The sequence below is a fragment of the Ruegeria sp. C2 genome, from assembly GCF_056537765.1.
Window position 1 is genome coordinate 57,672 of record NZ_JBQFRZ010000003.1, and the last position, 115,343, is coordinate 173,014.

The 115,343-nt window shown below is 56.8% G+C and carries 94 protein-coding genes and 2 pseudogenes (2 of these 96 cut by a window edge); 47 read left to right on the top strand and 49 right to left on the bottom strand.

From position 1 onward, the window contains the following. The 5 genes from ACR0IV_RS12580 to rfbA form a co-directional block, all read left to right on the top strand. Positions 1 to 3,465 carry the 3' portion of a PA14 domain-containing protein gene (locus ACR0IV_RS12580; protein WP_480658951.1) on the top strand. 1,461 nt of this gene lie to the left of the window's left edge, so only the last 3,465 of its 4,926 coding nucleotides appear in the window; its start codon lies off the left edge, out of view; it ends in the stop codon at positions 3,463 to 3,465. Positions 3,466 to 4,282: 817 nt separating this feature from the next. Next, the gene (gene rfbC / locus ACR0IV_RS12585) at positions 4,283 to 4,843 is read left to right on the top strand and encodes a dTDP-4-dehydrorhamnose 3,5-epimerase (RefSeq protein WP_480658950.1); all 561 of its coding nucleotides are present in this window, start codon (positions 4,283 to 4,285) and stop codon (positions 4,841 to 4,843) included. A 3-nt stretch (positions 4,844 to 4,846) separates the two neighbouring features. Continuing rightward, entirely contained in the window at positions 4,847 to 5,890 is a 1,044-nt protein-coding gene (gene rfbB, locus ACR0IV_RS12590; RefSeq protein WP_480658948.1) for a dTDP-glucose 4,6-dehydratase, read from the top strand. After that, entirely contained in the window at positions 5,887 to 6,729 is an 843-nt protein-coding gene (gene rfbD / locus ACR0IV_RS12595) for a dTDP-4-dehydrorhamnose reductase (RefSeq protein ID WP_480658947.1), read from the top strand. The genes rfbB and rfbD overlap by 4 nt, the downstream gene beginning before the upstream one ends. Before the next feature lie 5 nt (positions 6,730 to 6,734). Beyond that, entirely contained in the window at positions 6,735 to 7,610 is an 876-nt protein-coding gene (gene rfbA / locus ACR0IV_RS12600; RefSeq protein ID WP_480658945.1) for a glucose-1-phosphate thymidylyltransferase RfbA, read from the top strand. A gap of 12 nt (positions 7,611 to 7,622) precedes the next feature. On the opposite strand, the gene ACR0IV_RS12605 is transcribed toward rfbA, so the two are convergent. The 11 genes from ACR0IV_RS12605 to ACR0IV_RS12655 all read right to left on the bottom strand — a co-directional run bounded on the left by ACR0IV_RS12605 (position 7,623) and on the right by ACR0IV_RS12655 (position 18,551). Then, on the bottom strand, positions 7,623 to 8,585 hold the full coding sequence (locus ACR0IV_RS12605; protein WP_480658944.1) for a hypothetical protein: 963 nt from the start codon (positions 8,583 to 8,585) through the stop codon (positions 7,623 to 7,625). A 390-nt stretch (positions 8,586 to 8,975) separates the two neighbouring features. Continuing rightward, positions 8,976 to 9,668, bottom strand: coding sequence for a sugar transferase (locus ACR0IV_RS12610; RefSeq protein WP_480658943.1), 693 nt, complete (start codon positions 9,666 to 9,668; stop codon positions 8,976 to 8,978). A gap of 403 nt (positions 9,669 to 10,071) precedes the next feature. Further along, positions 10,072 to 11,547 carry a hypothetical protein gene (locus tag ACR0IV_RS12615; protein ID WP_480658941.1) on the bottom strand — a complete coding sequence of 492 codons (1,476 nt, stop codon included), beginning with the start codon at positions 11,545 to 11,547 and terminating at the stop codon, positions 10,072 to 10,074. A gap of 65 nt (positions 11,548 to 11,612) precedes the next feature. Further along, positions 11,613 to 12,350, bottom strand: a complete 738-nt coding sequence (locus ACR0IV_RS12620) for an SDR family oxidoreductase (RefSeq protein ID WP_480658940.1) — start codon at positions 12,348 to 12,350, stop codon at positions 11,613 to 11,615. After that, positions 12,347 to 13,672: an FAD-binding oxidoreductase gene (locus ACR0IV_RS12625; protein WP_480658938.1), complete on the bottom strand. Its 1,326-nt coding sequence runs from the start codon at positions 13,670 to 13,672 to the stop codon at positions 12,347 to 12,349. The genes ACR0IV_RS12620 and ACR0IV_RS12625 overlap by 4 nt, the downstream gene beginning before the upstream one ends. Continuing rightward, positions 13,669 to 14,094: a GtrA family protein gene (locus ACR0IV_RS12630; protein WP_480658936.1), complete on the bottom strand. Its 426-nt coding sequence runs from the start codon at positions 14,092 to 14,094 to the stop codon at positions 13,669 to 13,671. The genes ACR0IV_RS12625 and ACR0IV_RS12630 overlap by 4 nt, the downstream gene beginning before the upstream one ends. Further along, complete coding sequence (locus ACR0IV_RS12635; RefSeq protein WP_480658934.1) at positions 14,091 to 15,554, bottom strand: UbiA family prenyltransferase; 1,464 nt, start codon at positions 15,552 to 15,554, stop codon at positions 14,091 to 14,093. Before ACR0IV_RS12635 ends, ACR0IV_RS12630 begins: the two co-directional genes overlap by 4 nt. Beyond that, positions 15,555 to 16,571 (bottom strand): UDP-glucose 4-epimerase GalE, encoded by a 1,017-nt coding sequence (gene galE / locus ACR0IV_RS12640; RefSeq protein WP_480658932.1) that lies wholly within the window; start codon positions 16,569 to 16,571, stop codon positions 15,555 to 15,557. Continuing rightward, positions 16,568 to 17,452 carry a glycosyltransferase family 2 protein gene (locus ACR0IV_RS12645; RefSeq protein WP_480658931.1) on the bottom strand — a complete coding sequence of 295 codons (885 nt, stop codon included), beginning with the start codon at positions 17,450 to 17,452 and terminating at the stop codon, positions 16,568 to 16,570. The genes galE and ACR0IV_RS12645 overlap by 4 nt, the downstream gene beginning before the upstream one ends. Positions 17,453 to 17,454: 2 nt before the next feature. Next, on the bottom strand, positions 17,455 to 18,261 hold the full coding sequence (locus tag ACR0IV_RS12650) for a WecB/TagA/CpsF family glycosyltransferase (protein WP_480658930.1): 807 nt from the start codon (positions 18,259 to 18,261) through the stop codon (positions 17,455 to 17,457). Next, the gene (locus ACR0IV_RS12655; RefSeq protein ID WP_480658928.1) at positions 18,261 to 18,551 is read right to left on the bottom strand and encodes a hypothetical protein; all 291 of its coding nucleotides are present in this window, start codon (positions 18,549 to 18,551) and stop codon (positions 18,261 to 18,263) included. Before ACR0IV_RS12655 ends, ACR0IV_RS12650 begins: the two co-directional genes overlap by 1 nt. Positions 18,552 to 19,409: 858 nt before the next feature. Here ACR0IV_RS12655 and ACR0IV_RS12660 point away from each other — a divergent pair. The 4 genes from ACR0IV_RS12660 (at position 19,410) to ACR0IV_RS12675 (ending at position 24,309) form a co-directional block, all read left to right on the top strand. Further along, on the top strand, positions 19,410 to 20,006 hold the full coding sequence (locus tag ACR0IV_RS12660; RefSeq protein WP_480658927.1) for a polysaccharide biosynthesis/export family protein: 597 nt from the start codon (positions 19,410 to 19,412) through the stop codon (positions 20,004 to 20,006). A 75-nt stretch (positions 20,007 to 20,081) separates the two neighbouring features. Then, on the top strand, positions 20,082 to 21,437 hold the full coding sequence (locus tag ACR0IV_RS12665; RefSeq protein WP_480692717.1) for a hypothetical protein: 1,356 nt from the start codon (positions 20,082 to 20,084) through the stop codon (positions 21,435 to 21,437). A 341-nt stretch (positions 21,438 to 21,778) separates the two neighbouring features. Next, entirely contained in the window at positions 21,779 to 22,978 is a 1,200-nt protein-coding gene (gene rffA / locus ACR0IV_RS12670) for a dTDP-4-amino-4,6-dideoxygalactose transaminase (RefSeq protein WP_480658925.1), read from the top strand. A 143-nt stretch (positions 22,979 to 23,121) separates the two neighbouring features. Beyond that, entirely contained in the window at positions 23,122 to 24,309 is a 1,188-nt protein-coding gene (locus tag ACR0IV_RS12675) for a glycosyltransferase (RefSeq protein WP_480658924.1), read from the top strand. A gap of 24 nt (positions 24,310 to 24,333) precedes the next feature. Here the strand turns inward: ACR0IV_RS12675 and ACR0IV_RS12680 are convergent, their stop codons facing one another. Next, the gene (locus ACR0IV_RS12680) at positions 24,334 to 25,644 is read right to left on the bottom strand and encodes a UDP-glucose dehydrogenase family protein (RefSeq protein ID WP_480658922.1); all 1,311 of its coding nucleotides are present in this window, start codon (positions 25,642 to 25,644) and stop codon (positions 24,334 to 24,336) included. A gap of 227 nt (positions 25,645 to 25,871) precedes the next feature. Then, the gene (locus ACR0IV_RS12685; protein WP_480658921.1) at positions 25,872 to 26,759 is read right to left on the bottom strand and encodes an AraC family transcriptional regulator; all 888 of its coding nucleotides are present in this window, start codon (positions 26,757 to 26,759) and stop codon (positions 25,872 to 25,874) included. Positions 26,760 to 26,919: 160 nt separating this feature from the next. Here ACR0IV_RS12685 and ACR0IV_RS12690 point away from each other — a divergent pair, with 160 nt between their 5' ends. From ACR0IV_RS12690 to ACR0IV_RS12700, 3 genes are read left to right on the top strand one after another with little or no spacing between them, the layout of a single operon-like run. Continuing rightward, entirely contained in the window at positions 26,920 to 27,762 is an 843-nt protein-coding gene (locus tag ACR0IV_RS12690; RefSeq protein WP_480658920.1) for an SDR family NAD(P)-dependent oxidoreductase, read from the top strand. Between the two features lie 29 nt (positions 27,763 to 27,791). Further along, positions 27,792 to 28,256, top strand: coding sequence for a (2Fe-2S)-binding protein (locus tag ACR0IV_RS12695; RefSeq protein WP_480658918.1), 465 nt, complete (start codon positions 27,792 to 27,794; stop codon positions 28,254 to 28,256). Between the two features lie 4 nt (positions 28,257 to 28,260). Further along, complete coding sequence (locus ACR0IV_RS12700) at positions 28,261 to 30,441, top strand: xanthine dehydrogenase family protein molybdopterin-binding subunit (RefSeq protein WP_480658917.1); 2,181 nt, start codon at positions 28,261 to 28,263, stop codon at positions 30,439 to 30,441. Positions 30,442 to 30,519: 78 nt separating this feature from the next. Here the strand turns inward: ACR0IV_RS12700 and ACR0IV_RS12705 are convergent, their stop codons facing one another. Further along, on the bottom strand, positions 30,520 to 33,648 hold the full coding sequence (locus ACR0IV_RS12705; RefSeq protein ID WP_480658915.1) for a M10 family metallopeptidase C-terminal domain-containing protein: 3,129 nt from the start codon (positions 33,646 to 33,648) through the stop codon (positions 30,520 to 30,522). Between the two features lie 874 nt (positions 33,649 to 34,522). On the opposite strand from ACR0IV_RS12705, the gene ACR0IV_RS12710 reads away from it, so the two are divergent. After that, a complete protein-coding gene (locus ACR0IV_RS12710) occupies positions 34,523 to 36,580 on the top strand; it encodes an adenylate/guanylate cyclase domain-containing protein (protein ID WP_480658913.1) in 2,058 nt (685 codons plus the stop codon). A 20-nt stretch (positions 36,581 to 36,600) separates the two neighbouring features. Here ACR0IV_RS12710 and ACR0IV_RS12715 read toward each other — a convergent pair whose 3' ends face one another. Further along, entirely contained in the window at positions 36,601 to 37,497 is an 897-nt protein-coding gene (locus tag ACR0IV_RS12715; protein ID WP_480658911.1) for a LysR family transcriptional regulator, read from the bottom strand. Between the two features lie 105 nt (positions 37,498 to 37,602). Between ACR0IV_RS12715 and ACR0IV_RS12720 the strand changes: the two genes are divergently transcribed. Genes ACR0IV_RS12720 through ACR0IV_RS12730 form a run of 3 tightly spaced genes read left to right on the top strand, consistent with a single transcriptional unit; the run spans position 37,603 to position 40,419 of the window. Then, positions 37,603 to 38,079 (top strand): nuclear transport factor 2 family protein, encoded by a 477-nt coding sequence (locus ACR0IV_RS12720; protein WP_480658910.1) that lies wholly within the window; start codon positions 37,603 to 37,605, stop codon positions 38,077 to 38,079. A gap of 18 nt (positions 38,080 to 38,097) precedes the next feature. Continuing rightward, the gene (locus tag ACR0IV_RS12725; RefSeq protein WP_480658909.1) at positions 38,098 to 38,721 is read left to right on the top strand and encodes a glutathione S-transferase family protein; all 624 of its coding nucleotides are present in this window, start codon (positions 38,098 to 38,100) and stop codon (positions 38,719 to 38,721) included. Between the two features lie 54 nt (positions 38,722 to 38,775). After that, positions 38,776 to 40,419, top strand: coding sequence for an FAD-binding oxidoreductase (locus ACR0IV_RS12730; protein ID WP_480658907.1), 1,644 nt, complete (start codon positions 38,776 to 38,778; stop codon positions 40,417 to 40,419). Positions 40,420 to 40,428: 9 nt separating this feature from the next. On the opposite strand, the gene ACR0IV_RS12735 is transcribed toward ACR0IV_RS12730, so the two are convergent. The 3 genes from ACR0IV_RS12735 to ACR0IV_RS12745 all read right to left on the bottom strand — a co-directional run bounded on the left by ACR0IV_RS12735 (position 40,429) and on the right by ACR0IV_RS12745 (position 46,007). Next, positions 40,429 to 42,165 (bottom strand): adenylate/guanylate cyclase domain-containing protein, encoded by a 1,737-nt coding sequence (locus tag ACR0IV_RS12735; RefSeq protein WP_480658905.1) that lies wholly within the window; start codon positions 42,163 to 42,165, stop codon positions 40,429 to 40,431. A gap of 139 nt (positions 42,166 to 42,304) precedes the next feature. Continuing rightward, positions 42,305 to 44,632: a fatty acid cis/trans isomerase gene (locus tag ACR0IV_RS12740; protein WP_480658903.1), complete on the bottom strand. Its 2,328-nt coding sequence runs from the start codon at positions 44,630 to 44,632 to the stop codon at positions 42,305 to 42,307. Positions 44,633 to 45,236: 604 nt separating this feature from the next. Next, the gene (locus ACR0IV_RS12745) at positions 45,237 to 46,007 is read right to left on the bottom strand and encodes a transporter substrate-binding domain-containing protein (RefSeq protein ID WP_480472409.1); all 771 of its coding nucleotides are present in this window, start codon (positions 46,005 to 46,007) and stop codon (positions 45,237 to 45,239) included. Positions 46,008 to 46,128: 121 nt separating this feature from the next. Here ACR0IV_RS12745 and ACR0IV_RS12750 point away from each other — a divergent pair, with 121 nt between their 5' ends. Genes ACR0IV_RS12750 through ACR0IV_RS12765 form a run of 4 tightly spaced genes read left to right on the top strand, consistent with a single transcriptional unit; the run spans position 46,129 to position 48,210 of the window. Beyond that, a complete protein-coding gene (locus ACR0IV_RS12750) occupies positions 46,129 to 46,869 on the top strand; it encodes an amino acid ABC transporter ATP-binding protein (protein WP_480472411.1) in 741 nt (246 codons plus the stop codon). Positions 46,870 to 46,878: 9 nt separating this feature from the next. Then, positions 46,879 to 47,637, top strand: coding sequence for an amino acid ABC transporter permease (locus tag ACR0IV_RS12755; RefSeq protein ID WP_480472413.1), 759 nt, complete (start codon positions 46,879 to 46,881; stop codon positions 47,635 to 47,637). Positions 47,638 to 47,647: 10 nt separating this feature from the next. After that, complete coding sequence (locus ACR0IV_RS12760) at positions 47,648 to 47,983, top strand: carboxymuconolactone decarboxylase family protein (RefSeq protein WP_480658901.1); 336 nt, start codon at positions 47,648 to 47,650, stop codon at positions 47,981 to 47,983. Positions 47,984 to 47,988: 5 nt separating this feature from the next. Then, complete coding sequence (locus ACR0IV_RS12765; RefSeq protein ID WP_480472417.1) at positions 47,989 to 48,210, top strand: Rieske 2Fe-2S domain-containing protein; 222 nt, start codon at positions 47,989 to 47,991, stop codon at positions 48,208 to 48,210. A gap of 328 nt (positions 48,211 to 48,538) precedes the next feature. On the opposite strand, the gene ACR0IV_RS12770 is transcribed toward ACR0IV_RS12765, so the two are convergent. From ACR0IV_RS12770 to ACR0IV_RS12780, 3 genes are all read right to left on the bottom strand, one after another. Then, positions 48,539 to 48,730, bottom strand: coding sequence for a hypothetical protein (locus tag ACR0IV_RS12770; protein WP_480658900.1), 192 nt, complete (start codon positions 48,728 to 48,730; stop codon positions 48,539 to 48,541). 190 nt (positions 48,731 to 48,920) lie between these two features. Continuing rightward, positions 48,921 to 49,811, bottom strand: coding sequence for a LysR substrate-binding domain-containing protein (locus ACR0IV_RS12775; protein WP_480658898.1), 891 nt, complete (start codon positions 49,809 to 49,811; stop codon positions 48,921 to 48,923). Between the two features lie 201 nt (positions 49,812 to 50,012). Beyond that, on the bottom strand, positions 50,013 to 52,319 hold the full coding sequence (locus tag ACR0IV_RS12780) for a Tex family protein (RefSeq protein ID WP_480658896.1): 2,307 nt from the start codon (positions 52,317 to 52,319) through the stop codon (positions 50,013 to 50,015). A 173-nt stretch (positions 52,320 to 52,492) separates the two neighbouring features. Here ACR0IV_RS12780 and ACR0IV_RS12785 point away from each other — a divergent pair, with 173 nt between their 5' ends. From ACR0IV_RS12785 to ACR0IV_RS12795, 3 genes are read left to right on the top strand one after another with little or no spacing between them, the layout of a single operon-like run. Continuing rightward, on the top strand, positions 52,493 to 53,962 hold the full coding sequence (locus ACR0IV_RS12785) for a DUF4153 domain-containing protein (RefSeq protein ID WP_480658894.1): 1,470 nt from the start codon (positions 52,493 to 52,495) through the stop codon (positions 53,960 to 53,962). Next, positions 53,940 to 54,617, top strand: a complete 678-nt coding sequence (locus ACR0IV_RS12790) for a response regulator transcription factor (protein WP_480472426.1) — start codon at positions 53,940 to 53,942, stop codon at positions 54,615 to 54,617. Before ACR0IV_RS12785 ends, ACR0IV_RS12790 begins: the two co-directional genes overlap by 23 nt. Then, a complete protein-coding gene (locus tag ACR0IV_RS12795; RefSeq protein ID WP_480472428.1) occupies positions 54,605 to 55,570 on the top strand; it encodes a sensor histidine kinase in 966 nt (321 codons plus the stop codon). Before ACR0IV_RS12790 ends, ACR0IV_RS12795 begins: the two co-directional genes overlap by 13 nt. Before the next feature lie 68 nt (positions 55,571 to 55,638). Here ACR0IV_RS12795 and ACR0IV_RS12800 read toward each other — a convergent pair whose 3' ends face one another. Continuing rightward, positions 55,639 to 56,457 (bottom strand): DUF2189 domain-containing protein, encoded by an 819-nt coding sequence (locus ACR0IV_RS12800; RefSeq protein ID WP_480658892.1) that lies wholly within the window; start codon positions 56,455 to 56,457, stop codon positions 55,639 to 55,641. A 519-nt stretch (positions 56,458 to 56,976) separates the two neighbouring features. Here ACR0IV_RS12800 and ACR0IV_RS12805 point away from each other — a divergent pair. From ACR0IV_RS12805 to ACR0IV_RS12820, 4 genes are read left to right on the top strand one after another with little or no spacing between them, the layout of a single operon-like run. Next, a complete protein-coding gene (locus ACR0IV_RS12805) occupies positions 56,977 to 59,070 on the top strand; it encodes a hydantoinase/oxoprolinase family protein (RefSeq protein ID WP_480658891.1) in 2,094 nt (697 codons plus the stop codon). Then, positions 59,070 to 60,722 (top strand): hydantoinase B/oxoprolinase family protein, encoded by a 1,653-nt coding sequence (locus ACR0IV_RS12810; protein WP_480658890.1) that lies wholly within the window; start codon positions 59,070 to 59,072, stop codon positions 60,720 to 60,722. Before ACR0IV_RS12805 ends, ACR0IV_RS12810 begins: the two co-directional genes overlap by 1 nt. Continuing rightward, the gene (locus tag ACR0IV_RS12815; protein WP_480658888.1) at positions 60,719 to 61,786 is read left to right on the top strand and encodes a pyridoxal phosphate-dependent aminotransferase; all 1,068 of its coding nucleotides are present in this window, start codon (positions 60,719 to 60,721) and stop codon (positions 61,784 to 61,786) included. Before ACR0IV_RS12810 ends, ACR0IV_RS12815 begins: the two co-directional genes overlap by 4 nt. Further along, the gene (locus ACR0IV_RS12820; protein WP_480472438.1) at positions 61,783 to 62,523 is read left to right on the top strand and encodes a maleate cis-trans isomerase family protein; all 741 of its coding nucleotides are present in this window, start codon (positions 61,783 to 61,785) and stop codon (positions 62,521 to 62,523) included. The genes ACR0IV_RS12815 and ACR0IV_RS12820 overlap by 4 nt, the downstream gene beginning before the upstream one ends. Positions 62,524 to 62,560: 37 nt before the next feature. Here ACR0IV_RS12820 and ACR0IV_RS12825 read toward each other — a convergent pair whose 3' ends face one another. The 4 genes from ACR0IV_RS12825 to ACR0IV_RS12840 are packed head-to-tail and all read right to left on the bottom strand — an operon-like array spanning position 62,561 to position 66,745. Further along, positions 62,561 to 64,108: a trimethylamine methyltransferase family protein gene (locus ACR0IV_RS12825; RefSeq protein ID WP_480658887.1), complete on the bottom strand. Its 1,548-nt coding sequence runs from the start codon at positions 64,106 to 64,108 to the stop codon at positions 62,561 to 62,563. A gap of 1 nt (position 64,109) precedes the next feature. Beyond that, complete coding sequence (locus ACR0IV_RS12830; RefSeq protein WP_480658886.1) at positions 64,110 to 65,075, bottom strand: D-2-hydroxyacid dehydrogenase; 966 nt, start codon at positions 65,073 to 65,075, stop codon at positions 64,110 to 64,112. Positions 65,076 to 65,111: 36 nt separating this feature from the next. Next, positions 65,112 to 65,375: a hypothetical protein gene (locus ACR0IV_RS12835; protein ID WP_480658884.1), complete on the bottom strand. Its 264-nt coding sequence runs from the start codon at positions 65,373 to 65,375 to the stop codon at positions 65,112 to 65,114. A 14-nt stretch (positions 65,376 to 65,389) separates the two neighbouring features. Further along, positions 65,390 to 66,745, bottom strand: a complete 1,356-nt coding sequence (locus ACR0IV_RS12840) for an MmgE/PrpD family protein (RefSeq protein ID WP_480658883.1) — start codon at positions 66,743 to 66,745, stop codon at positions 65,390 to 65,392. A gap of 227 nt (positions 66,746 to 66,972) precedes the next feature. Here ACR0IV_RS12840 and ACR0IV_RS12845 point away from each other — a divergent pair, with 227 nt between their 5' ends. The 3 genes from ACR0IV_RS12845 (at position 66,973) to ACR0IV_RS12855 (ending at position 71,821) form a co-directional block, all read left to right on the top strand. Further along, on the top strand, positions 66,973 to 67,869 hold the full coding sequence (locus ACR0IV_RS12845) for a LysR substrate-binding domain-containing protein (RefSeq protein ID WP_480658882.1): 897 nt from the start codon (positions 66,973 to 66,975) through the stop codon (positions 67,867 to 67,869). 255 nt (positions 67,870 to 68,124) lie between these two features. Beyond that, complete coding sequence (locus ACR0IV_RS12850) at positions 68,125 to 69,375, top strand: aminotransferase class V-fold PLP-dependent enzyme (RefSeq protein ID WP_480658881.1); 1,251 nt, start codon at positions 68,125 to 68,127, stop codon at positions 69,373 to 69,375. A gap of 28 nt (positions 69,376 to 69,403) precedes the next feature. Continuing rightward, a complete protein-coding gene (locus ACR0IV_RS12855; RefSeq protein WP_480658880.1) occupies positions 69,404 to 71,821 on the top strand; it encodes a GcvT family protein in 2,418 nt (805 codons plus the stop codon). 119 nt (positions 71,822 to 71,940) lie between these two features. Here ACR0IV_RS12855 and ACR0IV_RS12860 read toward each other — a convergent pair whose 3' ends face one another. Continuing rightward, complete coding sequence (locus ACR0IV_RS12860) at positions 71,941 to 72,876, bottom strand: GlxA family transcriptional regulator (RefSeq protein WP_480658878.1); 936 nt, start codon at positions 72,874 to 72,876, stop codon at positions 71,941 to 71,943. 100 nt (positions 72,877 to 72,976) lie between these two features. Here ACR0IV_RS12860 and ACR0IV_RS12865 point away from each other — a divergent pair, with 100 nt between their 5' ends. Next, the gene (locus ACR0IV_RS12865; RefSeq protein ID WP_480658876.1) at positions 72,977 to 73,528 is read left to right on the top strand and encodes a cysteine hydrolase family protein; all 552 of its coding nucleotides are present in this window, start codon (positions 72,977 to 72,979) and stop codon (positions 73,526 to 73,528) included. 25 nt (positions 73,529 to 73,553) lie between these two features. Beyond that, entirely contained in the window at positions 73,554 to 74,198 is a 645-nt protein-coding gene (locus tag ACR0IV_RS12870) for a glutathione S-transferase family protein (RefSeq protein ID WP_480658875.1), read from the top strand. 55 nt (positions 74,199 to 74,253) lie between these two features. Here ACR0IV_RS12870 and ACR0IV_RS12875 read toward each other — a convergent pair whose 3' ends face one another. The 5 genes and pseudogenes from ACR0IV_RS12875 to ACR0IV_RS12895 all read right to left on the bottom strand — a co-directional run bounded on the left by ACR0IV_RS12875 (position 74,254) and on the right by ACR0IV_RS12895 (position 81,441). Further along, positions 74,254 to 75,558 (bottom strand): HlyD family type I secretion periplasmic adaptor subunit, encoded by a 1,305-nt coding sequence (locus tag ACR0IV_RS12875; protein ID WP_480658874.1) that lies wholly within the window; start codon positions 75,556 to 75,558, stop codon positions 74,254 to 74,256. Continuing rightward, positions 75,555 to 77,301: pseudogene (locus ACR0IV_RS12880) on the bottom strand (type I secretion system permease/ATPase). Before ACR0IV_RS12880 ends, ACR0IV_RS12875 begins: the two are co-directional and overlap by 4 nt. A gap of 108 nt (positions 77,302 to 77,409) precedes the next feature. Further along, positions 77,410 to 77,691: a hypothetical protein gene (locus tag ACR0IV_RS12885; protein WP_480561559.1), complete on the bottom strand. Its 282-nt coding sequence runs from the start codon at positions 77,689 to 77,691 to the stop codon at positions 77,410 to 77,412. 9 nt (positions 77,692 to 77,700) lie between these two features. Next, positions 77,701 to 77,979, bottom strand: a pseudogene (locus ACR0IV_RS12890) (hypothetical protein); the annotation flags it as partial. Between the two features lie 510 nt (positions 77,980 to 78,489). Then, complete coding sequence (locus ACR0IV_RS12895) at positions 78,490 to 81,441, bottom strand: NAD(P)-dependent oxidoreductase (protein ID WP_480658872.1); 2,952 nt, start codon at positions 81,439 to 81,441, stop codon at positions 78,490 to 78,492. Between the two features lie 301 nt (positions 81,442 to 81,742). Here ACR0IV_RS12895 and bioB point away from each other — a divergent pair, with 301 nt between their 5' ends. Genes bioB through ACR0IV_RS12925 form a run of 6 tightly spaced genes read left to right on the top strand, consistent with a single transcriptional unit; the run spans position 81,743 to position 87,125 of the window. Further along, positions 81,743 to 82,723 (top strand): biotin synthase BioB, encoded by a 981-nt coding sequence (gene bioB / locus ACR0IV_RS12900; protein ID WP_480658870.1) that lies wholly within the window; start codon positions 81,743 to 81,745, stop codon positions 82,721 to 82,723. Further along, positions 82,720 to 83,853, top strand: a complete 1,134-nt coding sequence (locus tag ACR0IV_RS12905) for an 8-amino-7-oxononanoate synthase (protein ID WP_480658868.1) — start codon at positions 82,720 to 82,722, stop codon at positions 83,851 to 83,853. The genes bioB and ACR0IV_RS12905 overlap by 4 nt, the downstream gene beginning before the upstream one ends. Continuing rightward, positions 83,850 to 84,470, top strand: a complete 621-nt coding sequence (gene bioD / locus ACR0IV_RS12910) for a dethiobiotin synthase (RefSeq protein WP_480658867.1) — start codon at positions 83,850 to 83,852, stop codon at positions 84,468 to 84,470. The genes ACR0IV_RS12905 and bioD overlap by 4 nt, the downstream gene beginning before the upstream one ends. Further along, positions 84,467 to 85,753, top strand: coding sequence for an adenosylmethionine--8-amino-7-oxononanoate transaminase (gene bioA, locus ACR0IV_RS12915; protein ID WP_480658866.1), 1,287 nt, complete (start codon positions 84,467 to 84,469; stop codon positions 85,751 to 85,753). The genes bioD and bioA overlap by 4 nt, the downstream gene beginning before the upstream one ends. Next, positions 85,750 to 86,373 carry a pimeloyl-ACP methyl esterase BioG family protein gene (locus tag ACR0IV_RS12920; RefSeq protein ID WP_480658865.1) on the top strand — a complete coding sequence of 208 codons (624 nt, stop codon included), beginning with the start codon at positions 85,750 to 85,752 and terminating at the stop codon, positions 86,371 to 86,373. The genes bioA and ACR0IV_RS12920 overlap by 4 nt, the downstream gene beginning before the upstream one ends. Then, positions 86,370 to 87,125, top strand: coding sequence for a methyltransferase domain-containing protein (locus tag ACR0IV_RS12925; RefSeq protein ID WP_480658864.1), 756 nt, complete (start codon positions 86,370 to 86,372; stop codon positions 87,123 to 87,125). The genes ACR0IV_RS12920 and ACR0IV_RS12925 overlap by 4 nt, the downstream gene beginning before the upstream one ends. A 2-nt stretch (positions 87,126 to 87,127) precedes the next feature. On the opposite strand, the gene ACR0IV_RS12930 is transcribed toward ACR0IV_RS12925, so the two are convergent. The 7 genes from ACR0IV_RS12930 to ACR0IV_RS12960 form a co-directional block, all read right to left on the bottom strand. After that, positions 87,128 to 87,772 carry a GntR family transcriptional regulator gene (locus ACR0IV_RS12930; protein WP_480658862.1) on the bottom strand — a complete coding sequence of 215 codons (645 nt, stop codon included), beginning with the start codon at positions 87,770 to 87,772 and terminating at the stop codon, positions 87,128 to 87,130. A 546-nt stretch (positions 87,773 to 88,318) separates the two neighbouring features. Then, positions 88,319 to 88,966 (bottom strand): ATP-binding cassette domain-containing protein, encoded by a 648-nt coding sequence (locus tag ACR0IV_RS12935; RefSeq protein ID WP_480658860.1) that lies wholly within the window; start codon positions 88,964 to 88,966, stop codon positions 88,319 to 88,321. Beyond that, the gene (locus ACR0IV_RS12940; RefSeq protein ID WP_480658859.1) at positions 88,959 to 90,671 is read right to left on the bottom strand and encodes an ABC transporter permease; all 1,713 of its coding nucleotides are present in this window, start codon (positions 90,669 to 90,671) and stop codon (positions 88,959 to 88,961) included. The genes ACR0IV_RS12935 and ACR0IV_RS12940 overlap by 8 nt, the downstream gene beginning before the upstream one ends. Further along, positions 90,661 to 91,857 carry an ABC transporter substrate-binding protein gene (locus tag ACR0IV_RS12945; RefSeq protein WP_480658857.1) on the bottom strand — a complete coding sequence of 399 codons (1,197 nt, stop codon included), beginning with the start codon at positions 91,855 to 91,857 and terminating at the stop codon, positions 90,661 to 90,663. Before ACR0IV_RS12945 ends, ACR0IV_RS12940 begins: the two co-directional genes overlap by 11 nt. Continuing rightward, positions 91,854 to 92,483 (bottom strand): CDP-alcohol phosphatidyltransferase family protein, encoded by a 630-nt coding sequence (locus ACR0IV_RS12950; protein WP_480658856.1) that lies wholly within the window; start codon positions 92,481 to 92,483, stop codon positions 91,854 to 91,856. The genes ACR0IV_RS12945 and ACR0IV_RS12950 overlap by 4 nt, the downstream gene beginning before the upstream one ends. Positions 92,484 to 92,813: 330 nt before the next feature. Further along, the gene (locus ACR0IV_RS12955; RefSeq protein ID WP_480658854.1) at positions 92,814 to 94,160 is read right to left on the bottom strand and encodes an aminotransferase class III-fold pyridoxal phosphate-dependent enzyme; all 1,347 of its coding nucleotides are present in this window, start codon (positions 94,158 to 94,160) and stop codon (positions 92,814 to 92,816) included. Beyond that, a complete protein-coding gene (locus tag ACR0IV_RS12960; protein ID WP_480472488.1) occupies positions 94,157 to 94,975 on the bottom strand; it encodes an IclR family transcriptional regulator in 819 nt (272 codons plus the stop codon). The genes ACR0IV_RS12955 and ACR0IV_RS12960 overlap by 4 nt, the downstream gene beginning before the upstream one ends. 117 nt (positions 94,976 to 95,092) lie before the next feature. Here ACR0IV_RS12960 and ACR0IV_RS12965 point away from each other — a divergent pair, with 117 nt between their 5' ends. The 5 genes from ACR0IV_RS12965 (at position 95,093) to ACR0IV_RS12985 (ending at position 100,923) form a co-directional block, all read left to right on the top strand. Further along, the gene (locus tag ACR0IV_RS12965; protein WP_480472490.1) at positions 95,093 to 96,040 is read left to right on the top strand and encodes a tripartite tricarboxylate transporter substrate binding protein; all 948 of its coding nucleotides are present in this window, start codon (positions 95,093 to 95,095) and stop codon (positions 96,038 to 96,040) included. Positions 96,041 to 96,104: 64 nt separating this feature from the next. Further along, positions 96,105 to 96,644: a tripartite tricarboxylate transporter TctB family protein gene (locus ACR0IV_RS12970; protein ID WP_480658852.1), complete on the top strand. Its 540-nt coding sequence runs from the start codon at positions 96,105 to 96,107 to the stop codon at positions 96,642 to 96,644. A gap of 12 nt (positions 96,645 to 96,656) precedes the next feature. Continuing rightward, positions 96,657 to 98,174: a tripartite tricarboxylate transporter permease gene (locus tag ACR0IV_RS12975; protein ID WP_480658851.1), complete on the top strand. Its 1,518-nt coding sequence runs from the start codon at positions 96,657 to 96,659 to the stop codon at positions 98,172 to 98,174. A 6-nt stretch (positions 98,175 to 98,180) separates the two neighbouring features. Next, positions 98,181 to 99,665: an aldehyde dehydrogenase gene (locus tag ACR0IV_RS12980; RefSeq protein ID WP_480659008.1), complete on the top strand. Its 1,485-nt coding sequence runs from the start codon at positions 98,181 to 98,183 to the stop codon at positions 99,663 to 99,665. Between the two features lie 22 nt (positions 99,666 to 99,687). Further along, entirely contained in the window at positions 99,688 to 100,923 is a 1,236-nt protein-coding gene (locus ACR0IV_RS12985; RefSeq protein WP_480472498.1) for a Tm-1-like ATP-binding domain-containing protein, read from the top strand. On the opposite strand, the gene hpaH is transcribed toward ACR0IV_RS12985, so the two are convergent. The 6 genes from hpaH to ACR0IV_RS13015 are packed head-to-tail and all read right to left on the bottom strand — an operon-like array spanning position 100,920 to position 106,329. Next, positions 100,920 to 101,720 (bottom strand): 2-oxo-hept-4-ene-1,7-dioate hydratase, encoded by an 801-nt coding sequence (gene hpaH / locus ACR0IV_RS12990; RefSeq protein ID WP_480658849.1) that lies wholly within the window; start codon positions 101,718 to 101,720, stop codon positions 100,920 to 100,922. The two genes, ACR0IV_RS12985 and hpaH, sit on opposite strands and share 4 nt — an antisense overlap. Further along, a complete protein-coding gene (locus ACR0IV_RS12995) occupies positions 101,717 to 102,571 on the bottom strand; it encodes a fumarylacetoacetate hydrolase family protein (RefSeq protein WP_480658848.1) in 855 nt (284 codons plus the stop codon). The genes hpaH and ACR0IV_RS12995 overlap by 4 nt, the downstream gene beginning before the upstream one ends. Before the next feature lie 13 nt (positions 102,572 to 102,584). Beyond that, on the bottom strand, positions 102,585 to 103,568 hold the full coding sequence (gene hpaD, locus ACR0IV_RS13000; protein ID WP_480658847.1) for a 3,4-dihydroxyphenylacetate 2,3-dioxygenase: 984 nt from the start codon (positions 103,566 to 103,568) through the stop codon (positions 102,585 to 102,587). A gap of 9 nt (positions 103,569 to 103,577) precedes the next feature. After that, positions 103,578 to 104,432 (bottom strand): 3,4-dihydroxyphenylacetate 2,3-dioxygenase, encoded by an 855-nt coding sequence (gene hpaD / locus ACR0IV_RS13005; RefSeq protein ID WP_480658846.1) that lies wholly within the window; start codon positions 104,430 to 104,432, stop codon positions 103,578 to 103,580. Next, complete coding sequence (gene hpaE / locus ACR0IV_RS13010; RefSeq protein ID WP_480658845.1) at positions 104,432 to 105,943, bottom strand: 5-carboxymethyl-2-hydroxymuconate semialdehyde dehydrogenase; 1,512 nt, start codon at positions 105,941 to 105,943, stop codon at positions 104,432 to 104,434. The genes hpaD (ACR0IV_RS13005) and hpaE overlap by 1 nt, the downstream gene beginning before the upstream one ends. Continuing rightward, entirely contained in the window at positions 105,940 to 106,329 is a 390-nt protein-coding gene (locus tag ACR0IV_RS13015) for a 5-carboxymethyl-2-hydroxymuconate Delta-isomerase (protein ID WP_480472510.1), read from the bottom strand. Before ACR0IV_RS13015 ends, hpaE begins: the two co-directional genes overlap by 4 nt. Before the next feature lie 97 nt (positions 106,330 to 106,426). Here ACR0IV_RS13015 and hpaR point away from each other — a divergent pair, with 97 nt between their 5' ends. Beyond that, on the top strand, positions 106,427 to 106,876 hold the full coding sequence (hpaR, locus tag ACR0IV_RS13020) for a homoprotocatechuate degradation operon regulator HpaR (RefSeq protein WP_480658844.1): 450 nt from the start codon (positions 106,427 to 106,429) through the stop codon (positions 106,874 to 106,876). A 22-nt stretch (positions 106,877 to 106,898) separates the two neighbouring features. Here the strand turns inward: hpaR and ACR0IV_RS13025 are convergent, their stop codons facing one another. From ACR0IV_RS13025 to ACR0IV_RS13035, 3 genes are read right to left on the bottom strand one after another with little or no spacing between them, the layout of a single operon-like run. Next, positions 106,899 to 107,747, bottom strand: a complete 849-nt coding sequence (locus ACR0IV_RS13025; protein ID WP_480658843.1) for a 3-methyl-2-oxobutanoate hydroxymethyltransferase — start codon at positions 107,745 to 107,747, stop codon at positions 106,899 to 106,901. A 12-nt stretch (positions 107,748 to 107,759) separates the two neighbouring features. After that, the gene (locus ACR0IV_RS13030; RefSeq protein ID WP_480472516.1) at positions 107,760 to 108,374 is read right to left on the bottom strand and encodes an HD domain-containing protein; all 615 of its coding nucleotides are present in this window, start codon (positions 108,372 to 108,374) and stop codon (positions 107,760 to 107,762) included. Further along, positions 108,371 to 109,237: a phytanoyl-CoA dioxygenase family protein gene (locus ACR0IV_RS13035; RefSeq protein WP_480472518.1), complete on the bottom strand. Its 867-nt coding sequence runs from the start codon at positions 109,235 to 109,237 to the stop codon at positions 108,371 to 108,373. The genes ACR0IV_RS13030 and ACR0IV_RS13035 overlap by 4 nt, the downstream gene beginning before the upstream one ends. Positions 109,238 to 109,335: 98 nt before the next feature. On the opposite strand from ACR0IV_RS13035, the gene ACR0IV_RS13040 reads away from it, so the two are divergent. The 3 genes from ACR0IV_RS13040 (at position 109,336) to ACR0IV_RS13050 (ending at position 113,176) form a co-directional block, all read left to right on the top strand. Beyond that, positions 109,336 to 110,214: a LysR family transcriptional regulator gene (locus tag ACR0IV_RS13040; protein WP_480472520.1), complete on the top strand. Its 879-nt coding sequence runs from the start codon at positions 109,336 to 109,338 to the stop codon at positions 110,212 to 110,214. Positions 110,215 to 110,449: 235 nt separating this feature from the next. Next, a complete protein-coding gene (locus ACR0IV_RS13045; RefSeq protein ID WP_480658842.1) occupies positions 110,450 to 111,508 on the top strand; it encodes a catalase family protein in 1,059 nt (352 codons plus the stop codon). Positions 111,509 to 111,526: 18 nt separating this feature from the next. After that, the gene (locus tag ACR0IV_RS13050) at positions 111,527 to 113,176 is read left to right on the top strand and encodes a peroxidase family protein (protein ID WP_480658840.1); all 1,650 of its coding nucleotides are present in this window, start codon (positions 111,527 to 111,529) and stop codon (positions 113,174 to 113,176) included. Here ACR0IV_RS13050 and ACR0IV_RS13055 read toward each other — a convergent pair. Continuing rightward, on the bottom strand, positions 113,173 to 115,343 hold the 3' portion of the coding sequence (locus ACR0IV_RS13055; protein ID WP_480658838.1) for an ATP-binding protein. The gene runs 844 nt beyond the window's last position; 2,171 of the gene's 3,015 nt are visible here — the last part of the coding sequence; its start codon lies off the right edge, out of view; the stop codon is at positions 113,173 to 113,175. The genes ACR0IV_RS13050 and ACR0IV_RS13055 overlap by 4 nt on opposite strands.

Here is a 115,343-nt window from a genome sequence, read left to right on the forward strand (position 1 = left end):
CAGGGTTTGCTGGGCCAGTATTTCCTACTTTCAAAGTCGGTAGGTAGCATTCAAGAGATCGATTTTGAGGCGACACCTTATGGAACGGGTGCGGTGGAAAACCTGAGCTTCATGAATGGTCAAGAACCGTTTTGGGAAGGTGGCCCGGGCGACTTGTTTGCAGTACGTTACTCGGGCAACCTGAATGTGCAGAAGGCGGGGACCTATACGTTCTACCTGAACTCGGATGATGGCTCAGCGCTTTATATCAATGGTGAGCCTGTGATCGACAATGATGGCTTGCATGCAACACTTGAACAGCGCGTAACATTGGACCTGCCGGCAGGTTCGCATGACATCGAAATCCGTTATTTTGAAGCTTATGGCGATGCGACACTTCAGTTGGAGTGGGCTGGTCCAGATAGCGATGGTCGCCGCGAAGTGATCGGTGGCGACTCGTTGAGCTATTCCGAAAGCACGAGTGATGATGATGGCCACACCGGTGGCGATCATGGCACGGATGATGGCGATCAGACCGGCGGCGATGACGACCAAAGCTCGGGCGATGACGGCCACACCGGCGGAGACCATGGTACGGATGATGGCGATCAGACCGGTGGCGATGATGACCAAAGCTCGGGCGATGACGGCCACACGGGCGGAGATCATGGCACGGATGATGGCGATCAGACCGGTGGCGATGATGACCAAAGCTCGGGCGATGACGGCCACACCGGCGGAGATCATGGTACGGATGATGGCGATCAGACCGGTGGCGATGACGATCAAAGCTCGGGCGATGACGGCCACACCGGCGGAGATCATGGCACGGATGATGGCGACCACACTGGTGGCGACGACCAAAGCTCGGGTGATGACAGCCACACCGGCGGTGGCTCGCATGGTGGTCATAGCGACGGATACATTCCACCACCTACAAGCCCTGATGAGGTTGACGACTACGTAGCCGCAGTGATGGCACAGCCCGATGCGCATCCACATGGCGGGGATGAAAGCCGCGCGGTTGAGCATGTGGCGCTCATGGATCTCGTACCGCGTTCGGAGGCCACCCATGTTGCGATCAGCGACGGTGACTGGTTCGACCCGAATACCTGGCATGAAGGCCGGATTCCGGATGCGGGTGCTCAGGTACTGATTCCAGAAGGTATCTCGGTAGTCTATGCCGGAGAAAGTGAAGAGTCCCTTTTCACCGTACGTGTGGATGGCGAGCTTTCCTTTGCGCATGACGCAGACTCGAAGATCCTGGTTGACACCATGGTTGTTTCCGGGACGGGTCGTCTGGAGATCGGAACCGAAGAAAATCCGATTGCCGACAATGTGGATGTTGAGATCGTTATTGCCAACAATGGTGATATCGATGTCGGCTGGGATCCGATGCTGTTGTCCCGTGGCGTAATCTCGCACGGACAGGTCGAGATTCATGGCGCTGAAAAAACCAGCTTCCTGACGGTTGATGATGCGCCGATGGCTGGCGATACTGAAATCACGCTGAGTGATATTCCCGAAGGCTGGCAGGTTGGCGATAGCATCGTTTTGACGGGTACACACAAGGAAGGCTGGTACTGGGATCAGGCGGCTGGATCGGTAATTCATCACGAAAGCCAAGATGAAGAAGTCGTTATCACTGGCATCAGTGGAAATACGATCACTATTGATCGCCCGTTGGAACACGACCACGATACGCCGCGTGACGATCTATCCGCTTATGTTGCGAACACTTCGCGCAATATCACGTTCTCCAGTGAGGATGGCGAAGCTACTGCTGTTCACCACCGCGGGCATACGATGTTCATGCACTCGGATGATGTGGATGTACGCTATGCCGCCTTTGACGATCTGGGACGGACCGATAAGTCGGAGCCGGCGTTCAGTATCGACTCGATTGGCACTGTACAGCCAGATTCGAACGTTCAGGGCCGCTACTCTTTCCACTTCCATCGGACCGGGATCGAAGATCGGGATGATCCCGCGATTGCGATTGGTAACTCGGTCAGCGGATCTCCGGGTTGGGGATTTGTGCATCACGATAGCAATGCGACCTTCACGGACAATGTGGCTTGGGATATCTTTGGTGCCGCCTTTGTTGCAGAGGATGGTAATGAGACAGGTGTCTGGTCACGCAATATCGCAATCAGGACCGAAGGCGTGTCCTACGGCGAATCCCAGGTAAAGCTGCAAAGCGATGTTGAGCGGCATGACAATGGGCGGACCGGCGAAGGCTTCTTCTTCGCTGGGCGTCTGGTTGAAGCCTCAGATAACGTGGCGGCAAATACCACGCATGGATTTGTCTGGATGACTCGCGGCCAGCTACGTGACCCGCTCGGTGAAAACCTGGATCAGCCGGAGATTGCGTATGGCGATGAGTATATGCGCATCGACCAAGCACCGATCCAAGGGTTCGAGAACAATGAGGCATTCGGCACCGAAGTTGGCCTAATTGTGATCAAAGATAATCCGAACCAGAACCATGATGTCCGATCAGTCATGGATGGCTTTACGAACTGGGAGACTACTTATGGTGTGGATATTTCCTACACTTCGCACTACACGTTGATCGATTTCGATCTCTTGGCCACTCAACAGCCTGGCCAATATCCTGAAATCGGTTTCCGACTGGGCGGGAACGCATTCGATATCGTCTCTAACGGTATGACTATCGACGGCTTTGTAACCGGAGCGCATCTGGACCAAGCGTTCCACTTCGGCTCGAATGGCGAAGACTATGACGATGTCTTCATCGATCTGGTCATGGCAAACAACGGGACCAACATTGTCGGGTTCAACGGGGATCGCCATTCGATCCTGAATTCCGATGACCTGGTCGAAGGTCGCCTTGGCTTTGTTCTGGAATCGGATACCGTAATCTCTGAAGGAGAAACCTTCTATCTCAGCGGTACAAAAACAGATTCGATCGGCAGCCGGGATCGTGACTTCGCGGGTGATCAGCAAATCTTATGGTGGCACGATGATATCGCTAAGTTCATTGCAAACGAGGGATACTACAAAACTGAATCGGGCGAGAATGTTCTGTTGCTAGAAGACTTCGTAGCAGATCGTGCGACCGGTGAGCTTCATAAGATGACCCACATCATCACGCTCGATATGACGGATCAGCAGATCGCGAATTCCTGGTCCATCAATCATTGGGGCGGCGCGCAGTATAACGGCGTCGTGTCGTTCGACAATGTGAACCCCACTGCACAGGATGACTTGGCATCAACGAATGCTGGTATGGCGGTCTTGATCGACGTTCTGTCGAATGACTCGCATGCTGGTGGCGATGACCTGCGCGTCGATGGCCTGTCCACGACACCGAACGGCAATGTTTATGTTCAGGATGACGGGCAGTTGCTTTACGTCCCGAACCCGGATTTTGTCGGAGTTGATACATTCGACTATTGGGCCGGCGATGATGATGGGGACTTTACCCGCGCGACCGTTACTGTCGAGGTCTTCGATATGTAATTGAGGAAGAGCCCGGTGCACGATTTCAACCGGGCTTTTCAAAGCTTGTATCAGGCAAAATAATAACGGGCTCTGGTTTCTCAGGGCCCGTTTTTTGAGGTTCAACGTTTGTACTGAGGTTTTTCTGTCCTCGAAGCAGAGGCCATACGGGGTGAAACTGCAATTCTTGGTCGCAAAACTCGAATGGCGACGATGGCAAGAAATGCAACTATTCCGGTAGCAGAATAGATCACCAAAGCGACCCACACACCAAAGCCCATCGCTAGTGCGGTGATACCCGCCAGCAAAGCAAAGCAAATGGCAATTCCCAGTGCCCCAACCACGTAGTTACCTGCGCTCCGGCCTTTGAAACATGTCTATCTTAAGTAGATGCACCTACCTTGACCACGAACAGAGTCAAGTTGGATGGGTCTTCATACGCGCAATGAACCGCCGGTGAGCGGCGAGTCTTTGCCGTTCCTGTCCTTGTTCAGCTCCGTCCACGCTTTGTCAAAAGACTGAGGCGATGATCAACGTATAGTAGAATCTCAACTTCTCCCTCGGTTCGAGCAAACGGCCCCTTGTGATCTATACATCAACGATACGGCACGAGATTGAATTCGGGCTTTGCCTTGGTTTGAACCAGATTGTTTATTACCAGCGTATGAAAGCTGCCGTCGCTTTTGCAACATGACTGGTTTTTTGGGTTCAATATGTTCTGAATTGTTCGATTTATCAGTAACATCACAACAAGAGTGTTTTGTATTTGTTTGTCTCACCGAAGGGAATTTCCGGCTTCGACGCCGCCGCCATCGGATCATTGAGAAAGGGTTGAATAATGAAGGTGGAATTGACGCCGCTGGCCGGGCTTGTGATCCTGACGCCTGATCGCTTCGCCGATGAGCGCGGGTTCTTCAGCGAAAGCTGGAATTCTGCGCGACTGCGCGAACATGGAATCAATGTGGATTTTGTGCAGGACAATCATTCACTGTCACGCCAGTCGGGTACGGTGCGCGGCCTTCATTTTCAATCGCCACCTCATGCACAGGACAAGCTGGTTCGGTGCAGCCGGGGAAGGTTGTTCGATGTCGCCGTCGATATCCGAAAGGGAAGCCCGACATATGGTCAGTGGTTCGGGGTCGAGCTGAGTGCAGAAAACGGGCGCCAGATGCTGGTGCCACAGGGATTCCTGCATGGGTTTGCCACATGCGAACCGGATACGGAAATCTGTTACAAGTGCAGTGACTACTATGCGCCTGAGTGCGATGGTACGGTTCGGTTTGATGACCCCGAGATCGGGATCGATTGGAACCTCGGTGGACCTGCGATCTTGTCGGCGAAGGACGAAAGTGCGCAGCGTTTTGCGGAGTTCAAAAGCCCCTTCGCGTGGGAAGGATAAGTTATGAAGTTGTTGGTTACCGGTGGGGCCGGATTCATCGGGTCTGCAGTGGTGCGGTTGGCCATAGCGCGTGGGCACGAGGTGGTGAACATAGACGCTCTGACCTACGCGGCATGTCTTGAGAATGTGGCCAGCGTTGCCGATGACCCGAGGTACAGTTTCATTCACGCCGATATCCGGGATCGCAGTGCCATGGATAAAGCGTTTGAAACGCACCAGCCCGACGTAATCATGCATCTCGCGGCGGAAAGCCATGTGGACCGATCCATCGATGGCCCCGGAACTTTCATCGATTCCAATATCTCTGGCACTTACACATTGTTGGAAGCTGCTCGGAAATACTGGATCGCCCGTGGCAAACCTGAAGGGTTCCGGTTCCATCATATCTCGACGGATGAGGTGTTTGGCAGTCTTGGTCCGCAAGGGCTGTTCACGGAAGATACCCCTTATGATCCCCGCAGTCCCTATTCTGCCTCCAAAGCGGCGTCGGACCATCTGGTACGTGCCTGGCATGAGACATATGGTTTGCCCATCGTGCTGACGAATTGCAGCAACAATTACGGGCCTTATCATTTTCCTGAGAAGCTGATCCCGGTGGTGATCCTGAACGCCTTGGCGGGTAAAGCGCTACCAATCTATGGCACTGGCTCGAATGTGCGTGACTGGCTCTATGTCGAAGATCACGCGGATGCGTTGCTGCTGGTGGCCGACAGGGGGCAGAACGGTCGATCCTACAATATTGGCGGCAATAACGAACGCTCTAATCTTGAGCTGGTGCGTGGCCTGTGCGCCATCCTGGATGAGTTGCGTCCCAAACCGCAAGGCAGCTATGCTGAGCAGATTACGTTTGTGCCTGACCGGCCCGGTCATGATGCGCGTTATGCAATCGATGCGTCTCGGATCTGCGATGAACTGGGCTGGAGCCCGTCCGTAACGCTTGAAGAAGGGCTGCGCCGAACGGTCGAGTGGTATCTTGCCAACGAAGAATGGTGGCAGGCGCTACTGGACCGGCACAATGTCAGCGGCAGGTTGGGGGTCGCGACGTGATTTTGGTCTTTGGCAGCTCTGGTCAGCTGGCATGCGAACTGGCGACGTTGTCAGAGGTCGAATGTGTGTCGCGGTCTAATGCCGACCTGACGAATCCCGATGCATGTTCTGGAATTATCGCAGATAGAAAACCCACCGCGGTGATCAACGCGGCCGCATATACGGCCGTGGACCGGGCAGAAGAGGAAGAGGAGCTTGCCACCACAATCAACGCCGCCGCGCCAGGGGCGATGGCAGGTGCATGCGCTGTGCTGGGCATTCCTTTTGTCACGATCTCGACGGACTATGTTTTTGACGGCAGCGGGCAAAAACCCTGGAACCCGGCTGATCCAGTCAATCCTCTTGCGGCCTATGGGCGATCTAAGCTGGCCGGTGAGCGGGCGGTCGCTGCAACAAACGCTCAGGCCACAGTTTTACGTACGTCCTGGGTGGTGTCATCGCATGGGAACAACTTCGTCAAGACCATGCTGCGCTTGGGAGAGGCGCGCGACCACTTGGCGGTGGTTGCAGATCAGATCGGTGGTCCAACTCCGGCACAGGATCTGGCACAGGCTTGCCACCAGATCGCATGTCAAATGCGTGCAGATCCTCAAAAACGTGGCCTTTATCACTACGCAGGATATCCCTCAGTCAGCTGGGCTGATTTTGCGCGCGAGATTTTTGATCAGGCGCAACTCGATTGTGATGTGATTGATATCCCTAGCGCTGATTACCCCACACCGGCGCGCCGCCCCTTGAATTCGCGATTGGACTGTGCGGATACTGAGCGGGTTTTTTCCATCAGCCCTCCAGATTGGCGATACGGGCTGGCCGATATTTTGAGTGACCTGAAGGGATAGTACCAGTGACGGAACGCAAAGGGATCATTTTGGCCGGAGGATCGGGCACGCGCCTTTATCCAATCACTGAAGGTGTGTCGAAGCAGCTTTTGCCAATATATGATAAACCGATGGTCTATTATCCGCTCAGCGTTTTGATGTTGGCGGATATCCGTGAGATCTGCATCATCACGACGCCTCAGGATCAAGAGCAGTTTCAGCGCGCACTGGGCGACGGCAGCCAATGGGGCATATCGCTCAGCTATATTGTGCAGCCCAGCCCGGATGGGTTGGCACAAGCCTATATTTTGGCAGATACGTTCTTGAGCGGTGCCCCAAGTGCAATGGTGCTGGGTGATAACATCTTCTTTGGTCACGGTTTGCCCGAGTTGTTGCTGAAGGCCGATCAGTCTGCGTCCGGCGCAACGGTGTTCGGGTATCACGTGAATGATCCGCAGCGTTATGGTGTGGTCGATTTCGATGATCAGGACCGCGTGCGTGCGATCATCGAAAAGCCTGAGTCTCCGCCATCGAATTATGCCGTGACGGGGCTTTACTTCTTGGATGGATCCGCGCCCGAACGTGCACGGAAGGTGGTGCCGTCTGGTCGGGGTGAATTGGAGATCACCAGCCTTCTGGAACAATACCTGGTTGAGGATCAACTCGAACTCATCCGCATGGGTCGTGGATATGCCTGGCTTGATACTGGAACACATGGCAGCCTGCTGGACGCAGGAAATTTCGTCCGCACGCTGCAGGAACGACAGGGGTTGCAGACCGGATGCCCCGAGGAGATTAGCTATCAAAAAGGCTGGATTACGCGCGAACATTTGGCTGAACGGGCCGAAGCGCTCGCGAAAAATGGTTACGGTCAGTACCTTGCCAATCTGATCGCGGGTTGAGCCTGCCCAGCCTTATCCTTGTGGAACGCCGGTTGGCGCATAGTTGGTGACCACATCCCAGACGATTTCCTGCATCAGGCGCGCGGCTTCGGGCCCGGGGTCATCCGCGTCGGTCCCGTCGGCCCGTTTCAACTGATGCGGCAGTCCTACCGGTGATTTCTGGTAGAGCACCGCGTAGTGGGTTAATGCCACCAGATAAGCCCCAAGATCGTTGTAGTGGATGCTATCCTGCGTACCGTCATCGTTTTTGGCAAAAAGGTCCTCGCGGCGCTGGATCGGGCCGACCCCGCCACGGTTTTCAACCTCACGTACGAAACGGGCAAAGACCTGACCGGCCGGGATCACATAGATCGGGTTGGGCATGTCGTCATAGGCCATTGCACGCTGTAGGATTTCCGTCTCCCAATAGCGGTCAAGATCCAGATCCAATCGTTCGAGCCAACCTTCCTGATCGTCCAACGGATGCCAAGTCTCGTAAAGATAAACGCGCGTGTCGGGATTGGCTTTCCAACCGGCCTGTGCCCAGCGATGCAGATAATCGCCGCTGTCCATGTATTTGATTGCATCGCGAATTTCGACCATCTCGGTCAAAACCAGCGCGTCATAATCACCTGTCGCGACGGCCTCATGCGCATCGCGGTACCGAGGATGGTCGTTTTCGACATCGAACCCGTTGATCACCTCATCAGGTTCCCAGTGCGCCTTGAGCGCTGTGCCCCAGCCCAACTGACTGTTATAGCTGTGACCTTTATCAGCAAGCTGTTCGAGCATGAACGGCATGTCGCGAGCAACGAGGCTGTGACCGATGTGGAATACCACCTGAGGCCCGGGCGAAACCTGAACGGGGGTTTGGTAGAGTTCGTTGAATTCCGATTTCTCGATGGGTTTGGGGCTGCCGCATTTGCCAAGGCTGCCGCAGGCGGCAAGCGTTAACAGAAGGCCGGGGGACATAAACCGTTTGAAACTCTTAAACATCACATACCCTGATTCAGAGGTTCATAATTCGGAAGCATCGAACCTGTATTACTTTTCAGATATAGGTTTGCTCGCTGATCCTGACAAAACTATTTTTGACATGGGCGCGGTAATAAATGTGATGTAATTAAGTTGAAGCATCCCCGGGTGCGCAAGGTGCGAATGTCGCCAGAGGGGCGTTATTTGTTGGCAAAGTCGGGGCATTTGCCAATGACCTCATCCTGAAACGCGAAGGTGTGAGCTTGATGACGCTCAATGATATGAGCACTTTGCTTGCAATCGTTCGGGTTCTTGATCATGACCCACCGATTTCTGTGATCAAATCCGAAAAAGTATTCCGTCACCAGGTAGCCCGACGGAATACTTGATCACTGGTTCTTGGGGGGCGTGTCAGTAGCCCGTTGCCCGTACGACAACACCAACGGTTGCGTAGAGAATACCAATGTCGGTTTTTAGGGTCAGGTCTTCGGCATACGACGTGTCGAAGTCGGCACGGCTGGCGAAGGTGCTCGCATTGCGTTCGGATACCTGCCACGAGCCGGTCAAACCCGGGCGTAGCGAGAAATAGGCTTTGCCCGGATACAGAGCACGCTGCTCCGGCATCATCGGGCGCGGACCCACTAAGCTCATCTCACCGATGAGCACGTTCCACAATTGCGGCAGCTCATCGAGGGATGTCTTGCGCAGAATATGACCAAACGACGTGATCCGAGGATCATCCTTGAGCTTCTGAGTCTGTTCCCATTCCAGCCGCGCCAAGGTGTTCTTGGCCAGGTAATCTTCCAGAAGATCATGTGCGTTCGGGACCATGCTGCGCAGCTTCCACATGGTGAAGATACGCCCATCCTTGCCAACACGGCGTTGCCCATAGAACGGGTTGGCGCCATCCGTCGCGACGATTGCTGCAAGCACCAGAACGATGGGCAGCACAATCGGCATCGCGAGCAGCACGATTGCCACATCAAGGACGCGCTTGAACAGGTTTTTGTAAATTCGCGTGGGGTTGGTCGAATTCCGACCCGACTGTCGAACAACTTTCCGGTGACCACGCTTGCCGGGAACACTCGTATCCTGAATAGTCATTTTTTTAACTTTCAAACCAAAGCCGAAATATGGCCTCACCTACCTGACACACACCAAGCCATTCAAAACAACGTGACCCAGCAACACTTACATATGTATGAGCATTCGTATCCGGATCAAGCCAGCATGACTGCTCACGATTCATGTTTACACTATCTTAACGAACTCTACAAATGTGCATTGCCACAAAAAAGGTGAATTCTTGTCTTCATAGGTGGTAAGTTTTGTCCGAACTGCCGCATTGTTTCCAGATAGCTGGCTTGCCTCGTGTTATGGTTGATCCAAGCATGCGGGAAACTCGTGCGTTATTCCTCTTGGAGGGCCTGAAATCGCCATAAAGCTGATGAGCACAAAGATTCGGCTGAGTGGTATCCCATGTCAAAGTTCTTGGATCTTTCTTATTTCAGATGCGCTTTTTGCGGATGTTGAGCGGATATTGCGACGCGGAGTGCTTTGAGGTGATTTCTGCTGTGTCAGCAATCTGCTCAGTCCGAAACTGCCTGCAGGTAACGTATCCGGTCAAAGAACCGGCTATCAGCCATGTGATGGGCGTAAGGCCCGAGTTCGGGATAAGATCAATGAGGTTTGCAGCCAACGCGAGGCTCAAACCCGCGGTGGCATAAGGCATCGGCCTTGGAAGTTCTTTTGACATCCAGAAGAACAAAGGGAAAGTTAACAGTCCGAAGCGCGTTATGTACCCGAACCAGCCAAAATGCCCGATGAATGCTACCCATACACCGTCAATTATGACGATGTTCCGACCTGTCTCGGGGTCAAATAGCTCATTTCGGCCATAGCCGCCCCATCCGAGAAACGGTTTTTCTTGTGCGCGCTCCAGAAGAACGTCTTCGTTTGCGATCCGAAAATTGAAGGAGGCGGCACGTTCAGGGTCGATGTTATTCGCGAGCTCTGAAATGTTCTCGATCGGTATCCAACCCAGACTGCGCAGCATGGGGAAGACCAACACAATGACTCCGATTGTGGTTGCCACCCGCATCATGGTGCCGCTGCTTGCCAAAAGAACAAACGGTAGCAACACCAGTGTAATCATCAACGCGCCCAGAGCTTTCACGAGAACCAAGACGATCAGCATCCAGACCAATGCTAGAGACCAGATGAGCGAGTTGGACGCAGCAAGTTTTGAACGCCTCAACATTGCCGCACAGGCAATGGTGGCCACAGAGAAATATATTCCCAACAATAGTCCATGGGTCAAAAAGACGAGTGGCCGAAATCCTCCAGCTCTAATGTGCTGGTCAAAGGCATGTGGGAAGAAGCCGTAGATCCATACATTCAACTGCGGGCTCATGCGGACTTCAAAAAGAGAAGGCAGTGAGTAGAGCAACCCGGCAAGTGCCAGCAGACCAAGCAGTAATCGATGATCTGCTGCTGTTCTAAGATATTTCCAACCTAATACATAAGGTATAATCATCATCAGTGAACCAAGGATGATCGAAAACGCATCATAGATGCGTAATGCCGGTAGGAATACTATTCCGATTTGTACAGGTGCTTGATTGGTCAGAATGGTGCCAAACACGGCTGCACACATAACGACTATCAGGACTAGTATAGTGTTCGTGCCAAACTTGGATATCGAATGTGTAACAGATTTGCCGTCAACTGTGGTTATCTCATGGGTGGAATTTGTTCGCCGACCTTTCAGAGATACAGACAAGACAAGAGCGGTCAACGCAGGCAGAAGCGATTTGTCGATCACCGGTAAGAGCGGCAGGTCCAACTCAACCTCGTTTGGCAGGAGTAGGTAACCGGCAATAATGGTCAGGATGATGGCTTTGTTTCGTTCCAAATTCAGGAACAAGATCAAAGCCACAACTGGGAAAGAATACAGAACGAGATGTGCGAATAGATTTGGCATCGGAGTTCTGTCTTTCGCGAGCTGGTACGCTGCTAGGGCTGGTGGGCGGCTAAAGAGGTGCCGGATTAGATGCGCATCTTCTTGAACAATGGTTCGGGAATGCAACGTATCACGGTCATGACCAGCGCCCAAATGGGTTTCACATAAATCACGTTCTTGCGCTTTGCGGTCGCGCGGACAATGGCCGAGCTTACCTCGGATGGTTTCGCTGTCAGTTTCTCCGGCAGATCCATATCCTCGGTCATCTTGGTATCAACAAATCCGGGCAGAACGGTGACGACATGCACGCCTTTCTTGGCAAGGCGATTGCGCAGCCCAGACAGATAGGCAGTAAATCCGGCCTTTGCCGAGCCGTAGATATAGTTCGTCGCCCGCCCGCGTAGCCCGGCGACCGAGCTTATGCCTACAATAATACCTGATCCGCGCGGCTCGAACCTGTTGGCAAGCGATGCCAAGATGCTGACGGGGCCTTCGTAATTGGCTCGCATGACGTCTGCCGCAGCCAGGATGTCTTGCTCATCCTCTTCCTGCTTGCCCAATACGCCAATGGCACAAACAGCGATTTCCGGCAGGGCAGGCAAGCCTTCGACGAACGCAGCGTGATGCTCGAGGTTAAGCACATCGAAGTCGTGCAGAGTGACTTGAACTTGATACCTGATCTCAAGGTCTTCTTTGGAGGTGATCAGGGATTCTGAATTACGGGCGGCCAGCTGAATGGGATGTCCAAGCGCCGCGTAGCTGTGGGCAGTTGCAAGGGCGATATCGGAGCGCGCACCAAGGATTAGGACCGGACCATTGCTCATAGTTTCAGCCTTTCTGATTGTACCGAGGCAAAGCGTTCTGCCGCCCCGCTGCTTTGTCTTGTTATTTCAAATTCACTGACACGCGCCCCGTCGGTTGAGCGGAGAGACTGGGAAGTCATTATGCTGTCTTTGGCGAGATAGATCCGCCCCCCCTTATCCGCAGTCATCTGGCCCAGCTTCTGGATCAGTGAAATCGAGCTGTCGGATATAGGGAAGTCCAGCGCAAGCGTGTACCCTTCCATCGGGAATGAAAACCGGCTTTCCTGTTTGCCAAAGCGTTTCAGCACTGCCAGAAATGATCCGCGCCCCGAGGCGGAGATTTCTTCCAACATGTCATTCAGGCCGGATCGTGCGGTGTCCAGCGGTAGAACGCACTGGAATTGGGCAAAGCCTTTGCGTCCATATATCCGGTTCCAATCCATGATCGAGTCCAGCGGGTAAAAGTAGCTGTTCCAGTTCACATAGCTGGTCGCGTTGCCACGTTGCCCGTTCCAGTAGTAAAGCGCGTTAAACGCCCGGACAGAATACTTGTTCAAACAAAAGCCCGGGAAGTTGAAGGGAACCCCCAGTTTTTGTGCGGCAACGGAAGGGAAGGGGTTCGTGCTGTGCTTGTCGGGTAATTCATCCCGCGTTGCATGTTCCCCCAGCATGACCAGTGACCGCCCCAAAGCGTCGCCAGTGCTTAGGCAATCGATCCATGCGACCGAATAGGTGGCATCGAGAGATCCCTCAAAAAAATCAATCGCCGCATCGAGGTTCTGCGCGACGTGGGTGGTTTGCCGGATCCAGCCGGTCTCCACGGGTCGCAGCCGCAATGCCACGCGTAGGATCACGCCTGTCAGGCCCATCCCGCCAATCGTCCACTCGAATAGCTCGGAATTTTCGTTGCGGGAACATCGCGTCACCGTGCCATCGGCGATCATCACGTCGAGCCAGTCAATACAGTTCCCGAATGATCCATCGATATGGTGGTTCTTACCGTGCACATCGGCAGCCACCATCCCGCCCAAACTTACGAAACGGGTGCCCGGTGTCACCGCCGGAAACCAACCGCGGGGCAAGAAAGCTGCGATGATATCGGACAGCAAGACACCAGCTTCGGCAATCAACTGGCCGCTCTTGGGATCGAATGACAGCATGTGATTGAGCTTGCGCATTTCGATCGTATTGGTGCGGCTTAGCGCGCTATCGCCATATGCGCGTCCGTTTCCTCTGGCGATGGCGTTTGATGCCATCACGGCCTGTCGCACCTCGTCTTCGTTGCGGGGTTTACTGATATCGCAGTCGACCACCGGGTAGTTTCCCCATCCAGAAAGCTTCATCTGGAAGCTCCGATCGAAAGCGAAGAATCGGTGAAGACAAACCGACGATCCAGATTGAATTTCACAACGTACCCAATCGCCAACCCCAGAACGGCCCCAAGTTCTCTCATGAGGTCGGTTTGCCAGATCAACCAGAATGCCGTTTCCATACCCCAGAAGATTGCGGTGGTGACAATCCCCATCGCGGTATAGGCCGAAAACTTCTTGCTGTGGTCGGACACGCCTGCACCAAAGTCGTAGAAGATCCAACGCTTGTCCAGAATGTACTTCAGCACCAGCCCTACTGCGGTTCCAACCAGAATCGCGGGGATCAACGCGTTATCGCCGATAGTGGCGAAAGCGACCCGTTGTGCTCCAAGGTTGGCGAGCGTCGCGAGGACGGCAAAGAAGGTATAACGTAGAATGAGCGTTCGCAAACTCACAACACGGTGCCTCCTAACGCCAGCGCGGCAACCAGCAGAAAGCAGACCTGGCTGGTTCTATCCCGGGCTGCAAAGACGATGGGGTCGTCATGCATGTGCCCTCGGTGGGTAATCATGATAACGCGGCTGATCCAATAAAGCAGGATTGGGCAGATGCCCCACAATACAACAGGCCAAGCATACAGCGCGACAACGCTGGGTGAATTTAGATATAGCGCAAGAACCAGAACCGAAAGATATCCGGCCGCGACTGCCATCTGTGTCATCACGGGCAGGTCATCCACGTGGTAGCCGCGACCTGAGGCCCCCAACTTGCCTCTTTTCGCGCTATCCACCAGTTCTGCCTGTCGTTTGACGGCCGCAAGAGAGAAGAAGAGAAAGATCGAAAATGCGAGCAGCCACACCGACAATACGATCCCAGTAGCAACCCCGCCCGCGATGATCCGTACGGTATAGAGACCGGCAAGCGTGCAAACATCAACAATAAGTTTGCGTTTCAGCGTGATGGAATATGCGGTGGTGATCCCGAAATAGATCAGCATCACTCCGAAGAACGCCAGATTGGTCAAGGCGGCCAGAAAAAAACCACCAAACAACAAGCCGCAAGCCATCCAAAGCCCATGCGAAACCGGGATTGCACCCGACGCAAAGGGGCGATTGCGCTTTCGGGGATGCGCGCGATCGGCCTTGAGGTCCAGTAGATCATTCACGACATAGACGCTCGAAGCGATCAGACAAAAGGACATAAAGGCGAGCAGGCTGTCGCCGATTATCTCGGGCGCAAAATTATGCGCGGCGATCATCGGCAGAAACACCAAGATATTCTTGAGCCATTGATGTGGGCGTAGCGCTTTGAGATAGGCTTTGCGTGAAACGGTACCGGTCGTCAGATGTTCAACGGTGCAGCCCAGACGAGCCACTTTGCCACGTACCGCATCCGAGGCGTTTACCGTGACCGCCAGATCGGCCTTTTCCCAGACCGCCAGATCGGCGCTGCTGTCGCCCATATAGGCAAAGCCGTTCGCCCCATATTTTTGTTCGAGAAAGCTGGCTTTGTTGCTGCCCTTCAAGTTTACTTCCCCGTCCGAGCCGTAAACGTCATCGAATAGGCCGATATGGGTCGCAATCTGGTCTGCGATGCGCTGGTCCGAGGCGGTCACCAGTGCAACCTTCTTTCCCGCGTCGCGCCAGGATTTGATATAGTCTATGACTTCTTGATTGTAAGGCAAAGCATCGACCTGAACCTGACCTTTGTCTTGCAGAGCCGCTTTCAATGCGGCCCGGCCTTTGATCAATGCAAGGGGCGCTGCGAACAATGTGCTCCAGTCCTGCGAGAGTGCAGACCAGAAAGTTTCGTGCAGCATATCTGATGCGATCAGGGTTCCATCCAGATCGACAACCAGAATCGGATCGGCGGCTTCGGTCCTTTCGCTGTTCGAGAGAGCCGTCTGACTTGTCATCTAATCCGCCTCCGTCAAAAAGCGCCAATTGCCGGCGCACATATCTTCAAGACCAAGCTGTGCTTCGAAGCCAAGGATTGCCTTGGCTCGTTCGATTGCGGCGCAGGAGATCGCAGGATCACCATCGCGACGTTCCGTGATTTGATAAGCAATAGGGCGGCCAGACACCTGTTCATAGGTCTTGACGACATCCAACACACTGTAACCCATACCTGTCCCCAGATTGACACAGTGATTGCCAGTTTCACCGAACAATGCGTCAAGCGACAGAACATGACCCCGCGCCAGATCGAGGACGTGTATGTAATCGCGGATTCCTGTGCCGTCAGGGGTCGGGTAATCGCCGCCAAAGATCTTGAGCTCGATCATCTGTCCTAGCGCGACCTGCGCGATGACCGGCACCAGGTTGGTTGGCGGCTGGCTTGGGTCTTCGCCGATCAAGCCCGATGGATGTGCACCTACTGGGTTGAAATAGCGCAGGATGCCAATCCGCAGTTCGGGCGATGCATTGGCAAGGCTTGTTAGAAACTCCTCACCCACACATTTTGTCTGCGCATAGACGCTCTGAGGTGAGGCTGGAGTTTCCTCGGCGATGGGCATCGTTTCCGGGTTGCCGTAAATCGCTGCGCTGGATGAGAACACTATGTGCTTAACGTTATGCGCCTTCATTGCAGACGCAATGTTGTAGAGACCGATGCAATTCGTCTCAAAATAGCCCATCGGGTTGCTTTGACTCTCAGGTACGCTTTTGAGAGCGGCGAAATGTACGACCGCATCGAACCTACCGGCTGCAAATACCTGCGTTACCTCGGCGGCGTTTCGAATATCACAATCAAAAACGCGCGTGGGGTTTTCGGTGATCTTCGCCAGCCTGTCGGGTACGTCCCTGCGCGCATTTGCGAAGTTGTCCAGAATCCAGACGTCATAGCCAGCCTCGTTTAGGGCCACATAAGTGTGCGACCCGATGAAGCCTGCACCACCAGTCAACAGAACACGTTTTTTATTGGCTTCAGTCATCGTCCACGGGTCCATTCCATAGTGCTGGGTCCCATGCGAACAAAGATTTGTAACGTCGAATAGACCATAAAGCTAATAGGCGCTTCGAATATCAAACGCAGAAGTTCCGCTATGGTCAGTGGTTGTTTGGTGTCATTGCGCATGAGTTCGGGGTATACGCGGCGGATTTCTTCCACACCTGCATCCTGTCGGCGTCGGACACGGATAAGGTTGCGAAAGCCTTCGACCATGGGCCAGTGATATTTGGCAGGCACTTCGACCCGTTGGTCGGGTGAAAAGCTCAGCCGTACAAACGTATCATCCGAAATTATGTCAGGGAATTGCCCCCAACATTTCCTGCCTTCCGCGTTTACCGAGAAGACGCCGGCCCCAACGGCCCCCCCGCGCACGAATGGCAGACGAACCCAGAAATCTGAATATCGACGCGTGACCCATGTTGTCGGCGGGACTACCTGCAAAGTGCCCGTCGCGTAGAGCGGTCGCGGCTGATCCAGAACCGCGCGCAACTGTCCCAATAACTCCGGATCGCAGCGCACATCGGCATCCAAATAGATTGTCGAGCAACCTGTCTTGACCATGTCACCCTGATTGAATGCGTTGGGCTTGCCCGGCTCGTCGATTTTGAGCAGCACCAGCCGCCAGTTGCGATCTTCGAAACGTGCTCCATAGTTCGAGACAATCTCGACAGTCCGGTCAGTGCAGGCGTTTGCGGCGACTATGACCTCGACACGCCCAGCGGTTTGGTCCTGTTGCAACAGAGCGTTCAGGCAGTCGCCGATATACCCCTCTTCATTATGGGCAGCGATATTGACGCTCAGGATGGCGTCTGGGTCAGTCGTGCTCCAATCCTCGCCGGACAATATGATTTGCTCGGAAGGCATCGCTACTTGTCGCCAAAAGGATCACGATAGACCCCGAGTTTTTGTTTGAGCAGTGCCCAGAGTACCGGGGGATCTTGAACAAAATAGCGCCGCCAACGACTGCGTGGTTCTTTGATTACACGATAAAGCCATTCCAAACCCCAATCGGTGACCCAGGCAGAGGGGCGCGGCAGTGTCCCGGCTTCGTAGTCGATGGTTCCACCAAGCGGCAGGAAGATTTGCACGTTGGGCAATCGGTCGCGATAATTCATGATGAACTTCTCTTGTCGCCCGCCGCCAAGCCCTACCAGTAGGACAGTTGCCCCAGAGGCGTTGATCCGATCGAGCGTACGTTCGATCTCATCCGGTTTGTTCTCGTAATCAAACGGCGGGGCATCTGTGCCTACTACAATAGAACGACCAGCTTTTGCATTAATCTTTTCGGCAGCAAGATCAGCAATCCCCGGTTTGCCGCCGCACAAAAATACCGTGACATCCGGGTTGTCCTTATGGAGCATATAGAATTTGGGAAAGAAATCAGAGCCTGAAACTCTTTCGCGCACCGGAGTGCCCAAGATCTTTGCTGCAAAATATAAGATCTGACTGTCGCAAGTGATTATGTCGAACTGATCGAAAATATCGCGAAATTCTCGATCTTTTTGCAGTTTCATCATCATATCGACATGCAGCGTGAGGATGGCGCCTTTCGTGACGTCCCGAAGCAGTTCATTCATCGTGATGTCGTGGACATAGACATTCAGCAATTCTATTCGCGGATAAGCGTTATCCGCTGAGTTTTTGGCTGAAGCTATTGAAGTTCCGTCTGCCATTACGTGGCCCCAGTTACATTATGAGTCATCATTGGGCTGACCTCAATTTCAATGAGGTTGCAGGAGCGATGTCGCCAAAATCGCTCGTCATAGTGGGTTTCTCTGATCACCTTGCCGCGAAAGGTGTTCATTTTCAGCTCGGCTGCAGCCATCTCAGATTGAGCAGCGAACGTCAAAAGCCGAGTATCGAGTTCGGTTTCTTTAGCGCAAAGAGCAATGTTGATCGAAGTGAGTCGAGGCATCTTCGGTCTCAATGGGCCAATGCCGTTATTTTCCAACTTTCTGTCCATGTATACATGGCCTTTTTAATCGATAACAAAATACGAGCTACTAAACCGGTGCCAAACGACCAAAATATGACGAAATTATACACCGGTAGAACAGATGCCGAGATTGTTGAAGCTTCTTAGCGTTTAAATCTCAAATCAAACCTTCATTAAACACATGCCTAGACGTTAAACAATTTCCTGGGAACCTCTTCAAGGATGTTGGTGTGATGAATGCGTTAAATCTACTCAATCTCACTATGTAGGCGCTATTGTTTCCTGATCATGTATACTTCGACGGCCTGTCATATCAGTCAGCTGATCGAAGTTGACTCGCCTTCATGGTGACCAGAGCCAAGCACTGATAAGTCAGCGATCCGGCTGAGCGATCGGTAGCGCTCTTTGGGGTGTGGCTTTGCCACCACTTCTGACGGCCAAAATCATCGCGCCGGTCAAAACGCAAAGGGCCCCAAATCCGCTATAGATCAAAAAGGCGGTCCAAATAGGCATACCGCTAATAAGTCCGACAAATCCGGCCAATGCACCGAGCAGAATTCCAGAGAATATCAGTCCTGCACTCATCGAAGCGTCAACCTCTTTTCGGATATAGCGAGTCAGTCGCGTGGCGATTTCTGACACTCAACACAGGAAAAGAGGCAAAATTATGCCTCAAGCAGAACATCGTGGCTTGCCCTCGGTCAAGTGTTGCTTTTTTGGAGGTGATGGCAGGAGAAAGTGACCATTTTCTTAATCGAATTGTAGCGTTTGAATCGAATCACGTGCAATGTGGCATTGCCACAGGGGTAAGGTCCGTCCAACTCGTCAGACACATGGCGTCGTGGGAACGTGTGCGCAGGAATAGTATTAGGGAGAACTTGGCTTATGAGGCCCGTATTTACGCTGCTTTTTTCACTTATTGCTGGTGCATTGGTTGCCGTACCTGCACTCGCGCAAAGCAGCTATCGTATTCAGCCCGGAGATGTCCTCAGTATTAACGTGTTGGAAGACACAAGCCTGAACGATGAAGTGCTTGTTCTTCCGGATGGTCGGATAAATTTGCCCCTTGCCGGTCAGCTTGCAGTTGCCGGACGAAGCGTTGGTCAGGTCGAAGATTCTCTGGCCACCCAGCTTGAGCCAAATTTTGCATCGCGGCCCACTGTGACGGTGTCGATCGCTACCATCGGCGAAGCCGAAGATCCCGATCCGATTCTGGTTTACGCGGTGGGCGAAGCAGGTTCGCCTGGGCGCTACGAAGTGCCACCCGGTACGACACTGTTGCAGTTTTTTGCTGAAATGGGTGGGTTTTCACGCTTTGCAGCGACCAAGCGCGTCATGTTGCGGCGTACCGATAAAGCAGGCAATGAACGAGTTTTCCGGTTTAACTACGATGCCATCTTGGACGGTACCGGACAGGGCGCGTCGACACGTCTGGTGGATGGTGATGTGGTCGTCGTACCGCAACGACGCTTGTTTGAATAATACGCGAAAGTTGGGGCAGTGACTAAAGACGAAAGGTTCCACCGGTCAGGTGCGGTTGTCATAATTGCAGCGTCCTTGACCGCGAGCGGAGTGCAAGGTCAGGAAATTCCGGTTGAGCCAGGCGGCCTGGAGCTGCGTTTCGGCATCGCCGAACGCTTTGAATACGGCCGAAACCTCGCGCTTGATGTACCCGATCCGGGAAACGGCTTCATTGCGTCAACGATACTGTCCTTTGGTCTCTCCAGTGAAACGCGCTCTCAAACGATTGAGCTGGATGCCGTCACCGGCCTGCGGTTGCAGGATCTGCCGGACAGGGAAGACAGTTTCGATATAGGTGATGCGCGTCTGGGGTTTGGATATACTCGCGAGGCTGCAAATGCTGGCTTGGAATTGGAAGCCGACTACTTGCGGTTTGACATCGGATTGCTGCGGTCATTGTCCGATTTCGAGGATGAGGATGGTTTTATTGTATTGCCCGGAGATTTCTCAGACCTGACGGGTGAAGGGACGCGCAGTGAATATTCCTATGGTCTTTCGTTCGATGGCGGGCGGCAGAATCTGATAGGGTACAGCTTCGGTTTGGTCGGTTCGGGCCTGCGATACACGGATACCACAGATACGGGGCTTTCAGATAACGACCGGATCGGCGGTGATGTCGGGTTGTCCTTCGCGTTATCACCGGTCACATCGGTCAGTGTCGACTATGCGATCGAACGGTTTGAAGAAGACGACGATGAAGAGACCGAGCGCGATACCGATGCAGTGTCTTTGGGTTTGCTTCATGAATTTTCAGCTCTTACCCGACTTGAGGCCTCGATCGGGTACGCGAATATTGACGAACGACAGGTGATTTCGGGTGACTCCAGCGAATCCGGCCTAATCGGTAGCGTTGGATTGGTACATGATGTTGCCAACGGCTCTGCATCTGCGCTTCTTGATACCAGCCGAACAATTTCCGGTCGTCTCGATCGCTTCCTTCTGGGTCGCAGCTTTGCGGTACCGGACGGGGACTTTGCTGCGACTCTGGGTGCGGCGCGGCGCCCTGATGGTACGATTGATGCAATTGGTTCGCTTGCCTTTGACAGAGAGTATGGCCCAAACACTCTACGTGTCCGCTTGAGTCGGGAAATCTTGTCTGATGACGAAGATGAATACTTCGCTGCGACGGTGATCGATGTCGGCTATATCTGGGGCCTGACGCCATTATCGCAGTTTTCACTGCGTGCCCTCTATGCTGTTTCGGAAGCGACGGATTCATCGACTGGGGTAGAGTTTTCGGCGATCAGTGCGGTTTACAGTCATGATATTGGTCAGGATTGGAGCCTGAATACGGGTATCGACTATCGCGTACGCGATGAAGACGGCCTTGATCGCGCAACCAGCCCGCTGGTTTTCTTCGGTATCGGAAAGAGCTTTGTCTGGCGTCCATGATCTCTCCGTCGATAGATCGAGAGTGATGGAATCGATACACTAGGCTCAGTTGTAAACGACTAATTTATCAATTCTGTATCGTGAACAGTGGGTGCAGAGGTGTTGGATTGTATTTTAATCGTGGACTCTGAATGTGAACAATCACACGTTGTGTCGATTTTGTGAAGTTTTTTGGCCACGCTGTTGGTTTCCCGTGTTACCAACGTAATGTTGATTTTGGCGTGTGCGCCAAAAACTCTATGTTTCTCTGAGGCTAGCTTTGATGAGCCTAAGTGTACTGTAGATTAGGATAACCAGTCGTTCGGATGCCAAAAGACGCCAGTACTCAAGTTGATCAAAAATTGGCGGATGACCGAACGCTGAAGTTCAATGTACCTGCTTTGACAGGTAAAGAGTTTGACTATCTTCAAACGGTTCTGGCAAATGGGCATCTTGCGGGTGGTGATCAATTCACGGTTGCATGCGAAGCGCGTCTGCGTGAACTGACCGGCTCTCTAGAGGCATTCTTGGTTCACTCCTGTACCGGCGCGCTGGAGATGGCTGCAATTCTGTGCGATCTCGTGCCCGGGGACGAGGTCATTATGCCATCGTTCACCTTTGTATCCACGGCCAATGCAGTGGTGTTGCGTGGGGCAGTTCCGGTGTTCGTTGATGTCGACCCTCGGACGCTCAATCTTGATCCCAGTGCCGTTGCTGCTGCTGTCACCAAACGCACCAAAGCAATTTTCGCCGTGCATTACGCCGGTGTGCCAGCAGATATGGTGTCGCTGGCCGAGATTGCGCGCAGCCACGGGTTAATTCTGGTCGAAGATGCGGCGCAAGCGCTGGGTTCGTCTTACTATGGTCGTCCTTGTGGCAGCCTGGCTGACTTGGCAACTTTCAGTTTTCACGAAACAAAGAATATCACCTCGGGAGAAGGCGGTGCATTGACCGTCAATCGACCCGATCTTGTCGAGCGGGCTGATATCATTCGCGACAAAGGTACAAATCGCGCCCGGTTCCTCGAAGGCGCTGTCGACAAATATACTTGGGTCGATATCGGATCGTCATACACACCCTCCGAGCTTGTTGCCGCCATGCTGTTCGCGCAGCTTGAGCAGGTTGAACGGGTGAGCGCAGATCGACTTGCTACTTGCGACCGTTATCGCGCCGGGTTCGCCGATCTCGAGCGCACCGGACGGATTGAATTACCATTCATTCCCGAACACTGTCGTGGCAATGGGCATCTGTTCTTTTTGCTGTTACGAGACGCTCAGGATCAGAAAGCTTTCATCGCTCACATGCGCGAACACGGAATAGAAACGCCGTTTCATTACGTTCCGCTTCATTCTGCCCCTGCAGGACGGCTTCACGGGCGTGCTTCAGGTAGCTTGGCAGTAACCGATTCTGCATCGTCAAGATTGGTTCGCCTGCCGCTATATTTCGGAATGAACGCCGAAGTTGACCGAGTGATCGATGTGGCGCGCCAATATCTGACAAAAGGCGCAACCGCTCGACTTTGCGCCCAGACTATTCACTGTTTGCCTGAAAATCTGGGTTGAAGCTCGAGTTCACTAGACCGCGTATTTCATCTTGCGTTTGGCTCCCTTACAGAGCCTATTGTTTTCACAAATTTATGTAGTCTCGCATCGCGATTGGTTCAGATATGCTGAACTCGGGTAGCAGGTGTCTTGGGTCGCGAATTATGACAGCAGCGAATGAACTTTTGTTATTCCCCAGCTTGAAAGCGCAGCGCGCGCCGGATGGTGGGCTGATCATGACGCAGAAGTATCTGGAGGGTACGCAGCGCTTTGCCGATCACTGGTCGGGCCCGGTTTGTGTGCTGGTTGATCTTGATGAGATGCCTACAGATGATATGGACCGCATTGTGGTGCGGCCCGAAAAAATGGGCTTTACCCTTGAGGTTCGCCCGCAAGAGAAAGCAGCATTGGAAACACGTCTGAAGACGGCAGCTGTGGCGTTGGGTTTTTTGTCCAGTTGGCATGGCACGATTGCGGATGCTTGTTCGGCGGTGGGTGTGCCTTTTGTTTGCACCACGGAATATTCGCCTAAAACGGAGCGGCAAATCGCTGCGGCGGAATTGACCGGTGCACCGTTTCGCCATGCCCGACGTTTATTGTGGCTCCGCGGTGAAGAACGTCGCCGACAGCAGCTGCTACGTCGATTGGCCGGTTTGCAATGCAGCGGGGCGCCGACTTATGACCTTTATGCGCAACACGTCCCATCGGCGGTTTTGTTCTTTGATAATCGCGTTCTGTCCAAGGATGTGATTTCGGTTGACGAGGTGACGGAGCGTTCAGCTGCACTACTTTCAGGCCGCCCACTTCGACTGGCGTTTGGCGGGCGGCTGATCCCAATGAAAGGCGCTGCTGGGTTGCCCGAAGTTGCCGCTGAGCTGCGTCGACAGAACGTGCCTTTTGAGATGAGTATCGTCGGCAGCGGACCGCAGGAGGCAGAAATCGCCCGTGACATCCAGCGGTTGGGGCTACAGGACAAATTGTCTCTGTTACCGCCGATGGATTTCCGTCACGGTTGGATTCCGTTCCTGCGTGAAAACGTGGATCTGTTTTTGTGCACCCATGTTCAGGGCGATCCTTCAAGCACTTACCCAGAGGTGATGTCTTGCGGGATTCCCATCGTCGGATACGATAACGAGGCGTTTGCGGGGGTGCTGACGCGCTCTGACGGCGGCTGGTCTGTGCCGGTGGGCAAGTCAGACAAGATGGCTGAGGTCGTTGCCGGTCTGCACGAAAATCGCGAAGACATTCTGAGCAAAGCCTGCAATGCGGCACGCTTTGCAGCCGAGCATTCGTTTGAAAAGACCTTCCTGCGGCGCGTCGAACATCTGCGCGAGGTTAGTCGCCTTCCGTGACCGCAGAGGCAGTGCCTACCTTAATCAGTCGCCGGAGCCCACACCCACATAACTGTCAAAGCCTGCATTCAGTACCATCGCTGACGAGTAGATGTTGCGCAGATCGACCATTCGAGCGGATTTCATCGTCTCGGCCAATTCGCTCAGGTTGAGGGCGCGGAATTCGTTCCATTCGGTCAGTAGAACTACCGCATCTGCATCTTTAGCGGCTTCATATGGATCGTCCATCCAACTTACGCCGGGCAGCAGTGCTTCCCCCTCTGACCGGCCCTGAGGGTCGACCACGCGTACACGCGCACCTCCGCCGATCAAAGCAGGAACGATGGTCAGCGAAGGTGCATCGCGCATGTCATCAGTATTGGGTTTGAAAGTAACGCCGAGAACTGCAACGGTCTTCCCGTTGAAGCTGTCGTCGCAAACGTCACGGATTTTGTCGACCATCCGCTTTTTCACTTCATCGTTCACACGCATGACAGTTTCGGTAATCTGCATCGGATAAGCGTGATCCTGACCAATCCGAGCCAAAGCTGCGGTGTCTTTCGGGAAGCACGATCCGCCATAGCCCGGACCGGCGTGCAGAAACTTGTTACCGATGCGCCCATCCAGACCAATCCCGCGTGCGACCTCTTTGACGTCGCCTCCGGCGCGTTCGCAGAGGCCCGCGATCTCATTGATGAAGGTGATCTTGGTCGCAAGAAAGGCGTTGGCTGCGTATTTGATCATCTCGGCACTTTCCAGATCGGTCGTCAGGATCGGGAAGTCACGCAGGTAGAGAGGGCGATAGATCTCAGCCATCACCTCGGCGGCGCGTTCGCTTTCGACGCCGACAACCACCCGGTCCGGACGCATGAAATCATCAATCGCAGCGCCTTCACGCAGGAATTCGGGGTTCGAGGCGACGTCGAACTCGGCTTTTGGATTGGCCGCGGAAACCACCGAATGCACCTTGCGGTTAGTGCCGACCGGGACGGTCGATTTGGTGACGACGACAGTGTAGTCGGTGATGGCTTGCGCGATTTCTTCCGCCGCAGCCATGACATAGGTCAGGTCCGCGTGCCCATCACCTCGCCGTGTCGGAGTGCCCACGGCGATGAAAACCGCATCGGCACCATCGACAGCGCTGATTAGATCTGTGGTGAAACTCAAACGTCCGGCAGCCACGTTCTTGGCCATCAACACATCAAGACCGGGCTCGTAGATCGGCACCTCTCCGGACTGCAGCATCTCGATCTTGCGTTCGGATTTGTCGACACAGATCACATCATGGCCGAAATCGGAAAAGCACACACCCGAAACCAGACCGACATAGCCGGTGCCAATCATTGCAATACGCATTCTTCAAATCCCTTTCCTTGACGAGCTGCCGCCCGGCACATCCTATCGTGTTCGCGAACCCGACGGATATTCAAAACCGTTCTTTCGTTGAGACCGAATAAGCGCTTAGCGGGGCGGTATTCAAGGTGATATTGCCTTGGCCATCAACGATTGCGCCAACTGTCGCTAAAAATGGCGAAGGATGGCTGATGGTTTTACCGGCGTATGAGGTGGACGAGCGTAAGACCCTAACCAGCCAATAGGGCTGGATTGGATTTCTGATCACTCGGTGACAGCCCGAACTTGCGCGAATACTCGCGGCTGAACTGCGTCGGGCTTTCGTATCCTACTTCATACGCCGCTGAAGCGACCGAAGTGTTTCCCGATTGAAGCAACCGCCGCGCCTCAAGCAGGCGCAGGTCCTTTTGATATTGCAACGGCGTCGTCGAGGTTACGGTTTTGAAATGTTCATGAAAGGCAGACAAGCTCATCCCGGATTCAAGCGCCAGATCAGCGACCGGGATGCTGGTTTTGTAGTTGCGCCGGATCAGAGCGATCGTCTTTGAGATGCGGCTGGCAGGGCTTTCATGCCGCAACAGCTGGCGCAGCATCCCTCCGTGGCGGGCGCGCAGCAAGCGGAAATGTATCTCCTTGAGAACCAACGGTGCAAGCGCGTGGGCTTCGACCGGGTCGTGTGAAAGGCGGTAAAGGCGTGCGACTGCATCAATCAACGCCTGATCCGAGGCGGCGACATTCAGCGTCTGAACGTCTCCATCTTCGAAGTCTCCGATCTCATCCACCAGGCTACGGACGAGGGCGAGATCCAGCTTCAAAGCCAGCGCGGCATAGGGTTCATCGGCGCTGGCCTTGATGACGGCGGCTTCGACGGGTACCGCATGGCTGACGATCAGCGTATCGCCTGCACTGTAACGGATCACACGTCCGCCAATATATGCCTCTTTAGCACCTTGCAGGACCAGGCACATGATCGGTTCGTAGAATCCGGCGGCGCATTCGGTAGTTTCGTGATTGCAGAACGCAAACAACCCTTCAACGCCTGTCTTGCACCCGACGCCCATTGCGCCTTTCGAACGCACCTGTTCGAAAACGTCTGCCACCAGACTTTTTGATACCATCGAGAACCCTCCTGTCCTTTGGAAATATAGAGGTTTCACACGGTCTGAAAACAATCTTCCGCCGCTTGTCGGAGGAATAGGCAGATCATTCGGAGGATAAGGCAGCGCAATCGCCTCTCAGCACACTACCCTTATGCAAAGCCAAAAGCAGGAGGGTGGCATGTACAATCAGGCGATTGAGAAAGGTGGCCTTGCCGTTGTGACCGGTGCTGCCAGCGGCGTTGGTTTTGCAGCGGCTGAACGTTTTGCGCAATCGGGTCTCAGCGTCTTGCTTGCGGATCTGCCCGGAGAGGCGTTGGAGCAGGCAACATCTCAGCTCGAAGCTATCGCGACAGGTGGCGCGCAGGTGCAAGCGGTTCCAACGGATGTCAGTGATGTGGATGCCGTGCAAAATCTGGCCGACGCTGCTTATGCAGTCGGCGAGGTGGCTGTGTTGATGAACAACGCTGGTATCGCTCGACCCAGCGGCAGTTGGGATCACCCTGATGCCTGGCGCAAGCTGATCGAGGTTAATCTGTTTGGCGTCATCAACGGGGTTCAGGCTTTTCTGCCGCGTATGATCGAAGCCGGACGCCCGGCCGTTGTGATCAACACCGGATCAAAACAGGGCATCACCACACCGCCCGGCAACCCGGCCTATAATGTTTCAAAGGCCGGGGTTAAGGTTTTGACCGAGATGCTGGCGCATGATCTGCGCGAGGCTAACGCGCCCATCTCGACTCATCTCTTTGTGCCGGGTTTCACTTATACCGGCATGATTGCGCGGCATATCCCCGAGAAGCCTGCCGCAGCCTGGACCTCGGAGCAAACCATAGATCATCTTATCGCGCGGGTGTCCGAAGGCGATTTCTACATCCTGTGCCCGGACAATGACGTCTCGTCCGAGCGGGACAAGCGCCGGGTGTCCTGGGCTTTGGGCGATATCCTTGAGAACCGTCCTGCCTTGTCACGCTGGCACCCGGATTATGCGGATGCCTTCTCAGAATACGAACAATCAAACTAACCACTCGCCAAAAGGGAGACCTTGAAGCCATGGCAATCGAACTGAAATTGAATGGTCAAACGCATAGCGTCGAGGCCGAACCGGGCACCCCGCTCCTGTGGGTGATCCGGGACGAGTTGAAGCTGACCGGTACCAAATTCGGCTGCGGTGTCGCATCCTGCGGAGCGTGCACCGTGCATATGAATGGCGAACCGGTCCGGTCTTGTCAGACCTATATCGAAGATGTCGAAGACGCAGAAATCACCACCATCGAGGTGATGGAGCAGGACAAGATCGGTGCTGCCGTGCAGCAGGCGTGGCTTGAGCTGGACGTGGTCCAGTGCGGTTATTGTCAGTCCGGACAGATCATGAATGCAGTGGGCCTGCTGCGCGAGAATGCCAAGCCCACGGCTGAAGAGGTCGATGATTACATGCACGGCAACGCCTGCCGCTGCGCCACCTATCAACGCATCCGCGCCGGTGTTCTGCGCGCATCCGAGATTCTGGAGGCCTGAGTCCATGACAGCTGAACTTTCCCGCCGCGGATTCCTTAAAACAGCCGCTGCAGCCGGTGCAGTTCTGTATGTTGGTGCAAACGCAGATGGTGCCATGGCAGCATCCGGTCAGGCCGACGCGATGCTGAATCCCTTCGTCAAGATCGATAGCAATGGCAATGTCATTGCGATCGTGAAGCATTTTGAAAAAGGGCAGGGGCCCGCCACCGGCCTGACCTCGTTGATTGCCGAGGAACTGGGCGTCACCATGGATCAGATCGACTATGAGTTCGCTCCGTCTGATCCGACCGTCTACAACAACACTCTGTTTGGTCCGTTCCAAGGCACGGGCGGATCCACTGCGATCGCGAACTCCTGGGTGCAATACCGCACTGCCGGTGCGAATGCGCGTGAGATGCTGATCAAAGCCGCAGCCGAGACCTGGGGTGTCGAGCCATCGTCCTTGGATATTCAGGAGGGTTTGATCACCGGGGCAGGCAAATCCGCGCCTTTGGGTGAATTCGTTGCTGCCGCTGCTGCTATCGCACCGTCCGAGACGCCGCGTTTGCGTGATCCGTCCGAATGGAAGATCATCGGCAATGCTGAGACCCGCCGAAAGGACAGTCCGATCAAGGTCAACGGCACCGCGAAATTCGCGATGGACGTGCATTTGGACAACCAGATGGTTGTGATGGTCAAGCGCACACCTCAACGCGGGGGCATTGTCGCCGGTTTTGATGACAATGCGGCCAAAGAGGTCAAAGGCTTTATCATGGCCCAGACCCTGCCCACAAAGCATGGCGTCGCTGTCTATGCAGAAAACACGTGGGCTGCCATGCAGGCACGTGAAGCGCTAGAGGTCGATTGGGATCTATCCGCTGCCGAAAACCGCTCGTCGCAGGAAATCCGCGATGAGATCATGGCCGCGCTGGATGCCGCTCCGACCTACAATGTCAACAAGGCCGATCAGGCTGCGGTCGCAGCTGCTGTGGATGGGGCCACCACTGTAGTGGAGAAGACCTTCTACTTCCCGCTGCTCGCGCATGCCCCGATGGAACCTTTGAATTGCACGATTGAGCAGACCGCAGACGGTGACATCGTGTTGCATGATGGTGCGCAGATGCCGACAGGGCCGCACATGGCCTATCAGCAGATTTTCGAGCTGCCCGCAGAAAAAATTCACATCAATACCATGCTCGCCGGAGGCTCTTTCGGGCGTCGTGCGACGCCGGATGCGGACTATCAGGTCGAGGCCGCGCTGGCCTTTGTGCTGACCGACCGGTCACGCCCGGTCAAATTGGTCTGGGACCGCGAAGACGATATCCGGGGCGGCTACTACCGACCGGCCTTTGGGCATAAAGTGCGAGTGGGTCTGGACGAAACCGGCGCCATAGTAGGTTGGTTGCATCAGGTTGCCGGTCAGCCCGTTGTGAAGGGTACTCCGTTTGAGGCCGCTTTGGTGCATGACGGAATTGACCACTCAAGCATCGAGGGTCTTGCGGACAGCCCGTATGCCATCCCCGGTATGGCGGTGGGTCTGTCCGATACGGAAAAAGCAACCTCGGTTCTGTGGTGGCGCTCGGTCGGGCATACTCACACTGGCTATGTCATGGAGGTCATGATGGACATGGCAGCCAAGGCCGTTGGGCAAGACCCGGTCGCATTCCGACTGGCCTATCTGAACGGTGATGACAAGGACCAGGTGCGCAAAGCGGGTGTTCTGAAACTGGCGGCCGAGAAAGGCAATTGGGGCAACCCGGCACCGGGCAATGTTCAGGGTGTTGCTGTGCACAAATCGTTCGGGTCTTACGTGGCCGAGGTGGTCGAGATCTCTGGCAACCTTGAAGACGGTATTCGCATTGAAAAGATCACTGCTGCGGTTGATTGTGGTATCGCGGTCAATCCGGATGTGGTCAGGGCCCAGATCGAAGGCGGTATCGGCTACGGCATCGGTCACGCGATGCGGGATCAAATCACTCTGGATGGTGGCGCAGTCGAGCAGTCCAACTTCCCGGACTACGAGCCCTTGAGGATCTCGGATATCCAGTCGATCGAGACCCATATCGTCCCGTCAGCCGAGGCCCCGACGGGTGTCGGAGAACCCGGAACGCCCCCTGCTGCTCCGGCCCTAGCAAATGCTATCGCTGAACTGGATCTGCGGGTCGCAGAGCTACCGATGAACGAAAATGGGGTCGCGTTCGTTTAATCAAAGACAGCTGTATCGCAGGGATCTGCCTGCGATACAGCATTTTTTTTAAGCGAGTTCTTATCTCGTAACCGGATGTCAGAGCATAAAGAGATCTTCTTCCAGCATGGGGGCAATGCAAATACCGACTTCAGGCTGATTCATTTCGTCGGACATACAGTTCTGCTGATTCATATGTTCGTTCATTGTGTTAATAGGCACGTCGAACTCAGGGACTTCTAACTCGTCAATTTCAGCATTCTGGGAAATGAAGTCGAAATCGTCTGTATAGAATCCTAACACAGCGCTTAGCTCGGAGTTAGTTCTCTGGCTTTGATTGGAGGCGGAAGAGATCGGCTCATTCCCGGAGATATGGCCGATTTGGTCGTTTCCATCAATGTCGGCACCATAAAACCCTTCGATGTCTCCGACATCAGTAATCAACGCACCACCGACTTTTTCACCTTGTGAATTGAGCATCCACTCAGCATAGCGCCCGTCAGAGTTTTCCCAAAGAACACGATAGCCACCTTCATCAGCTTCGGCTTGAATGAGGCTCCAGCCTACAAGGGATTCGGGGCCCATGGCATCGCCCCTGACGGTAACTTCAACGCTATCGTTAATCAGGTAAACGCCACGCGATGACGCGGCAAGTGTGGTCGAGCCATTGTCTTCGATCATGCTGCTTCCGTGGCCAATGATGGCATCTCTATTGATATCTGCATCATAGAATGCTTCAACATCGGCGACATCGGGAATAAGCGCGCCGCCAGTTTTTTCGCCTTGTGAATTGAGCATCCACTCAGCATAGCGCCCGTTCTGATCCTGCCACAGAACCCTATAACCACCTCCATCAGCTTCGGCCTGAATGAGGCTCCAGCCGGCGAGCGAATTCGGTCCCATAGCGCTGCCGCGAACGGTGATCTCAGTACTTCCGTCGATCAGATAGACTCCGCGAGTTGATGACGCTAGCGTATTTGTCCCGTCATCCTCAATAGTGGTCGTGGTGTGCCCGATTGTCCCGTCATTGTTAATATCGGCACCATAGAAAGCTTCGATATCAGCGATATGATTGACGAGTGTACCACCGGTTTTTTCGCCCTGCGCGCCAAGCATCCACTCGGCGAAACGCCCATCCTGATGTTGCCAGAGAGCACGATAACCGTCACCATCTTCTTCAACTTGGATAGCGCGCCATCCGGGCAGGGAATTGGCGCCTATAACATCTCCGCGCACAGAGATTCTTATGCTGCTATCGATCAGATAGATGCCGCTTGATGACGACGTCAGCGTTGTCGAGCCATCATCTTCGATTGTGGTTGTAGTGTGCCCGATTGTGTCGTCATTGTTGATATCGGCACCATAGAATGCTTCGACATCCTCGACATAGTTGACGGACGCTCCGCCGATCTTTGCACCTTGGCTGTCGAGGGCCCATTCTGAGTAACGCCCGCTTTGATGTTGCCAGAGTACGCGGTAGCCGTCGCCATCTGCCTCGGCGTGGATTATGTTCCATCCCGATACAGAATTTGGCCCTATCGTGTCGCCCCGGTTGGTAATTTCGATGCTACCATTGATCAGATATCTGCCTTGGGTCGTAGATATCAGGCTTGTTGTACCATCATTTTCAATCGTAGCAGTCCCATGACCGATTGTTCCATCATTGTTGATATCCGTTCCGTAGAACTGCTCGACATCGATAACATTGGTGATCAGCGCACCACCGGTTTTTTGGCCCTGACCATTGAGAAACCACTCAGAGTAGCGTCCGTCTTGGTTTTGCCAGAGAAGACGATAGCCACTGCTATCAGCTTCAGTCTGAATCGCATTCCAACCCGAAAGAGAGGTAGCACCGATAACTTCCCCGTTGGATGTCACAGCGATGTCGGAGGAAACCCCGCCCAAAAGATAAATCCCTTGCGCTGCGTGCTGCAGCGCCGTGCCCGTCGTCTCGATGCTTATGATTTGTGTCGCACCACTCAGTTCCGAAGCGCTGAACTGTCGTGCACCGCCGCTGAATTGGAAACGTTCGACATCACTCATCACGGAAAACGTGTAGCGGGTGATAACGTTGAAGAACTCTCTTACTCCATCCGTTATCTCATAGAGATAGTTGTTCAGCCCACTCATGAATCTGACGGTATCTGTACCTGATCCGCCGGAAAAGGATCCGTTATTGCCTCGGACCACCGCGGTATCGTTTCCGCTGTTTCCATTGACTGTGTCGGACCCGGACCCATTTGCCAGATGAATGGTATCATGGCCGTTGCCGCCGTTGATCGTGTTGTTGTTCGAGCCGTTGGAGACCGAATAGATAACGTCGTTCCCGCCATTGCCGTTCAAAAGGTTCTCGGCCTCGTTTCCAACAATGATGTCGTTGCCTTGCCCGGCGTTATATTGTTCGATGATGGTGTCACGCATGATAGTCATGTTACCGACTAGCCCATAGACGTCCGAATAATGCTCGGGGCGCAGTCGAACCGTTTGATCTCGCGTGTCGTTTGAAAAGTCGATGATGTCCCACCCACCATCATCAACAATATTGAATGTCACCTCGCTGCCGATGCTGGCGATCTCATCGTATACGCCACCTGCCGTTGATCCGACGCCGTAGACGGTGTCTGTCGTTCTGAGATTATTGGGCTTTCCGTAAAGCTCCCACATGGCAAGCACGTCTGCAATCATGGGTGTGATCACAAAGGCGAACGAGGCATTGACCGAAGTATTTTCGCTCTGGGTGAAATACGACATTACAGTCGCTTGCCAACTATCGTTGTCGTAGTGGTTATCTACCCCGTAAGTCGCGTTGCCGTCGTAATCTCCTGCATGCCCCAACCCAAGTGCATGTCCGATCTCGTGAAGATAGGTCTGGAATGAGTACGATGCGGTGTCGGTACCGTAGGCATCAATCCATGCGGTGCTGATGTTCACATCTGCGTCGGCCATTACAAATTGACTGGGGAAATTGTAGAAGCTGTAGGAGGCGTAGGCCCCGCTTCGATTGTCATCAAACTGGATATTTGCATTCGAGGCGTTGCCTTCCCAGACAAACTGCAGGCCGCTTACATCAGACCATGTATCCAGGGCTGATTGGACCAAAGCACGCACGCCGGATTCAACGGCAGAGTAATTTACCGTTATTGTGCCGTCGGTTTCCCATTTGCGCGGTTTTCCATCTTCGCCTTCCACAAGATAGTTGGCGATCTGCTCATTCGTATAAACTGTCATCTGATACTATGACCTAGGCTAATTTGTTCTGTTTGCTTCAGTTTAAGGCCTCTTGGTCCGAGTTCCTTCAGGGGCTCAACATATTGGTTCCGCATTCAAATATGGAAGACAATGGCTTTAACTGAGTTGCGGCGGTTTGAGCGCGCTGCGATAATCATCCAGATGGATAGAGGCGAAATTGTGGCAACAATCCGGTTTCGAACCATTTGTAAGTGAAAGTCGGTGGACTATTTGTCACAGCTTGATCAGGCGGCGTTTTGCGTGGCGATAATGATCTAATGTCAAAGCATGAAGACCTGGAGCTTTCGAATAAGAAGCATGATCATAGGCGCTGATCTTTTAGAGCTCAGAGTTTAATTTATTGCTCGAACTAAAATGCAGTTCGCCCACGTTTTCTTCCGACCCCACGTCGGGCCTCGTTATTTTGTAGTTTCAGTCGGGATAATATAATCCGTTTTGTTTGCTGGAAAGAGGCGTCCGGGGCTTTCCAGAAAGATGTGATTAGATCCTACCTATACGTCGAGGGTGCAATGCTCTGTAGGTTTTCATTGATTCCGACAGCGCATTTAGTTTTAATCAATGCCTTGATCTGGGGTCGAAAATTACCGTTTAGATAGCGGATCTGCAAAAAGATGACACAGATGTCTGCTTGTCATGTAAATTATGTGTCTTTGAAGATTTAAGGTGATTTGCTCAACGACTAAACGTTTTCTATAGGTGGGGTTCATGACCCAGACAGCGGATCGGTGGCAGAGAATTTGTTAACACGTGCCTAACACTTGCGTGAGATTTTGGCGTTGCAGCAAAGTAACCTTTGCGCTGTTGACCGTCTCACTCCAATACTGCACTACCTGTCGTCATTTGCGGAGCTTTCATGCGGATTAGCGTTGGCGTTGCTGTTTCAATGCTGGTTGCCGTGTCCATCGGGGTATCGACGTTCCTCGTCCACTCCCTTTGGTGGACGACGGCGCGTGATAACAGCCGTATGCTCGCAGCGGAGATCAACAGCCAAATCGCGAATACGGTCCGCATCGAGGTCGGTGTGACCCTCCAATCGGCCGAGGCCGCCTGGGCTGCCGTACGGACGATCTTCGTTCAAAACGTCATCGAGACTCGGCAGGCGGACAAGCGCGAGTTCGTCTTTCTGTCGCAATTGCAGGCGCAGCCCAACATATCGTGGATCTTCTTCGGGTGGCCTGACGGGAATTTCTTCGCATCGCACCGTCTTGGCGACGGCGGGCTTGAGATGATCGAGATCGACAAGAACATCCGGGACCGGATGTTGCGAAAGGATCGCTATATATTCATTCCCGGCGACATCCAGTTCGAAGAGCGGAGCTTTGCCGAGACAACTTATGACCCGCGCAATCATGCCTGGTTCGGAAACTTCATAGGTCTGCAATCGCAAGGCTGGATCGAAGCGCGTGACCTGCCGGGCAGTGAAAAGACCGTTTATGCCTTTGCGGGCCCGATCGACGTCAACCGGAGGCGGCAGGGTGTTCTGGCCGTCGCGATCGAGACAGACCGGCTGTCGCGCTTTCTGGCGACGCTCCATCCCGGGGAGTTTGGGGCGGCCTTCATCCTCGATGCCGATGGCAAGGTGATTGCCATTCCCGACGCAGAAGCGGATGAGACAACCCCGGCGCGTATGGGCGAAGGGGAATTGTACGAAGTCGCCATGATCTCGGGCGAGAAACTGCTGGGCGACCCGGATGAAAACACACCGGGCAGCCAGACAACGCGGGTCGTGATCGATGGCGTGCCCTACGCGGTGGCTCTGACGCCGCTGGGGTTCTATGGCTGGCGCGTGGCAACCGTTATTCCGGAAGCGGCCTTCCTGTCGGGAATCGATAAAACCCTGATCAACCTGATCTATATCCTGATCGGCGTTGTGGTTGTTGCAACCGGGCTGGCAATCTGGCTGGTCCGAAGGGTTGTCGCAAACCCATTAGCACGTATTGCCGAGGACTTGAGTAAGATCGAGCGGTTTGATGTCGAACGTATCTCGCGCAGACCCTCCAGACTGTCCGAGTTGGCAAACCTGTCCGCAGCCACGGCCAGCATGGCGGCGGGTCTGTCGGCTTTCAGAAAATATGTGCCCACTGATCTGGTTCGGATGCTGGTTGCTGAAGGTATCAAGACCGAGCCCGGGGGTGACATCAAACCCATCTCGGTTCTGTTCTGTGACGTTACCGGATTTACCGGCCTGTCCGAGAAACTCGGCCCTCAGATCGTTGAGTTGATGGAGCCCTTTTTCAGCGCAGCCTCGGCAGCGATTGCGCGCCATGATGGCACCATTGACAAGTTCATGGGTGATGCCGTGATGGCGTTCTGGGGCGCACCCCGCAAGGATGCCTGCCATGCCGAAAATGCCTGCTGCGCGGCGCTGGATCTTGTCGCCAAAGTCGAGGCGGCGGGCATCAAGGATGAGGCGGGTAACCCTCTGCGGGTTCGGATTGGATTGAATAGCGGTGAGGCGCTGGTCGGAAACATCGGGTCCGAGCAGCGGCTGAACTACACCGCGATTGGCGATGTGGTGAATGTCGCCAGTCGTTTGGAGGGAGCGAACAAGGAATACGGCACCATGATCCTGATTGGCCCCGAGACCCGGCGCGAGGCTGGCGATACAATCATCGTGCGCGAGCTGGATACGCTGACGGTGTTTGGGCGCAGTGAAGAACTTGTGGTTTATGAGCTGATCGCAATGTCCGATGATTTTGACGGATCATTGGCGTGGATCGAAGCGTATGAGCAGGGACTGGAAGATTACCGGGCACGGCGGTTTGAGCAGGCCGTTGAAGCATTTGAAACCGCCGACCGGGCGCGAAACGGAGACCCGGCCTCGGTCGCGATGGGCGCGCGTGCCAAGGCCTTGTTGGATTCCCCCCCCGCACAGGACTGGCGTCCTGTTACCAACACGGAAAAGAACTGAAGCAAACGGTGTCGGCAGGATTATCTTAGTACCGGTACGGATCTGAGCCTGTTCTTGGCAAAATCTATGAAGGTGCGGGTCTTTGCGGGGGCTCGTCGCCCCTCGACATGGACCAGATGGACGGGCAGTGGGGACGGTTCGTAGGCATCCAGCACCGATTGCAATGTGCCGGCCTCAAGGTCCGGTCCGATCTGGTAGGATAACACCCGACAGAGGCCCCATCCCTGACGCGCCACCGAAATCGCTGCTGCGACACTGCTCACCATGAGCCGGGGTTTGATGCGCACTGCCTCTTGCAGATCAGCGCCGAACCGCCAATCGGTCACCGGGCTAACGCCGGCAGCAGACACGATCTGGTGTGATTGCAGATCGGATGGGGTTTTCGGGGAGCCGTGCACCTGGAAATAGGAAGGTGCACCGCAAATGACCCGGCGCACATGACCGACCCGGACGGCGGTTAATCCAGAGGACGGCAGCTCACCAATCCGTACAGCCAGATCGATGCCTTCTTCGACCAGATCCACCACGCGATCAAGCATCAGGACATCAGCGGTCATACCTGGATGCTGATCAAGAAAATCTGTCAGAATGGGTGCTACATGAATGCGCCCGAATTCATTCGGGCAGGTGATGCGCAGTTGGCCCACCGGGTTTGAAGCGGCACCTCGGGCGGCGTCGTCGGCGGCCTGCAACTGCGCCAGAATGTGCCTTGCGTCTTCCAAATAGGCTTGCCCGACCTCAGTCAGGCGCACCCGGCGGGTTGTGCGGGTGAACAGACGTGCGCCCAGCCGTTCTTCAAGCGCATTGACCCCGCGGGTGGCCGAGGGCGCACTGAGGCCCAATTTGCGCGCGCCGCCTGCAAAGCTTTCAGCATCGGCAACAGCGATGAACATCTCTAGGGTTTGAAGACGATCCATTACCATCAAAATCCAAAACAATGACTTTCCAAAGCAGTATATTCCTTTGATTGGCGACGTAAACTAGCTGTTTGGCAACCTGTTCACACCAAAATGGATTGGATCATGAGTACAGAACCCCCACGCCAACCCGTCCCGCCCTTTACCGAGGAAACCGCCAAGCAGAAGGTTCGCTTGGCCGAGGATGGCTGGAATGGTCGTGACCCGGCCAAGGTTGCGCTGGCCTATACGCCGGACACCGTTTGGCGCAACCGCGCAGAGTTCCCGAAGGGGCGCGAACAGGTTCAGGAGTTTCTGACCCGCAAGTGGAACAAGGAACTGGATTACCGCCTGATCAAAGAGCTGTGGGCTTATTCGGGTAACAGGATCGCGGTGCGCTATGCCTATGAATACCATGATGACAGCGGCAATTGGTTCCGTGCCTATGGGAACGAGAATTGGGAGTTCGACGCCAATGGTTACATGGCTCATCGCCATGCATCGATCAACGAGCTTCCCATAGCCGAAGAAGACCGCAAATTCCGCTGGCCTCTGGGTCGTCGGCCCGACGATCACCCGGGTCTCAGCGACCTTGGACTTTAACCAGAACAGGATACTACGATGACACCTATCAAACTCTACCGTAATCCCAAATCAGGCCATTGCCACCGGGTTGAACTGATGCTGGCGCTGTTGGGCCTGCCTTATGAAACCATTGATCTCGACATGGCCAATGGTGCGCATAAAGCGCCGGACTATCTGAAGATCAGCCCGTTTGGCCTGGTGCCTGCGATTGACGATGGCGGCTATACCCTGGCGGATTCCAACGCGATCCTTGTATATCTGGTTCAAGCATATGCGGCGGACTCGCATTGGATGCCGGCGGATGCAAAAACCGCGGCCGAGGTTCAGCGTTGGCTGACCGTTGCAGCGGACAATGTCTATTCCGGCCCTTGCGCCGCACGTCTTGTCAAGGTGTTCGGGGCGCCGCTGGATCACGACGCGGCGGTGGCCAAGGCCCATGCCTTGTTCAAGGTGATGGAGGCACATTTGGCTGGCCGTGACTGGCTGGCTGCCGATACGATCACCATCGCGGATGTAGCGGGCTACAGCTATATCGCGCATGCCCCCGAAGGCGGTGTGGATCTGGCGCCTTATCCTAACATCCGCAGTTGGCTGGCCCGGATTGAATCGCAGCCCGGTTTCGTCGGCATGGCGACCTCGCCCATCCCTGAACTTGCTTGACGCGCTGAGGCCGGTGCCAAGGCACTGGCCTCTTATTCCCGGAGGGCCGATGATATGGACCAGAAAACCGCAGACACTCCCTTTCATGCAGGAGAACGCGCCGCGCAAGAGCGTGCAGGCGTTGGCGATATCTCGAAATGGGCTGGTGGGTTCATCCGGGATTACATGCCCGAACAACATCGGGAATTCTACGCCTCGCTGCCGTTTCTGGTCTTGTCCGGCCAGGATTTGACCGGCTCGACATGGATTACCCTGATTGATGGGCCCGAGGGTTTCATCCGCTCGCCAGACTCACAAGGCCTGACCTTGGGCACCATAGCCCAAGCGCAAGATCCTCTGTTCAGTGCCTTTGCGGCAGGAACGGATGTGGGACTTATCGGGATCGAACTCTCCAACCGTCGGCGCAATCGGCTCAGCGGTCACCTGCGCCGATCCGATGGTGGCTATGCTATCGATATCCGGCAGACCTTCGGCAATTGCCCGCAATATATCCACGAGCGCGTCTGGCGGCGCGTCGAAAACCAACCGGGCGAAGCCCGGCATTCAGAAATATTGACCCCGTATCAGATCGCCCTGATTGCCAGGTCCGAAACGATGTTTATCGGGTCCGGACATCAGCAAGGGGTGGACAAGCCTTCGCGTGGCTTTGATGCATCGCACCGTGGTGGTGCGCCAGGGTTTGTTCAGGTCAAAGACCCACAGCGCCTGCGGATACCGGATTACGCGGGGAACAATTTCTTCAATACGATTGGCAATCTAATCGCCGATCCGCGGATCGGGTTGGTCTTTGTTGATTTCGAGACCGGCAGCTTGCTGCATATTACAGGTCGGGCAAGTATCGATTGGCATCCGACCGACGCCAATGATGATGACGCTTGGCGGATGATCGACGTCACAGTCAAGGCCGTCATCGAGCGCCCGAATGCATTGGCTCTGCGTTGGTCGAGGCAAGATCAGACCCGCCGGTTTACGGTCACACGACGTGTTCCCGAGGCTCAGGGCATCACTTCTTTTCACCTGAGCCCGTCTGACGGTAAACCGGTCTGGCCGTTCGTCGCTGGACAGCATCTGCCCATATCCGTCGAAATCTCCGGCCAGCCTGAGGCGGTGAAGCGCAGCTATTCACTATCTGGCGATCCGTGTGCCGCGGACGGTTATCGACTGACGATCAAACGAGAGCCCAAGGGCTTGGTCTCGCGTTTCTTTCACGATGATTTGGCCGAAGGGGCCGAGATCATCGCGTCCGAACCTTCTGGTGATTTCATCGCTCCCTCAGGTGATCAGCCATTGGTTTTGGTCAGTGCCGGGGTTGGGATGACGCCAATGATGGCGATGCTACACGGAGCTTTTGCCGACGGGCATGATCGACCGTTGTGGTTTGTGCACGGTGCCAGAAATGGTTCTGAACACGCGCTGCAAAAAGAGACCGGGCAGCTGGTTGCTCAATTGCCGAATGCGCAGGCGCTGATCTTCTATAGTCAGCCAGATGCGACCGACATGCCCGGTAGTGACTATCAGGTTCATGGACGTATCACGCCGCAAGCGCTTGTAGATCTGAACGCCGGGCCGGATGCGCTCTATCTGCTGTGCGGACCGGGGCCGTTCCTGTCGGAGATCAAGACCGGGTTGGAAGCGCTGGGCATTCCAGCGCAGAACATCCAGTTCGAAGTATTCGGGCCAACTGGGCAAAGCACGTAACCCTGTCGGCTACGTCCTTTGGCGTTGGGTCAGCTCCAGTTTCTTGCGCAGCGGGCCGCTGTTCTTCACGATAACGGCATCGACTTTCCCTGCCAGACCCTTGATCGTGATCCCCCCGGTCTGGCCCAGCATGTTGGGGATGCCCAGGCCGCACAGCTCGTGCACGTATTTCGAGTATACGATAACGGCTTCCGAGGTGCGGGTAATGGTCTCGAACGCGTCGGCGACCAGTGAAACGGTCCCAATCGCGGTGACCGGGCTGGGTGCAATCTGGTCCGAGCTTTTGCCCACGCGCCCAATCACGGCGCGCCCGGAATGGATGCCGATGCCGATCTTCAGCGGTGCAGAGAGGTTTCTGGGGAGTCTGCCGTCGGTGCCCTCAACCAATTCCTGACATCGCGCGGCAGCGTAAAGCGCGGATCGTGCAGCTTCGGCTTTATGGGACTCAAGCCCGAAAACTGCCGTCAGCCCATCATTGGTGAACTTGTCGATATGCCCGTTCTGGGCCTCGATCTGCTCAACCATCAGATCAAGCAATTGGTTGAGCACGAAAACGACGTCATAGGGCAGGGTCTTGTCCACAAATGAGCGGAAGTCTTTGATCTTGAGCTGCAGTACGCAGATTTCACGCTCGATGCCCCAGCCGAAGGGGTCCGATTGCAGCGGGGTCGACACGGCGCGTCGAGGTTGAATGATCGGACGGATACTGACATCGCCAAGCACGCGGGCCTGACAGGCCAGCCGCATGTTCGGTTCGGCATTGATCTTGTCCAGCAGCTTGCGCTCGGCTGGACCTACGGGGCTGAGCCCGCCCTGATCGGACATCACAACGACCCTGCAGGTCGAGCAGCGCGCACGTCCGCCGCAGACCGACATATGGGTGATGCGATTGTCCCGACTAACATCCAGCAGGGTTTTGCCGGGGGCCGTATTCACGGTCAGTCCGTTTCCATAGGTGACCTGCACCTGACGGCGGGTGCTTTGTACGATGTACAGGATCACAAAGAACATCAGCAAGCAGCTGAGGATAATGGCAACCCAACCCTGCGCGATGGCCTGATACTCTGACACCGCGTCACGCACTGTAGCCACCCGCGCGGCCAAATCGACTGCTTCGGGTCCTTCAGGTGTCAGGCTCAGCCGCAATGCCTCGCGTTTGGCGGCGGTCATCCATCCGGCCACGGCGACGATAGGTACGGCGATGGCAATGGGCAGAAGGATTAACAGCCCGTCCTTGTACCAAGGTTTCGGTCGCAACCAGAAATGAATACCGATAAGGCCATGAACCCAGACCAGCAGCAAAAGTGTGTTCTGTTTGATGGCGGAGACAGGCCAGAGCAGCGACAGCTCTTGCAGATAGGTCACCGGGACACCTGTCACCAGTTCAGAGCCGCGCGTGACGATGATGTGGCTGACCAGCCAGTAGGGGATGGCCAGCCCCAGCGCGATCTGGAACCAGCGCCAGAACGGCATTTTCAGACTGCGGATGCTCAAAATACTCCACGCGCCCAGTAAGATATGAACCGCGAACGCCCCATAGAGCAGGATTGTTCCGGGGAACGAGCTCCAGATCGCGGACATGACGGACAGCATGCTGTCCATCCAGCGCAATGAGACCAGCCCAAGCCCGTGATTGATGAAATGGCCGGTTGCATAGACCAGCAAAATCAGACCGGACCAAAGCCGTACCTGCTGCGCCACGCTCCCCCGACCGTTGGCTTTGATATCCCTGCGATTGATCGCCATCTGCCGCGCCCGTCCTCTGATTCAGCGGTTTTCGATCGCCGCTGAAGTAAACACGTATGGCGACAGATGTATTCTGGTCGAGCGCTCCTCTTGGTTCACGTTCGGGTGTAGTGTGTGCGTGTGTTGCGTCGATCTGAGATCAGGTTGGATCGTCGCCCGGCTGGGGGTCCTTATAGCGATTGAGATCCAGTATTCCCGCCTGAACCGCATCCTGCCGAACCATAGCATCTTGTACCTGATCGCTCAGCGCCCAGAAATCGGGGCTCGTTCGGCGTATGCCGAAGGTTTCAATCAGTTGCATCCAATCGGCGTCGGATTTCACAGCCAGCAGGGTGTCGACAAAACTGTCGATCTGAGCCAGTTCGACGTTGAAAAAGAAGTTCGGATAGCTGCCGATTAATCCCGGCAGGATTGTCAGCCGATCGGATTGCGGATCGCGCCGGTGTGCCTCGTTAAACAGAAACGCCACGTTGTCATGCGCTTTGTCGTGGATCAGCGAGAAAACCTGTGGTGTGTCCGCGCCATCTTCGACTAACAAAATCGAAAGATCGGGCAGGAATTGCACCCAGTTCCCCGACTGATCGGCAAGCGGACGCAGCTGGCGTTCCAGATCCGAGGCGCTATTCGAAGGCGCGCAGTTAGGGCTATCGCATCTATTGATCGGGTCGGTCAGGGGCCAAAGCCCGGCACCACGATCAAGCAACGCCAGAAGAAATTCTTGCTTTGGGCTTTCCGTGTCAAAGGTGATCCCCGTCGGAAAACTGCCGTCGACATGGCGGCGGTGCCAATAGGTATGAATCTCACTGAGCGCGCCCTTATACCAGCTTCGGTGTATCCGGGGCCGTACAGCTCTTGGCAGGAAGGTTAGGAAAGTGTCTTCGCTCTCCATACGCAGTTCATCCATATAAAGCCGCGTTGTCAACTGATGCTCGACACGGCCGAAGACATCGTAGCCAGCCACCAGATTGTAGTAGATACGCTCAAAAATCGGATAGTCGATCACCCACGCAGTCTCGGGGATTGAGCCATGAAGTCCGGTCATTGCCGAGGCGTTGTCGAAATGGCGGAATACGGTGATCAGGGCGTTCGGATTGGTGCCGCCGCCGTCCCAGATCGCATCATAACCCAAGCCGGTTCTGTGCGCCTCACTTTTCCCATAGCGTGCGTCGCGGAACTTGAGGTATTGCACCTGATTTTTGTGCGAGAACCCCTGCAACTGATCCAGTGTTCCACCTTCACTGGTTGAGACAGGCAATTCGAGATATCCGGCACCATCCGCAAGATAGCTTGGGTCCGTAACAGACAGGTCTGCATCAGGGTCCAGAAAGCTGACCCAGAAACGATCTTCAATGACATCGACCGCCGTTTCGCCGTGACAGACCGGGCCGCGAATGAAGCTGCGTACAAAAAACAGCGCGTCGTCGAGCAGGAACTGATAGCGACTGCGCGGTGGAATATCGGCAAATGTGGTGAATGGATTCCCGCCCTCGCTTTCGCCGTATCCGGGCAGGCTCGAGGGAGCCCAGTCGGGCTGAAGGAACAAGCTTTGGTATCGCGTCATGCGCGCCGGGCTCAGGGGATAGACCAGGTGCTCTTTGTGCACGATCGTTTCCGTAGTGGGCTGAAGCCGGTAATAGAAGGTCGCAGTACCAGGATCATCGAACGGGCGGCGGGTCGCGATCACGTCAATCTCGTCACCTGTGGGCGTGCGCGAGCGTACGAGCTGGAAAAACCTGCTTGCGCTGTCCCCTTCAAAGTGCAGTCGAGCCAAAAAGAGGTGCTCGTATATATACCGGCTCATCAATTGACTGCGCAGATCGGGAGCGTTCAGAAAGCCCTCCCATTCGGTGACTTGCCCTTGGATGTCGTGGGGGATGTTCTCGGGGATCGCGGTCGCTGGTGCGCCGACGCGTATCCATGATGTCAGCAGGGCGTAGTCTTGGTCACTCAACGGGGCGGTTGCATACGGCATTCCAGCCAGCGGGTGGGCCTTGCGGAAATCATCGAACTCGTCTGGTGTCGGACAAACAAGGGGCCGGTCCAACGCGAGGCCGAGCGCATCCGGGACCGGTTCGTTTGGCGACAGGCTGCTGTTGCGCCCGAGATCGAGATACCGTTCAAGCAATCCGGGCGTGACCGGGTGAAACCCGAGCCCGCGCCATTCCGAAGCGGACTGCGCATCTATCCCCAGCCGCGTGGGCTGCGCATCCGAGAGGCGTTCGGTGTGATAAACCGCCTGTTTGCTGCCGCCACGCAACAGACCTTCATCCGAGGTTAGTTTCAGCTGACAAGGCGCGTCATAGCAGCTGTGACAAACCACACAGCGTCGATCTAGAACAGTGCGTACATCGGTCCAATCGTTGGTGGCCTGTGTTTGGGCGCGGGCTTCTGACCCGGGATGAGACCACAACGAAAAAATGGCGACCAACCCCATCAGAATCGTCCATCTCCGCAGCGCTTTAGACATCAGTGCGTTATCCCATAGAATTGGTTCTCAATACCTCCGTAAGATGGCGTGTAGACTGCGCGCCTGTCGAGTCTGTAGATCACAAGCTTTTTGCTTTCGACACCGCGCACCACGCATGCAAAGAGCTAAAATTCAGATCGTCTGGCAAAGGCGGATCATGGGCGTAACTTAGTGAAAGAAGACTGCCTGGTCGGATGGGAGGTCCATGAAATCTTGGGACAAGATTAAGTGCTTGTCGCGGGTGGTGAATCCCGGGCTGCTCGACACTGCTATCGACCCGCATCTTATGATTTACCAATGGGCACGGCGGAACGTGTTGGCGTTCTGACCCTGGAGGATGAACATGATCGCTTGGGAGCCCAGCCGTCGATACGATCTAGACGCAGCTTTGGCGGCACCTGAAATCCCGGATCAAATTAAGGCTTAGGTGAGCTAAAAGCCACTCAGCATTCGACGTTCGTTATGGTGCAAGGTCGCATGGTCGACCTCGCACCTCTGGCGGATGCTGCACTTGTTGGAGGGATCTTGTTTGCCTTTGATCAGTCTGCCCTGACGGCGGCCTGAGTGAAAAGCGCCCGGCGAATTAACCGGGCACCAAATGCAATCAGAGACCCCATTTCTTGCGGTTTTCTTCGAAGAATCCCTGCGCCTTCTTCACCTCGATCCAGTTGTTAACGTAGTTGATCCAAACCTGATCAGCCTGCGGAAGGATCATCGCGATGGGCGACGGAGAGCGGGGACCGGCGTTCTTGACGCGCACGACAGGGAACTTTTGTTCCAGCGTCGACCCTTCGATGTTCGAAGTGATGAACACATCCGCGCGCCCGGCGATCACTTCCTGAAAACCGCGGGCCGGGGCTTCGACCACTTTGATCTCGGCATTCGGGAACCACTCGCGCACCCGTTTCTCGAAGGTGGTACCCAAGGTTGTGGCAACGGTCACACCTGGTTGGTTGATCGACTCGTAGCCATCAAACTTGTCCGCCTTGTCTTTGGTCGTATAGGGGAACAACTCCACCGCGATGTAGCTGTCTGAGAAACCGGCGACCTTCATCCGCGGCGGTGAGATCGAGGCCGAGCCGGTCAGGTGATATTTCCCCGCCACCACACCATTCACCAGTGTTTTCCAGTCGGTGGGTACATATTCGACCTCAACACCCAGATCAGCCGCGAGCTCGTTCATGATGTCGATGTCGTAACCTTTGTAGCTGTTGGTCGCCGGGTCACGCAGTGACATCGGGTTCCAGTCGCCAGTTGTGCCGACCTTCAGAACGCCGGAATCCAGAACCTCGTTCAGAGCTGATTGTGCCTGTGCTGCGCCGGACAATACCAGTCCAAGCGCGGCTGCTGCCGCAGCTTTCAAAAAAGTGTTCATCAATCTCTCCTGTTGGTGGCGTTTCGGCCTTGATGCCGTGTTCTTTGTTGATTTAAGCGCAAAGAGAAAGATAACCTCAAGAAAATATTCAACTAAGACTGAAATAGGGGCAGGCCAGCCAATGCCAGACGCCGCCATCGAACTTGTGAACGTGAACAAATGGTTCGACACCTTTCATGTTCTCAAGGATATCAACCTGACGGTCGGAAGCGGCGAAAAGGTGGTGATCTGCGGACCCTCCGGATCGGGTAAGTCGACCGTTGTCCGTTGTATCAACCAATTGGAAAAGCATCAGAAAGGCACGATCCGGGTTGATGGCGTCGAGCTGACGAATGACCCCAAGTCGGTTGCTGCGATCAGTTCCGAAGTCGGAATGGTCTTTCAGCAATTCAACCTTTTTCCGCACCTGAGCGTGCTGGAGAACTTGACGCTGGGACCGATCAAGGCCCGGGGGTTAAGCCGGAAAGAGGCGGAAGAAAAAGCCCGCCATTACCTTGAGCGGGTGCATATTCCAGATCAGGCAGACAAGCGGCCCATTCAATTGTCGGGCGGCCAGCAGCAGCGTGTCGCCATAGCACGCTCGTTGTGCATGGAACCCCGTGTGCTGCTGTTTGATGAACCGACTTCGGCACTTGACCCCGAGATGATCTCGGAGGTTCTGGATGTGATGGTCGAACTGGCGCAGGAAGGTATGACCATGGTCGTCGTCACCCATGAGATGGGCTTCGCCCGGAAGGTGGCCGACAAGATGATCTTCATGGATGCGGGCGAGATTGTAGAGGAAGGGCACCCCGAGCACTTCTTTACCAATCCGCAATCCGAGCGGTGCCGTAAATTCCTCAGTCAAATTCTGCAGCATTAGGTGGGGCCGATGAGAAAACTATTTCTGATATCGCCGCTGCTGTTGCTGGCAGGCTGCTCATCTTCCCAGACCTGGGGCTGGTATGTCATCAATCCGACAACGGACTCGGGCTGGACGAATGTCAAATTCCTGATTTCCGGGATGGGCTCGACGATCCTGATCTCGTTGATCGCCGCCGTCCTTTCAATCGTGATTGGCCTGTTGGTAGCTTTGCCAGGGTTGTCCGAGAAACGGGGTTGGCGGCTGGTCAACCGGGTCTATGTCGAATTCATTCGCGCCATTCCCCTGCTGCCGATGTTGTTCTGGGTGTTTTATGGTTTGCCCATCGTGTTCCAGTCGATGGGGATGAACGTGCCCATCGATCCGTTCTGGGGCGCGATTATCACTCTGGCGATCTCTGACAGTGCCTTCACGGCCGAGATTTATCGCGCAGGTATCCAATCCATCGCCCGCGGACAGCGCGAGGCGGCGCAGACCGTCGGGCTGAACTATGTGCAGACCATGCGCTATGTGATCCTGCCGCAGGCGATCCGGCGTATCCTGCCACCGCTGGCGAACCAGTTTATTTACATTGTGAAGATGAGTGCCTTTGCCAGCGTCATCGGAATGCAGGAACTGACCCGACGAGCGAACGAGCTGGTGGTGACGGAATACCGCCCGCTGGAAATCTATACACTGCTGATCTTTGAATACCTGGTCCTGGTTCTGATCATCAGTGCAGGCGTGCGCTGGTTGGAACGCCGCATGGGCGCGGATGAGCGCGGATAAGGAGCAAGTGATGGACTGGAAAGATTTCATGGCCGAGACCGAGGCCAATATCGGGGCTTTCTCGAAAGAGGTACCCGAAACCGTGCGCGGGTTCGGCATCATGGGCAAGGCGGCCAAGACCGATGGTGCGCTGAGCGAAAATACCAAGGAGTTTATGGCGCTTGGCATCGCGATCGCCACTCGCTGCGACAGTTGCATCGGGTTTCATGTTAAATCGCTGGTCCGGCTGGGCGCGACGCGTGACGAGCTGTGCGAGGCGCTGGCGATGGCGACTTATATGGGCGGAGGGCCGTCCTATGCTTACAGCGCCAAGGCGCTAAAGGCCTATGACGTGTTTTCGGAGTAAGCCTAATGCCTCCTGATCTGGCCGGTGCTGAGGGGATTATCCGAGACAGCAGGTACGTCGCTGGCCGGTCTGAGGACTTTGGCCGCGAACTCAGCGCTGTGCGGATATTCGACGATGAGATCGTGATCTATCGCGACGCTGAGGGCATGGCTATTACGCTCAAGGATGCCTGCTCGCACCATAAGCTGCCTTTGTCTCGCGGGACCATTACAGAAGCGGCAGGCTGATCAGGACACGCTGAGCCTGCCATGGGAACCCTGTCCCATAGTCCGCGCCGTTGCATCAAAAACCGTGTTGACGCCGGGGTATGTCTCTGGATCTGGGCGCCACCCGGGATGCATTCTGGATTCAGCCCCCATATCCCGATCCCTTCAACGCGGATGGTTGGGTCCAGAACGTTCAGCGAAATCTCACCCAGCGCGTAATGCCTGCAGGTGTGAAAGTGCAGTGGTCGTGGGTTGACGAAGGCCGAGCCGCTCCACTTCTCAAAATTCTGATACGTGGGGGCAGAATAGGCACGGCTCAGATGAAACCCGGCATGCCAAGAATGCATGGTCAGCGGGTCGAGCTCGAACATCTTGCCGATTTTTTTGCATAATGCATCTCGGCGCAATGCACATCCATCGGGTGGCCCGGGAAACCCAGCGGGCGGCTGCTTTCGAACTGAACTGCCAAGGGCTCGCGCAGCTCCCACCCATAGAGTTCGTCGAATTTCGAGCTGGTTCCAAGCAAAAATCCGTCCTGCATGACCATGCCCGATACCCCTACGTTTGCACCGGTGCAAAGACGGATATCGGGGATCCTCGAAGTCAATTAGGTCTGTGCTTATTTCAACTGCTCAAACCGTTTGCTGAACGGCCTGGGGGCGACAACAGAAAACGATGTGATCGGGTATTCAAAGGCGACGAGTGAGGGTTCGCGCGTGTCGGCCCCGGTTTTATCCGGTTGTTTCCGAATGCTTTTCATCCTGAACGCGCCGGACGAAGTCCATAAACGCGCGGATAACCTTCACCTCGTGGCGCTGGGTCATATAGATCATGCTCTCGCCCATTTGCAGATCGACATCTGCCAGTTCGATCTGGCGCAATCGGTCATCGCGCCCGAACTCCGCGCGTGAGACAAAACCGATGCCCGCGCCCGATGCCACCAGTTCACGGACTGCTTCGCGCCCTTCGGCGACGATGGCGGGTTTCAGGGTGACCTTTCTGCGACGCGCTTCTTCCTCAAGCTTCTGACGGGTTTTGGAACCTTGTTCGCGAAAGATAAGTGGCAGTGTCTTGAGCTCTTTGAACGACAGTGATGTTTTTGAAAGCGGTAGCACTCCGTGCCCAGCAAAGGCGACGATGTTGGTGGCACCCAGATTGAGCATTGTCATGTCGCTGCCCGGTGTAGGGCTGCCCACAATACCGATTTCGGCATTGTAAGCTCGCAGTTCTTCCAGAATTTCATTCGTATTTCCGGATCGAACCATGATCGTGATGTTGGGGTACATCGCACGAAATGGGCCCAGGTAATCCGTCAGATGATGGGCCGAGTCAGCGATGATCCGTAATTCGCCGTCAATCGACGCTTTCGATTCCGACAGGTAGTCCTCGATCTGACTTTCGATTTCAAAGTATTGCTTGGTAAAGCGAAACAACTTCTCGCCTTCAGGTGTCAAAGAAACGCGTCTGCGTTCGCGCTGAAACAGCAGCAGATCGTGATCCTGTTCCAGCTTTCGCACTTGTTCCGAGACTGCAGGCTGGGTCAGAAACAACGCTTCGGCCGCAGTTGAGAACCCACCATGGAGCGCAACATTGTGGAAGGCTTTGAGCTGACTGTGGCGCATCGGATCCTCGTGGGTATAGCTATAAGAATTTCTTATGTTTTGCTTGATATTGGAGATTTTACATATGGGAGACTGGCTTGCAAATGGTCGATTTGAGCTGAGTACGGCAGAGATGCGCGGGCCGTTTTGGAACAACAGCGGCCCGGTTTCATCAATCGACGATACAGCGTGAGTGCAGCGCCTGATGTTCAGCCGCAATGGCTACTTGGATTTCAGCGCATCCCGAAGTGCTTCGCCAAAGGCGCTGTTTTGCGTGCTGTGGTCTGGCTTTCCACTCCGAACGCTCTTGGGTTTGCCATGAGGCGCGGGTTTGCGCGGCCCGCGCGCGGCTTTATCTTCGCGCGCCGAGGCACCACCATCCTTGCGCATCGTCAACCCGATGCGTTTGCGGGGTACGTCCACCTCAACCACTCGTACTTTGACGACCTGACCGGTCTTGACCACTTCATGCGGGTCTTTGACGAAACGGTCGGCCAACTGACTAACGTGTACCAATCCGTCCTGATGCACGCCGATATCTACGAATGCGCCGAAAGCGGCGACATTTGTGACGGTGCCTTCAAGAACCATGCCGGGTTTCAAATCGGTGATTTCCTCGACCCCGTCCGTGAACGAAGCGGTCTTGAAGCTGGGCCGCGGATCCCGGCCCGGTTTTTCCAGCTCGGCAAAGATATCGCGCACGGTCGGCAGGCCGAATGTATCATCAACAAACTGTTCGGCCCGCAGCCCTTTCAGGGCTCCATCATGGCCCATGATCTGTCGAATATCGCGCCCACATGCGGCGACAACGCGGCGGGCGACGTCATAAGCCTCGGGGTGGACGGATGAGGCGTCCAGCGGTTCCGCCCCTTCGCGGATACGCAAGAAGCCTGCGCATTGCTCAAAGGCACGGGGGCCAAGTCGCGCCACCTTCAGCAGGTCTTTGCGCGCGGTGAAGGCCCCGTTGATGTCGCGATGGTTCACGATGGCTTCGGCCAAACCGGGCCCGAGGCCCGAAACGTGCGACAGCAGGGGCGCTGAGGCGGTGTTCAGATCGACGCCCACTGCGTTCACGACGTCTTCGATCACCGACTCCAGCGATTGAGACAGGCGGTGCTGGTCCACATCGTGCTGGTATTGGCCTACACCGATGCTTTTGGGTTCGATCTTCACCAGCTCGGCGAGTGGGTCTTGCAGACGGCGGGCAATCGAGACCGCGCCGCGCAGCGAGACATCGAGATCCGGGAACTCACGTGCCGCCAGTTCCGAGGCCGAATAGACCGAGGCCCCAGCTTCGGACACGACAACCTTGGTAGGTGCCTTGATCGTTTTGGGCAGCAGAGCGAGCGTGTCAGCCACCATCCGCTCGGTCTCGCGGCTGGCTGTACCGTTGCCAATGGCGATCAGCTCAATTTTGTGGGCCGCAATAAGGTTTAGGATGGCGGCTTGGGCTCCGCGCAGGTCGTTCTTGGGTTGGAACGGATAAAGCGTATCAGTTGCCACGACCTTTCCAGTTTCATCCACAACAGCGGCCTTGACGCCGGTGCGAATGCCCGGGTCCAGACCCAGCGTCGCGCGCGCACCTGCCGGGGCGGCAAACAGCAAGTCCTTCAGGTTGCGCGAAAACACCTGAATCGCCTCATCCTGTGCGCGGCTGCGCAGATCGGCCATCAGTTCGACCATCATCGAAAGCGACAGCTTCACGCGCCAGGTCCAGCCGGCAACCTTGCGCAACCATTTGTCACCGGGGCCATCACCGTTTGTGTGCAGATGGGCTGCGACCATCGCCTCGGCTCGCGCGGCACCGGCTTCGGGCTCGGGCGCGATATCCAGCGTTACAATCCCCTCTTTCGAGGCGCGCAGCATCGCCAGCGCCCGATGCGAAGGGGTTTTGGCCCAAAGCTCGGTATGATCGAAGTAGTCGCTGAACTTCGCGCCTTCCTGTTCCTTCCCTTCGATCACCTTGGCGGTCAACAATGCCTCGAGCTGCATGAAATTACGCAGCTCTCCCAAAAGTGCAGCGTTCTCGGTCAGCCGCTCGGTGATGATATCGCGTGCACCGTTAAGGGCGTCCCTGGTGGTCGGGACGGCGTCGCCCAGATACCCTTCGGCCAATGCTTCGGGATCTGCCGAACGCTCTGCCAGAATGGAATCGGCAAGCGGTTCAAGGCCATTTTCACGGGCGATCATGGCTTTGGTTCGACGTTTGGGCTTGTAAGGCAGATAGATGTCTTCCAGCTGTGCCTTGGTTTCGGCCTGTGCAATGGATTTGATCAGATCATCGGTCAGCTTTCCCTGATCCTTGATCGAGCTCACAATCGCTTCGCGCCGCGCCTCAAGCTCGCGCAGATAGGTCAGACGATCGGACAGGGTACGCAACTGTGTGTCATCCAACCCGCCGGTCGCCTCTTTGCGGTAGCGCGCGACAAAGGGCACCGTTGCCCCCTCATCCAGCAATTTGACCGCGGCCCCTACCTGTTCCGGGCGGGCATTGATCTCGGTGGCGATGGTGCGGGCGATGCGGTCCAAAGGGGCCTCCTGACAGACGGTTGGGGGACCGTCTTAGCCAGAGGGGCAGGCGAGGGGAAGGGGGTTTCAGCCATAAACCCCGCTCTGCACGAAAACTGCACGAGAGCTGTGCGGTGATCTGCACCTAAGGCCACCAGACAAAGGCTGCACCATAACAAAAAAGGAGCAGTGATATGGGACAGTTCATCGTGCGCGGAGTTCCCGCGTCGGTTTTGCAGGACAGCTGGTGGTTTGATGCGCCCGAGCAGAAAGGCAACAGGAGCGACGGCAACTTGGGGCCGAGCAAACGCCACGCGGTCGGAGGTTTGGCAATTCTTGTCGCGTTGGCGGATGTATTGTTTCTGGATTATGCGCTGGGGGTGTCGTTGGCCATATTCGCGCTGGCTGTGGCTGGCGTCGTATGGCTGCTTCTGGGCAGGCGCACCGGGCTGATCGGGCCTGCGGTTTTGTTGGTCCTGAGCGTTCTGCCGGTCGTGGAATATGTGCAGGCCCTATCGGTTGCTTTCCTGTTGGGCGGTTCGACTGTTGCGTTGTGTTGGGCTGTTCTGGGCCATTGGAGCGGCGCGTCTTATCGAAGATTTCTGTCGCAAGTCCCGTTTCTCGCCATCCGGCAGGCAATTGAAGCGATCCGGCACAGTCAGACGGTATCGCGCGCTGATGGAGCGTTTTTGCGTCTGCTGCGGGCCTGGGGTTTCCCCGTTGGCGGAGCTTTGATCCTGATCTCTCTCATGGTCTCGGCAAATCCGGTATTGTCAGATTGGGTGGATCGGTTATGGCGCTTTGACCTCCGGTTTGACCGGGTTCTGTTCTGGCTCGGGGCTGCGATGGTGATTTGGCCGGTTCTGGCCGTGGCAATACAGCCCGGTTTGCTGGCCCCGCGTGTTGGACCTCAACGCAGCCGGTCTCTGCCCGGCCTGGGTCTGAATGCCGGGTCCGTGGCCAATGCGCTGATAACGTTCAATCTGCTCTTGGCGGTTCAAACGATCATGGATGTGGCGTTTCTTTGGGGAAATGCAGAGCTTCCCGAGGGAGTGGGCCACGCGGAATATGCCCATCGCGGCGCTTATCCTCTGCTGGCGACCGCATTGTTGGCTGGGGCCTTCGCATTGGCTGCCCGCCCATTTCTGGCTGAGCGGCAGGGTCTGACCCGTTGGATGATGTTGTGGTTAGGTCAGAACGTGTTGCTGGTGATCTCGTCCCTCATGCGCTTGTCCCTATATGTTGAGGCTTACGGGCTGACCTATTTGCGGGTACATGCAGCGATCTGGATGGCATTGGTGGCCGCCGGGCTGTGTTTGACTGGATGGCAAATCTTGCGGGGCAAATCGAACCGATGGCTGCTGGTGCGATCCGCCGGGTTGGGGCTCGGTGTGCTCTATGCCTGCTGTTTCGTGAACTTTGCAGCGCTGATCGCGCGCGAGAACCTGAACCATCCGCAGCGTTACGACGCATATTATGTCTGTCGGCTTGGCCCAATGGCCGCCGCAGAGCTCGCGCGCTCTCCGCGCCCAACAGGCTGTTCCGCATGGACCCCACAGATCACCAATTGGCGGGAATGGGGGTTTCGCGCGGATCGAGTGATCCGTAATCTGACCACCGAAGCGAAGCCGGAGGCATCTGATGAAAATCCTCGTCGTGGATGACGACCCGCGCCTGCGCGAGCTGGTCTCGATTACGCTGGAACGCGCGGGCTATCAGGTTGTCACCGCCCGCGACGGGCAAATGGCGCTGACCCATGCCATGCGCGAAGCCCCCGATCTGGTGGTGCTGGATGTCGGGTTGCCCGAGTTGGATGGCCTTGAGGTCTGTCGCAAGCTACGCGCGCGCTCAGAAGTGCCGATCCTGTTCCTGACGGCTCGCGATGATGAGGTTGATCGGATTCTGGGTCTCGAGCTTGGGGCGGATGACTACGTCACCAAACCCTTTAGTCCGCGCGAATTGGTGGCGCGGATCAAGGCGATCCTGAAACGCAGCACGACCCGAGGTGTGATGGCCATTCTGCGCCATGGTCCGGTCGAACTGGATGCTTCAGGTCATTCCGCCAAGCTCGATGGGGCACCGCTGACCCTGACCGCGACCGAGCTATCGATCCTGCGCCGCCTGATGCAAACGCCCGAGGCAATCGTCTCGCGCCCGCAATTGATTGATGCGATCTACGGTGCGGGCAGCGCGATTGCGGACCGAACGCTGGATAGCCATCTGCGCAACTTGCGCCGCAAACTGGGCGAAAACGGTTGGGCCAGCGCCATCGAAACCGTGCATGGCATCGGCCTACGGATGGGCGCATGGCCGAGCTGAGGCGCAAGTGGCGCCCATCGTTGGGCTTTGTGCTTGGCGGCGCACTGGCGGGAACGCTGGTTCTGTCGTTGCTGGGCCTCATCGCGTTGCGCTATCTTGGCCCCGAGGTCGGCTTTCGCAACGCGGCAGTCTTGTTGGCGGGCCTGATTGGACTGGCCACCGGCGTACTGGGATATCTGTTGGTGCGCTTGTTGCTTCGGCCGATTTCGGCATTAGCCGCCTATTCCGGGGCGGTCGAGCGTGGTCAACGCACGGACCCGCCTCGGCACTATGGCACGCAGGAACTGTCCCGTCTGGCCGGCTCGGTTCTCGGTATGGCTCAAACTCTGCAACGACGTGAAACCTCGATCCGCAGTTTCGCCGACCATGTCACGCATGAGCTGAAAACACCGGTAACCTCGATCCGCGCAGCGGCGGAGTTGCTGGAGGAGGCCAAGGGGCTTGCGGATCAAGACCGTGCGTTGCTGCAACAGATTCTGGGTGCCAGCGATCAGATGCAAACCCAGCTCAGCGCCCTCAACCGTGTCGCTGCCGCACGGGCACCAGAGCATCACGGAACATGTACGCTGGCAGAGCTTGCAGAAGATCTGCGTGCACGTTTCCCGGACCTGCCCCTTCGGTTTGAAAGCGTTGACGAACGTCTGCCGCTGGCCGCATCAGGCCTGCAAGTGGTTTTACAGCAATTGTTGGACAATGCCTGCCGCCACGGGGCGGGTCAGGTGGTGCTCAGCGCGGCGCCGGGACAATTGATCGTACAGGATGATGGTCCGGGGATCTCCGAGGGCAACCGGGACCGGATTTTTGCGCCTTTCTTCACGACGGCTCGCGAACAAGGGGGCACAGGCATGGGTCTGGCAATCGCGGAAAATCTTCTGAGGGCACATGGCGCGCAGATCTCGTTGATACCTTCAGAGAGCGGAGCACGGTTTGAGATCGTGTTCGCGATGTCGTGAACAGAGATTTCGCGGCACGTATCGTACATAGCCCCGCAACCAGTTGTTACAGGTTGGGAATCTAGTGATCACACCTCTGCCGGTGACACAGCCCGCTGATAGAGATGCCATGTGGTGTGGCCGAGGATTGGCAGGGTGAAGATCAGGCCAAGAAATGCCGGAACCAACGACAACAGCATGGTGACCGAGATGATCGCCGCCCAGCTCAGCATGACCACCGGGCTCTCGGTGACGACGCGGATGGAAGTTAACATGGCGGATACGAAATTGGTTTCCCGGTCGAGCAGCATGGGCATGGCAACAACAGTTACCGAGAACAGGACAGCCGACAGAAAGGCACCGACACAGGTGCCGATCGCCAGAAAGGTCCAGCCCTGCGGTGTGAAGAATACGATGCTCAAAAACCCTTCAAAATCCGAGAAGGATGATTTCTGCAGGGTGATCGCCAGCCAAAGGCGGATTTGATAGGTCCATACCCAGAAAATGAACAGCGTGACAAAGGCCATCCAACCCATTTCACGCTTGCGTTGATTGGCCATGGCAGTGAGGATTTCGGACCAGCCGAAACTCTCACCCTTCTGCAACCGACGGGACATTTCATAAAGCCCGGCGGCAGCGAATGGTGCCACCAGCGGAAAGCCTACCGCTGCAGGAATGATCATCCAGATCTTTCCGAGCCAGACCAGACACCACACAAACAGGATGCCGAAAACCGCATAGAACAGGCCGAAAAAACCACTCATCAAGGGGCGCGCGAGGAAGTCAGAAAAGCCATCCTTCAGCGATGCGGTGATATCATCCACCGTCAGCCTGTTGACTTCAGGCATGGCTTGCTGCTGCGGCGACAGATTGTCGGGTGGCGTGGGACCCGCGGTCTTGGATGTCATGATAGAGTCCTCCCAAAGCATGAAACCGTGCTGGGCTGTTCACGAGTAGGCGCAGCGGTTAAACAGGCATTCCTCCTCTACGTAAAAGTCTGCATCAGGTGAAACGCGAGGGCAAGGGAGGAGTATGGCAACCAAGCGACGCTATCGCGGGGAGAGCGTGCTCGCTTGGGCGTCTCAACTATACGAAATGGGTTGATACGGTCTGGAGCATGGCGAACAGCGTTTATTCCAGGCCAAACCCCGGTCGATGATGGTTCGCGGGACAAGTTCCCGTAAATCTACAGGCTAGACCTGGTAGCCTATTCTGCCCGATAGCGAGAATTTTGTCGCTTGCAGGCCGCTTTGTCGCAAACTCGCTAGTAGCCATCGCGTCAGCACGCATTATGCCTGCATGACTTGTCAGATCATCCCCAGCTGCTTGGGCCGCCGTGCAACCGGTTGTGACCTTGTGCCGATGTGTTGGTGACCACCCGCAAGGGTGCTTTTGTTGCTTACACTCACAAGAACACGGGATGATACATGACGACTGCGCTGCGCCTGGCCATTGATATTGGCGGCACATTTACCGACACAGTTCTGGTTTCCGGTAACGAGACCATGTTGGCCTCGACCAAGACCCTGACTACTCATCAAAACCCTGCTGAAGGCGCTATGGAAGGCGCACTTCGTGTCATGGCGCAATCTGGCCGGTCTCTGGCTGAGGTGACTGGGTTCATCCATGGAACCACCCTGGCAACCAACGCGCTGATCGAACGGCGCGGGGCCGTTGTGGCGACCATCTGCACCGAAGGTTTTCGCGATATCCTCGATATCGGGTACGAGCGGCGGTATTCCCAATACGATATCAACTTGGAAAAACCGGACCTGCTGGTCCCGCGGGAACGATCCCTGACCATAAGTGAACGGATGTCTGTCGAGGGTGAGGTGCTGATCCACCTTGATGAAACGCAGGTCGATGGCCTGCTTGCCGAGATTGATGCAAGCGGGGCCGAGGCCATCGCCATCTGTCTGATGCATGCTTATGCCAACCCTGCTCACGAACGGCGATTGCGAGAAATCCTGAGCGAGCACCGCCCCAATCTGACGATTTCGATTTCTTCTGATGTCAGCCCGGAAGCGCGCGAATTTGACAGGCTCTGCACCACTGTCGCCAACGCTTATATTCAGCCGTTGATGGAGAGTTATCTGGCCCGTTTTGTCGACCAGTTCGAGGCCGAAGGGATCACCTGTCCGATCCTGATGATGACTGCAGGCGGTGGCATGTGCACGGTCGAGACGGCTGCCCGGTTTCCCATCCGTCTGGTCGAATCCGGCCCTGCGGGCGGGGCCATTCTGGCCGCGCGCATCGCCGCACGGGCTGGTTTGGACGAGGTGCTGTCCTTTGATGTGGGGGGCACCACGGCGAAGCTCTGCCTGATCGATAACGCACGCCCGCAAACCTCGCGATCATTCGAAATCGCGCGTGCCGCACGGTTTATCAAGGGGTCGGGCATGCCTGTGCGCATCCCGGTGATCGAGATGATCGAGATCGGCGCTGGTGGTGGCTCGATAGCGGGTGTGGATCGCTTGGGCCGTCTGACCGTTGGCCCGAAATCGGCCGGGTCTGAGCCTGGGCCAGTGGCGTTCATGCGTGGAGGCACCGATCCCACCGTGACCGATAGCGACATCACCCTCGGGTACATTGTGCCAGATACCTTTGCCGAGGGGCATATCCAACTCGATCCCGAAGGGTCCAAGGCTGCGTTGACCCGCGTGATTGGTGAAAAGCTGAACCTTGATGCTGTGGGCTCCGCCGACGGGGTCAGCCGTATCGTGGACGAGAGCATGGCCAGCGCCGGACGGATGCATGCCGTGGAAAGCGGCAAGGACCTTGGACCGCGCACGATGATTGCTTTTGGCGGCAACGGCCCTTTGCACGCCAGCCGCGTCGCACGCTCTGCCGGCGTGTCGCGTATCGTGATCCCGCCCAATCCGGGCGTCGGGTCTGCGGTGGGTTTCCTGTTTGCGCCGGTTTCGTTCGAGATCGTCCGCTCGCGCTATTCACTACTGGACAGTATGGATATGGACGGCGTGAACCGTCTGTTCGACGTTATGATTGCCGAGGCAAAGGAAGTCGTGGCCCAAGGCGCAGGCGATGCGCCGACCGAGATCCAACGCACCGCCTTCATGCGTTACAACGGGCAGGGGCACGAGATCGAGATCACCCTGCCGGATCGGGCACTGTCGGTCGAGGATATCACCCCTCTGACCGCTGCATTCGAGAAAGAGTATCGCAAACAATTCTCGCGCCCCGTGCCGGGGATGAAGATTGAGATTTTGAACTGGGCGGTGCGCGTCGCCACCCCCGATAGCGCTGTGCCGCCGGTGCCGGGAACGCCTGATAGGTCGGTGTTCGTCGTGACTGAAACGCGCCCCATCACTTGTGATGTTGATGGCAAAGTAAAAGATGCGGCTTTTGCGGCTCGTGCTGATCTGAAACCCGGCGATCACGTCTCGGGTCCTGCTTTGATCCACGAACCACAAACCACCACGCTCGTATCCGCCGATTTCTCGGCACACATGGATGCCATCGGCAACCTTGTCCTTGTTCAAGACCAGAAAGGAAGCGCATGATGACTGCTGAACTTTCAACCGCCCGCCTGCAAGTGATGTGGAACCGCCTGCTGGCGGTGGTCGAGGAACAGGGTCAGACCCTGATCCGCGCTGCTTTCTCGCCCATCGTACGCGAATGCGGTGACATCTCTGCCGGGATATTTGACGTCAACGGTCGGATGTTGGCTCAGGCCGTGACCGGTACACCGGGCCATATCAATACGATGGCCGAAGCCGTGCTGCATCTACGTGCGCGCTTTGCATTGCAGGACATGAAACCCGGCGACATCTATATGACCAATGACCCCTGGTTGGCGTCGGGGCATCTGAATGACTTCCTGCTGATGATGCCCGCCTTCAAGGATGGTAAAGTGGTTGGCTTCACCTCCTGCACCTCGCATCTGGTGGATTTGGGCGGTCTTGGTATGGGTCCCGAAGGTTCGGATATCTACGACGAAGGGCTGTTGATCCCGCCCTGCAAACTGGTCGAAGAAGGGGCGCCCAACGCGCTGCTGATGGACATCATCCGCGCCAACTCGCGCGAGCCGATCGCCAACGAGGGTGATATCTACGCCCTGATCGCTTGTTGTGAGGCCGGGGTGACCCGTCTGGTTGCGATGATGGACGAATTCGGGATCGATGATCTGGACACGCTGGGCAACTACATCATCGACACCTCGCGTAAGGGCGCGTTGGAGGCCATCGCCGAAGTGCCCGAGGGCGTTTACAAGAACGTTCTTCGCATGGATGGCTACGAGAACGAGTTGGAATTGCACGCCACTCTGACCGTCACCAAGGACGGGATGCATGTGGATTTCACCGGCACGTCGGGCTGTTCGAAAAAGGGCATCAACGTGCCGCTGAACTATGCCACGGCGTACACGGTCTTTGCCCTGCGCTGCATCGTCGGGCCGGATATTCCCAACAACGCGGGTTCGTTGGAACCATTTACCGTCGATGGCCCCAAAGGTTGCATCCTGAATGCGCAGCGCCCGGTGCCGGTGGCGATGCGTCATACGCTGGGGCAGGTGACCCCCGATCTGGTGTTGGGCTGTTTGCATCGGGCACTGCCGGATCAGGTTCCTGCCGAGGGTGCCTCGTGCATGTTCGACCTACCTATGCGCCATGCGCCCGAAGTCGCGGCAAATGGTGGGCGCGAGTTTGCAATCGAACCCGTGCACAACGGTGGCACTGGCGCGCGGCCCCATGCTGACGGGTTGTCGGCGACTGCTTATCCATCGGGGGTCTTCGGTTCTCAGGTCGAGATCACCGAAAGTGTGGCCCCTGTGATCATGTGGCGGCGCGAACTGCTGCCTGATTCCGGTGGTGCCGGTCAGTATCGCGGTGGATTGGGTCAGAGGATTGAGATGACCTCGTCCAACAATGCCCCGTTCATTGTGTTCCTTTCTGTCGAACGTCTGAAATTCCCGGCCCTTGGTCGCATGGGCGGACAACCCGGTGCGCCGGGGCGCATCCGGTTCCGCGATGGTGATAGCGACATCCCTGGCAAGGGCGAGTTGCGTGTGGAAGGTGATGACTATCTGATCTTCGATACGCCCGGCGGCGGCGGATTCGGCGATCCAGTCAAGAGAGATCCAGAGGCTCTGGCGCTGGATCTTAAGCGCGGATTGGTCACGGATGAAGGCGCGAAGGTCTATGGGGGTGCGTCATGATCCGGGCGGTTGATCATGTCCGGCAGATGGCTGCCTACGCCTTGGCTGATCTGGGCGGTCCGGACACCGTTTCTCTGGCCCAGAACGAAAGTGCCTTTCCGGTAAGCCCCGCAGCAATCGCGGCGGGGCAGTCGACACTGCAGCAGATGCCGCTCTATCCCGATCCCGACTGGCCCGAGCTTCGCACGGCGATTGCCGAAACGCATGATGTGACGGCTGAGCATATCCTGTGCGGGGCCGGGTCGATGGAACTGATCGGCTGCCTTATCCGCGCTTTTGCCGGGCCGGGTGACCGCGTGCTGGGCACGGATTACGGTTATGCCTATGTGGCCTCGGCGACGGCGCAGGTGCGGGCGGACTATGTGAAAGCGCACGAGGTGGATCTGACCGTTTCGGTCGACGATATTCTGGCAGTTGTCGTACCCGAGACGCGGATCGTCTTCGTTTGCAACCCGGGAAATCCAACCGGTACTCTGATCCCGAATGCAGACATTATCCGTCTGCGCGATGCCCTGCCGGAAGATGTTTTGCTGGTGGTCGATCAGGCCTATGCCGAGTTTGCCGATCAGTCTCAGGACCCCGCCGAGATATTCGCGTTGGTGGATCGTGGAGATACCGTGGTCTTGCGCACCTTCTCCAAGGCTTATGGGCTGGCAGGCGCGCGCGCGGGTTGGGGTCTGTTCCCACCTGCGGTTGCGGATGAAGTGCGCAAGTTGCTGAACCCCAACAATGTCTCGATCCCCTCGCAAGCCATGGCCACGGCAGCGATGCGCGATCAGGCACATATGCGCGAAACAGTGGCGAAAACTGCTGCCATTCGGGATCGCTTTGCAACCGGGTGCCGGGCGCTGGGGCTGTCTGTTGCACCCAGCCATACCAATTTCGTATTGATCCGATTTGCGGATGTTGAAACCGCGCATAGGGCGGACGCTGCCCTGCGGGCCGAGGGGCTGCTGATGCGCGGCATGGGGGGCTATGGTCTGGGTGATTGTTTGCGCGCCACGATATGCGAGCAGGACATCATGGACCGCTGTCTGGCCGTTCTGAAAGAGGTGACGTCATGACACATGAGACCCGCACACGGGCTAAGATCGGCGTATTGGTGCCCTTCACCAACACCAATCTCGAAGCGGATATGATGCTGATGCGCTGCCCGGATACAACGGTGCATTTCCAGCGCATGGGTGGATATGACGTGGATGAGATTCCCGGCTCGGATCAGATGGCTGGTCTTGGGGCATCGGATATCAGCCATGACCTGAAGATGATCTCGGGCGTGCGACCCGATGTGGTGCTGTATGGTTGTACCTCTGCGACGCTGACCCATGGTCCGTCGTTTGACGAGCAACTGGCACAAGACATCAAGGCCGGATCGGGTGCGCTGTCGTTCACGGCGGCTGGGGCTTTGGTGGGCGCCATCAAGACGCTGGGTGTGACCAAGGTTGGCTTTTCTTCGCCTTATCTTGGCGAGATAAACACGCAAGCGGTGGACTTTCTGGCTCAAAACCAGATCACCACGATTAAATGTGCCAATATTGGCCGCGAACTAGGAAACTATGGTCAGGGTGAGCTGACTCCGGGCGAGGTGTTCGATCTGGCCTGCCAGGCCGACCACCCCGAGGCCGAGGCCATTGTACTCAGTTGCACCGATATGCGTGCCGTCGAAGCTGTCGACCGGATTGAGGCGACATTGAACAAACCGGTTGTGACCTCGAACCAAGCGATGATGTTTGCGTTGATGCGAGCCTTGGACTTGCCTCGGCAGGGTAATGTGCCGGGGCGTTTGTTCGACCTTCTGTAAACAAAGGCCGGGCTGATGACCCGGCCTTTTTTTGTTCCTACGGTTCGTCCCCGCCAATCTCTTCTTTGCGCTTGGCGATATAGGCGTCCAACTCCTCGCGGATCGCGGGGTCCATCACGGGTTCTTCATACTCCCGCAGCGCTTGTTGCCAGATTTCGGTTGCCCGGTTCAGTGCAGTTTTTGATCCTGCGGCCTCCCACGCGCCGTGGTTTTGCCAGTCGGACAGCATCGGAGCGTAGAACGCGGTCTCGTAACGCTCCATCGTGTGTTCGGTGCCGAAGAAATGGCCGCCAGTGGGCACGTCTTTGATCGCATCAAATCCAAGCTCGCTTTCGTCGAATTTCAGCGGCTTCAGATACTCGATCATGTTCTGCAGGATTTCCACATCCATAACGAGTTTTTCATAGGATGCGGTCAGCCCGCCTTCGAGCCATCCGGCCGCGTGATAGACCAGATTTGCCCCGCCCAGAACGGCGCCCCATGTGGCCATCATCGTCTCATAGGCAGCTTGCAGATCGACCACGTTCGAGGCGTTGGCGTTTGAGGTCCGGTACGGAATGCCATATCGCCGCGTTAGCTGGCCGCTGATCATGTTGGCCTTGGTGTTTTCCGGTGTGCCAAACGCAGGCGCACCCGAGCGCATGTCCACATTCGAGGTAAAGGCCCCGTACATCACCGGCGTGCCGGGATTGACCAGCTGGGTCAGGGTGACGCCAAACAGCGCCTCGGCATTCTGTTGCGCCAGCGCGGCGGGAAGGGTGACCGGGGTCATTGCCCCCATCAAAGTGAACGGTGTGATCGTAACCGGTTGGCCATGCTCGGCCATGGCGATCAAACCGTCACCCATCGCGTCGTCGAACAGGCGCGGAGAGTTGACCGAGATGATCGTAATGAGTCCCGGATCGGTACGCATCTCTTCCAGCGTCATGCCGCGTGCTATCGCCATCATGTTGATGCCGTCAATTGCACGGCCCCGTCCAATCGCCGTGGAGTGAAAGCTGAGGTCGCTATAGCTCAGGTTGGCGTTATAAGTGTCCAGATGCCGGTTATTGGCGGGCATCTCAAGCGGTGCAGTCACCTGATTGCCGATCAGGTGGATGGCGTTGAAGTGATGGGCTAGTCTGATGAAGTTGCAGTAGTCTTCATAGTTGCCCGGCCGCCGACCGTTGACGCAGTCATGTACATTCGGCGGGCCCGCGACGAGGCCGAAATTGACTTGGTTGCCCCCCATCGTGATCCGCTTATCCGGGTTGCGGCCCGTCAGCGTAAAGGTCCTGGGGACGGTTTTCAGCGCCTCGGTAACGATGCTTTCGTCAACGCGGATGGTCTTGGTATCGCGGTCCACCAGTGCTCCGGCCCTCTCGAACAGGTCCATCACATTGTCGCCCATGACGCGAATTCCGGCCTCGGATAGGATACGCATCGAGGTCGCATGCAGCTGATCCAACTGCTCTTCGCTCAGCAGTTCCATTTTGGGGGATGTGTTGACTACATTTTGCCAGGGCAGCTGCTGGATGCTTGCACTGCTGCGATCACTTTTGCCCCGCCGACCACCGCCACGGGCGCTGCGTCTTTCTCGTGCCATGTCAGTATCCTCGTTGCGGGTTGACGATATTTGTCAGCGCTTCGCCCTTGCGATAGCGCCAGAGGTTGTCCGAAAACATCTCAACGGATTTGAGATCCCAGCCCTCGTAAACCGATGAGCAATGCGGGGTAATGATCACGTTACTGAACCCCCACAGCACATGCTCTGCAGGCAGAGGTTCGATGGCGAAGACATCCAGAGCGGCCCCTTTCAAGGTGCCGGTCTCCAACGCGTGTACCATTGGAGCCTCGTCAATCACGCCCCCGCGTGAGACGTCAATGATCACCGCACCGGGCTTCATCCTGGCGAATGCGCAGGCGTTGACCAGACCCTTGGTGCTGTCCAGTAATGGCACGCAGGCAACGATAAAGTCGGCCCGCGGCCAAAGGTTGGGCAGGGCGTCCATGCCATGCACCTCGTCAACATTCAGAGTATCTTTGGGACGCGCACGCACGCCAATCGTGGACAAACCCATCGCTTTGCACCGGGCTGCGACGGCCATACCGGTTTGACCAAGGCCCAGGATCAACACGGTCTTACCGTCGATCGGTTCGACCTTGCCCGGGATCCAGTCCCGCCGTGCTTGAGCGTCTCGGAACCCGGGAAGATCCAGCGAGAAATGGAGCATCGCCCCCAACGCATATTGCGCCATCATATCCGCTGCGACGCCTGCGGCGTTGGTCAAGGTGAACGTCTCTGTATCCCACGGGTTCATATGATCCGTTCCTGATCCACCCACCGAGACCCATCTTACGCTGGGGGCATCTATCAACGCCTGACGGGGGAAGCCGGGCGTGCCCGCGAAGCGGACAGAATAGACCACCTCGGCTTGCGTATCCGCGATCATTTGGGGCAGAGCCTCGTAGCTGTCGCAGGTGTGGATTTCAAGATCCGGATGCTGTTGGGTGAGCACAGCCTTTGAGGCCTCGGGGTTGTCTGTGTGTAGAATGGTAACGGGGGATTTCACAGCGCGACCTCTTTGTTGAATTCCTGAGCAGCGGTTTCAATCATCTGGGTGAAAAGCGGTGCTTGAGATGTCGGCGAAGACGCAGAACCTGTCCTGCCCCTGATGCTCAGAGCGCCATGTGGTCGCTTCAATACGGCCGACGCGGATCTGGGCGATCTGGCTTTGGGCATAGGCCAGATTGTGGATGCCACCACTGTTGATCAAGGCATCATGGCTGGGTTTCAGATTGAGCGTGGCCGGGATATCTTCGGTCTCTGGGTACGTGTCCGACAGCGTGTATTTCAACAGACTCAAAGGCATTGCATTGGTTCCGCTTACGCCCTGTCAGGCGCGTCGTAGATCAATGCGCCCAGATCCGAGAACTTTGAGGTCGGAGCGGTCAGCCCCAGCACCGCGTCGCGAATGGCGGCAGCCCGGGCCTCGCCCAGCGATGGCGCGGCAAATTCCATGAACTTGCCGATAACCTCGTCTCGATCCATCGGAGCTTCGGGACCGCCGCGGGCATGTACATCGCCCGAGTCCAGATGACGTCCGTCTTTCAGCACGATGCTGACATCGGCGCAGCGGCTTTTGGGAAAACGATCCGAATGGCGCGCCGCCTCGGCTACGGAAATGCGCTCGACAATCGAGGCCACCAGCGGATCCGCGAGACCGGCCCCGGTGATATGTTCGACCCCGATACGCCTGTGGGCGACCATCGTGGCGACCGCAAAGGGTAGGGAATATTGTGCTTTTGAGGTGTCGTCGGGCATGCCCTGGAACAGACAGGCGCTTTCATGGAACGTGTTGACCTGAATGGACGCGATGTAGTGATGGCTCAGATCGTGTGCGCGCATCAATGCACGCGTCGCATCGATGGCAGCATGCGCCCAGCGACAGATCGGATAGGGTTTTACGTATTGATGCTCCATCTGCCAGAACTGACCAAGGTCCTGCCAATGGGGGGCGACTTCGTCGGCTTCGATGGTGATTGCAGGCGCTCCGGTGAAACCGTTCTCGGCCAAAATGGCCGAAGATACGCCCACCAGCGCGCCCCAACCTGAGCCATCATGCAGCATGGTTGGATTGGCGATCTCGCGCATCATCTGGCTGCGGGGGCCGTGATATTCTGCAATGCCCATTGCTTGACGCATCTGATTTGCATCAAGGCCACGCATCCGTGCGGCAAGGGCAACAACCCCCAAGGTGTTCCACGCTCCCGAAGTATGATAATCGCTTACAGTATCGTGCAGAGCGATGCCCGCACGTCCTGCGATTTCATAACCGATAGTGACTGCGGCCAGCGCTTCGGGACCCGAGAAATCATCGACCGTCTCGGCAAACGCCATCAGGGCGGGAACGACCACCACGCCGATATGCCCCTTGGTGGGATTGTACCCGTCATGCCCATCCAGATTGTCGGTCTGGGTGGCCGCGGCATAGGCCGCACCGGCCACGCTGACACGTCGGCCGTCGAAAACCATTCGCGCGCCAAGTGCGTCTTCGCCTGCACCATAGAGTGCCCGAGCCGTATCCCGGGCAATTGTTCCGGCGGCCATGGGTCCAGACCCGATTGTAATGCCCAGCGTGTCCAGCAGCATGAGCGCTGCCGCTTGCAGTGTTGTATCGGGGAAATCCTCGACCTTGCTGGCAAGGGTAAAACTTGCAACCTTATCAAAAGTGTCCGTCACGGCCTGCCTGCATGCATGCGTTGAGATTTGGAATTCGGATGTCTTTGGCCAGTTTAGACCTCTTTTCGGTATGCGGCACGAAAACAAACTGCGGGCTATGGCACCGGATTTTTTGTGACTATCGAACAGTCGTGTCGCGAACGAACCAGTTCTGAGGTCGCAAATGGGCGAAATGCTTCGGATTATGCGGCCTAATCGGCTTGATACCTGTCTCGGATGTGCCCGCTATGATGAATCTGCCTCACCTCTCCTTCTTGCGCTCATTCGAGGCTGCCGCGCGGCATCTGAGTTTCACCAGTGCGGCTGAAGAGTTGAACTGTACCCAGTCAGCTGTAAGCAATCATGTGCGTTCGTTGGAAGAGTTCATAAAGCGCCCGCTATTCGTGAGGCATCCGCGGTCACTGTCGCTGACGGATGTGGGGAAAGCCTATTTGCCATCGGTGCGTCATGCGCTGCAGGAGATCGATGCAGCGACGCAGTCGATTGTCCAGCGCTCGCATAATCGAACCGTGGTTGTTTCATGCCCGGTCAGTCTGGCAGAGTACTGGCTGCCCGACGTCATTCAAGGGTTCGCTGAGGTCCACCCTGATATCGCTTTGACCGTGCATGGCACGATCTGGACTGATGTCGAACCTAATGTCTCGGACTTATCCATCACGCTTAATCATGTAGATGACGTGGCAGACGGATTGACGCGATTGTGGTTGGACAAGTTGACCGTAGTCTGTGCGCCCGGTTTCGAGGTGGAGGGCAGCGCGCTCACCGAGCCGCAGCAACTGCAGGATGCGCGCTTGATCCACATTCTGGGCAGGCCCGCATATTGGGAAAAGATCGCGGCAGAGTTTGGTCTTCAGGATCTCAATCAGAAAGAGGGCCCGCGGACGAATGCCTCCAACCTCGCGATGGAACTCGCCGCCAAATCGATGGGCTGCGTGGCCTTGCCTAAGTCACTTGTGCGACCCTACCTGGAGCGTGGGTTGCTGATCGAGCCCCTGGAATTCGATCTGGATAGCCCTTGGGCCTACTACGTCAAGCTCAGGGGTAAATCCGTAACACCCCCAGTCCGCCTGTTTCAGGATTGGCTGGTGAAGGCTGCGTCGGAGACCAATGCCCGACATGGATGATCAGCGTATTCCGGCACCAGAACGAACACGAGTTGCAACGGTGCGCTGGCGCGGTTCAGTCGCCGGACCTGCCTTGTTCACTTTGAAGGACAAGCCAAACGTAAAGCCACGTTTGAACGGTGCATCGGAATTGTCGAGGCTCTTGCACAGAGTTTTCGGATGCATTGGCCCGTATTATTTTGCAAGTCTTAGGTCGCGAACCACACTAAATTCCGCGAAAGCAACACCACATCCACCACGCACGGGCACAACAACATGAGCCAATTTTCCGAAAGCCTGCAGGAACAGGTCCGTAACCGTTTCGCTCAGATCGATCATTGTCCCGAACAGGGTGAGCGGGTTTTCTTCGAAAACGCTGGAGGGGCGCTGACGCTGAATTCCGTGCTGGATAGTTCTGTTCGTTATGCTGCGATCCCGGACAATCAGGGGCGTGACAACCCGGGGTCTCATGCGTTGGTTGCAACGATCAATGCAGCCAAGGCGGATATGCGGGATTTCATGAACGCGCCCGGCGGGCAGTTTTTTGTAGGCGAAAGCGGAACCGAACTGCTGTTTCGGTTGATCATGAACGCCTGCCTGGGAACTGATTCCGGTATTGTGCTGGGATCGACTCTGGAGCATCCGGCGACGCGGTCGGCTTGTGACCGCTGGGCCCGTATTGCAGGGCAGGAACATGTACTGATACCCCATGATGACGCCACGGGCACCATAACCGCCGAGGCTTATGCCACTGCTGTGACGCCGGATACCAAGGTGGCTACGATTTTACACACCTCGCCCGTAACGGGAATGGGGGTGGATGTGGCTGCTGTATCGCAGGCCATTCGCGCTGTCGCGCCGGACTGCTTCATCATCGTGGATGGTATTCAGCATGCAGCTCATGGCCGGATTGATCTGACTGCCTACGATATCGATGGATACGTGATCTCTCCGTACAAAGTCTTTTCTCGCCATGGATACGGCGTGGCGTGGATTTCTGACCGTCTGACCCAACTCGAGCACAATGCTTTGCTGGATGGTCCCGCAGGCAATTGGGAAATGGGCACGCGCGACACCGGAGCTTATGCCACCATGTCCGACGTCGTGTCCTATTTCGAATGGCTGGGCAGTCAGGTGAGCGATGCCACCGATCGGCGCGGCAAGTTTCTGGCGGCAGGCGATGCCATTCACGCTCAGGAAAAGGCGCTGACCGATGCCATGATCCACGGCACCGGAAACCTTAGTGGTCTGGCCGAGATGGAAAAGGTCACCATTCTGGGGGGTGTCGACAATCCAGCGCGCGAGGGTCTGGTATCGCTGCGCGTTGAAGGTGTGGACTCGGCTGAGGTTGTTAAAAAGCTGAACGAACAAGGGATCCGCACGCATCTGCGCAAGGCGGACCATTACTCCGGCAACATCCTGACGCCGCTGGGCTTTGACGCCTGTGTGCGCGTTTCGATGTGCCACTACAACTCGATCGGTGAAGTCGCCAAGTTCTTGGCTGTCATGAAAGAGATCGCCGCTTGAGCAGCGGTGTGCCAAAGGACAAACACTCATGAAAACTCATGCACAAGCTGTTGTTATCGGTGGCGGGCTGGCCGGCTGCTCGATCCTGTACCATCTGGCCAAGCTCGGCTGGACCGATGTTGTGCTGTTGGAGCGCGACGAACTGACATCCGGTTCGACCTGGCACGCGGCGGCGAATATCCACGGGTTACACGACAACAACAACATTACGCGCATTCAGCACTATACGATGAACTTGTATAAAGAGCTGGAGAAGGAAACCGGTCAAAGCTGCGGCGTGTTCCAGCCCGGATCGCTTTATCTTGCTCAGACCGAAGAACGGGAACACCAGCTGCGTCTTCAGGAGGCCAAGGCGCGTTTCTATGGCCTGAATTTCCATGAGGTCAGCCGTGAAGAGGCGAAGGAACTTCACCCGCTGGCGCAGTTCGATGACATTCGTTGCATCATGTACGAACCAGATGGCGGCAACGTGGACCCGTCAGGCGTGCCTCATGCCTATGCCGCCGGAGCTCGGGCCATGGGCGCGACCATTGAGCGGTTTTGCCCGGTGATCGCGACCGAACAACAACCTGATGGTAGCTGGATCGTGCGCACGCCCAAGGGCGACATTCACACTCAATGGGTGGTCAATGCTGCCGGTCTCTGGGGTCGAGAGGTGGCGGCTCTGGCGGGGCTGACGTTGCCGCTGCAACCGACCGAGCACCAGTATTTTGTGACCGAAACCATCGACGAGGTGGCCAATCTGGGCCGTCGTCTGCCCTCAATCGCCGACCGGGATGGCGAGTATTACTTCCGTCAGGAAGGCAACGGGCTACTGATCGGTGCCTATGAGAAAAACATGAAGTTCTGGGCGGAAGAGGGCACACCGCTGGACTTCGCTCATGATCTGTTTCCCGATGATCTGGACCGGATCATGGAGAATGTCATTCGCGCCACTGAACGTGTACCGGTTGCTGCAACGGCGGGGGTCAAACGGGTGATCAACGGGCCCATGATCTGGTCGCCCGATGCCAATATGCTGTGGGGGCCGGTGCCCGAACTGAAGAATTACTTCCTGTGCGGGGGGCTGATCCCCGGCTTCTCACAATCGGGAGGGCTGGGCCTGCTGGCCGCGCAATGGATGATCGAAGGCGAGCCTCAATATGACATGTTCGCCTGGGATCTCGCCCGCTTTGGTGACTGGGCTGACAAGAAGTTCACCAAGGCACGGGTCGAGGACGCCTATACCCACCGTTTCAAGATCCATTTCCCGAACGAGGAGCGCAGCGCCGGTCGCCCGGCCCGTGTGCGCCCGGCCTATGAAATGCAGAAGGAAATGGGCTGCGTTTTTGGTCTGAACTGCGGTTGGGAACATCCGCTTTGGTTTGCTGATGAACCTGGCACAGAAGAGACCAACGGCTTTACGCGCCAGAACTGGTTCGATCCGGTTGGACGCGAGGTGCGAATGCTGCGCGAAAATGTAGGCGTCATCGACATCTCGAACTTCGCAAATTACGTGATCAAGGGGCCGGGCGCCTATCATTGGCTGGACCGTCTCGTGGCCAATCGCGTGCCCACCGAAGTGGGACGCAGTTGCCTGACGCCGCTAATCTCGGTACGCGGCGGCGTTGCGGGCGACTTTACGATCACCAAGCTGGATGACGATGAATACATGATGATCGGTTCTGGTATGGCCGAGCGTTATCATCAACGTTTCTTCAACATGGTGCCGCTGCCCGAAGGCACCACGCTCGAAATCGCGACCGATCGTATCGCGGGCTTCAACATTGCAGGACCCAAATCGCGCGAGGCGCTGGCGCGCCTGACCAATGCCGATCTGTCCAACGAGGCGTTTCGCTTCATGAGGTCCCGGAAAATAACCGTTGCTGGAGTGGACTGTGTGGCAATCCGGGTCAGCTTTACCGGTGATCTGGGGTGGGAGTTGCATTGCGCACAAGAGGATCAGGTCGCCCTCTACACCGCCCTTCTCGAAGAGGTAAAAGGCTGTGATGGTGGGCCAGTTGGTGGTCGCGCACTGGGATCGTTGCGCATTGAAAAAGGTTATGGATCCTGGGGCAGGGAGTATTCTCAGGAATACTGGCCACAAGAGGTCGGTTTGGCCAGCCTGATCAAGTTGGACAAGGAGTTCCTGCACAAGGAGGCCTATCTGGCGGTCAAAGACAACGCCCCGCGCGAACTCCTGTCACTGTTCGAGCTGGATGTGAGCGAGGATGCGGACGCGACCGGAGGTGAGCCGATCTTCACGTCAGATGGTAAGCCAGTTGGCCGGGTGACTTCGGGTGCCTATGGCTATTCCGTTAGTAAGTCATTGGCGATCGGCTATGCCGACCCGAATGTCGCGCACCCCGGGGATGAGGTGGTGATCCAGGTTCTGGGTAAACCGCATACTGCACGTATCTTGAAGGATGCGCCTTTCGATCCCGAAGGTAAGCGGTTGCGTTCTTAAGTAATCCCGAAGATTGCAGTTTGAGTGTTCGGCCACATGTCTGAACGCTCAAACATGTTGCGAATATCGGCCATACTTTCGCTATTGGCCCGATGATTGTCCATGGCGTTGACGTCAGGTCAGGCTTTCGCCGGTGAGAACCGTTTGCGGTACTCTCCCGGCGACAGACCCACAATCTTGTGGAACATGCGGCGGAAGGCCGAAATATCCATGTAACCCACCGCCCGTGCAATGGTTTCGATGCTGGCCTGCGACAGCTCCAACCGTTCGCGGGCTTTGGCGACACGCAGCTGCTGAAGGTATTCCGATGGGCTGAGCCCGGTCGCGGATTGAAACCGACGCCCGAAAGTGCGCGGTTCAAGGCGCGCGGTACGGGCCATTTCGGACACAGTAACCGAACTTGCATAGCGCATCTGAAGCCAATGTTGCACGCGAAGTATGGCATCGTCCCCATGGGTCAGGTTGGGCGAGATTGAGCTGTAGAAGCTTTGGGCCCGTTCGCCCGGGTCGATCAGGAAGAACCGTGCGACCTGCAGCATCACAGCAGGTCCCATAAAGCGTGCGATCAGACGCAGGCCCAGATCGGTCCAGGCCATCAAGCCTCCGGCGGTGATGATATCGCCATCGTCGATCAGCAGCCGGTCGGCCTGCAGCTGCACTTGAGGGTATTGATTGGCAAAGTCTGTCGCCAGTGCCCAGTGGGTTGTTGCCTGCCGTCCGTCCAACAGGCCGGTGGCTGCCAGCGGGAATGCGCCAGCGCAAATCGAACAGATCAATGTACCCCGGCGATGATGGCGCTGAATCCAGTTAACCAGGGCTTGTTCTTTCGCACCGCTGATGCGCTGGCCCAGAGCAGGAGGCAGGATCAATGCCTCTAACCGGCTGTCATCCCTGTTGAAATTTCGAATGACTTGCGTTTCCACAAGGCGTGGCCGTTCGGAATGGTTCTGCTGGAACCGGTTGGCCACGGCAAACAGGTCCTGCAACCCGTGAATCGCGGCGTTTTGAGCCTCGGGATAGGCGGCAAGGCCGATGGTCAGAGCGGGTTGTGTCATTTGTCAGATTTAACGCGTTTTATGTCCAATGCGCCAGTCAACTTACGGCGACCGGTGCTTTAAATCAGCGCTGGATACAGACCGAGAAACGGAGACCACGATGACCAAATCCGCATTGATCCTGATCGACATTCAGAACGACTATTTTCCCGGCGGCAAATGGGAGCTGCACAAGATCGAAGACAGCGCTGCCAACGCCGCTCGGTTACTGCAGCAGGCCCGCGATGCTGGGCAGATGGTCGTGCATGTGCATCACGAGTTCCAGATCGACAACCCGCCCTTCTTTGCACCGAACACATCGGGTGCCGAAATCCACAGCTCGGTCACCCCGCAAGAGGGTGAGCACAAGGTGCTAAAGCACTACGTCAACGCCTTCCGCGATACCAATCTGCAGGCGCTGCTGGCAGAACATGAGGTGAGCGATGTGACCATTGCTGGCGACATGAGCCACATGTGTATCGACGCCGCCGCTCGTAACGCCGCCGATATCGGCCTGAACGTGACCGTGGTCGAGGATGCCTGCTCCTCCAGCGATCTGGAGTTCAATGGCGAAGTGATCCCGGCGGAACAGGTGCACAAAGCGTATATGTCTGCGCTGTCTTTTGCCTATGCCAAAGTTGTGACCACCGCCGACTATCTGGCTGCGGCATAAGCGGCAATACGTAACGGAGATTACCATGACCACCCTCTACCACGCCCCCCTCACCTGTTCTCTGGCCGCACGTTTTGCTGCGGCCGAGGGCGGGGTCGATCTGGATATTGCCCCCCTCAATCTGGCCACCAAGGAATTGGCAGCCGGCGGATCGCTGTATGATATCAATCCGCTGGGTCAGGTCTCGGTTCTGGAACTGGAAGACGGCACCAGACTGACCGAAACCTCGACCGTGATTGCCTGGATTCAGACGCAATCACAGAACGCGGATTTCCGCGTCGACCCGACCAGCCCCGAGTATTTCCAGATGCTGCGCTGGCTGGCTTTCTGTGCCACCGAGCTACACAAAGGCCTGTTCCGTGTCGTGTTCTATCAGGAGGCCACCGACGAGGTAAAAGACCGCGTGCGCGCTCTTGCTCCGCTTCGCTTCGAGGTACTGGAAAACCACCTGAACGGGCGCACTTATCTGCTGGGCGAGAAGTTTTCGGCAGCGGACGCCTATCTGACCTGGTTCTTTGTGCTGTCCGGCTATGCGCAGGTGGATCACACCACTTATCCGAATATCGAGGCCTACCGTCAGCGCGTTCTGTCCCGCCCGGCGATCAAGGCATTGATCGAAAGCGATACGCAACTGGATCAGGATCTGAAGCAAAACCTGTTTGCGGCCTGATCCATATCTCATCGTGACCGCGCCTCCGCGCGGTCACTGCGCCACTGATCCGAGCTTACTCTCTGAATGCCCGCACGAAATAGTCGGTCATCGGCTTGATCAAATAAGACAACGGCGTACGCGCATCCGTTTCGATGAACGCTTCAACCGGCATTCCAGGGAGCAACACCTGACGGTTCAATCGTTCTGTTTGGCCAGATTCGGGGATAAGCTCAGCGCGATAGAAGCTAAAACCGGTCGCTTCATCCGTAAAAACATCTGCCGATATGTTGATCACCTGTCCTTGCAGCTCCGGCGTTTCGCGTTGATTGAAAGCCGGAAATCGCAACGTCGCATTCTGCCCCTTGTGTACCTGATCAACGTGGATTGCGTCGACCTGTGCAGCCACCAGCAACGGGGAATCCTGCGGTACGATGTACATCATGGGCTCTCCGGCCTGAATGACGGACTGATTTGCAAACACGATGCTGCTGTGGACTGTCCCGGCTACTGGAGCGCGAATGTCCATGCGCAACAATTGCTCGCTCAGAACGATCCTCCGTTCTGACAGCTCGGCAATTTCGGCTTTCAACTCACGGATCTCGCTGATCGCTTCTTCGCGGCGCATTGCCCGCAACTCAACGATCTGAATCTCGGTCGATGCGATCTGCCCGCGCAAACGGGCGATGGTTGCCTCCAATCGGCCAATTTCACCGGTCAGGCCAGCGTCTTCCCGTTCCAGTGCGGATACGCGGCTGGCAGGCGTCAAGCCCCTGTCAAACAGGCTTTTTTGATCCTGCAACTCATTGGCAATCAATACCAGCTGCTTCTTCAGGACCAGCAGCTGGGCTTGCGTTCCTTCAATTTCAGCTTCGATCTGAATACGCTGTTTGATCAGTTGCTCAATTTGTTGTGCCTGAGTTTCGGCACGCGCAGCAAACAGGTCTAACTGACCGGATATGAGGCCTTCCGCGATCGCTTCCGTCTGCTGCAAGCTTTGCAATTGCTCCGCCAATTGCGCTGCGCCCCAACCATCACGCTCAGCCTCCAGCCGGGCTGTCCGCACTAGAGTCTCGAACAACTGACCTTCGACGATCGTGTGTTCCGAAGCGAGGATCGTGTCATCCAGGCGTACCAAAACGTCGCCCTGTTGCACGCGGTCACCGTCCCGTGCAAGAATCTCGCCTACAACGCCGCCGTCAGGATGCTCCACCACTTGCCGGTTGGATTGCACCTCAATCACACCACTAGAAACGATGGCGCCTGCCAATTGGGTGCGGGTTCCCCACACGCCGAGACTAATCACCAAGATGGCCACCGCCGCAAATCCGACCGAGGCGGGCAGGGTGATATACCACGCTGGCCTTTTCAATTTGTTCATGATGATCCACCAACCGAGCTGAGTTGCCGCTTGAGCAGGTTCGCGTTTTCGACCACTCCGCCAAGAATTTCATCTCGCGGTCCGGCCCGGACTACGTGACCCTGTTCCATGACGATCAGCGCGTCGCATTCCGCGATGGCCTGAGGGCGATGCGTCATGATCAGGGCGGATTTACCTGCAGATTTAAGCGCACGCACGGCCCCGTTCAGCGCTTGGGTACCTTCGCCATCAAGCGCCGAATTGGGCTCGTCCAATACTAACAGAACCGGATCGCCATATAGCGCCCGCGCTAAGCCGATGCGCTGTTTCTGCCCCCCTGACAGAAGGCTGTCGTTGCCGTCAAGCATGGTGTCGTAACCGTCCGGCAGTCCCAGTATCATTTCGTGAGCATTGGCCTTTTTAGATGGGGCAACCACCGCATCGGGATCAGGGTCCAGTGACAGGCGCGAGATGTTTTCGGCTACGGTGCCTTGGAAGAGCGTCACTTGCTGCGGCAGATAACCAAGATACTGGCCTAGTTCGACTGGGTCATACTGATCCAGCGTTGCACCGCCCAACCGGATCTCACCAGCGGTGGGTGGCAGCAGGCCCAGCAATGCTTTGGCCAATGTGGTCTTGCCCGAACCACTTTTGCCAATCACACCGATGGCGGTGCCGGGGTCCAGCCGGAAGGATATGTTGCGCAATGTCGCCTGTGCAGCTCCGGGGGGGGATGAGGTTCAGAGACTTCACGTCCAATCTGGCCTCGGGTTCAGGCAGTTTGGTTCGCTTGGCCAGCGGCGGAGTTGTCTGAAGAAATCGGTCCAGAGAGTGCCAGGCTGTACGCGCCCGTTGAATCATGGACCATTGGCCGATTGATTGCTCCACCGGTGCCAAGGCCCGCCCGAGCAGGATCGAACCTGCGATCATTGCCTTCGGCGACATTTCATTGCGCAACACCAGCAATGCACCCAGGGCCAGCATTGCCGATTGCAGAAACAGACGAAGCGCTTTGGTGAGCGACGAAAAGCTGCCGCTCCAATCACTTGCCCGGATCGAATCTGTCAACGCGACCGAGCGTTGCCGCAACCAGCGTTCGGTCACGTTATGTTGCATGCCCTGTGCGCAAACAATTTCCGCCGCTTGCCTTGCGTGTTCAGAAAATGATGCTGCGTGCGCCGCTTGGGATTGCGCTGCCAGCAGTTTGCGCCGAGTCATGACTTCGTTCAGCACGGCGATGCCGATCAGCACCAATCCACCCCCAAGCGCCAACCATCCTAGCCACGGATGAAACAGAAAAATCGCCGCCAGAAAAAACGGGGTCCATGGGATATCCATCAACGCCAACAGAATGGGTGAGGCGCAAAGACCCTGTATCGTATCAAGATCTCGCAATGCCGAGGCTGGTGTGCCGCGCATCTTCGGGTTCAGCGCCCTGCGCAATGTCGCGGCAAATACGCGTTCTTCAAGCTGTGTTTGCAGCTGTGCTCCGAACCGCGCTACAATACGGCCGCGTGAAAAATCAAGCATTGCCATTAAGCCGTAGAGAAGTGCGACCAGCAGAAACAACGCCGTCAAGGTTTCGATTGCACGCGAACTCAGCACCCGGTCGTAGACCTGCAGCATGAACAGCGGTCCGGTCAACATCAGCAGATTTACGAAAACACTGAAGAAAAAAGCGATGCCCAAGAATGTCGTGCCGCTGTCGCGCGCTGAACGGAGTTCGCCTTTTCCGGGTGATGCAGAACGGCTTTCGGTCTTCACTTCAACATCCTTTCCACAAGGGCTTGGCGTCGAAAAATAGAGTAAATAAACATGATGCGCCCCCGGTAGACCGGAGGCGCTTGTGCCTTAAGGCTGGGTTCAGCCTATCTAGAACAGGTCCTCGGTCAGCTCTGGAATGCCGTCGATATTACCGATCTGAATGGTTGCATTGTCAAAATACAGCTCGACAAAGGTGCCGTCTGCTCCGGCGAACACATTGTCGTCGCCCTCGCCGAGAACGCCGTCGCCATTGGTGTCGAGATCAGCGAAGGAGGCATCAGATCCCAAACCGGTCAGGTTGATGAGATCATCGGCAGAGAAATCTCCGATGACAGTCAGATTGTTCACGCCGCCGGTTGGCGCAAAAAAGTCTTCGGTGAACTCGAACACGTCGTTGCCTGCGCCGCCCAGAACGGTGTCGACGCCAGTGCCTGCATTGATCGTGTCGTTGCCCGCACCTGCATCAATGAAATCACGACCAGAGCCTGCGTTGATTGTTTCATCCGCGTTCAGGAAGCTGCGGATCGTGTCGTTACCAGCGCCGGTATCGATGGTGCCTTCGCCTGTGAGCAGCGAGGTGACAAAGTCATCGCCATCGGTGCCGGTGATGTTGTTGGAAAAGGGGGAAAAGGTGAAAAGGTTGGCATATTGCTTCCTCTTGGGTAGGTTGAGCTTCAGATAGTCTTGTTTAAGTTGTCCGTGTGGACAGTTCTGCGTCGCTCAAAAAGCCATATGCATCCAATCAACGTTGCTATCGTTTTTTTGATAACCCGTGGATTGAATTGTTCGAGGAGGAAGCAATGAGGAAGTGTGCGATTGCGTCCTTAGGATTTGAAGTAAGTTACTAATATATAAATATAAACAATGGGATATGGTGCGATTTTAACCAGCAAGGCACGTGATGTAGAGGATGCCAACACCTAACGTTCGAGTTCTCATTGCGCGCTAGATGCAAATAGTTAGCATATTGAAAACGTGGGTTTTTGTTGCGCTTGCGCGCAATCGAGGTGGTTGCTCGATAAATCTCAGGCGCACCGAGAAAACAACTATGAGTAGATAATTTTTAGGGACATCTCATCACTGTCTAGCTAGCAAAAGATCGTAGCGATGGAGGTCGGCAATGAAGTCGGCGCGCGAAGAGAGCCCCTCGCACGCCGGGGTCAGGTTGTCAGGGATGGTGGGCGCCCCTTAGTTGTAGCCACCGACCAAGCCGAGGGCATCGAAATCGCGATGCAGGGTATTTGCGGCCAGGGTCAAGGCTTCGCCGTGACGTTCGATCAGCTCTGTCCGGCGGGCGGGGTCGCGCGTCGCTTCGATGGCGCCCCAGATGGCTGCCAGCGTCTCGGAGGTATCGCGCAGGCGCATCAGCGTCTCGGCATCATTGGCAGCCGCAGCAATGACTGAGGCGGAAACCTTGCCCACGCCCGGCACAGTCTGTGCGCCGCCGCTTGTGTACCCCTCGGGCAGATCGCCCTTGCAGTTGATCACTTTGCGATAGCGGATCGCGGACAGGATCTGATCCACCGCCTGTTTCGCGCCTTCAACACGCGATGTGTGCTCGGTGTCCGCAGCGGCGTGGGGCAGCAACTCCAGACGACCGGGATAAGCCTCGATCAGCGGGCGGTAAGGTACCATCGGGCCGAACAGGCTGCCGTCATCGGCGATGAAAAGATCGGCGTCAATGGCAGCATAGGCCACCTTGCCCGAGGCCATCGCGTCATTCAGAGCATCGGCATCGACAACTTCTCCGCGGTCGTAATTCACCAGAACCGCACCGTCGTTTAACGCGTTCAGTACTGATGCGCCCACAAGGCCCGCATTGGCAAAAACACCATTTGCGCCCTTGGCGCCAAGACCTGTATGGGGCGAAAGCACATCGGCTCCTGTCGCGGCTTCTTCCGGGCTTGCGGCATAGATGAAGCCCTCGCTTTCAATCCACTTCCGATGATGCTCACGGGCATAAATTGCGACCGTCATACCGAAGGCCTTGCCCAGTTTGGCGACTTCTCGACCGATATTGCCATAGCCGATGACGCCCAGGCGTTTCCCTTCCAGCTTCTCGGTCGGGTAGTCTCGCAGGTGTTTGCCAGTGTCGAAATCGCCTGCAACGACACGCTCATGCATCTCGTCGACTTTGAGGTCCGGCAGAACGCGCAGCAAAGCCTTCATCGCAGTTTGCGCGGTGGCGCGGCTGTTGAAGCTGGGGGTATTCATCAGCGGGGCACCACCACCTGCGCCGTCGCCGCCGCCCCAGCAGGCGCAGGTCATATTGCCGGTACCAGCACCGATGCGCACGCCGCCTTCGGGGAAGGTTGCGTTTTCCGGAAAGAAGGTCGCCGCCGCAATCACAGCGTCATATTGGTTATCACAGCAGGCTGCTGTCAGTTCCTCGTGAGTGGACAGATCCGGTAGATAGAAGAAATGTTGTCCTGCAGGCAGTTCAGAGCCATCCCAGCCACCATAGGTGAATGTCGCGCCTTGTTCTTCCACATAGGCTTTGACAGCCGATGCGTCCGGTTGGCCGTCGGAGCCGAATTTCAGGCCGACGAGGTCGGCGATCAGGATGCGATAGGCACGGTTCGGGTCGTCTTTGCGCACGTCCGATCCACCTGCATTCGAGGCTTCGAAGGTCGTGCCTTGGGCGGCAAGTTCTTCCTCCAGCACGACCACCTTGGCGCGGTGATAGGCGTAAGAGATGTTTTCCAGCAGGCGCACGATATCCTCGGGCTCGCGGATGCCGCCGATCCAGGCGCGGTAGTCGCCCGGCGTGCCGGGGAAGGCGTTTACATAGCGCGCGGCGTCCAGGCCGGGTTCATAATCGCCATTCGGATGTGTCAGGCCTTCATAGCCCAGCAGTTGTTTCGAGCGGGCGATGATACGCCCGTGAATGGCCGGATCAGTGATGCCGGGATCATTCACCGCCAGTAGTGTCACCGCAGCACCGCGTTTTTGCGCGTCGCTCACACCGGCGACCAGAAGCTCCTGCCCGGCCAGCCACGCGTTGATCTTTGCTCGGTTGGCTGCCGAGCGTTGGTTCATCACCTCGACCGAGCCGAACATCTTTTCGACGCGCAGAAGGCCATAGGTGGTTTCGGCAAAGGCCAGTGACGAGAAGGTATTGATCACGCCTCCGATCATCTTGTCGGCCGCAGCGTCGTAGAAGGGGCCAAGCCCAACGGTCTTTTCGCCGGTCAGCGGTTTTTTAGCGTCCGTCGGAACCACCAGCTTCAACTGGCGCGCGATGGCCCAGGCCGGGTTCTTTTGGTTGTCTTCGATCAGCTGCATTGCCGCCGGAGTAAGCGAGGCCAGGAAATATCCCGAGATACCGCCGATTGCCTTCTGAAACGGGGTGAAAATGTTGCACTTCGCCATGAAGGCTTCGACCACGTCCTGCGGCCAGGGCATGCCGCCGAGCATCGAGGTGGCGTCGATCATCGTGTGGCGGTTTGCCGGGTCACGGTCCAGCCATTCCAGCAGCGACTTCACTTCTTCCGTGGTGTAAGTGGTGGCGCCGGTCGTCTCGTGCCCAACGCCGACAAACAGGGTGATGCCCATCGACTCCAGTTCATCAGCGGACGGGATAGTGCCTTCCGATCCCGAGAACACGACCTTGTCTTCGTGGCCGTTGGCTGCGAATTGCTGCAATTCCAGGATCTGGGCGCCCCAGCTTTGACGGAAGAATCCGCCCTTGGTCGCTTCCTCGGATTCCGGACGCGGGGTGTCGACGAACAGTTTCTGACCGGACAGATTCGGGTTCATCAGGTGCATGATGGCGACGGTGAAGCCGCTGTGGCCGCCGCCCAAGCCCACGGCCATCGGGTTTTCCTTGGGGAACCCGAAATAGCGGTGAATGTGAAACATCATGTCACGCAGGATCGCGTCCGCCGGATAACCGCGGTGCATCGAACGCCCGATTTCAGCCGTGGTGAACGGGCCGAGGTCGTTGCCTTTGTCGTCTACCTTGCGATAGGTGCCCTCCAGCCAGCGGTCAAATTCGAAGCGGTTCTTGCGCCCGTCAGCCTCGTCCTGAATCACGTCGGTGATCGGGCCTACGCCGAAGAACGGATTGATGGTCCGGGCCGGTGGTCCGTTATGTGTCGCTTCGATCGAGAGTTTGCGCTGCGCTTCAAGGTCACTCATAGTCTACCTGCCTGGTTGCGTTAGAATCCGGTCTGAGCGCATCGTAAGCTTCGGTTCACTATCGGAAACATCAGTTTGCGAACTATTCATGCAATCAAGCGTCAAAATCCTGCGAAATAGACAGGGTGCTGTTTGTAGAAGGACGTTGAGCGTTGTGATGGATTTCAATGCTCAGCACCTTGAGTGCTGCGATATCAACAGAAGCTAAGACTGGACTGCTATCGAAGAATTGAGTTGTAGTTTTCAAATTTATCGATACTTAATCCTCCTAAATCGAGATTATAGGATTATTATCGATAAAATGACAGCCATCGGCATCTCTTGGACCCGCGAGGCCGCGCAAGCCTTATATGACCTACCTTTGATGGATCTGCTCTATCGCGCGCAGACGCAGCACCGCGCGCATTTTGACCCCAACAAAATTCAAACCTCGAAGCTGCTTTCGATCAAAACGGGCGGTTGTGCCGAGGATTGTGCCTATTGCTCGCAATCGGCCCGCAATGGTTCCAAGCTGTCGGCCTCGAAACTGATCGAGGTCGAGCGAGTCCTGAAGCAGGCGCGCAAGGCCCGAGATGGTGGTGCGACCCGTTTTTGCATGGGGGCCGCATGGCGAGAGCCTAAGGACCGGGATATGGATGCGCTTGTCGCCATGGTCGAAGGCGTCCGGGGTCTTGGTATGGAAACCTGCATGACGCTTGGGATGCTGGACGACAACCAGATCGTGCGCCTGCGTGATGCCGGGCTGGATTACTACAACCACAATATCGATACCTCGGAACGCTATTACCCCGAGGTCATCACGACCCGCACATTCTCGGATCGGATCGATACACTGACCCGCGTGCAAGAGGCGGGGATCAAGGTGTGTTCGGGTGGTATCCTCGGGATGGGTGAAGGTGTGCAGGACCGGCTCGATATGTTGGTGACGTTGGCCAATCTGGACCCGGCGCCAGAATCCGTTCCGGTCAACATGCTGATGCCTCAGCAGGATACACCTCTGGCGGACGCTGAGCCGGTCGACCCGATTGATTTCGTCCGCGTCATCGCCTGCGCGCGGATCATGATGCCACAATCCTATGTACGCCTGTCTGCAGGACGTAGCGATATGAGCGATGCAGTTCAGGCCCTGTGCTTTCTTGCCGGAGCGAATTCAATCTTCGTGGGTGAAACCCTTCTGACCGCCGAAAACCCCGAAGAAGACGTCGATGCATTGCTTTTTGCCAAACTTGGTCTGCAAGCCGAACGCGTACAGGAGCGGGCTTGCAAGGACGTGGCTGAATGAAGGCACTGGACCGCCTGACCTCAATGCTCGAGGTTCTGGACACACGCCATCGGCGGCGGTCGTTGTCCCGGGCGGGGGGACTGGATTTTGCATCGAATGATTATCTGGGGCTGGCCGGGTCCCCGATGCTGGAACAGGCCGCGCGCCGCGCGCTGGATCGCGGCGTGCCTGTGGGCTCGGGCGGGTCGCGCCTATTGCGCGGCAACCACGAGGAACATGAAGCGTTGGAGCAGGAAGCGGCTGTTTTCTTCGGCGCTGAGGCCGCTTTGTTTATGGGCGGCGGTTTTCAAGCCAATCAGGCGATTTTTTCCGCGTTACCTGCCGCAGAGGACCTTGTTCTGCATGATGAACTGGTTCACGCGAGCGCGCATGAAGGCATGCGCATGGGTCGTGCCGAAACGCGTGCATTCGTCCATAATGACGTGGATGACGCGCGTCAGATCATTGCTGCATGGCGAGCGAATGGCGGGTTGGGTCAGATTTGGATCGCAGTCGAAAGTGTCTATTCCATGGAAGGCGACACTGCCCCTCTGAAGGCGCTGTCTGACCTTGCGATCGCGCATGAGGCAGTACTGGTTGTTGACGAAGCCCATGCCACCGGCGTTTTTGGCCCTCAAGGCCAGGGTTTGGCCCACGCGTCAAAGGCCCAACTGCTGACAGTACACACCTGCGGCAAAGCTCTGGGGGTTTCGGGTGGGTTGGTTTGTGGTCCACGGGTGATGATTGATGCACTGATTAATCGGGCGCGTCCTTTCATATTCGCAACTGCTCCGGCTCCGCTGACCGCAGCGCTTGTGCGGGTGGCGTTGCAGGTTTTGCAACGCGACACTGACCTGACCCAAGCGGCCCGAGTGCGTCTCAATCACGCCCATTCCGAAGCGGAGCGCAATGGTGTGGCTGAGGCTGCTCTTAGCAGTCAGATCATCCCGATCCTGCTAGGGGATGAGGCCCGGACCATGACTATGGCCGCCGCGCTTCAGGAGCAGGGGTTTGACGTGCGGGGCATCCGTCCGCCAACAGTTCCGCGCGGCACATCGCGGCTGCGCATATCCATCACCGGCAATGTCAGCCACGCGGATATCAGCGCCCTGTTTGACACAATCGCATATCACCAAAGGATTACCGCATGAGTGCTTTGATCGTCACCGGTACTGATACTGGCGTTGGCAAGTCCATCTTTTCTGCGGGGTTGGTTGGTGCTCTTGGCGCGCGCTATTGGAAACCAGTGCAATCCGGTCTCGATGACATTACCGATACGGAAACGATCAGATCCTTATCTGATGCCGAGATTCTGCCCGAGATGTATCGGCTCAGGATGCCCGCCTCGCCCCACCTGTCAGCCGAAGATATGGGCGTTGAGATCGCGTTGGATCGTCTGAGCCTGCCCGATATCACCGGGCCGCTCGTGGTCGAAGGTGCGGGCGGTATCATGGTGCCGCTGAACCGTGAGCATTTCTTCCTCGATCTGTTTGCGAGATGGCAGGCCCCCATCATTCTCGTGGCGCGTACAGCGCTTGGAACGATCAATCACACGCTCCTGTCGCTGCGGGCTTTGAGAGAGGCTGGGTGTCCGGTGGTCGGTGTCGCCTTCGTTGGCGATGCAGAGCCGGATGTGGAGCAGACGATTGTCGAGATGGGCAATGTTCGGCATTTGGGTCGGCTACCGCGCCTCGCGGATCTGTCGCAGGAGGCCCTTTCCGAGGCCTTTGCCGCAATCGATACCGATACGATCCGGAGTTTTCTGTGACACCGCTGGAGATTGATGCACACCATCTGTGGCATCCCTATACCAACATCCTCGATCCGGGACCGATGCATTTGATCACCCAATCCGAAGGGGTATGGCTCACGCGGGATGACGGCGTCCAAATGATTGATGCGATGTCATCGTGGTGGTGTGCTGTGCACGGGCATCGTCACCCGGCCATCACGGCTGCCATGCGGCAGCAACTGGACCGGATGCCCCATGTCATGTTCGGCGGGATAACCCATGAGCCCGCGATCGAACTGGGCCGCAGGCTAGTCGATTTTTTGCCCGACGGGCTCGATCGTATTTTTTACAGTGACAGCGGCTCGGTCGCGGTCGAGGTGGCGCTGAAAATGGCCGTGCAATATCAGATGGCCAACGGCCGGTCGGAACGCTCGGAATTTGCCACCATCCGTGGCGGCTATCACGGGGATACATGGAAAGCGATGAGCGTCTGCGACCCCGTCACCGGCATGCATGGGTTGTTCCGAGGTGCCCTATCGATCCAGCATTTTCTACCGCGACCTCCCATAGGGTTCGATCAGGAGTGGAGTGACGACCCGGACCTGAATGGGTTGGGCGCGCTGGAAGTATTGCTGAAAGATAAGGGCGACCGGATTGCCGCGCTGATCCTTGAGCCGGTGGTGCAAGGGGCGGGTGGAATGCACTTCTATCACCCCACTTGGTTGCAGCGCGCTCGCGCTTTGTGTGATGCGCATGGGATCTTGCTGATCCTTGATGAGATCGCCACCGGATTCGGGCGGACGGGCGAGCTGTTTGCGATGCATCACGCGGGTATTGTACCGGATATCCTGTGCCTCGGTAAAGCGCTGACCGGGGGTCATATTACGATGGCTGCCACCGTTGCCTCGGAACCGGTTGCGGCTGGCATCGGTGCAAGCGAGGCCGGCGTTATGATGCATGGGCCGACTTATATGGCCAACCCGCTGGCCTGCGCCGCAGCCATTGCAAGCCTTGATCAGCTTTCACAGCGCGACTGGCGCACCGAGGTCAAAGATATCGCCAGTCAGTTGGAACACGAACTCGCCCCGGCGCGAAGACTTCCCGGCGTTGCCGATGTCCGGGTTCTGGGAGCCATCGGCGTGATTGAAATGGAAGGCCGCGTCGATCCCGCGATTGCGCATCGTCGGGCGCCGGAAACCGGTGTGTGGCTGCGCCCCTTCGCCCGCAACATATATTGCATGCCGCCCTATATCATCTCTTCGAATGAACTGAGCCGTGTAACGGCTGCCATGATTTCGCTGGTCGAGGACATCAGATGAAACGTCAATGGTTGTCGCGCTCAGAGACGGCGTTGCTCACCCTTGTGTTCGGCGGTTGGGCGGTCGGGGCGGCTGCTTTCGATGGATTAAGAGGAGACCATTCTGTCCTGTTGGTTCAGGATTACACGCGGCTGGACGACCCTCTACCGGAACTTGAACAGTTCGATGATGTCAATCTTGTCGCCTTTTCGTTCGGCGTCGCCTCTGCCGCGCATTGGATGTCGAGGGTCGGATATCAGCCCGCGCGACGGGTTGCCGTCGCAGGAACGTTGTTTCCGGCGGATAAGGAGAGGGGGATAGCGCCAGACCTTATCCGCGCGACCGCAGACAATCTCTCGGATGACAGTTTTGCGCGGTTTTGCCGACGGGCTGGCCTGAAAAGTGCAGCGCCAGACATCGATATGGCCGCCGCTCGGGCCGAATTGCACGCCATCATCCGGCGCGGACCTGCGCCGGATACCCGGTTTGATCGTATCTGGATACCGCAGCGCGATCGGGTCATTCCCGCGGCAGCGCAAGAGCGCGCATGGAGCGCGCAGCGCCACGCCATCCGGTCCGTGACCGGGCCGCATATTCCTTTTGAAGCAGGGCAAAGTTGGGCCGGATGGACCGTGTCATGATACAGCTTGCAGAGCGGGTACAACGCAGTTTCAGCCGGAGCTTTGAAAGCTATCATGCCGCAGCTGATCAACAGGCCTATATCGCCGATCTGCTGGTTCAGGACCTCTGCCAGAGCGGAGCGCCCCGGTATTTCGCTTCGGCGTTGGAGTTGGGTTGTGGAACCGGTCATCTGACTCAGCGGCTATGCGCGAGGTTTGACTTTGGGGCTCTGACCCTCAACGATCTTTCGCCCGAAGCACAGTGGACAGCGGATGCGGCCAATGCCGTGTTCTTGGGTGGTGACGCAGCAGATATCGAGTGGCCGGAAAGCCCCGACCTCATCACCTCGACCTCGATGATCCAATGGCTGTATGACCCCGCCAGTTTTTTGTGCAGGGCGGCAACTGCGCTTGCGCCCGGCGGCTGGTTGGCCGTGTCAGGATTTGGCCCCCAGCAATATCGGGAATTGACGCAGATCGGATCAACGGCGAAGGCCCCCAGTCTTTGCAATGCTTGCGAACTGGCGTCTTTCGTTGAAGATGACCTGGAAGTCGTGAAGACAGGAAACTCCATACGGCAAGCGCGTTTCGCATCTGCGCGTGATGTCCTCGACCATTTGCGCAAGACGGGTGTGAATGGTCGGGCGCAAGCCCCTTGGACCCGATCCCGTCTGACGCAATTCATCGACGATTATACGCGCCTTTTCGAAAGCCCTCTTGGCCTGCCTTTGACCTATCATGCGATTTGGATCATTGCCCGAAAACCGGGGTGATCCTAGGACATCCGGGTCAGATGGCGCTGCATGATCGTGCGTGCACGCTCAGCATTGCGGTCTTTGATTGCTGCCAGGATGGCCGCATGGTCCGGGTTCTCGCCCTGCCGCCAGCGGACAGTTTGGCGCGTATTGAAATGCCATGAATACAAAAGTTGAAGGTTGTTGATCGCGGCAATCATGCGCGGCATTCTGCAGGCAGCTATGACCGCCATATGGAATGCGCGGTTTGCTTCTTCCCAGTCTGCAGAGGTTTCTGCAGCGTTGCACCTTGTGTGTGCCTTTTCGATCTCTGCAATTTGTGCGGGCGTCAGGTTAGGAACTGAGCGGTACAGAGCGACAGGTTCAAGTGCGCATCGCATAGTGTGCAGTTCGTCGATCGCGCTCTGATCCATGGGGGCCACGCACATGCCCCGGCGCGGCATGCTGATCGCCAATCCCTGCGAGGCAAGGTTGAGCAAAGCCTCCCGAACCGTGACCTGACTCACCCCGAACTCGCGCGCGATCAGATCCTGTCGCAGCTTTTCTCCGGGCTGAAACTCACCCCGAACAATCCTGGTCGACAGTTTTTCTGCCAAATCATCCGATTTTTTGATCTGCTGATGCGCCACCGGGCCTCCGTCGATTTCGCGCTTAATTCGGCGCATCGTCAGGCACTTATAATCATGTGTGGGGTTGAACAACAGGCCAACCACGACCCGTCGGCTCGAGGGTATCCCGGTTGGACACGGATGCCAAAAGGATAGGTGCCGATGTGGGCGAAGTAATAGCCCAATACGATTACGGCTCTAAACGCGCAGGGCCTCAGTGCGAACTTAAGTGATGAGCCGAAAAGAAAGGGGCTGGCTGAGGGGGTAAGAGCCAGCCCCATTCTGTGCCGGAGGGCGTAAGTGGTAGTTACGATCCGATGACTCCAAGGTGCCAGAAAAGCCGCGCGCCAGAAATTGGGGAAACCCCGTAGCACCGGAGGATTTCGCGAAACGCTTTGTTTCCATGATGTAAACAGTAAGTTTCAAAGCAAATAGTGGACACATTTTCGCCACAATGCGATGCTTGCGCAGTGGGCGGTACGTGTTGATTTTAGCATGTTCTGGTTTTCAAGCTGGATTTGAGGGGGTTACTTAGTGCGACGTGCCGCCCCACGAGCTAATCGAAAATGAGTATACGTGATGCGTTGATGGCTGATCTGTGGATTAGCAGCGTTGCCTATCTGGCAAGTCAATGATCTCACCCTGCGCAGCTTCTGCATCAGCCAGATCGTGTGTAACCAACAAGACGGGCAGACTAGCGGCCCGGGCGCGTTGAAAAACCAGATCGCGCATTTTCGCACGTAAGCTGACGTCGAGGCGTGAGAAGGGCTCATCCAGCAGCAGGGCATCCGGTTCCGCCAAAAGCATGCGCATCAGCGCGACGCGTGCGCGCTGCCCGCCTGATAGCGTTTCCGGATCACGCTCGGAAAACCCTTCAAGTCCGATCTCGGCTAAGGCGCTCTGTATTCTGCCGTGTCGATCGGGCGTACGTCGCGGCAATCCGAACCCGATATTCTGACCCACGGACAGGTGGGGAAATAAAAGGTGGTTCTGAAACAGGATGCCGACACGCCGTTTTTGCGGTGGCAGAGCATTGAGGGTACGTCCGTTGAGCGTGATACGTCCCTGCAATCTAAATGCAGGTGGAAGTGTGCCGGTAATTGCCGCCAGAACCGTTGATTTACCAACGCCTGAAGGTCCCATCAGGCTGAGCACCTCGCCCGGCGCGATTGAGGCAGACAGATGTGTTAGTGGTTTGCCATTGGCATGCGATATCGATAGCTGGTCAAGAACCAATCCCGTTTCAGCCATGGCGCAGACCAATCCTGTTGCGGAATACGAATCTGGGGATAATCAGGGCCAGAAAGAACGGCAGCCAGGCGGTTGCAGCCAAGGCGATGGTCCAGACGCCGATTGCGCGACGATCACCGCCGGAAAACAGGGCCAGAGCTTCGGTGGTAAGCGTGTTGACCCGCCCGCCCGAGGTCAGCAGGGTCGCCAGATATTGCCCGACCGATACCGCCATGCCCACAGCAAGCGCTGTCAAAATCGGTGCCAGCAGCATCGGCAAACGGATGCGCCACAGAATGCCGACCGCGCCCAGCCCCATGGCGGCGCCAATGGTGGCATAGCGGTTGTCCAATGCACGATATGGTCCGGCGAGGGCCAGGAACACATAGGGCAGGACGAACACCAGATGGGCAAGGATCACGGGTGCGACCCCTTGGGCCGCCCCGATCTGGATCATCAGGATTTGCAGGCCGGGCAGAAAAGTTATCTGAGGCAGGATCAGGGGCAGATACAGGATCACCAATCCCGTTTTGTTCATCTCACGCCCCCGGCGGGTTTCGGAGTTCAGGCAGCCGATCACTAGGCTCAGTGCGATTAACGCAGTAACGAGCGCCAGCCCGAAGGTGACCAGGGTGACCTCTGCCGCCGCCGGTCCATGTCGGGTCCACGACATCAGGCTGAACCCCTGCGGCAGCGCATCCGGGAACCGCCATCGTCCTGCGAATGACCAGATCAACTGACTGAGCAGACCTCCAAAGGCCGCCAGCGCGGCCAAACTGGCAACCGTCACGCCCACCGCGCGCAAAATGTAATCGCGCAGACCAGCGTGGCGCTCGCCACTTTCGACGGCCCGATTGATGAGCGTGGCAAAAAGTTTCTCTGCACCGCGCCAGATCAGGATTGCGATCACCACCATTCCCAGCTGCACCAATGCCGCGGCCGCCGCCGGTGCGCGCAACGCCAGATCGGGGTCGGTCATCCAGCGTAGAATGAATATCGACAGAGGTGGTGGACGGGACGGACCCAGCACCATGGCTACATCAACATTCGACATCGCATAAGCGAGAACCGCATACACCGGCAGGCGAATTTGGGCGTAGAGCGATGGCATTACCGCCAGAAACCACCCCCGTACCTTGCCGTAGCCCAACGCCTGTGTGACCTTCATTCGCTCAGCCGATCTGATCTGCGGCAATGCGGCAAGCGACATCAATAGCAAAAAGGGCAGTTCTTTGATCATCAGACCGGTAATCAACGACCAGCCGCCCGGATCTTGAATGATCAGCAGATCGGGTGGACGAGCCCAGCCGGTGATCTCGGGCGAAATCAGGCGGGCGATCCATCCGGATGGCGCGATCAGAAAGGCCAGACCAAGCGCGGCAGCTGCATGGGGAACTGACAGCAGCGGAGACAGAGCACTTTCCACGCGGTTAAAGACCCGCGTGCCATACCAACCCGCGATGAGCAAAAAGCACCCGAGCAATGCTCCGAAGGTCGACAGCACTCCGGTTTTGAACGACAGCCATATGGCTTGCAGTATACCCGGCTCGGCCCAAAGCAGAAGCCATGGGTCAAATGATAGGGTGCTCTCACCGCCGGGGCGTAACCCGCCGAAGGCCGGAACGATGGTTCCGACCAAACCGGCGGCGATGGGACCCAATAGCAATCCGATGGTCAGCGTGGGTGCCAGACCCCAACGGGTGACCGGTTTGAGATCAGTTGCCAACGCCGTATCGCTCGGCCCAGTCTGCTTCGATCCGGGTCATCCAGCTGGGATGGGGCTCCGGCAACGCCGGGCCCAGCTCGACCGGGGACAGGGTCGCAACGCCCAGTTCCAGCGCAGCGAAGGCGGCTTGGTCGTCTTTCGGCAAAGCATCCATATCCAGCACAGTGCCATAACCCAACACTTCGGGGTTTTGCGCGCGCAGCTGTGCCTCGGGACTGATCAGAAAGTTGGCGACTACCATGGCACCAGCCTTGGCAGACGCATTATAGGGAACGGCCACGAAGCTGGCATTGCCCAGCGTACCGCCATCCAGCACAAAGGTACGTGCGCTTTCTGGCAATTGCTGATTGGCGATGGCCGCCGTGGCCTCACCCGGAGAGAAGCTGATCGCCATATCCACTTCGCCATCGTTGATCAGCTGCAACTGACTGGGACCAGTCTGCGGATAGGCTCGGCCAGATCGCCAGAGGTCGGGCGTAACCCGCTCCAACCAGTTCCAGAGCGGGCCGGTTACTTCGGCATAGTTGTCACCGGCTGCCTGTTGCAGAACCGCCGGATCCTCGACCAACTCGATCAGCATCTGCTTCAGGAAGGTGGTGCCCAGAAAGTCCGGCGGCTGCGGAAAGGTGAAACGGCCGGGGTTTTCGGTCACCCAGTCGCGAATGGCTTCGGCCGATTTGGGTGGATCGGGCAGGACCTCGCTGTCATAAATGAATACGACCTGTGCCATGGCCCACGGGCTTTCGAATCCGTCGGTCGGGACCGTAAAATCGGTGGTTACGGTTTTGCCTTCGACATCCACGAAGCGCCAGTTGGGCAAAGCTTCCGCGAAGGGTCCGAACAACAGATCGGCCTCTTTCATGGCACTGAAGTTGGCCCCGTTGATCCAGATAAGATCAATCGCACCATCAGTATCCTTGCCACTGGATTTCTCGGCGATCACGCGGCTGACGGCATCAGCCGTGTCGGCAAGCTTTACGTGTTCCAACGTAACGCCATGCTCTTGCTTGACCCGAGTGCCGACCCATTCGATGAAGTCATTTGTCGTCGTTGATCCGCCCCAGGCGTTCCAATACACGGTCTGACCATCGGCTTCGTTCAGAACGTCGTCCCAGTTCGCCGGGTCGGGCTCGGCCCATGCCGCTCCTGCAAGGGCTGCGCATGCGGCGGCGATGAGATATTTCATGGGTTTTCCTTATCTTCCATGGGGGCAAAAACCTGTCGCGCAAGCAGAATGCGCGAGAGGGCCGTGATAAAGCAAACTGCGCCGAAACCCCACGCCATTGGTGTAAACCAGGCGGGCAGCAGGCAGATTGCAATGAAGAACGCAATTGTTTCGGTCCCCTCCAGCAGGCCTCCGGTGAAGTAGAGCGATTTTGCGCCGTGTTTTTGGGCTTTCAGTCCATGTTTCTCAGCCAAGATGGCATATCCCAGGAACGTCGCGCCGTTGAAATAGAAGCTCACCAACAGCCACGCTCCGGCCAACGCGTTTCCGGCTGGATCGGTCCATATGAAAGCCATCGGGATCAAGCCATAGAACATGAAATCGCAGGTGATATCGAGGTATCCCCCGAAGTCAGTCTTTCGCCGGGCGCGGGCAATTGCCCCATCCAGCCCGTCCGCAAGGCGCGACAAGAGGATCAGTGCTATCGCCATCCACAGGTGGTCGACAATGATCGCTACTGTGGCCAGAACTCCGAAGCCCAATCCAATCAAGGTGACCGTGTTGGCTGACACCCCACGCGCGGCAAGTCCCCGCCCAATTGCATTAAGAGGCGGGTCGATCAGTGGTCGGATATGGGCGTCAAGCATGCGTGGTCGTGGGTTTCTGGTCGTTGGCGTAAGCGGCCTGAATTTAATCTTGCAGAATCCAGACAAGCAACTCGGTTAACGACTAGCGAACGCGCGCGTGAAAGGAAAACGGGTAGGAGCCTGTTCACGACGTTGTGTGTTCCGCTACCCGCTACGCAAGTCCGGACCGTTCCCCGTCTGTATCTGACAACTATATCGCGATGGAGCAAAGTCCAGCGACGTACTGACAGCTAATTTTGATCAGGTTGGTAGAGCCGCCCCAAGCAACGTTGGGGCGCTCAGCTGTAAACGTAATCCGCTCGGCCATTCTAGCAAACCGATGAACGCCTGTTAGATAGCGCGGAAACCAGCCTCCAGTGCCGACAGGATTGTGTCTGCTTCCTGTTCAGACAAAACCAGCGGTGGCGACAGGATCAGGTTGGGGCCGGACACCCGGATCATGGCGCCTGAGTCATACGCGACTTCCTGCACCTTGCTGGCCGTTGCCGCGTCGATCGGTTTTTTGGTGCCCCGGTCGCTTACCATTTCAATGGCTGTCATCAGACCATGCCCGCCGCGTACGTCTCCGATTAAGTCATACTTCTGCTGCAGCGCTTTGCAGCTTTCATACAATTGGGTGCCGCGCGCGGCTGCGTTTTCTGTGACGTTCAGGCGCTTTGTTTCGGCAAGACAGGCCAGCGCAGCCGCGGCACCAACCGGGTGGCCGGAATAGGTGTATCCGTGGCCGATCTTGGCATTTGGATTGCCTTCGAATACGTCGACCAACTTGTCACCAAGCATGACCGCACCAAACGGGAAGAACCCGTTGGTGATCGCTTTCGCCGTGCACATGATGTCGGGCTGAATGCCCCAAAGGCGTGCGCCTGACCAGGCTCCGGTACGACCATAAGCGGTGATGACCTCATCGGTGATCAGCAGGATGCCGTGACGATCGCAGATCTCCCGCACCATCGGTGCGAAGGATTTGTGCGGAGGGATCACCCCGCCCGCGCCCAGAATAGGCTCCATGATCATCGCGGCGATGGTGCCCGCGCCCTGAAATGCGATCTCATCCTCCAGGGCTGCGGCGCAAAGCTGGGCCAGTTGCTCGGGGTCGCTTTCGTTGAACGGGTTGCGATATGTATAGGGCGCTGGAATATGGTAGCAGCCGGGCAGCAGCGGCTCGTAAGCGGTGCGGAAATTGGCATTGCCGTTTACACTCGCCCCGCCCATATGGGTGCCGTGATACCCTTTCTTCAGGCTTAGGAACTTGATGCGTCCCGGCTCGCCCCGCAGCTTGTGATACTGACGTGACAGGCGCAGAGCGGTTTCGACTGAATCTGATCCGCCAGACGTGAAAAACGCCCGTGTCATCCCGTCTGGTGCAAAGAATTCGGACAGTTCATAGGACAGCTCGATCGCGGCATCGTTCGAGGCCCCGCGGAAAGTCGAATAATAGGGCAGTTTCTGCAGCTGCGCCGCAATTGCGTCTTTCACCGGTTGGCAGGAGTAGCCCAGATTGACGTTCCACAGGCCGCCGACCGCGTCGACGACGGTGTGACCGTCTATGTCGGTAATCGAAACCCCCTCGGACCCGGTGATGATCTTGGGCGGCGTGTCGATACTGTCCTGCGGCGAGGTCATCGGATGCCACATCAGGCGGCCGTTGTGTTCCTTGAGAAAATTCGAGTCTTTCATCGGGTGGGTTCCAATTCCTGAAGGTCTCGTGAGGGGTCTCGGCCTGTCGACCAGGCCTGCTCGATTTGAGTTGGGACGGCGCCGCCCCAATTATGTGTGATAGTCCGGCTGGCGGTGATCAGGTGCGTTTGAATCTGATGTTCAAGCTCGGGTGTGAAACGTGTGGCGACGCTTGCAGCGGAAACGGCACCCGCAAATTGCCCTGCCTGATCGAAGAGCGGCGCGGCGAGGCTGTGGACATCCGCCTCAAGGCTGCCCTCGGATTTACCAAAGCCACAGGCGCGAGTTTTTTGAATGGCAGCGTGCAGCGTGTCGGGATCCGTCATGGTGGCAGAAGTGAATGCGGCCAAGTCGGCATTTGCCACCTCCAGCAAATCCTCGGGTCCGAAGGCCAGCGCGCACAGGCCTGAGGCTGTCGCATGCAATGGAAAGGTTTGGATGTCGATGATGACGCGAATGCTGTGGCGGGGCGATTCGTGCGCCATGAGCTTATAGAGCGTTTTGCCCGACAGGACTGAGACATGTGAGGTCTCTCCGGTCGCATCCGCAAGCGCACGCAGCGGGGCCTCGACCCCGGCCTTGCGAGGTACGGTCAACTCTCTGGTCTGCGCCAGTTGCAGCAAAGCAGGTCCTAGACGGTATTGTTTGGTGCCGGGATTTTGCTCAATAAATCCAACCTCTTCCAGAGCCTGAAGATATCGATAGGTCGTAGCCTTGTCGCGCCCTGCCAATCTGCAGAGTTGCGACAGCCCGATCTCAGGCCGGTCTGGAGAGAAGTGTTCCAGCAATTGCAGGGTTTTTGAGGCAGAGGACATTTGGGCCTGTTTTTGGTTGCTTCCAAAAAAGTTTGACAGATTGCGATTAACATGGCAACCTTTTTTGAAACAACGGTTCAAAATATGAACCACTATAACCGCACCAGGGAGACGTTCATGTCAAAGATTGCAAAAACACTGTCCGCGACGGCGCTGGCCATGGCCGCCGTCACAGGGGCTGCGCTGGCCGAATATCCGGAAAAGCCCGTCGAGTTTGTGGTTCCGTGGCCTCCGGGCGATCTTGAAGATGTCCTGACGCGCATGATCGCCGAGGACTTTCAGGCCGAATACGGTGTGCCTGCGGCGGTTGTGAACAAGCCGGGCGGTGGTGGCGGTCCATTCCCCGGAGCGATCGAAGTCGCGAATGCGCCTGCCGATGGCTACACGGTTGGATCATTCCTGATTGCGATCCCGGTCGTCGGTCCGCAGATCGGCATTCCCGAACTGAACCCCGATCCGTTCGTGCCGCTGGGCAACTTTCTGACCTATCCCTTCGTAATCGCCACATCGGGTGATGCGCCCTATGACGATATGGCGGGTCTGGCGGAATATGCTGGCGGCAACGACGTGGTGCTTGGCCATTTCGGCGCGCCGCTGGTGCCAACGCAGGTAACACTGGGGCTGGCGAAAGAGATGGGCTTTTCTTACGCCTCCGACGCCGCCTTTGATGCGCTGGATTGCAACACACTGGCCTCGGGCGATGTGGATGTGATCAACACCACGCTGCAACTGATCCTTCCCTGCCTCGACAGTGTTAAAGTGCTGGCTTCGATCGGGTCAGAGCGTATTCCGCTGACACCGGACACTCCGACCGTAGCCGAACTGGCCCCTGATCTGGCTGTATCGCTGTGGAATGGTTTGTTTGTCCACAAGGACACGCCACAGGAGGCACGCGACAAGATCATCGCCGTGGCTGAAAAGACCATGCAGTCTGAACGCGCCCAAAAGCTGGCCGCCGAAACCGGAGCCGCCGTTTACTGGCAGCCAGCCGATGATGTGGTGGGCCAGATCCAGTCCGACATCGAGACCATGGCGCGCATCGAAGGTATGCTGAGCGGTAACTGATCGCACAGCCAGTAGGCCGGGTTGAACGCCCGGCCTGAAGCTTCCCAAACGGACGAGGGCGAGGATGTCCCGGGTCAGAACTCTTCAAGCATTGTTCAAGCGTTATCGCCGTCCCGGTGATATCGTATTTGCATGGCTCGCGCTGGCCGTTTCGGTGTTTCTGCTGACGCAGCTGTGGGATCAAACCGCATGGCGCGGCGGGCAGAAACTGGCTGCGCAACCTCGGTTCTGGCCCGCAGTTTCTCTGATCGGGATGGTCGGTTTCGCGGCTCTGCACCTTCTGGGTTCAGCCTTATCGGAACGGATTGGCGACCGTTGGCGCGAGGTATGGCTATGGTTCTGCGCCTTGGAATATGCGGGATGGTTCGTGGTCTATGCGATGGCCGTACCGATTTTGGGATACCTGCCGACAACCATAGTCTTCTCGATCCTGTTGGTGCTGCGCGTCGGATATCGTAGCACGGCTGCGATTGGAGCCGCCGTTGCCAGCGCGGTTGTCATCGTCGTTTTGTTCAAATCCTTCCTGCAGGTGAAAATCCCCGCGGGCAGGATTTATGAGGCCCTGCCGGATGGGCTGCGTCAGATCATGCTGACCTATTTCTAATCGGAGCCGCGAATGGAAAACCTGCTTGCCGGGGCCGAAATGCTGGCCCGATGGGATGTGATCCTGGCCCTGTTCGTCGGCTCGATCGGCGGCGTGATCATCGGTGCTATCCCCGGTGTTGGCCCTGCGGTGGCCATTGCGATCCTGCTGCCCGCGACCTTCTCGCTGGACCCGATTGTGGGCCTGACGATGCTGTTGGGGATCTATGGCTCATCCATGTATGGGGGTGCGATCCCGGCAGTTCTGATCAACACGCCGGGGACGGCCGTCAACGCGCTGACCTCCTACGACGGTTATCCGATGACGCGGGATGGGCAGGCGCATCGTGCCGTTTCGCTGGCCTACAGCGCATCGTTCTGGGGTGGGATTTTCGGCATCCTGTGCCTCATCCTGCTGTCGCCTGTACTCGCCCTTGTCGCGCCGATGTTTGGCAGCCGCGAGATCTTTCTGGCTGCGCTGTTGGGTATTATTCTGGTTATCCTGGCCCATCGTGGCCAGATATTTGCCGCCGGAATGCTCGCGATGTTCGGGATATTTCTGCAGACCGTTGGGCTGGATTCAGTCACCTATACTCAGCGCTACACGTTCGGGTTCAGCTTCCTCAGTTCGGGCGTCAATCTGATCGTTGTAGTTCTGGGGCTGTTCGCCCTCAGCCAGGCGTTCTTCCTGCTGACCGCCCCGGACAATAGCCCAGACGCCAAACCGATCACCGGTCGCATGACCGCCGGGATCAAAGAGTTGTTGGGTCACAAGCGTGTCGCTACGGTCGCCTCAGGCTTTGGCGTCGTTCTGGGGATGATCCCCGGCACCGGAGAGTTCACCGCCCAATTCATGAGCTACACCTACGCGCAGAAAACCTCAAAAGACCCGGATGCGTTCGGCAAAGGCTCACCCGAAGGTCTGATCGCCTCGGAGGCGGCTAATAACGCCGTTCCGGCAGCGGCGATGATCCCCTTGTTGGCGCTGGGTATTCCGGGCGAGGCGCTGACGGCGATGATGCTGTCGGTCTTCTATGTCCATAACGTGATCCCCGGACCGCAGCTGTTCCAGAACAACATCGGTCTGGTTTATGGGCTCTACCTCGCGCTGATCCTGCTCAACGTGATCGTCATGGTGTTTTTGCTGTTTTCGACCAATCTGTTGACCAAGATTATCCGCGTACCAACCCGGTTTCTGGGTGTGATGATCCTGCTTTTGTCCTTCGTCGGCGTATATTCACTGCGCAATTCGCTGAGCGATTGCATGATCGCTGCCGGATTTGGAGTGTTGGGTCTGGTGCTCAAGCGGCTCAACCTGCCGATTGTTCCGATCATTCTGGGTATGGTTCTGGGTGGCATTATGGAGGTCAAGTTGCGTTCGGCTCTGCCGCGCCTTAAGACGCCTCTGGATATGATCGACCGGCCGATTTCTTTCATTCTGTTTGTCATCATCGTGCTTGTTCTGGCGATCCATGTGCGGACCCTGGTCAAGGAATACCGCGCGCATTTGCCGGATGAGGACCATGATCTGCATGACAGCCAACAACGGTAGAAAATGATGGACCAATCCTCGATCGACGCCCTGCGCACACAACCGGTTCCGGCGTTCACTCACCTGATCAATGGCGAGCATGTCGCAGCTTCGGACGGCGCGGTGATGGACGTGATCTCACCGCTCAACGGGCAGGTTCTGACCACTGTCGCGAAGGGTACCCGGCAGGATATGGAGACCGCCATCGCTGCGGCACGAGCATCGTTTGAGGATGGGCGATGGGCCGGTCAGCCCCCAGCAGCACGCAAGAAGGTACTGCTGAAATGGGCAGATCTGATCGAGGCGAACGCGCTGGAGCTTGCTGTGCTGGGGGTGCGTGACAACGGCACAGAGATTGGTATGGCCCTGAAAGCCGAGCCGGGCTCGGCTGCCGGTACGATACGGTATTATGCGGAAGCGCTCGACAAGATTTACGGCGAGGTGGCCCCAACACCGGGCGATATTCTGGGTCTGATCCACAAGGAACCGGTGGGCGTTGTTGGTGCGATCACTCCGTGGAACTTCCCGCTGATGATTGGCGCGTGGAAGCTGGGCCCTGCTTTGGCCATGGGCAATTCAGTTGTTCTGAAACCGGCCGAGACGGCCTCATTGTCGTTGATGCGTATGGTGGAGCTGGCGCAAGAGGCCGGTTTGCCGCCGGGTGTGTTGAATGCTGTGACCGGCGAAGGTGCGGTGGTGGGTGAAGCGATGGGTCTGTCGATGGATGTCGACGCGCTTGTCTTCACCGGTTCGGGCGCGACGGGGCGACGACTGATGGAATATGCCGCGCGGTCGAACATGAAACGGATCTATCTGGAGCTCGGCGGCAAATCTCCCAACATCGTTTTTGCGGATTCGCCCGATCTGGATCAGGCCGCCAAGGTCGCGGCGGCAGGTATCTTCCGCAATGCCGGTCAGGTTTGTGTGGCGGGATCCCGTCTGTTGGTTGAGGCCAGCATCCATGATGAATTCGTGGCTGCAGTTTCCAAAGCGGCGCAAGCGATGCGCGTCGGGGACCCGTTGTCGTTAGAGACAGCCATTGGGGCGGTGAATTCTGAAACTCAACTGGCGCAGAATCTTGGCTTCGTCGAAACCGCGCGCGCAGAAGGTGGTGAGGTGATCACCGGCGGCGATCGCATTTTGCAGGAGACAGGCGGCTATTTTATGGCTCCCACCGTTGTTGCCGGGGTGAGGCCTGAGGCGACGCTGGCCCAAAAAGAAGTCTTTGGCCCGGTGTTGGGTGTGACATCCTTTAAGTCAGAAGAAGACGCGGTGCGGATCGCGAATTCAACGGTCTACGGGCTTGCGGGTGCGGTCTGGACCTCAAACCTGTCGCGTGCCCACAAGATGGTGCGTTCCGTGCGTACCGGTGTGATGCATGTGAATACCTATGGGGGCGCGGACGGGACCGTGCCGCTGGGTGGCATCGGACAGTCGGGCAATGGGCACGACAAGTCCCTGCACGCCATCGAGAAATACATCAACCTCAAAACAGCGTGGATCAAGCTGTAATCCATTGCGGAAGGAGAACGCCATGGCGGACAAAACCATTCTCGTAGTCGGCACGTTCGACACCAAGGATGATGAGTTGGGTTTTCTGTCCGGTGTGATCCGCGATCAGGGTGGTCGCGTGCTGACGATGGATGTCTCGGTTCTGGGCGATCCTTCTGAGGCGACGGATTACTCCAAGCACGATGTGGCCGAAGAAGGTGGCAGTTCGATCGACGCCGCCATCGCCTCGGGCGATGAAAACCATGCGATGCAAATCATGTCGAACGGCGCGGCATTACTGACCGCGCGTTTGTACCAAGAAGACAAATTTGACGGCGTGATCGTGCTGGGTGGTACGATGGGAACCGATTTGGCGCTGGATGTGTGCGCCGCAGTGCCTTTGGGAGTGCCGAAATACATCGTGTCCACGGTGTCGTTCTCGCCGTTGATCCCGGCAGATCGGCTGGCCGCAGATACGCAGATGATCCTGTGGGCCGGAGGGCTTTATGGGCTGAACTCGGTCTGCAAGGCGTCGCTCAGCCAGGCGGCTGGTGCGGTTCTGGGCGCTGCGCGAGCCGTGGTGCCGCCGGATCGGCAGAAACCGCTGATAGGGATGACCTCGCTCGGGAAATCCGCGCTGAAATACATGGTGCCGCTGAAACCTGCGCTTGAGGCGCGGGGCTATGAAGTGGCCGTTTTCCACGCAACCGGGATGGGCGGTCGCGCGTTTGAAAGCCTCGCAGAACAGGGAGCGTTCGCGTGCGTTTTCGACTTTTGCACGCAGGAGCTGGGCAATCACATCAACGGATCGAATATCTCGGCGGGTGAGGGGCGATTAACCCATGCGGGGCTGAACGGCATACCGCAAATTGTGGCGCCTGGCTGCTATGACCTGGTTGATATCGTGGGCTGGCAACCGATGCCCGAGAAATGGGCGGATCACCCGCATCATGCTCATAACCGGTTGCTGACTTCTGTCGTGTTGGACACGGAAGAACGTCGAGAAGTCGCACGGGCGCATGCACGGCAATTGGCCACTGCAACCGGCCCGGTCGCGCTGCTGCTGCCAATGTTGGGACTGGGTGAATGGGACCGGGAAGGGGCAGATCTGCATGACAAGGCAGGTCTCGACAGCTTCTTGTCGGAGCTTGCAGCCGCAGCCCCGTCCAATGTCGATTTGTATAAGATCGAAGCGCATATAAACGACGTGAGTTTTGCCGAGGAAGCCTTGCGCATATTCGACAACTGGTGCGCGCAAGGGGTGGTGGCCACCCCTTAGGCGAAACGGATATCAACGCCGCCGAAGGGACCGAAATCAGCGTGAATTTCGGTGCCGGATGGGCATTCGACTGGCCGAATGAAGCTGCCAGACAGAATGACCTGACCGGGTTCGATACTCTGCCCATATTGCGCCATGCGCTGCGCCAGCCAGACGACGCTTTCGACCGGATCGTTTAGCACACCTGCGCCAAGACCCGTCTCTTCGATCTCACCGTTGCGGAAGGTCAGCGCTCCGACCCAGCGGAGGTCAAACGCATCAACTGCGTGCCGTTCAGCACCCAAAACGATGCCTGCATTGGCTGCATTGTCGCTGATCGTGTCAAATACGGTGCGCGCTTTCCCGGTTTCCGGGTCCACGCGCTGAATACGGGTGTCGAGGATTTCAAGCGATGGGGCCACATAATCCGTTGCCGCCAAAACTTGTTCTCGGGTGACATCTGCTCCACCAATGGCATCCCTCATCAAAAAAGCGATCTCAGCTTCGATACGGGGCTGGATGAACCGCCCCTTTGGGATGGTCGCGCCATTCTCAAACAACATGTCATCGAACAGGATGCCGCTGTCAGGAATGTCGATATTCAGCGCATATTGCATCGCTTTCGAGGTCAGCCCGATCTTCCAGCCGATCACCGTGCGACCCTCGGCCAGCTTGGCACGATAGATCGCGTTCTGCACCGCATAGGCATCATCCATCGCCATCTCAGGGTGACGCAGGCTAAGCAATCCGATCTGCTGGCCGTTGCGCTCTGCTGCGAGCAGATCAGCGGCGGCTTCGGCGTGGTCCTGAGGGGTCATACTGTCTCGTCCTCGATGCCGTTGCGCAGCAGGCCGATGCCTTCAACCTCGACCTCGACCACATCTCCGGGCTTCAGGAAGCGCGGGGGGTCGAACCGCGCACCAGCACCCGAAGGGGTACCGGTGACGATGATGTCGCCCGGCTGCAGGGTCATGAAAGTCGAGATGTATTCGATCTCGCGTCGGATGGGGAACATCATGCGCGGCAGGCAATCATCCTGACGTACCTCTCCGTTCACACGGGTGATGATGCGCGCGTCGTCCAACTGGGCGGGATCGGTGAAAGGCACCAGCCATGGGCCCATCGCGCCGGACCGGTCCCAGTTCTTGCCTTGGGTGACATTGAACTTGGCATGCCGTACCCAATCCCGGATGGTGCCCTCGTTGCACAGGGTCAGAGCGGCGATGTGATCATAAGCCTGAGCCTGAGGAATGCGGCGGCCACCTTTGCCAATGACGATCGCCACTTCGCCTTCATAGTCCAGTTGGTGGCTTTCCGGCGGGCGGATCAGCGGGCGATCATGGCCGGTGAAGCCACTGGCAAAGCGCGGGAACAGAGACATGTTCTGTGGCTGGGCACTACCATCTTTGTACTCTGCATTCCGATCCGGGAAATTGACGCCAACACACAGGATGCGTCGAGCGTCAGGCAGAACCATGTCATAGGTGAAATCTGTGTGCGTGACCGCAGAGCTTTCGGCAGCGCGCCCGAGATCGCCTAGCCCCCCGGCGCAGACCGCATCGAACAGGGTCGGCCACTCAGGGAAAGCTGCGTTCAGAGCGATGGCTCCGGCATCCGTGATGGCGCCATAGAACTGCTCGTCCTGCGCAGAGAAGCTGGCAAATCGCATTGGTGTCTCCATTTCAGGGCGCAATGATTGGGGTGGCGTTCAGGTCGGGGTCCTGAACCGATGTGCCGACAAACTCGGTTCCATGCTCGAACCAGCTGCGCGGGGCAGGGGCACCCCAAAGTGTTTGCCGCTGTGGGTCTTTGAGGTCCCATTTCAGCGGTTCGTGATCCGGGTCGACGGTTTGGTAATCCGAGCTGTAAATCTCGATCCGATGGCCGTCGGGGTCGAGGATATAGAGGAAAAAGGCGTTAGAGATCCCGTGCCGGCCAGGACCACGTTCGATGCTGTCCACATAGCCGGTGGTCGACATCACATCGAGCAGATCGATGATATGCAGCGGGTTTGCGACCCAGAATGCGACGTGATGCATCCGTGGACCCTTGCCGTTTGTGAAGGCCATGTCATGCACGCCGCCCTTGCGGTGCAACCACGCCGCCCACAGGCGCTTGCTGTCCTCATCTTCGGTATATTCGGTGACGCGAAAGCCCATTTCGCTGTAGAACGCCACACTGTCATCTACATTCGGGCTGAAACAGTTGAAATGATCGATCCGCAGAGGCCGGACGCCATGATAGCGGGCATATTCCTGATGGATCGGAGGCAGGCGGTCCATCTTGTGATAGAACTCCAGCGGAATGCCGATATGATCCGAGGTGAGTAGGGTTCGGCCCTGATGCGGACGTTCGATCCATTGAGTCGGACGACCTTTGGCCTGAAACCATGCTTCGGCTCGGTCCAGATCCGCCTCATCAAAGACCTTGAAACCCATAACCTCGACCGTGCCGGGTTGGTTGGATTTCTGCAAAATAACCGAATGGTGCCCTCGCTCTTCGAGCGCGCGCAGGTAGATGTGGCTGTCGGCCTCTTCGCTGACTTGCAGGCCGAACATATCGACATAAAAGGCCCGAGAGGCCACCAGATCGCTGACATTCAGGCAAACATGGCTCAGGCGGATGGTGTTGAAATCGGGATAGAGATTAGGGGCAGGAACGGGCATCGCGGCCTCCTATTGAACGGGGAAAATGACGTTGGTCTGGCCTGTGCCCGAAGACGGGAAATACTCGGTCACCACCTCGCATTTGCCGGTGTATTGATCCCAGCCCAACGCGCCGTAGAGCATCGCTGTGTCGTGCATCGACCCCTCGCCGCAGCAGAAATTGGCATAATCGCCCAACATCTTCAGGAAGGTTGCGTGATCGCCGCTCTTCCACATCTCAAGGACATGCAGGTCAACTTGACGGTTGAACTCGGAACTGATGGTGAAGGTGCCGTTGTTGGCAGCGTAGTCCTTATTGGCCCAGATTTTATGGCTGAGTGATCCGCTGGCAACCAGAAGAACCTTTTCGTCTGACGCCTCAACTGCTTCCCGAATGGCCTCTCCGATCACGCGGCTTTCGTCATGATCGTGGACAGTGGCCCATGCTGCGACCGAGACTACCTTCATTTCATGTTCGCGGCTCATGAAACGCATCGGGACCAGCGTGCCGTATTCCAGTTCCAGACTGTCGAGGTGATGCGCCAGGGTATATACGCCTTTGTCCGATGCGATCTTTGCAATCGCATCACCCATCTCGGGGTTGCCTTTGTATGCATAAGGCAGGTTCTGGATGAATTGCGGGAATTCGTTCGAGGTGAACAGCCCCTCGAAACGTGCATTTGCATTGATATGGAACCCGGCATTGATCACCCAATGTGTGTCGCAGATGATCACGGTGGTGGCGCCCAAAGCCTTGGCGCGGCGCGCGATTTCCCGGTGACCATCGATGGCGGCCTGACGTTTGCCTTTGATCGGGCCTTCCTGTTCCGACATCAACAAGGTCGGGACGTGAGTCATCTTCGCGGCAAGAACGATCTCTCCCATCAGCTTGCCCCCAACCGGGTGATCTTGTGCTGACCGGTGGCGAAGCCGATGTGTTTCTGCTCCATATAGAACTCGAACGACCAGTCGCCGCCATCGCGCCCGATGCCGCTGGCTTTGACGCCACCAAACGGGGTCGGCAGGTGCCGCACGTTTTCAGAGTTAACCCAAATCATCCCTGCTTCGAGCCTGTCAGTAAACCGCAGTGCGCGTGTCAGGTCGTTGGTCCAGACATAGCCGGTCAGACCATAGGGCGTGTCATTGGCGATGTTCAGCGCCTCCTCTTCGGTCGAGAAGGGGATCGAGGTCAGGACAGGGCCAAAGATCTCTTCCCGCGCGATGCGCATCTGGTTGGTTGCATCGGTGAAAAGGGTAGGTCGCACGAAATAGCCTGCGTCTCCGACCACCTCACCGCCGGCGGCCACGGTCGCGCCGTCCTGTCTGGCGATATCGAAATATGAGGTGACTTTGTTGAAGTGCTCTTCGGTCACCAGCGGACCGATCTCGGTCGCGGGGTCCAGTGGGTGTCCAACGCGAATGTTATTTACACGTTCGACCAGCTTGGCCTCAAAGTCTGCGCGGATTGTGTCCTGAACCAGAAGACGCGACGAGGATGTGCAGCGCTCGCCATTGATCGAGTAGATCATAAAGATCACCGCATCCAATGCGCGTTCCAGATCGGCGTCTTCAAAGACGATCACGGGGTTCTTGCCGCCAAGCTCCAGATGGTTGCGTTTGAGCGTATCTGCCCCTTGCTTGGTGATCATGCTACCGGTCCGGCTTTCGCCGACAAAGGCGATGGCACGGATCTTGGGATGTTCACACAGCGCCTTGCCCGCGTCCTCGCCGAATCCGTTGACGGTGTTCAGAACACCTTTGGGCAACCCGGCTTCTTCGGCTATTTCAACCAGCAGACGGGCGGTTAGCGGGCTCGCCTCGGCAGGTTTGTGGACAACCGTACAGCCCGCGGCCAGTGCCGGAGCGATCTTCCAGGTCGACAACATAAATGGTGTGTTCCAGGGTGTGATGACACCTACTGGACCAATTGGAACGCGGGTCGTGACATTCATCAGCGTCGGGGATTTTAGGTGCTGCCCGTCACGCGCCTGAACGACCTGATCCGCGAAGTACCGAAAGTTCTCAGCCCCGCGCAGAGCGGCCTTGGACATGAACTTATATGCTTGCCCGGTATCCCAGCACTCGCACAGTGCAATTTCTTCGGCGCGCGCCTCGATGGCGTCGGCGATATTCAGCAGAATACGCCGCCGCTGGGGTGCGGGCATGTCGCGCCATTCCGGGAAGGCGTCTGCGGCTGCGCAGGCTGCGGCGTCGATATCCTGCGCATTGCCGCGCGCGACATCACAGATCACCGATTTATCTACGGGTGAGGTCGTCTGGAAGACGCCGCCCGATCCGTCCCGATCCTCACCCGCGACGCGGTTCTTGACGCCATCTGCTTGGAACCGGGCCAAAAACTCGTTCAGCTTCTCAATATTCTGGCTCAGTGCTTTCATTCTGCACTCCTCAGGTGATCTCGGGTTGTGCCTGTTTTAGGCGACAATTCGGGGTCGATATCGCGCATCTCAAGCGACACGGCGATCGAGTGGCCTTTCATGGCCGGGGCCAAAAATTCCGTCACGGCGTCAAACAGAGCCTTGGTCGCCGCTCGCTTTACGTCATCTGCACGACCCGCGCGCAGGCGGACCGAGATGTCGATGAACCCGTGCTGCGGATCGCCATCGGCAATGGCATAGTGATCGACCCGAATGGCCCGCACGCGGATACCGGCCATCGGGAAGGTCTCAATTCCGGTAGCGGTGGCGCGAATACATTCACACAGACCGGTCATATCGACGATCTTTTCAAGATTTCCCGAATAATCGATCTGAAAGTGCGGCACATGTTTTCCTTGTCATGTTAATAATTCACACGATAAATAAATGACATCCCTCGAGTCAAGCTCTTTTATTAACATGATAACAATGTTAAGCAGGGCCATGCGCAAAAAAGCTTACTCCAAGGCACATGAGTTGCCACCCACTACGCGGTCTCTGCCGATTTCCCTGATCCGAGCGCGGGAATCTGTAATGGCCCCGATCCGCGCCATGTTGCAAGATTCCGGGCTGACCGAGCAGCAATGGCGCATCCTCCGCGTGCTGGATGAATGGGGGCCAGTTGATGCCACCGCACTGGCCGGGCGCGCGGGACTGTTAGCGCCAAGTGTTACGCGCATTCTGCAGTCCATGTCCGAGAAAGAGTATATCCTGCGTCAATCCGATCCGGATGATCGAAGACGGCAGATCATCTCACTTCTGCCCAAGGGGCAGGCCATCATTGACGACAATATCGAAGAAGGTGCCCGTATCGCCGCCCAGTTCCGGGAAACCCTTGGAGACGAAGCTTACGAACAGCTGCTGGACCTGCTAGAAAGACTGATCCAGGCTTAGAGTTTCTGACATACGATCACAGCTATTCATGCGTCGGACGCCATTTGTCCAAAGCTTCGAGGAATTTCTCATGCTCGCCGTCCAGCATGCCGATATTGCTCGCCGGATATGGAAAGTGACCCGCAGTGACTTCGTTGTGAAATTCGGACAATGCAGCAACGCGCTCTTGATGAATTTGTTTATGCAACCGCCCGACATTGCCAAACGCATGCGCATGTTTTGGAGGGGTCTCCTCTTCGCTGGATTCGCCACAGATATCTGCGACAAATGAGAATACCGCATCTCCGGCGTTCCCCGAGCCCAGAGAGAACGTTACAACCGTTGTCTTGGTGTTTACGGCTGCCAGGACTTCTTCTGCAATGCACTCGGCCTCGACAGCAAATACGCCTACGTCCTCCATGCGTTTCAGCGTTTGGAAGATTTTCATGGCTTCGTCGGCATTTCGACCCCAGCCACGCAACCCGCCGCAGTGATGGCTGAATGTCGGGATCAGACCGATATGGCTTTGCACAGGAATGCCATCGGTGGCCATGCGCTCCATGACGTCGAAAGACCGTAGAGTATAATACATGTCGGCACCATTGCGCATGGTCTCGTAGGCATGCGCAATGATTTCGTCATCTGAGCCAAACTGCGCCCATGATGAACCCGCGCCAGTAAAATGAGTTGGCGCGATACGGCGCACGTCTTCCATCTGGTCCGCGCCGACGACGAACAAGTCAATGCCCGCGTCGACACAGGCTTGCAGTTCGTCGTTGTTGGCCGGGTTCGCCATCGACAACGTGCGACCCGACCCTTTGAGCGCTTTCAGATCGGCGACTGTGAAGTTTCGTTCAGCCGGATTGCGACTGAAATCGTAGATACGTTTCATGCTGTGTATCTCTTATTTCCCGCCAAGCTGTTCGGGCAGGTTGGTGATCTCTCCCTCGCGGATCACGGCAGGGTCATAGGCCGTGCGGCCGAACACTTCACGCACCATGGGTTCGAAAAACTCCAGCGACTCCATGGGGTAATCGGGATCGAAGCTTGATTGATCCCAATGCTCGCAGAAGGCGGCGCAGGTGTTGAACAACGGGTGATCGCGATACCGATCACGGGCGTTACGATCCCAGCCATAATGGTGCCCGTAATAAAGCGTCTGGAAGATGCCGTGATGTTCGATAGTCCAAGAGACCTCCCACCGAACGAAGGGGCGGATTACCTCGGCAGACATGCGGTCATGGTTTTGCGGGGCCAGACCGTCGCCGATATCATGCAGCAGTGCGCCCACGACCCAATCGATATCAACGCCATCGCGAAGGGCACGGGTTCCTGACTGCAACCCGTGCTGCAGACGTGTGATCGGATAGCCTTCCAGAGTGACCTCACCTGCACGGCGCAGTTCTTCCAGCACGCGGTCGGCGGTCAGCGCGAGGAAGGGTTTCTCGAGGCGCTCAAGAAGTTCGTAATCCTCCTTGGTGCCGTCTTTCATCGCTGTGAAGCTGACCGTTTCGTTCATTTGCTGTCTCCAGTTGCATAGAATCCGACTGCCTGATCCGCGCCCGCGGCGAGAGTCGCTGCCTGACCCTCGAGTATCTTTTGATAAAGTGCCAGATCGGCAGGATGAAACAAGCCGCGTGGGCCTGCAATACACCCCCAGCCGCCAGCCGGGGTTTCGCCGCGCACCGGCATCGCCCAATCCCGCCCCGGCGCATGATCTCGCACAGCAGGCGTGACATAGCGGATCGCCAGACCGATGCGGCGATCATCGCTGCCATTGGCGCCCGAGGCGTGAAAGCAGCGTCCGTGATGCAGGGACATCTCGCCGGGTTTCAGTGATCCGTGTTGGGCCATGCTTTCGTCGATCCCCGCAATGGATTGCCCGCGCGACAGCAGATTGTCCTCGGCAAAAGTGTCCTCATGGTCAGCGATCCCGCCTTTGTGGCTGCCGGGAATGAAGCGCATACAGCCCGCCTTTACTGAAACGTCGGACAATGCGACCCAAGCGGTCACCTCATCATCGGTTTCGCCCATTCCCCAATATGTGATGTCCTGATGCCATGAAACGGTATGAGGGCTGTGTGGTTCTTTGATGAACAGTTCCACAGACCAAGCCAGCAGGTCAGGGCCCAGAATTCCTTCAACAATGTCCAGGATGGCAGGTGTTCTGGCAAGTTCGGCCATCAGAGGGATCACGACATGGCCATTGACGCGGAAAAACTGGTTTAAGTCATATCCGGCTGCACCCACGGCATGTTCTGCCTCAAGCGTTTCGATTTTTTGACGCAGCGCTGAGACTTCATCTTCGGAAAACACGGGTAATCCCGCGACGTAGCCGTTTGCGCGGTAGCTTTCGACATAGTCTGGCATCGAATCTCGCATCGTTTCCTCCCTTGATGCTGGATTGAGCCTAATGGGTGCGTGCCATCTGAGAAGACGTTTCTCTTGCCCCAGAGGTTAAGCTGAACTTATTCTTTGTCATGAGCAAACGGATCCCATCCCTCAATTGGCTGCGTGTTTTCGAGGCCGCTGCGCGCACCGGTAGTTTTGCCCGCGCGGCGGAACGTCTGGCCATGTCGCCACCTGCTGTCAGTCAGCAAATACGGGCGCTGGAGAAGCATCTTGGGCGACCGCTATTTGAACGCAAAGCTGCGGGTGTGGCGCTTACTGAAGCCGGGCGGAGCTTGCTGGTTGTTGTGGGGGAGTCGCTGGGTCGGATGGAGGCCGCTGCCGCCGTCCTGTCCTCGCCTCGATCCAAGCCACTGGTTGTCGGGGTGTCGCTGCTGTTGTCGGCTGGATGGCTTGCACCGCGGCTGCCGGGATTTCTTGAAGCCCATCCGGGAGTGTCGTTAGAGCTGTATTCTCTGTCGGGCCGCCCTGAAACACCGCCCCGGACCGCAGAAGTCTGGATCGCGTTTGGGCAACCGCCTCCGGGGACTGAGGCTCAGCGGCTTTTTGGGGAAACGTTGATACCGGTTGCGCACCCCGACTTGGCGGCACGTATCCACAACGCGGATGACATCTTGGATCACATGCTGATCGAGGTCGCAGATCATCGCAAAAACTGGGTGCAGGTTCTCGGGGCAGATGTGCTGCCGGAACGGGCGAGGGTAAACTATGTCGACACGACCCTGAATGCCTTGGCTCTGGCCGGGGCAGGGTGTGGAATTGCACTGGCGCGACCTCCGGCCAGCGATGATTTGATTGGGAAGTTTGGGCTGAAACGATGTTTGCCGGGCCATGAAGTTGCAGGGGTCGAGGAGTATCATGTTTTGACGAATGCAGGTGCTCAATTGAGTCCTGATGCCGAGGCTTTCCGGAACTGGGTCGTAAACGAAGCGCGCTCGGAAACGATCTGAAGCTAAATCGCCTGTGATAGGATTGCCGGTTTGTTCCATTGGCTGGCATTGTCGCGATTGACCACGGGCTATGTCGTGACGGTTTCCCGACGGGTCAATCAACGGGCTGCAACTTGCGGATTTGATGGAAAAGGCAAACTGGTGTAGGCTGTTAAAATTCAGAAATGCCATTTGTTCGGCATATTTAGGCGTGTCGTAACCGGATTAGTTTTGTGAACCAGGTTGATTGTTGAAAATGTCCGATAACTCCGTGCCCCCCGATCTTGTTCAGGACGTTATCGATCAGAACCGGGAAGCGGTACCTCGCTGGAATGGGCGACGATTGCGAGCGCAGCATGGGCGCAGTCATGGTTGCGTCGCCGCCAGCTTTCGCATCAGGGACGACCTGCCGGCCCATCTTTGCCATGGGCTTTTTGCACAACCGGGTACTTATGAAGCTGCCATTCGTTTTTCTAACGGGGCGCATCTGGATGATCGCAAGCCTGATGCCCATGGAATGGCGATCAAGCTGTTCGACGTGCCCGAACCCAAGCTGATTGACGCCAAAGCGCTGGAACATCTGGGAATTGCGCAGATCAGCGACGATTTTGATTTCGTACTGACCGACAAGGACACCTTTCCCAGCTATGAGCCGATAGATTATGAGCGGCTGAACCGCCTTGTTGCGACGGGTCAGGCTTTGAAGCACGCCATGAACAAGCGGCGAGGGTGGAGCCTGCGGCTGATCCGGGAAGGTCTGCGCGCCGCCTTACGTGTGCTGCTGACAAAAGAGGGGAAGCGACATCAGCGTATTGCGGTTGAGTTCGCGTCGAACTATATGCACTCGCCCTTTTCTGCACATTTTTGGTCAACAACGCCTTATCGGCTGGGGCCTGACCTGATTGTGCGCTACCTCGCGCGCAGCGTAAGGCCCGAAAATCCCGAAGATCCGGTGGATAATCCCGATGGGATCGGGCAGCACTTGCGACAGGATGTGGTATCTGGCGAGAACCGTTTTGAGTTCTGCGTCGTCGAACCACCCCGCGAGGGCGATGATTTCGATCTTCTGGACAATCGCATCCGCTGGGCGTGTGACCCGCAACCGGATGCACCGCTGGATCCGCACCATCCGACGGTGACCCCGGTGGCGGATATTACAATTGCCCAACACGCCGCGTTTGACCCGCATGATGGCGACGCCATGAGCTTTTCTCCCTGGCGCGTCACTGCTGAACATGAGCCGCTTGGACCGATCAACACCATCCGCCTCAGAACCTATCTGAGCCTTGCACGCGCGCGTTTCCCCAATCGCTAACCGAACGGAGGTTCAAGGATGCTGGATATTGATACATTGCTTGATCACCTGTTCCAGGTGAACCGCGGGCTTGCGAGCCGTCTTGTGGCGCTGAGGCTTGCACGGGCTGCCCGGGTTCACCGGCCACGCCCTCTGACATTGGGCGCCGACTATACAACTTGGTCCGGCGTCTATTCCCACAAGTGGATTGGCCGCCATTTGCCGCCCGAGGAACCTTCGCCGCTCCTGCCGCCCGAAGACGAGGTGGCCGATCTGTTCCGACGGCGCAAGCAGATGGACGGCAGTCCGCTGACGTTACTGTGCCCGCAGGGTTCGACATTGCTGTTCATTTCGGCGGCACAATGGTTCACGGACAGTTTTCTGCGCACATTCGGCCCCAAAGGCCCGGCCGATCAGACGGATTCCAACCATGAGGTCGATCTGTGTCAGATCTATGGCCTGCACGATTACCAGACCGACATGCTGCGCGAACGTGACCCCGAGACGGGCGAGTTGACCCATCGAATGGCCGTCAGAACGGATGAGAATGGTGAAACATGGTCGCCCAAGCTGTTCCGGCGGGCTGCATCCGGCGGAGTGGAATTTGCGCCACCATTCGATGGCAGTCTCGCCAACGGAGGCAGCAATGCCGGGCGGAAGTTGCATTGCGAGCAAAAGCTGCGAGATGCCCTGAAACGTGCGCGTCCCGATCTGGATTGTGAGCAGATCAATGAACGCTTGCTCGACTTTCATGCCACCGGGCTCGACAATGGCAATGGCACCATCGGTTATGTGGTGATCAATACGCTGATGTTGCGGGCGCATAACCAGCTAGCCGATATCCTTTGGTTGCAACAACGTGGGACACCCGGTTGGGACAAAGAGAGGGTGTTCCAAACCACCCGTTGCGCGCTGACCGCCTTGCTGATCAAGGTGGTGATGGAGGATTATATCGGCCACATCGCCAACATGCCTTTCAAGCTGCCGGTTGGTGTCAATCGCCGGGAACATTGGCAGCATTCCAACCAGATCGCGATCGAGTTCAACCTGCTCTACCGGTGGCATTCGATGATCCCTGATCGGTTCCTGATTGACGGCGTTCAGGTTGGAACCGAAGGCTTCCGGTTCAACCCCCGGCTGGTCGAAGAGACGGGGCTTGAGAAGATGATTGAATCCCTCTCACATCAGCCCGCAGCCCGGATGTCGCTGCGCAATACGCCGGATTTCATGTTCGAGAAACCCTCGGAAGACGCGCCCGCGCCGGTCGAAGCGACCATTGCGTTGACCCGCAAGGCCCGGCTGCCTTCACTGAACGCATATCGTCATCATTTCCGACGCAAACCCCACACCAGCTTTGCCGAACTTGTTGGGGATCAGCCCTTTGCCGACGAGCTGGTCGCGGATCTCAGCCGCCTATACTGCAATGTCGACCGGGTCGAGCTGTTTCCGGGCCTTTTTGCCGAGCAGCATAAGGGCACAGTCATCATGGGTGATCTGATGACCTCGATGGTTGGATATGATGCGATCACGCAACTGATGAACAATCCCATGGTGTCCAAGAACCTGTATTCGGAAGAAACCTTCACGGCGCGCGGATTTGACATGGTCAAACGCACGTCGACCTTTGCCGAAATCGCTGCGTTTGTTGGCTTGAACCCCGATGAATGCGTACTGGGGCGCAGGGGTTAAGCACTGGCATAGGTCGTAAGGTCATCTGTCTGCAATTTTGCGATACGGTCGGCGAGTTCGGTGTTTGTCGGCTGGATGCAGGCCAGATCATTCAATGCCCTGAGCTCATACAAACGCGCACCCTGCTTTTCGGCCACAGAAACGGCCTGATGCAGCGCCGTTTCGGCCGCGGCGAGAGAGCTGCCTTCTTCCAGCAAAAGCGAGGCCTGAATCCGACGCAATTCCGCCTCGTAGTTGCATTCGCCAGTCGATGCTGCGCAGGCCAGCCCTGCTTCGACTGCGGATAACCCTTTGTCGATCTGACCTAGTGCCAGATGCCCCCTGGCCAGTTCCGTATTGACCAGAACGCCAGCAGCTTCAGCTCCCGTTTCTCGCATTTTCTGCCAGGCGGCTTCGAGCAGTTGAACGCCATGTTTAGGATTTTCAGAACGGATCGCTGATCCTGCAAGGTGGGCAACGGCAACCGCCTGGTAATAGGGGCCTCCGTTGTCGCGCACCGCTTCGTCAAGCAATTTGGCGACATGGGGATAGTCTGGATGATCCAGTTGCATATGGATCTCGGTCATCCAGTGCAGCGCATTGGCCAGCATCAACGGCTGACCAAGTGATCCAGCGGCGTCGACGGCTGATTTCGCCCCGGCAAGCGCGGCGTCGGCTTGCCCTTGAAAGCATCGGACCAGCGCGGTCATAGCCTCTATCTGTATCATCGCGGCCACATCCGGCTCGTTCCCGGCCTCTGCGGCATGCGCCTCGGCATGGGCGGTGGCCTCGTTCAAAGCGTCGGTTGCCGCAGCAAATTTCCCGCGTGGAGACAGGGCCGCACCGCGAATATAGTTGCCGACCATTCTGGTGTGATGATCGTCATACGCATCGACCATCTCGGTGCCCCAGCGTTCTGCGTTGTAGTAATCCCCCTTTACCATCGCAGCGGTGAACAACCCGCGCCCGGCGCGGACCAGCGTCCGGCGGTCGTCCAGTTTCTTGGCCAGTTCAAAGCTGCGCGCGAACGCTTCAATTGCAGGTTCAGAACCATAACCGACCCGAACGCGCTCGGCAGCGGCCAACAGGAATTGCAGGCTCAGTTCGGATTTATCGCGATGCTCGGCGGGTAAGGCGTCCAGCAGGCGCAACCCATTTCGGGCCTGCTGTGCCCCTTCACTGCTGGCATGTCGCCGCAGGTTCTGACGCGCCGCCTCGATCCAAGCTGCCACCGCACGCGGGGCAGAGCCTGCAAGTTCCCAGTGACGTGCGATCAATTCGGGTTGTCGTGCAGCCTCAGGCTGTGCGGTCAGCGCTTCGGCGGCGCGTTGGTGAAGATGTGTGCGGCGGTCCCGGACAAGACTTTGATAAGCGGCCTCTCGTACCAGTTCGTGCCGAAAGCGCCAATACTGGCTGCGACGCGCACTAAGCTTTGGCAATGGTTGCAGCATTCCGTCGGCTGCGAGGCGAGAGATTGCCTCTTCCGCATCCGACTGACTGAGGTCGCTGATATGCGACAACAATACCGCATCGAAGGCCCCACCAATCACTGCTGCCTCGACCGCTGCGCGACGCAGTTCACCGGCTGCGTCGACTTGTTGTGCCAGAAGGTCGTGCAGCGTCGTGGGAATATTGCCGGCGACGCGACCCGGTGATGCAGCGATCGCTACGGCGCATTCTTCGATAAACAACGGGACACCGTTGCTGCGGGCCACGATCTGCGCAGTCGTGACGTCGTCCAGCTGTGCATCCGACGCAGCCCTCGCCAGCGCTGCGGCATCTTTTTCGCCTAGTGGTTCAAGGCGCATATGCCTAAGCGATGGGATCCGAGTTTCAAGCGTTTGCGGCAATTCCTCGCGCGAGGCGATCAGCATCAAAATCGGAAACCCGATCAGATGTTTGGCGACGTCACGCAGGATCGAAACGGTCGAAGGATCGGCCCATTGCAGATCCTCGACCACAAGCAAAACGGGCCCATCCGTGCTGAGCCGCTGATATACGCGCAGAAAGATATCAGAGAGCTTTCGGCGCAGTTCGTCCTCGCTGGTCGCGCCGCAATCACCGGGGCCGGGGGCCAGAACGAAGAACAGCGTCTCAAGCTGGGGACCATCCAGAATATCAGACAGATGCTGGGTAATGCGGTTACGCCGCGTGTCGGTGTCATCGCCATTCTGGATGCCGCACCAGC

Excerpts from the sequence above, each read along its gene's own strand:
- ACR0IV_RS12690 (WP_480658920.1), top strand. The coding sequence starts at position 26,920 with ATGTACAATCAGGCGATTGAGAAAGGTGGCCTTGCCGTTGTGACCGGT.
- ACR0IV_RS12775 (WP_480658898.1), bottom strand. The coding sequence starts at position 49,811 with ATGCGCCACAGTCAGCTCAAAGCCTTCCACAATGTTGCGCTCCATGGT.
- hpaD (WP_480658846.1), bottom strand. The coding sequence starts at position 104,432 with ATGGGAGAGATCGTTCTTGCCGCGAAGATGACTCACGTCCCGACCTTG.
- hpaD (WP_480658847.1), bottom strand. The coding sequence starts at position 103,568 with ATGCCCGTTCCTGCCCCTAATCTCTATCCCGATTTCAACACCATCCGC.
- ACR0IV_RS12955 (WP_480658854.1), bottom strand. The coding sequence starts at position 94,160 with ATGAAAGACTCGAATTTTCTCAAGGAACACAACGGCCGCCTGATGTGG.
- ACR0IV_RS12870 (WP_480658875.1), top strand. The coding sequence starts at position 73,554 with ATGACCACCCTCTACCACGCCCCCCTCACCTGTTCTCTGGCCGCACGT.
- ACR0IV_RS12985 (WP_480472498.1), top strand. The coding sequence starts at position 99,688 with ATGGCGGACAAAACCATTCTCGTAGTCGGCACGTTCGACACCAAGGAT.
- ACR0IV_RS12905 (WP_480658868.1), top strand. The coding sequence starts at position 82,720 with ATGAAGGCACTGGACCGCCTGACCTCAATGCTCGAGGTTCTGGACACA.
- ACR0IV_RS12960 (WP_480472488.1), bottom strand. The coding sequence starts at position 94,975 with ATGTCCTCTGCCTCAAAAACCCTGCAATTGCTGGAACACTTCTCTCCA.
- ACR0IV_RS12715 (WP_480658911.1), bottom strand. The coding sequence starts at position 37,497 with ATGGATCGTCTTCAAACCCTAGAGATGTTCATCGCTGTTGCCGATGCT.
- rfbB (WP_480658948.1), top strand. The coding sequence starts at position 4,847 with ATGAAGTTGTTGGTTACCGGTGGGGCCGGATTCATCGGGTCTGCAGTG.
- ACR0IV_RS12810 (WP_480658890.1), top strand. The coding sequence starts at position 59,070 with ATGACTGCTGAACTTTCAACCGCCCGCCTGCAAGTGATGTGGAACCGC.
- ACR0IV_RS13030 (WP_480472516.1), bottom strand. The coding sequence starts at position 108,374 with ATGAACGAAACGGTCAGCTTCACAGCGATGAAAGACGGCACCAAGGAG.
- ACR0IV_RS12820 (WP_480472438.1), top strand. The coding sequence starts at position 61,783 with ATGACACATGAGACCCGCACACGGGCTAAGATCGGCGTATTGGTGCCC.
- ACR0IV_RS12995 (WP_480658848.1), bottom strand. The coding sequence starts at position 102,571 with ATGCGATTTGCCAGCTTCTCTGCGCAGGACGAGCAGTTCTATGGCGCC.
- ACR0IV_RS12725 (WP_480658909.1), top strand. The coding sequence starts at position 38,098 with ATGACACCTATCAAACTCTACCGTAATCCCAAATCAGGCCATTGCCAC.
- ACR0IV_RS12685 (WP_480658921.1), bottom strand. The coding sequence starts at position 26,759 with ATGGTATCAAAAAGTCTGGTGGCAGACGTTTTCGAACAGGTGCGTTCG.
- ACR0IV_RS12610 (WP_480658943.1), bottom strand. The coding sequence starts at position 9,668 with ATGACTATTCAGGATACGAGTGTTCCCGGCAAGCGTGGTCACCGGAAA.
- ACR0IV_RS13040 (WP_480472520.1), top strand. The coding sequence starts at position 109,336 with ATGAGCAAACGGATCCCATCCCTCAATTGGCTGCGTGTTTTCGAGGCC.
- bioB (WP_480658870.1), top strand. The coding sequence starts at position 81,743 with ATGACAGCCATCGGCATCTCTTGGACCCGCGAGGCCGCGCAAGCCTTA.
- ACR0IV_RS12750 (WP_480472411.1), top strand. The coding sequence starts at position 46,129 with ATGCCAGACGCCGCCATCGAACTTGTGAACGTGAACAAATGGTTCGAC.
- ACR0IV_RS12845 (WP_480658882.1), top strand. The coding sequence starts at position 66,973 with ATGATGAATCTGCCTCACCTCTCCTTCTTGCGCTCATTCGAGGCTGCC.
- ACR0IV_RS12965 (WP_480472490.1), top strand. The coding sequence starts at position 95,093 with ATGTCAAAGATTGCAAAAACACTGTCCGCGACGGCGCTGGCCATGGCC.
- bioD (WP_480658867.1), top strand. The coding sequence starts at position 83,850 with ATGAGTGCTTTGATCGTCACCGGTACTGATACTGGCGTTGGCAAGTCC.
- ACR0IV_RS12930 (WP_480658862.1), bottom strand. The coding sequence starts at position 87,772 with ATGCGCCGAATTAAGCGCGAAATCGACGGAGGCCCGGTGGCGCATCAG.
- ACR0IV_RS12835 (WP_480658884.1), bottom strand. The coding sequence starts at position 65,375 with ATGCCTTTGAGTCTGTTGAAATACACGCTGTCGGACACGTACCCAGAG.
- ACR0IV_RS12795 (WP_480472428.1), top strand. The coding sequence starts at position 54,605 with ATGGCCGAGCTGAGGCGCAAGTGGCGCCCATCGTTGGGCTTTGTGCTT.
- ACR0IV_RS12935 (WP_480658860.1), bottom strand. The coding sequence starts at position 88,966 with ATGGCTGAAACGGGATTGGTTCTTGACCAGCTATCGATATCGCATGCC.
- ACR0IV_RS12770 (WP_480658900.1), bottom strand. The coding sequence starts at position 48,730 with ATGCAGGACGGATTTTTGCTTGGAACCAGCTCGAAATTCGACGAACTC.
- ACR0IV_RS12855 (WP_480658880.1), top strand. The coding sequence starts at position 69,404 with ATGAAAACTCATGCACAAGCTGTTGTTATCGGTGGCGGGCTGGCCGGC.
- ACR0IV_RS12980 (WP_480659008.1), top strand. The coding sequence starts at position 98,181 with ATGGACCAATCCTCGATCGACGCCCTGCGCACACAACCGGTTCCGGCG.
- ACR0IV_RS12815 (WP_480658888.1), top strand. The coding sequence starts at position 60,719 with ATGATCCGGGCGGTTGATCATGTCCGGCAGATGGCTGCCTACGCCTTG.
- ACR0IV_RS12950 (WP_480658856.1), bottom strand. The coding sequence starts at position 92,483 with ATGCTTGACGCCCATATCCGACCACTGATCGACCCGCCTCTTAATGCA.
- ACR0IV_RS12765 (WP_480472417.1), top strand. The coding sequence starts at position 47,989 with ATGCCTCCTGATCTGGCCGGTGCTGAGGGGATTATCCGAGACAGCAGG.
- ACR0IV_RS12645 (WP_480658931.1), bottom strand. The coding sequence starts at position 17,452 with ATGCCTTCCGAGCAAATCATATTGTCCGGCGAGGATTGGAGCACGACT.
- ACR0IV_RS12865 (WP_480658876.1), top strand. The coding sequence starts at position 72,977 with ATGACCAAATCCGCATTGATCCTGATCGACATTCAGAACGACTATTTT.
- galE (WP_480658932.1), bottom strand. The coding sequence starts at position 16,571 with ATGACTGAAGCCAATAAAAAACGTGTTCTGTTGACTGGTGGTGCAGGC.
- ACR0IV_RS13045 (WP_480658842.1), top strand. The coding sequence starts at position 110,450 with ATGTCCGATAACTCCGTGCCCCCCGATCTTGTTCAGGACGTTATCGAT.
- hpaE (WP_480658845.1), bottom strand. The coding sequence starts at position 105,943 with ATGAAAGCACTGAGCCAGAATATTGAGAAGCTGAACGAGTTTTTGGCC.
- ACR0IV_RS12660 (WP_480658927.1), top strand. The coding sequence starts at position 19,410 with ATGAGGCCCGTATTTACGCTGCTTTTTTCACTTATTGCTGGTGCATTG.
- ACR0IV_RS12970 (WP_480658852.1), top strand. The coding sequence starts at position 96,105 with ATGTCCCGGGTCAGAACTCTTCAAGCATTGTTCAAGCGTTATCGCCGT.
- ACR0IV_RS12680 (WP_480658922.1), bottom strand. The coding sequence starts at position 25,644 with ATGCGTATTGCAATGATTGGCACCGGCTATGTCGGTCTGGTTTCGGGT.
- ACR0IV_RS12675 (WP_480658924.1), top strand. The coding sequence starts at position 23,122 with ATGACAGCAGCGAATGAACTTTTGTTATTCCCCAGCTTGAAAGCGCAG.
- ACR0IV_RS12850 (WP_480658881.1), top strand. The coding sequence starts at position 68,125 with ATGAGCCAATTTTCCGAAAGCCTGCAGGAACAGGTCCGTAACCGTTTC.
- ACR0IV_RS12655 (WP_480658928.1), bottom strand. The coding sequence starts at position 18,551 with ATGGACAGAAAGTTGGAAAATAACGGCATTGGCCCATTGAGACCGAAG.
- ACR0IV_RS12705 (WP_480658915.1), bottom strand. The coding sequence starts at position 33,648 with ATGACAGTTTATACGAATGAGCAGATCGCCAACTATCTTGTGGAAGGC.
- ACR0IV_RS12720 (WP_480658910.1), top strand. The coding sequence starts at position 37,603 with ATGAGTACAGAACCCCCACGCCAACCCGTCCCGCCCTTTACCGAGGAA.
- ACR0IV_RS12635 (WP_480658934.1), bottom strand. The coding sequence starts at position 15,554 with ATGACAAGTCAGACGGCTCTCTCGAACAGCGAAAGGACCGAAGCCGCC.
- ACR0IV_RS12785 (WP_480658894.1), top strand. The coding sequence starts at position 52,493 with ATGGGACAGTTCATCGTGCGCGGAGTTCCCGCGTCGGTTTTGCAGGAC.
- ACR0IV_RS12745 (WP_480472409.1), bottom strand. The coding sequence starts at position 46,007 with ATGAACACTTTTTTGAAAGCTGCGGCAGCAGCCGCGCTTGGACTGGTA.
- ACR0IV_RS12700 (WP_480658917.1), top strand. The coding sequence starts at position 28,261 with ATGACAGCTGAACTTTCCCGCCGCGGATTCCTTAAAACAGCCGCTGCA.
- ACR0IV_RS13025 (WP_480658843.1), bottom strand. The coding sequence starts at position 107,747 with ATGAAACGTATCTACGATTTCAGTCGCAATCCGGCTGAACGAAACTTC.
- ACR0IV_RS12755 (WP_480472413.1), top strand. The coding sequence starts at position 46,879 with ATGAGAAAACTATTTCTGATATCGCCGCTGCTGTTGCTGGCAGGCTGC.
- ACR0IV_RS12925 (WP_480658864.1), top strand. The coding sequence starts at position 86,370 with ATGATACAGCTTGCAGAGCGGGTACAACGCAGTTTCAGCCGGAGCTTT.
- ACR0IV_RS12790 (WP_480472426.1), top strand. The coding sequence starts at position 53,940 with ATGAAAATCCTCGTCGTGGATGACGACCCGCGCCTGCGCGAGCTGGTC.
- ACR0IV_RS12895 (WP_480658872.1), bottom strand. The coding sequence starts at position 81,441 with ATGAGTGACCTTGAAGCGCAGCGCAAACTCTCGATCGAAGCGACACAT.
- ACR0IV_RS12800 (WP_480658892.1), bottom strand. The coding sequence starts at position 56,457 with ATGACATCCAAGACCGCGGGTCCCACGCCACCCGACAATCTGTCGCCG.
- ACR0IV_RS12825 (WP_480658887.1), bottom strand. The coding sequence starts at position 64,108 with ATGGCACGAGAAAGACGCAGCGCCCGTGGCGGTGGTCGGCGGGGCAAA.
- ACR0IV_RS12975 (WP_480658851.1), top strand. The coding sequence starts at position 96,657 with ATGGAAAACCTGCTTGCCGGGGCCGAAATGCTGGCCCGATGGGATGTG.
- ACR0IV_RS12730 (WP_480658907.1), top strand. The coding sequence starts at position 38,776 with ATGGACCAGAAAACCGCAGACACTCCCTTTCATGCAGGAGAACGCGCC.
- ACR0IV_RS12620 (WP_480658940.1), bottom strand. The coding sequence starts at position 12,350 with ATGAGCAATGGTCCGGTCCTAATCCTTGGTGCGCGCTCCGATATCGCC.
- ACR0IV_RS12605 (WP_480658944.1), bottom strand. The coding sequence starts at position 8,585 with ATGTTTAAGAGTTTCAAACGGTTTATGTCCCCCGGCCTTCTGTTAACG.
- ACR0IV_RS12945 (WP_480658857.1), bottom strand. The coding sequence starts at position 91,857 with ATGAAATATCTCATCGCCGCCGCATGCGCAGCCCTTGCAGGAGCGGCA.
- ACR0IV_RS12740 (WP_480658903.1), bottom strand. The coding sequence starts at position 44,632 with ATGTCTAAAGCGCTGCGGAGATGGACGATTCTGATGGGGTTGGTCGCC.
- ACR0IV_RS12735 (WP_480658905.1), bottom strand. The coding sequence starts at position 42,165 with ATGGCGATCAATCGCAGGGATATCAAAGCCAACGGTCGGGGGAGCGTG.
- ACR0IV_RS12875 (WP_480658874.1), bottom strand. The coding sequence starts at position 75,558 with ATGAACAAATTGAAAAGGCCAGCGTGGTATATCACCCTGCCCGCCTCG.
- rfbC (WP_480658950.1), top strand. The coding sequence starts at position 4,283 with ATGAAGGTGGAATTGACGCCGCTGGCCGGGCTTGTGATCCTGACGCCT.
- ACR0IV_RS12805 (WP_480658891.1), top strand. The coding sequence starts at position 56,977 with ATGACGACTGCGCTGCGCCTGGCCATTGATATTGGCGGCACATTTACC.
- ACR0IV_RS12650 (WP_480658930.1), bottom strand. The coding sequence starts at position 18,261 with ATGGCAGACGGAACTTCAATAGCTTCAGCCAAAAACTCAGCGGATAAC.
- ACR0IV_RS12860 (WP_480658878.1), bottom strand. The coding sequence starts at position 72,876 with ATGACACAACCCGCTCTGACCATCGGCCTTGCCGCCTATCCCGAGGCT.
- ACR0IV_RS12920 (WP_480658865.1), top strand. The coding sequence starts at position 85,750 with ATGAAACGTCAATGGTTGTCGCGCTCAGAGACGGCGTTGCTCACCCTT.
- ACR0IV_RS12695 (WP_480658918.1), top strand. The coding sequence starts at position 27,792 with ATGGCAATCGAACTGAAATTGAATGGTCAAACGCATAGCGTCGAGGCC.
- ACR0IV_RS12615 (WP_480658941.1), bottom strand. The coding sequence starts at position 11,547 with ATGCCAAATCTATTCGCACATCTCGTTCTGTATTCTTTCCCAGTTGTG.
- hpaH (WP_480658849.1), bottom strand. The coding sequence starts at position 101,720 with ATGACCCCTCAGGACCACGCCGAAGCCGCCGCTGATCTGCTCGCAGCA.
- hpaR (WP_480658844.1), top strand. The coding sequence starts at position 106,427 with ATGCGCAAAAAAGCTTACTCCAAGGCACATGAGTTGCCACCCACTACG.
- ACR0IV_RS12625 (WP_480658938.1), bottom strand. The coding sequence starts at position 13,672 with ATGAAGCTTTCTGGATGGGGAAACTACCCGGTGGTCGACTGCGATATC.
- ACR0IV_RS12710 (WP_480658913.1), top strand. The coding sequence starts at position 34,523 with ATGCGGATTAGCGTTGGCGTTGCTGTTTCAATGCTGGTTGCCGTGTCC.
- ACR0IV_RS13035 (WP_480472518.1), bottom strand. The coding sequence starts at position 109,237 with ATGCGAGATTCGATGCCAGACTATGTCGAAAGCTACCGCGCAAACGGC.
- ACR0IV_RS12760 (WP_480658901.1), top strand. The coding sequence starts at position 47,648 with ATGGACTGGAAAGATTTCATGGCCGAGACCGAGGCCAATATCGGGGCT.
- ACR0IV_RS13050 (WP_480658840.1), top strand. The coding sequence starts at position 111,527 with ATGCTGGATATTGATACATTGCTTGATCACCTGTTCCAGGTGAACCGC.